The organism is Pseudomonas sp. CH235, assembly GCF_004368175.1.
Classification (GTDB): Bacteria; Pseudomonadota; Gammaproteobacteria; order Pseudomonadales; family Pseudomonadaceae; genus Aquipseudomonas; species Aquipseudomonas paraglycinae.
The window spans coordinates 1-100,057 of record NZ_RRZJ01000021.1 but is presented as its reverse complement, the minus strand read 5'-3'; the positions used below and the strand labels follow the sequence as shown (position 1 = coordinate 100,057).

Below are 100,057 nucleotides of genomic sequence, written 5' to 3'. Positions count from 1 at the left end.
TTCGAATGCAGGTCTATGCCACAGAATTTCATCACGGCCTCCTACGCAAAAGACTAAGTTCGCACCTTGAATTTTGCGCCACCTCCGTGAGGTGGGGAGGCCGGCCAGATGATTCTCAGATTTATTTATGTGAATCTGTCACCTTCAAATGTTCTACCCAGTAACATCAAACCCTCGTTGCTCTATAACTCGAAACACGTCACTTACGTCTTGCACCATGAGTCTGGCGATGGTGCTGACGGTGTTGATGTCGTGTTCGGCGTGGTCAGGGAGGTGGATGCAGGCTATCAGTTCCAGGTATTTGAGAACTGCGTTGAGACGCTCACTGGCACATGCATGCAAGTCGCGCAATGGTGCATCAGCATCAATGAACAGGACGGGCTGATCGGTGGCGGGGTGGGACATATTCGCGTAATTGCGGAGCGTTTTATCCATCGGCATAAGTAAAGCTTCCTCGTATCCGTGAGAAGAGCTACTACCGTTCGCTGCGAGTCGAAGGGTGGTAGCCATGTGCGGGTTCGCAGACCGAGGATACGAGGAACCCGGCAGATCCGAAGATCTCCCACACACAGCCACCATTGCGTGGTTGTCGGACGCGATTGCGACCGCCACCGTTTTGGGGGGCGTCAGGTTACTACACGTATCGTCAGAGCTGCGAAACCCTATCGCCAAATTCGTTCAGCGACAGACCCACTCTAGGCACCGATCCCCAGCGTCGCAATCAGCCTGTAGGACGCAAAATCACTACGTCTGGCGAGAGAGTTCGTTCCCGTTCGGGGGCGTGACCCATGTAAATCAAGGGCTGCGGCGTATCAGGGGAAAACGACTTGCCAGGTTTCGGCCCTCTTCGCAGCCCCAAAAGAACAAGCTCCCTCACCACGCGGAGTAATTTCCCACGGCGTTTTCAGATCAAAAAATCCATCACGCATTCCTGCCCCGGAACTTTCCTCAAAACCGATGTCAATTTGATGGCGTGTCGCGACGCTCATTCATCGGCTCAAGCAGTGCCAGGCTGGTTCCTGGTCAACCATGGAAGTGTGTGATGAGACTATTACTCGCAATGTTGTTGATGTTCAGCGGCTACAGCTTTGCCAGTTGCGGCAACATTGATGACCACGATCAGCGTGCCTATTGCAATGCAAGGGAGAGCGGCAGCAGTTGCGGCAACATCGATAATCACGATCTACGAGCGGCGTGTAACGCGGAAATGGGGGGCAGTTCCTGCGGCAATATTGACGACCATGACCAGCGTGCCTATTGCAACGCCAAAAAGAGCGGCAGCAGCTGCGGCAACATCGATGATCATGACCTGCGTGCACGGTGCAACGCGGAGCAGGGTGGCAGTTCCTGCGGCAACATCGATGACCATGACCAGCGTGCCTACTGCAATGCCACAACGGGCGGCAGCAGTTGCGGGAACATCGACAATCATGATTTGCGTACGCGGTGTGAGGCCATGAAGCGTTGATCTGGTTTTGATTGCGTCAACCAGTGCCAGGCTGTTTCCCGGCAAGCCCAAGGAAGTTTGAGATGAAACTGTTTCTTGCGATGTTGTTGCTGTTCAGCGGCTACGTTTCCGCCAGTTGCTCCAGCATCAGTGATCACGACAAACGCAGTTACTGCCAGGCCAGGGAGGAAGGCAGCAGCTGTTCTTCCATCGGCGACCACGATTTGCGTTCGGCCTGCGAAGCGGAAAAAGGCAGTTCGTGCTCAAGCATTGGCGACCATGACCAGCGCGCTTATTGCGAAGCCAAAAAGGGCAGCAGTTGTTCTTCCATCGGCGATCACGACCTGCGCGCGGCCTGTGAAGCGGAGAAAGGCAGTTCATGTTCAAGCATTGGTGATCATGACCAGCGGGCGTTTTGTGAAGCGAAGAAGGGCAGTAGTTGTTCGTCAATTGGCGATCATGATCTGCGCAGTCAGTGTGAGGCCATGAAACGCTGAATCCACCCGCCATCTAGAACCAAAAGGGACACCCATCGGTGTCCCTTTTTCATGCGCGCTTGAACGCCGCTATTTCGCCTTCCAATGCCCACCCCCGTTCTCGCAATCAATCCGCGCCTGCGCCAGATGCTCCACGTCGTAGTAATACGTGGTCACTTGCGCGCTGTCCGGAATGTTCAGGGCCTTGGCGTTTTTGTCCTTGCTGGTGGAGTGCGGGTTGGCCAGGGATTCCTGGGTGAGGGTGGCGATACACGAGGCTTGATAGTGGTCGGCGCAGTGTTCGACCTTGGTTTTGCTGCTATTGAGCATGTCCTTGCTTTCGTTGCTGCATGACCAGTCGATGGCGTTGACCGGCATCCCTTCGTATTCGTAGCAGCTGTGCGTCTCGACGGCGGGCACCGAGGGGCTGGAGGAGCGGGTCTTGACGTCGCAGCCCTCGGCCATGACGCAGGTGGGGATGAAGCTGAAGGTGGCGATCAGGAGCAACAGTCGGATGTTCATCGCGGAACTCTCCCATGGCCCCGTGTTTGATCGTGAGCGGGGCGCTTATGGTTTCGAGGTTGGGCGGGCGCGGGAGGTTCCATCAGGATTTTGATTTGCGCCGGGCGCACAGAGTGAGAAACAATCGGACACACCTAGCACCCAAGGATTGGAACAGTGCACATGATTCAAATCGGCAGCCGCAACAACGCCCCCACGCCGCAGCACAAAACCCAGGACATCTACATCTTCAGCATCGACCTGTCCCGCCCGGCAACCCCGTTCTGCTTCGAGCAATCGATTGGCGGCGGGCATGTCGAGCAGGGCGGTGCGCGGTGGTTGGCGCTGGATGAGCTGGATGGCTGGCCCGGCGAATGGCGTGAGCATCTGAAGAAGGCCGGATGCGCCTGGGTGGTCGAGTTGCTGGATGCTCATCCGAGGAAGAGTCAGGCTGATCTGGTCTCGCTGATTCTCCAGCGCTACGCCGAGCCGGCGCAGCCAGCCGGGCGATTGCAGGCGATCGGGCGCTGGTTCAAGCGCCACTTCTATATTGGCGGCCGGTACGGCGTCTGACCCGAGGAAACGCCCATGACTCAGACTCTGGAACGCGCCATCGCCATTGCCGCCACAGCCCACGCGGGGCAGGTGGACAAGGGTGGTGCGCCGTACATTTTGCATCCGCTGAAGGTCATGTTGCGCATGAGCAGCCTGGAAGAGCGCATCGTCGCGGTGCTGCACGATGTGGTCGAGGACTGCGGCATCAGCCTGGAGGATTTGCGCAAGGAAGGCTTCAGCGAATCCGTTTTGTCCGCCATCGAATCGGTGACCAAAGTGCCCGGCGAATCCTACGAGGACTTCGTCGAGCGGGCGGCGCAGAACCCGATCGGGCGGGTGGTGAAACTGGCGGATCTGGAAGAAAACAGCGACCTGTCGCGGATTGCCTCGCCGAGCTGGGAGGATCTGGAGCGGATCGAAAAATATCGGCGGGCGATTGGACGGCTGCGCGCCTGACCTAACTGAAAAGCACCTTGAATAGCCAGGAAGGCGACCATGAAATCCATTCTGTGTTTGTTGATTGCTGCCGGGTTCGGCGCGCTGTTGCAGTTCGAAGGCGTGCCCCACGGTTTGCTGTTGGGCTCGATTCTTGTGACGGCACTGGTCGTCACCCAATTCAAATTCGCGCCGGCGACGCCCTATGGTTTGGGCTACATCCAGGTCACGCTGGGCATTGCCACCGGGTTGATGTTCGAAGCGTGGGACAGTGCGACCGTCTCGACGATGTTGCCGAGCCTCGGCGTGTTGCTGTTGTGTCTGGCGGTGCAGGTCGCGCTGGCCGCGTGGTGGCTGTCGCGCGGGGCAGGGTGGAATCGTACGGATGCCCTGCTGGCCGTGTATCCGGGCGCGTTGGCGGCGGTGTTCGATTTGCTGGAATCGCATCAGGCGTCGAGCAAGGTGATCATCGTGCACTTGATGCGCCTGCTGCTGATCACGGTGCTGGTGAGTTTGCTGATTCCCGGAACGGCGCCGGTTGCCGTGACCGAAGTTGATCCCCTGTCCACGGGCATGGCGCTGACCGTGCTGTCGGTGATCGGTTTGAGCGTGGTGGTCGGGCGTTTGCTGCTCGCCGTTGGCGTGCCGGCGCCGTTCATGTTGACGGCAATCATCATCACCGCCGTGTTCGTGAAATCAGGATGGCTGCAGGGCTTTCATATGCCGGACTGGAGCCTGAATCTGGCGGCGCTGATTCTCGGTGTGCGGATCGGCTCGCGATTCCAAGGGCTCGGCCTCGCGGAGCTGGGACGTCATGGTCGCACGGCTCTGGTATCGGTGGGGTTGATGATTCTGGTCGCGGCGATTTTTGCATTGGCGGCGGCACGGTTGCTGGGCAGCGATGCGTTGTCGCTGTGGCTGGCCTACATGCCGGGGGCCATCGAAACCATCGCGATTGTGGCGTTCGCGGGCGGGCTGAATGTGGTGTTTATCCTGACTCACCATCTGGCGCGAATGGTGGTGTTGCACTTTGCACCGGCGTTGTTGGTACAGGTTCGGCGGGTGCGGGAGGGCGTCTGACCGGGACTTCGATAGCCACCTTCAGGGTTCAACATCCGTCGGCATACATCAGCGCTAACTGTTCAATCCACTCGGTAGGGGCTTGGAATCTTGCAAAGTACGCTTGTTTCTCAGCGTCACCGAGTCGGATGAAATACGGAAGAAAGTAGTTGTCGTTATAGAAACCCTGCGTGCCCTGCATATTGCCGCCCCACCACGAGGCGGGGTAATCGTCGAAGGCAATCCAGGGCGGAGGCACGCAAAAGGTCTGATTTCCAAGGCTACTCAGAAACTCGACGCTGTTGGTCAAGATACGAATGGTCAGCGCGTTGAACTCGGTGGTGGAGGGGAAGTAAATCAACAGCTCCTGCTTCGTGACATCTTCGTATTCAAAAACGGTCAGGTCTTTGAATCTGCGCTCGTCGATCTTTTGGAAATGTGATTCCACCAGTCGCTGAAACTTGCAAAAGTCATCGGCGACCATCAGAAGGGAGCTGTAATAAGCATTGATCCCGGACGCCGCTACAGATACCACCGTCGATAGTTTCGGCAGGCTGGCGCTTGGTAACGGTGAGGCGAATCGGGTCTTGAGCGCTTGCTCGCTGTAACCGGCAAAAAGCTTTCGTCTTGCGGGTTTCACGAAAGCCATGATTCGGCTGAGTAGATTCATCGGGATGGGGGACACAAAGAGATTGGCGTGCCGGGATGGTACCCAACAAGCGGGGTATGAACCATTGATGCGTTCGCCCGGAGTTGTGAACCCCCGTGAACTACACTCCCAGATTACCCCGCCCCCCAGGCAAACCCCGCCGCGTCGGAGGTCATCATGTTCCGCCATTCACTGTTCATCGCAGCGTTCCTGTGTGCCACACAGGCCAGCGCCGAATCCGTCGTCCCGCTCAAGGGCCAGACTTCCCAGCAAACCCAGATCGACATCAACGATTGCCATTCCATCGCGTCCACCTCAACCACGTCGACACCCCAGGCCGGCGGTCGGTTGAAGGGCGCCGCAGTGGGAGCCGCTGCCGGCGCCACCGCCGCCGAAGTGCGCGGCCGTCAACACGACGAGTTCTATGAAGCCGTGGACGATGACCGCAAGCAGGATTACCGCCAGAACCGCGCCAAAGAGACGGCTGCGGCGGGTGCGGTGGTTGGCGGTGCGCGGCAGCGGCAGGATCGGCGCGAGCAGCGGCGGACCGATGCTTCAGCCAGTTCAAGCGCCTACACCGGTTGCCTGCAAGGGCGGGGTTATCAGGTCACGCCCTGACGGCTTTCCCGGTGCGCGACGAGCAGGTGCATCATCACGCCGCTGTAGAGCGTCACCAGAATGAACAAGCCCATGCGCACCGCGAACGCGGTGTAGACGTCCTTGCCCGCTGCGCTGTCTTCAACGGATTGGCCAAGCAGGATGATCATGGTGATCAGAGTGTTGAGCCAGAACCCCGGCGTCAGTTGTGTCGGGTGCAGTCGATAGAGTTTGCGCGCCAGCAACAACCCGAACAGCAGCATCCACAGAAAGAACATCCACAGGTGAACGAACAGACTCAACGCACACCAGAACAGCACCGCCAGCAGTCCGCCGAGCAAGGTCGAGCCGAGCAGTTCGCGCCCGGCATGGTGGGTGCGAGTCGTGGTGCTCTGCTGGCCGAGGCTGACGGCTTTGAGGATGATCGGCAGGTAGCTGGCCGGGTCGATCAGCACCAGCAGGAAGGTCGGCAGCACGATCAGCGTTGCGCGCATCGCTACGCGGGGCACGTCTTCGGCGAGCAGGGCGGGAGCGGGTGGTGGCCCGGGGCTGTTGGCCGGTTCCGGGAACAGGACGTGGCTCAGTCCGACCATGACGACGGCCAGCAACAGGCCTTTGACCAGCGCGCCGATCACCGCCATCGCCAGCTCGAATGAGGCGAAACCGGCGGCAGAAATCATGGTCATGCCGATCACCAGAAACGTCATGATCAGCACGTTGCCGCCGCGCAGTCCGTAGGTGAAAACCAGAAACAGCCCGACACCGATCAGCAGCACGCCGCACACCGGGTAATAACGCAGCAACGGCACCAGCAACAGGCCGAGACTGGTGGTGAACGCGGCGACCAATGTCAGCACCAGCGCCATTTTGACTGGCAACGGCCGGGGCATGCTGGCCAGCAGCAACACCGCGAGCACCGGCGACAGAAACGACAGTGGCAAGCCGAGCCCGTAACTGGCGGCGGTGCACAACGCCGTGCCGTAGGCCAGACGCAAGGCCCGTTGCGCTGGAACGCTGCGTTCAATAGGCATACGACAGCCAACTCATCAGCCAGACAAACACCCGGCCCAGCGGATTGAGCAGATTGCCTTCGCTGGGAAATGCCATGACTTCCGCCTGACCGCCGGCACGAATCGAACGGCTCTCGAACAGGCGCTTTTTCGCCTCTTCGCTGAACTCGATGATCACCGGAAAACGCTGGGCCGGACGCAGCCAGTCGCGGCTGTTCTGGATCGTCGGCAGGGTGCCGGGCGGCGGCGTCTGGCCGACGCTGACGCCATAACCGACGCTGCGCACCCGGCCGTCGAGCACTTCGCCGGGCAGGGCGTCGAGGATGATCGACACCGGTGTGCCGGGCTTGATCCGGCCGAGGTTGTTTTCGGTGAGGTCGGCGCTGACCCACACGTCCTGGATCGTGATCAGCGTCATCACCGGACTGCCGGCAGCGGCGAACTGGCCGACGTCGGTGCGCAGGTCGGTGATCAGACCCGCCGAACGCGCACCAATGCGGGTATTGGCCAGATCGAGTTCGGCCTTGGCTAGCGTGGCGGCGGCGCTGAGCAGCTTGGCGTTGGTGTCGGTGTTGCCGCCTTCCTGCTCCTGCGCGCGCAGCACTTCGGCCCGGGCGGCGGCGACTTGGCTGACGGCGGCCTCGTGGTTGGCGCGGGACACTTCGAGAAGCCGAACCGAAACCGTGCCCGGATCCTCTTTGTACAAGCCTTCAAGCCGCCGATTGTCCTGGCGCGTTTTGAGTTCATTGGCTTGCGCGGCCCGCAACGACGCCTGGGCCGACGCGATGCCGGCGGTGCTGGCGCCGACCGTGCGCCGGGTGTTTTCCAGATCGGCGCGGGCCCGGTCGACGGCGATCTGCAGCGGCTGCGGATCGAGCTCGAAGAGGATGTCGCCGGCCTGCACGTCCTGATTGTTGCGCACGTTGACCTTGATCACCCGGCCCGCGACTTCCGCCGCCACCGGAATCACGAACGCGCCGACCCGCGCCTGCTGCGTGTAGGGCGTAAAACGGTCGGCCAGCAGATACCAGACCAGGCTCAGCACAATCACCAGCAGCACCCAGCGGATGCCTTTTTTCGCCGGATCCGGCGGCGCTTCATCACTCATGGCGGTCTACCTGCGAGGGAATCGGATAGGTCGGTTGGGGCGGCGGGGCGCTCAGCAGATCGCCCCAGTCGGTGCGTTGCTGCATCTGCTGCTGGGTCGCTGAATCAATCTGCGGCCCGGCGCTTTGCCAGCCGCCACCGACGGCGCGGTACAAAGCAATGAGGTTGCTCACGGCGTTGCTGCGGCTGACGAGATAGTTGTCCTGTAGCTCCAGCAACGCACGCTGGGCATCGAGCACCCGCTGAAAGTCCGAATAGCCTTCGCGGTATTGGGTGTTGGCCAGCACCAGCGAACGCCGCGCCGCACCTTCGGCCTCGCCGAGAATGCGCTCGCGTTCCAGCGCTTTGGTCAGGCCGCTGGCGGCGTCGTCGGCCTCGCGGGCAGCCTGGCGGACTTTGTCGCGATAGGCTTCGATCAGTTGCTGCAAGCGCGCGTCCTGCACACGGATGTTGTTGTGGATGCGGCCGTAGTCGAACAGGTTCCAGCGCAGGCTCGGGCCGCCGATCAGGTCGAAGCTGCGCGGGGTGGCGCCGAGGGTGTCGCTGGACCAGACGATGCTGCCGAGCAGAGTCAGCGAGGGGTACAGATCGGTTTCCGCCACGCCGACCAGCGCCGATTGCGCGGCCACGTTCAGCTCCGCCGCGCGCACATCGGGACGGCGCAGCAGCAGGTTGGCCGGGACGTCCTGCAACACGGCGCGATCCACCAGCGGAATCAGCCCCGGCTGTTCCGCCAGAAACGCCGCGCCACCGGGCGGCTGGCCGACCAACACCGCCAGCGCATTGCGGGTGCGCAGCAACTGATCTTCGAACGCCGGAATGCTGCTCAGGGTGCCGAGGTATTGGGTTCTGGCTTGTTGCAAATCGAGTTCGGCGGTCTGGCCGCTGCGAAAGAGCTTTTCGGTGATCTCGAAGTTGCGCTTTTGCTGGGCGGCGTTTTCCCGGGCGACCCGTAGCCGGGCTTCGGTGGTGCGCAGGGCAAAGTAGGTGTCAGCCACTTGAGCGCGTAATAGAACGAGGGCGTCTTCGTAGTTGGCTTGGGCGGCGAAGTAGCTGGCGTCGGCGGACTCGATGGCACGGCTGAAGCGCCCCCAGAAATCCAGTTCCCAGCCGACATCGAACGCGGCGCTGTGCTGCCAGAAGTGCAAGTCCTGCGGATTGCTGCCGCCGGACTGGTGGCGGTCGATGTACAGGCTGTCGGCGCTGGCCTGTTGCAGTTGCGGGTAGCGACCGCTGTCGGCGATGCCCAGTTGCGCACGGGCTTCGAGCACCCGCAGGCCGGCGATTTTCAGGCTGCTGTTGCGGGCTTCGGCGTCGCTGATCAAACGGTCGAGGATCGGGTCGGCAAACACCTGCCACCACTGGCGCAGATCCGGCACGGTGCCGCGTTCGCTGGCCTGCTCCAGTGCCGGGCTTTGCCACTGCTTGCTCCAGGCTTCGGCCGGTGGCTGGAAATCCGGGCCCAGCCGCAGGCAGCCGCCAAGGCTCAGCGCACCGAGCAGCAGCAGGTGGCCGGGACGGATCAGCAGGGCTGGCGTTGCAGGCATACCGGGAGGCCCCAGCGGGAAATGTCACTGGAGCATAGACCGCAGATTGCGGGTTGATCGAAGCAATCAGCTGCTACGCTTTTTCAGGCGAACTCCCCTGAACCGCCCCCGACGAAAAGGTAGGAAGCCATGGACACTGCTCAAGAACCGCTTGTCCCCACCAGCGCCAGCTGGCGTTTCAAGGTCGGCGTGGCAATCATCTGCCTGATGCTCGGTTCATGGCTGATGGTGCCGATTGCCGCCGCCCTCGACGTGCCGGGCTCGAAAGTCGCGGCGCTGACCGGGGTGCTGTTCATCAGCAATAAAGTGCTGTTGCTGCTGGTGATCGCGGTGATGGGCAAGGCCGGGTTCGCCGAACTCAAGCGCACGATCGGCCACTATATTTCCGGCGTGATTCCGACCCCGGTGGCCGAAGTCAGCCCGCTGCGCCACAAGATCGGCGTGGTGATGTTCTGCCTGCCGCTGCTGTCGTCCTTCCTGGAACCGTATTTCGATAACTTCTTTCCGGGCGTGCGGCCCAACCTCTGGCAGTTGCAGGCGCTCGGCGACTTGATGTTCATCGGCAGCTTCTTCGTGCTGGGCGGCAATTTCTGGGACAAGGTGCATGCGCTGTTCGTGCGCAAGGCGCGGGTGGTGGCGGAATGACCGCCAACTGAGCACTGACTTCGATCAGGCGTGCCCGAGCGCGATGGCAAACGATACGACGACCATGCAGGCAAAAGCGAAATTGAGGTTCATGGGGTGTTCATCCTGGTCCTTTTGAAAGTGGGGCCATTCTGCCGGGGGCGGGTCAAAAGAAAAAATTCGGCTTCGTGATTCCAATGATCGAAGCCGTTGATACCTGCGTTGTGTTTACCGACCGGCTTGGCTAATCTCGCCAAACCTGCAACGACAAGCACAAACAGGCAAAACCATGCACGATCATTCCGCATCCGAGCTTCCCTCCCTGCGCCGGCAGAAAATCCTTCTGATCCTCGAACGTGACGGCAAGGTCATGGCGTCCGAGTTGAGCCAGCATTTTGCGGTGTCCGAAGACACCATCCGCCGCGATCTCGCCGAGCTGGACAACGCCGGACTGGTGCAGCGAGTGCACGGCGGCGCGCTGCCGAGGCCCAAGGACACTGGCAAGGATTACTTCACCCGGCTGGACGAGATCGACGAGGTGAAGATTCGTCTGGCGCAATTGGCGGCGCAGCAGATTCGGAATGGGCAAACGGTGATGTTCGACTCTGGTTCCACCTCGTTGCAGGTGGCGCGCTCGTTGCCCAGGGACATCAGCCTCACGGCGGTCACGGCGTCACCGATGACGGCGATCGCGCTATCCGAATACCCGGGCATCAAGGTGATTCTGGCGGGCGGGCAGCTCAATCCGAAAACCATGGCCGCCGGCGGTCACGAGGCGCTGCGGCTGCTGTCGGGGATCAAGGCGGATCTGGCGATCACCGGGGTCTGCGCGATTCATCCGGAGGTGGGCATCACCTCGCTGCATTTCGATGAGGTGCCGGTCAAGCAGGCGCTGCTCGACTGTGCGGCGCGGGTGATTGCCGTGACCACGGCGGACAAGCTCGGCGCGGTGGAGCCGTTTGTGGTGGCGCCGTGCGAGCGCTTGCACACGCTGATCACCGAACGGCATGTGGCGTCGGGGAGTGTCGAGGATTATCGGCGGTTGGGGATTGAGGTGGAGCAGTTGCCCGACTGAGGATTTGTGGCAAAAAAAGGCCCCATCACTGGCGATGGGGCCTGTTCGATCAGCGCAGTTTTTCCAGCATCTGGTAGTACCACATGCCGGCCGCGAGCATCGGATTACCCAGCAGATCGCCCATTGGCACGCGAATGTGCGTGCACGCGGCAAACGTGTCGAACTGCTGCATCTGCCCGGTGATCGCGCGGCTCATGATCTCGCCCATGATGTGGGTCGTGGCGATGCCGTGGCCGGAGTAGCCCTGGCAATACCAGACGTTGTCCGAAAGCTTGCCCAGTTGCGGGATGCGGTTGATGACGATGCCCATCGCGCAGCTCCACTGGTAATCGATCTTCACCCCTTTGAGCGCCGGGAAGGTCTGTTCGATGCACGGCCGCAGTTCGCCGGCGATGTCCCGTGAATCCTTGCCGCTGTAGTTGGCGCCGCCGCCGAACAGCAGGCGGCCGTCGGCGGTGAGGCGGTAGTAATCGAGGACGAAGCGGCAGTCGTAAACGGCGAGGTCTTCAGGGTTGATCTGCTTGGCCAGATCCCCCAGCGGTTCGGTGGTGACGATGCCGCCCATGGCCGGGAAGATTTTGCCCTTGAGTTGGCCTGGTTCGAGTTTGTGATAGACGTCGCCCGCCAGTAGCACCTGATTGGCGTCGATCTGGCCGTGTGCGGTGCGTACGCCAGGGCTGTCGCCGTGAATGATCTCCAGCACTTCACTGTTTTCGAAGATCAGCGCGCCGAGGCTTTCCGCCGCCCGCGCTTCGCCGATGCACAGGTTGAGTGGGTGCAAATGCATGTTGCGGGTGTTCTTGATTGCGCCGTGGTAGAGATCGCTTTGCAACAGGTCGCGCACCTGGCTGCGGTCGAGCAGGCTGACTTCATCACCCATGCCGCGACGCACGGCTTCGTCGTAGTCGCTGCGCAAACCGGCCATGTGGCTCGGCTTGTACGCGGCGTGCAAGTGGCCGTGCTTGAGGTCGCAATCGATGGCGTATTTCTCGACCCGCTGCTTGATGATTTCGTGGCCGCGCCAGCGCAGGTGCCAGATGAAATCATCGACCTCATCGCCCAAGGTGTTGCGCATCTGTTTGCGCATCGCACCGTCGCCGGACAGGCTGCCGGTGACCTGCCCACCATTGCGCCCGGTGGCGCCCCAGCCGATCTTGTGGCTTTCGACGATGGCGACTTTCAGGCCTTTTTCGGCGAGTTCCACGGCGGTGGCGACACCGGTGAAACCGCCGCCGATGATCACCACATCGACCTTGTGCCGGCCTTGCAGGGTCGGGTAGTCGGTGTCGCGGTTGAGGGTCGCGGTGTAGTAGGAATTGCTGCGTTCAGTCATTTCAGTATCCAAGGCAAAAAGAGGAAAAAAGGATCAGGCTTCGGTCAAATACCAGCGCCAGTCCTGCTCACCCACTTCGGCCATGAACTGCCGGTATTCCGCACGTTTTACCGCCAGATACACCCCGAGGAATTCCTGCCCCAGCGCGTCCCGCGCCCACACCGAATTTTCCAGTGCTGTGAGCGACGTCAGCCAGTCGGTCGGCAGCAATTCTTTCGCCTGCGCGTAACCGTTGCCTTCCACCGGCTCACCCGGATCGATGTCTTCTTTTATCCCGCGATGAATGCCCGCCAGGATCGCCGCCGCTGCCAGATACGGGTTGGCATCGGCGCCGCAGATGCGGTGTTCGATGTGTCGGGTGTTGGCCGGGCCGCCCGGAACGCGCAGGCTGACGGTGCGGTTGTCGACGCCCCAGGTCGGTGCCAGAGGCGCGTAGCTGTTGGCCTGAAAACGCCGGTAGGAGTTGGCGTTCGGGCAGAACAGCAGCAGCGAATCGAGCAACGAGGCGAGCATCCCGCCAATCGCCGTGCGCAGCAGCGGGGTGCCTGCCGGATCTTCGGAGGCAAACAGATTGCGCCCCTCGGCATCGGCGAGACTGACGTGCATGTGCATGCCGGTGCCAGCCAGGTGATCGAACGGCTTGGCCATGAACGTCGCCTGCATCCCGTGCTTGTGCGCCACGGCTTTGACCAGTCGTTTGTAGCGCACGGCCTGGTCCATCGCCTCCAGTGCATCGCCGTGTTCGAGGGTAATTTCCACCTGGCCCGGCGCGTATTCCGAGATCGCCGTGCGCGCCGGAATGCCGTGCAGCTTGCAGGCGCTGTAGAGGTCGGCGAGGAACGGTTCGATCTGCTCCAGCTCACGCAACCCGTAGACCTGCGTGTGTCTCGGTCGACCACCGTCGGCATCCAGCGCCGGTTGCGGGCGACCGTTGTGATCGCGTTTGGCGTCGAGCAGATAGAACTCCAGCTCGCAGGCCATTACCGGGTGGTATCCCTCGGCTTTCAAACGGTCGATGACCTTGATCAACAGGTGACGCGGGTCGGCAATGCTCGCCGGCATGCCTTGTTCCGGGTGCATGCTGACCTGCACTGCAGCGGTCGGAATCTGCCGCCACGGCAAGCGCACCAGACTGCCTTCCAGCGGGTAGGCGCGGCAGTCGATATCGCCGACGTCCCACACCAGACCGGAGTTTTCCACGTCTTCGCCGTGCACCGTCAGGCCGAGAATGGTGCTTGGCAGCGGGCGTCCGCTTTCGTATACGGCGAGCAGTTCTTCGCGGTGCAACAGCTTGCCGCGCGGCACGCCGTTGGCGTCGAGGATGAACAGCTCGATCATGTCGATGTCGGGGTTCTGCTCAAGAAAGTTACGAGCGTCTTCAATGGCTGCGAATTTCATAATCAATCACTCACGATGGCGCCGCACAGGCGCGCAGATTCGGGCCGGACGCAGCTCGGCAAAAGGCGCGGGCGTCCTGGCAGGGATATCGAAAAAAGAGGGGGAGCTGTCGCGATTTTTTACCGGCGCGATCAGACGGGCAGGCAGATATCCGGCGGGCGTGCGGAGTGACGCAGCTTGGAACGGCTCAGGGCCATGGGGAGATTGACGATGCGATTCATGCGCGGCCCCTGTGAAGGAGGGCGCACAGTGCAGAGACGTTCAACGATTCTGATTGTTGGAGTGACGTGCTCATGACGCGTGTTTCCGTTGGCGGAAAACGTCGGCGGCGGGAGAGTCCCGCCCTGCCGGTGTGGCTGGATAGTAAGGGGGAATCCCCGGATAAGTAAACGCCTGATTCCGCGAGCGGTGGCGTGCCCCCCGGTTCAGCGCAGCAGGTAAAACCCCAGCCCGACGAGGGCGCAAACGATCAACACCTCGATCACGCCGCGCTTGAAAAAGAACAGGGCGACGGCGGCAGCCAGGGCCAGCAGGATCGAGAAAACGTCCGGTTGCCCGGCGAATCCATTGGGCCAGAACACGTGCCAAGCAAAGAAACACGCCAGATTGAGGATCACCCCGACCACCGCTGCCGTGATCGCGGTCAGTGGCGCAGTGAATTTCAGTTCGTTGTGCGTCGACTCCACCAACGGGCCGCCAGCGAGGATGAACAGGAACGAGGGCAGAAAGGTGAACCAGGTCACCAGCGTCGCGGCCAGCGCGCCGGCGGCGAACGCATGTTCCGGGCCGAATGTCGGTTGCACATAGGCCCCGACGAACCCGACAAACGCCACCACCATGATCAGCGGCCCCGGCGTGGTTTCGCCCAAGGCCAGGCCGTCGATCATCTGCGTTGGCGTCAGCCAGCCGTAATGTCCGACCGCGCCCTGATACACGTAAGGCAGCACAGCGTAAGCGCCGCCGAAGGTGAGCAGCGCCGCTTTGGTGAAGAACCAGCCCATCTGCGTGAAGGTGCCGTCCCAACCGAACAACGCGGTCAGCAACGCCATCGGCAGGCACCACAGCAACGCGCCGATCAGCAGCAGACGCAGCAGCCTCGGCAGGCTGAACCGTGCATGTTCGGGCGGCGGAGTGTCGTCATCGATCAGCGCCGGGCCGAAGGATTTTTCGCCGCCGCGATGGCCGCCGTTGCTGAACCGCTGTGGCGCCCAGCGTCCGCCGAAATAGCCGATCAATGCCGCGCCGAGCACGATCAGCGGGAACGGTACGTTGAAGGCAAAAATCGCCACGAACGCTGCCCCGGCGATCGCCCACAGCCAGCTGTTCTTCAAGGCTCGGGAGCCGATGCGATGGGCCGCGTGCAGCACAATTGCGGTCACCGCCGGTTTGATTCCGTAAAACACTCCGGCCACCGCTGGCACGTCGCCGAACGCGATGTAGACCCACGACAGAGCGATCAGAATCAGCAGCGAAGGCAATACAAACAGCACTCCGGCCAATATGCCGCCAGGGGTTCGGTGCAGCAGCCAGCCGATGTAAGTCGCCAGTTGTTGGGCCTCGGGGCCTGGCAGCAACATGCAGTAGTTGAGCGCATGCAGGAAACGTCGCTCCGAGATCCAGCGCCGGCGCTCCACCAGTTCCTGATGCATGATCGCGATCTGCCCGGCGGGCCCGCCGAAGCCGATGCAGCCGAGTTTGAGCCAGAACGGCCAGGCCTGGCGCAGGGTGATGGGTTGAGGACGGGGCAAGTCTTTTGGCGTTTGGCTCAAGTGTGGCTCCCGAGTTGAGTTGTGGTGGAGCGGCTATCTAATCAGGCTTTTGTTAAGGAGTGGTATCGAGATTGCAGCCCTCACCCCAGCCCTCTCCCGGAGGGAGAGGGGGCCGACCGAGGTCTCTTGCGTCATACATCGACCTGAAGAATCGAGTCGATTATGGATTCAGCACACCGCCCTCAGACCGGCATCCGGATTCAACACTATGCGTTCAGTTCAGTTCAGTATTCGGATTCGGCAAACTGCCCTCAGACTGGCATTCGGATCCAGTCCTATGCGTTCAGACCGGCATCCGGATTCAACGCTATAGGTTCAGGTCGGCGTAGTACTGCAATATCCCCGGGTCGGTTCCCTCTCCCTCTGGGAGAGGGCTAGGGTGAGGGCTTTCGGTCTTCAGGCATGCGCCAGACTCCAGCGAACCGCCGCATTCTGATCACTCTCCCGCGCCTCGACCCAATGCGAACCCTCCTGCGTAGTCTCACGCTTCCAGAACGGCGCCCGCGTTTTCAGCACATCCATGATGAACGCGCAGGCCTCGAACGCCGCATGCCGATGCTTGCTGCAGACGCCAACAAACACGATCGGCTCGCTCACCGACAGCGCGCCGACCCGATGCACGATCTCCACCGCCATCAGCGGCCACCGCTCGCGAGCCTGTTCGGCTATCTGCTCCAGAGCCTTCTCGGTCATGCCCGGATAATGCTCCAGAAACAGCTCGGTCACCGACTGCCCGACGTTCAGATCCCGCACATAACCAATGAAGTTCACCACCGCGCCCACCCGTGGATTGCGCGCATGCAGGTCGGCAATCAACTGACCGGCATCGAAGCCTTTACGCTGGACTCGAACACCCATGCTTCAGCCCCCCGTAACTGGCGGGAAAAACGCGATCTCGTCGAAATCCTCGATCGCCTGATCCGGCTGACACAGCTCCTGATTCACCGCGCACATCAGGTTGCCGGCGCCGAGCACTTCACGCCACACATCGCCACGTTGCATCAGCATCTGCCGCACGTCTTCAACACAAGCGAGGGTGTCGCTGGCCGGAATCTTTTCACCGCCCAGATTGAGCCGGTCACGGTAGCTGGCGAAGTAGTTGATCAGAATCATTGCGGGTTCTCCCATTGAAAGTGGCCGGAGCGGCCGCCCTGTTTGCTCAGCAGGCGGATGTCGCCGATCACCATCGCCCGGTCCACCGCCTTGCACATGTCGTAGATAGTCAGCGCGGCGACGCTGGCGGCGGTCAGGGCTTCGAGTTCGACGCCGGTCTGGCCGGTGAGGCGGCAGGTGCTGGTGATTTGCACGCGGTCCGGCTCGCAGGCCTTGAGCTCGACGTGGATCGAACTGAGCAGCAGCGCATGACACAGCGGAATCAACTCGTGGGTGCGCTTGGCGGCCTGAATCCCGGCGATCCGCGCCACGGCGAACACATCGCCCTTGGGGTGGCCGTTGGACTGGATCATTTGCAGGGTTTCCGGGCGCATCTGCACCCAGGCCTGGGCGGTGGCTTCACGGCGGGTCGCGGTTTTGTCGCTGACGTCAACCATGTTGGCGCGGCCCTGATCGTCGAGGTGGGTGAGGGTGTTGCTCATGGGGTTTGCTCCTGGATCGGGCTGTAGATTCGCGGGGCATTGCGGTGCGGGACGTGGATCAGGTTCAGGCGGTGCTTGAGCGCCCAGCGCACGGTCAGCGCGGTGGGGGCGGACAGGCTGACGAGGGTGCCGAGGCGGGCGCGCACGGCTTTGTGGATCAGTTCGAGGCTGCAACGGCTGGTGACCACGACGAAACCCTGACGCGCATCGAGGCCTTCGAACTGCAGTGCGCCGATCAGCTTGTCGAGGGCGTTGTGGCGGCCGATGTCTTCGCGGCACAGCAGTGCTTCGCCGTCGGCGTCGAAGTACAACGCCGCGTGCAGGGCGCCGCTGCTGCGGGCCAGTTGCTGGGCCTGTTCGATGCGCTGGCGGATACCTTCGAAATGCGCGGCGGGTGGCAGCGGCGTCGGGGTCAGGATCTCCAGTTGCGGCAGCGCCTGCTCAAGGGCTTCCACGCCGCAGAGGCCGCAACCGCTGGTGCCCGCCATCTGCCGCCGGTGATCTTTCAGAGCCCAGAACGCACGGCTGGAAATCTGCACGTCGGCTTGGCAGGCCTGGTCGAAATGGGTCAGGCGGATGTCGTGGATATCGTCGAGGCGGTCGACGATGGCGTTGCTCAGGCTGAAGCCGCGAATGAAGTCCTCGATGTTGCCTGGCGAGACCATCATCACGGCTTGATTCAGTCCGTTGTAGCTGATGGCCAGGGCGATTTCCGCCGCCAGCTTCGCGTGGGACACCGGCGCGTCGTCGAGGTATTCGCGGTAGGCCACTTGCGCCGGTTGTGGCGCGGGGGCGTTGGCGTCGCCCGGTTCGATGAGTTGTTCAACTTGGCACAGCATCCTGAAAATCTCCGAAGCGCTGAAGTGGGTTCAGGCTACGGGGCAGGGAAAAGTGCGTCCAATCGCTTGTTCCGATGCAGTGATTGGATTGGTCGATGACCGCTTTCAGGCCGAGAATAGGTGTTGACTGATAAGGCCTCATCGCTGGCAAGCCAGCTCCCACAAGGTTTCGTGTCAAACACAGAATTTGTGACTAACTCAATCACTGTGGGAGCTGGCTTGCCAGCGATGGCGGCCTGACATTCAACACATTTATTCGGCTGGCGCCTCGATTCCGAACATCTTGCGCGCCTCGGCAAAACACTTCTCGGCAATCGCCGAGCGCGGTTCGGTCTTGCGCATCACCAGCCCCAGCGGCGCGAGCACGCTGGCATCCGGCAGGTTGATGAAGGCCAGGTGCTCGATCGGCTCTTCCAGGCCGCTGTCCAGCGGCATGATCGAGCAACAGAAGCCCTGGTGAATCGCCTGCAGCAGTTGGTAGGTCGAGTCGCTTTCCAGGATCGGCTGCGGATTCAACCCGCGACTGCGGAAACTCAGGTCGATGGATTTGCGGTAGTGCATGCCAGTGGTGATCATCCCCAGCGGCAGTTCGGCGGCGTCTTCCCAGCTCATTTCCGGGCCTTCGAACTGGAAGTGACGGGTGTCGTAGAGCAGGCCGACGCGGGTCTCGCCGATCTCGAAAAACTCGAAATAGTTCGGGTTGACGTGGTCCAGATAACACACGCCCAGGTCCAGCTGATTGTTACCCAGACCTTCGATGATCTCGTCCGAACTCAGCGACGACAGGCTGTATTTCAGCTCCGGGTAAGTCCCGGACAAACCCTGAATGTAATTCACCGGGTTGAAGTTGCTCAGCGGCACCAGCCCCAGGCGCAGGCTACCGACCAGTTGCCCGCGGCAGGCTGCAGCTTCTGCAAACAGCCCGTCGTGGGCCGCCAGCAACGTGCGGGCCCAGGCCAATACGCGCTCGCCGGCCTGGGTGAACCCTTCGAAGCGCTGGCCGCGATTGACCAGCACCAGATCCAGCTCGTCTTCCAGATTGCGCAGGCGCATCGACAGGGTCGGCTGGGTGATGTGACAGCGCGCGGCGGCCTGGCCGAAGTGGCGGGTTTCGTCCAGCGCGATCAGAAACTTGAGTTGTTTGATGTCCACGACGGCACCTGCTCGATTGAGAATTTTGATTGAGTATTGACGCAGATGCGTACGGCGCACGGAAAGCGCAGGGATCGACGATCCCACTGATGGTTTTTTTCGTCCAATCGGCAGTGTCTAAGAGCCTATCGAGGATTTCGATGACGCCCGGTTTCATTGGGCCGGACAGTGGTCGAGGGGCTGAAAAAAATCACCGATAGAGCAGGTCGATAGTGTGGTTGGCCAGAGTGATTAGACAGTCCTCGCAGGCGGCACTTAGGCTCGTCACCCATTGAATTGACGACGGCCGGAGAGTGCCATGAGTGTGAAATCGGATGCCTTGTTCGTTCCCCTGAATATTGCCGTGCTGACGGTCAGCGATACCCGCGATTACGCCAGCGACACCTCCGGCCAGTTGCTGGTCAGCCGCCTGCTGGAGGCCGGCCACACCTTGAGCGAACGCAACCTGCTCAAGGACGACCTGTACAAGATCCGCGCCCAGGTCGCGCAGTGGATCGCCGACGACGGCATTCAAGTGGTGCTGATCACCGGTGGCACCGGTTTCACCGGGCGTGACAGCACCCCGGAAGCCGTGGCCTGCCTGCTGGACAAGCAGATCGACGGTTTCGGTGAACTGTTCCGCGCCATCTCGATTCTCGACATCGGCACCTCGACCGTACAAAGCCGTGCGCTGGCCGGCCTGTCCAACGGCACGCTGGTGTGCTGCCTGCCGGGTTCCACCGGCGCTTGCCGCACCGCGTGGGAAGGCATCCTCGCCGAACAACTGGATAACCGTCATCGCCCGTGCAACTTCGTTCCGCACCTCAAACCGGTGCAAGCCTGCGGGCCGCGCGGATGAGCAAGCCGGGTTTGATGCCGGTCGAGGACGCCCTTGACCAACTGTTGGCGATGGCTGATGAACAACGTCTGCCGGACAGCGAATCGGTGCCGCTCAATGAAGCGCGCGGACGCGTGCTGGCGAGCGATCTGGTCGCCACCCTCGATCTGCCGCCGTGGCCGAACAGCGCCATGGACGGTTACGCCTTCAACCTTGCCGACCTGCATCGCCAGCCGTTGAGCGTGTCGCAACGGGTCTATGCCGGGATGGCGCCGGACGCCTTGCTATCCGGCACCTGCGCAAGGATTTTCACCGGTGCGCCGTTGCCCATGGGCGCCAATTGCGTGGAGATGCAGGAAAACGTTGAGGTGCTTGAAGACGGCCGCGTCCGTTTCCTGCAACCGCTGAAGGTCGGGCAGAACATCCGCGCCCAGGGCCAGGAAAACCGCGTCGGCGACACCTTGCTGCGCGCCGGCAAACGCCTCGGCCCGTTCGAACTGGCCGTCGCCGCAGGGCAGGGCATGACCCATTTGCCGGTGGTGCGTCGTCCGCGCGTGGCGTTGCTCTCGACCGGGGATGAACTGGTGGAACCAGGGCAACCGCTGCGCCCCGGCAGCATTTACAACAGCAACCGCACTTTGCTCGATCACTGGTTGCGCGAACTGGGTTGCGAAGTGATCGACGCCGGCATTCTGCCCGATCGCCCGGCGCAGACCCGGCTCAAACTCGAGCAACTGCAAGTGGCAGCCGATCTGATTCTGACTACGGGCGGCGTGTCTGCCGGTGATGCCGACTGCCTCGGTCAGGTGCTGCGCGACAACGGCAAACCGCTGCTGTGGAAACTCGCGATCAAACCCGGTAAACCGCTGACGGTCGGGCATTTTGGCTCGGTGCCGGTGATCGGCCTGCCGGGCAATCCGACCTCGGCGCTGGTGACCTTCGGCCTGCTGGCGCGCCCGTACCTGCTGCGCATTCAAGGCGTGGAAGAGGTGATGCCGCTGAGCTTCACGGTCAACGCCGGCTTCGATTGGCCGAAACCTGGCAGCCGTCGGGAGTATCTGCGGGTACGTCTGGAGGGCGGGCAGGCGGCGCTGTATCCGAACCAGAGTTCCGGGGTTCTGCTCGGCGCGACCTGGGCCGATGGACTGGTGGAAATCCCCGAGAACAGCACCTTGCAGATTGGCGACCCGCTGCGTTTCATTCCGTTCAGCGAGCTGTTCTGAGCGCGATTAAAAGGTGCAAACCGCTTGCCGGGAAACTGTCGAAGACTGTGAAGACGGCTATCGGGTCAATCCCAGCCGTTCATGCCATTGGGCGATGGATTCTTCGGGATAGACCTCGAATTGTTGATCTTTCTTGCTCGCCTGCACTTCGACCCACGGTGCCTTCGAACCGAGCATCAAATGAGTGTGTTCCGGCGGCACCGGCAGCGGCGTGTCGATGGCCGAGGCGAACGGGTGGATCAGCGCCGGCCATTCCGGGCTGAACAGCCACAGTCCGCTGCCGCACAACGAGCAGAAGTGTCGCTCGGCGCTGCTGCGGTGGGCGCGGGCATCGCCTTCGTCTTTCATTTTCGCGTGGTAGATCGTGATGTGTTTGCGCCCGCGCACCTTGAGGCTGGCTGCGTCGCCGCCGAGGTTGATCGCAAAGCCGCCACCGCCCTGGGTCTTGCGGCAGATCGAGCAGTAGCAGCGCTGATAAGGGTAGGGGTGGGCGCTGTCGAGGGTGAATGAAACCGCGCCGCAGTGGCAGGAGCCTTCGAGGTGCATGAGTGGCCTCCGGTGTTTTTTGTTGGTGCGATTCAGCCTAGAAGAGATCTCTTGCCCGTGCCGCCGCTATGGACGCCTGCGAAAAGCCCGGTCAGCATGTCCGCAAAAAAGGGATCCACACCCATGCGCCGACTACCTTCCCTGGCCGCCCTGCGAACTTTCGAGTGTGCCGCCCGCCACGCGCATTTCGGCCGCGCCGCCGCTGAGCTGTGCGTCACCGACAGCGCCGTCAGCCATCAGATCCGCCAGCTCGAAGAGCAACTGGGCGTGTCGCTGTTCATCCGCGAGGGCCGACAGATTCGCCCGACCATCGCCGCCGGGCGCTTGATGCAGAGCCTGCAACAGGCCTTCGAACTGATCGGCGATGCCTGCGACGAGTTGCGCGACCCGTCCTCGCTCGCCGTGTTGCGGCTGGCGGTCACGGCGGAGTTGGCGCAGAAGTGGCTGATGAACCGTCTCACCGATTTCTACGCGCGTTATCCGCACATCACCTTGCATCTTTACGAGCAGCCAATCGACGCCACCGCACCCGGCGAAGACATTGATCTGGCGATCACCTACGGCACCGGCCCGGTGGACAGCAGCGCGTACTTCGTTCGCCCATTGCCGGCGCTGCAGTTTTTCCCGGTGTGCAGCCCCGGGCTGTTCAACCAGGGCAACCTGAAAACCCCCAAGGATCTGGCCCGGCACTGCCTGCTGCACGACGATCAGGACGGCAAGACCTGGACCGCGTGGCTCACCAGCCATGCCGGCGACCTGCGCCCGGAACGCCAGTTGTATTTCGCCCACGCCGGTCTGGCGCTGGAAGCGGCGGCACAAGGGCAGGGCGTTGCGATGGGCGACAACCTCACCGCGCAGGAAGATTTGCAGAACGGGCGTCTGGTGCGCCCGTTCACCTCCAGCATGACCGCGCTGGGGCAATACGCGCTGGTCTGCGAGCGGGTGCGGCTGGAGCGTCCGGCGGTGGCGCAGATGCTGGAATGGTTCAACGATCAACTGGCGGATTGATGAGTTGAATTCAACTGTTCCGAAATAATCATCGTTGGCGGCCCGACTGCTCGCGACCGTAGCCTGAGGTCATTCCCATCCCGACGACGAGGTTTGACCATGGCACGTTTGCTCGACACCACCCCGAAACAGGACGGCTTCCGTCTGCCCGGCGAATTCGAAGCCAAGTCCGGCTGCTGGCTCGGCTGGCCGGAGCGCACCGACGTCTGGCGCAACGGCGCCAAGCCTGCACAGAAAGTCTGGGTGCAGATTGTCACCGCGATCTCCCAGAGCGAGCCGGTGACGGTCTGCGCATCGGCCTCCCAGTTCGCCACGGCCCGCCGCCAGTTGCCGCCACAAGTGCGGGTGGTGGAAATGACCTGCAACGACACCTGGTTCCGCGACAGCGGCCCGTGCTTCGTGGTCAACGACCAGAGCGGTGAAGTGCGTGGTGTCGACTTTGAATTCAACGCCTACGGCGGCCTCGACGGCGGGCTCTACTACCCGTGGGACAAGGACGATCAGATCGCCAGCAAGATCCTCGAAATCGAACGCTTCGACCGCTATCGCGCGCCATTGATTGCCGAGCTTGGCGGTATCCAGAGTGACGGTCAGGGCAGCATCCTCACCACCGAGCAATGCCTGCTCAACCGCAATCGCAACCAGCACCTGGGCAAGGACGAAGTCACCCGCCGGCTGACCGATTACCTCGGCGCCGAGCAAGTGATCTGGCTGCCACGCGGTTGCAAGTTCGACGAAACCGACGGCCATGTCGACGACCTCGCGTGCTTCGTGCGCCCCGGCGAAGTGGTGCTGCAATGGACCGACAACCGCGACGATCCGCAATGGGAAATCTATCAAGAGGCCTACGACATCCTGCGCAGCACCCGCGACAGCCGTGGCCGCGAGCTGATCGTGCACAAGCTGCCGCAACCGGACGTGCTGGAGTGGACCGCTGAAGAAGCCGAAGGCCTCGATCAGCAGGACAGCACCCACACCCGTCAGGCCGGCACGAAAATCTGTGCGTCGTACATCAACTACTACGCCGGCAACAGCTCGATCGTGGTGCCGCTGTTCGGTGATCGCAACGATCAGGTGGCGCTGGCGACCCTCGCCGAACTGTTCCCGCAGCACAAGATCGTCGGCATCGAGAACTCCCGGGAAATCCTGCTCGGTGGCGGCAACGTCGCGTGCATCACCATGCCGCAATACGCCGGCCAGAAAAAAGGAGTCTGACCATGGGCCTGCACAAACTGAGTAAAGCGTTATTGCTGGTGCTTGCACCCCTGTGTGTGCAGGCTGCCGAAACGGCGAAACCGGTGGTCAACCTGTACATCTGGGGCGAGTACCTGGCCCCGGATACCCTGAAGAATTTCGAGGCGAAAACCGGGATTCGGGTGGTCGCCGATCACTTCGACTCACTGGAAACCGTCGAGACCAAACTGCTCACCGGGCGCAGCGGTTACGACCTGGTGCTGACCGCCGGTCAGCACCTGTCGCGGGCTATCGAGAGCGGCGCGATCCAGACCCTGAACAAGCAGCAGCTCCCGCACTTTGCCGGGGTCGGCGAGGAGTTCCGTCAGCACATGGCGGTGTTCGATCCGGGCAACCGCTACGCCGGGATCTACGCCTGGGGCACCACCGGCGTCGGTTATCAGGAGGAGGCCGTGAAGCAGCGGCTGCCGGAGGCACCACGGGACAGTTGGGCGATGCTGTTCGATCCGGCAGTGGTGTCGAAATTCGCCGATTGCGGGGTGAGCCTGCTCAACGACCCGAACGAAGTGTTCGCGGCAGTCATGAAGTACATGGGCCTGGACATCAACCGCCAGAGCCTCGACGACCTGAAACTCGCCGAGCAGCAACTGGCGAAGATCCGCCCGTACATCCGCTATTTCGACAATGACCTGAACATCAGCGACCTGGCCAACGGCAACACCTGCGTGGCGATGTCGTGGAACGGCAACGTTGCCATCGCGGCAGGTCAGGCTGAAGCGGCGAAAAAGCCGTTCAAGTTGAATTACCGGATTCCGAAGGAGGGCACGTTGATCTGGTTCGACGCGATGGTCATACCCAAGGATGCACCGCATCCCGAGGCCGGATTGGCGCTGATGGATTACCTGATGACGCCCGAGGTGATCGCGCCGATTACCGATACGATTCATTACGCCAATGCGATCACGGCGGCGGACGGGTTGGTTGATCCGGCGATACGCAATGATCCGGGGACTTATCCGCCGGAGGCGGTGAGGGCTTCGCTGTACAGCAAGAATGACAATGGCAAGGCGTTCAACCGGGCTTTGATTCGCGCGTTCAGTCGGTTGAAATCCGGTCTGTAGCCCAAGCCCCTCACCCCAGCCCTCTCCCAAAGGGAGAGGGAGCCGACCGAGGTGTCTTACGCTATACATCGACCTGAGCGTCCGAGTCGATTATGGATTCGCCAAAGTCTTAGCAACCATGGGTTCGCCCACGTCTTGGCGCCTATGGATTCAGAGTTGATGTTTCAGGTCGGCGGAGCTCTTCAATATCCCCCGATCGGTTCCCTCTACCTCCGGGAGAGGGTTAGGGTGAGGGGCTTTTCGGCACCCGCCACAAATACCACGCCGCCACCGTCCGAAACGGACTCCACGCCAACCCGATCTCAATCATCTGCTTGCGTGCAGGCTGCACCTCCAGCCCCTTCAACCGCCGATACCCCTCGCGCACCCCAAAATCGTCGGCCGGCAGAATATCCGGCCGCTCCAGGCTATAGATCAGCAACATCTCCACCGTCCAGCGCCCAACCCCGCGCAGGCTGACCAACCGCTCGATCAGCGCCTCATCCTCCATCGCCAGCGCGGTCGAGTAATCCGGCACCACGCCGTCCAGAGTCGCCTGGGCAATCCCCTGAATCGTCGCAATCTTGCCCGCCGAAAACCCGCAACTGCGCAATCGGTCGAAGTCCGTCGCCAGAACCTGCTCCGGACGCGGAAACGTCTGCCCGGGAAACAACCCCACCAGCCGCCCGACAATCGCATCGCCAGCCTTGGCATGCAGTTGCTGATAGGCAATCGCCCGCACCAGCGACTCATAGGGATCGCGCGCCGGATGCGGCTGATGCAGGCAGGGGCCAACCGCAGCAATGTGGCGCTGCCAGTCGGCGTCGAGGCTGGCCAGAAACTCGCTGGCCGGTTGATAGGGATCGGGTATCGGCAACTTCGGTGATCCGTTGATTTGAAAGCCGGGAGGGGCGTGGGTGTCGATTTGTCAGAAAGCCAGTTGTTGCGTCAGCTGCACGGCGGCGTTTTCCAGCCGGAGCAAAAACGCCTTGCGCGGTTGCCCACCACCATAGCCCGTCAATGAGCCGTCCGCACCGATCACCCGATGGCACGGCACCACGATCGACAGCCGATTGTGCCCGTTGGCCAGCCCCACTGCTCGGCTGGCGCCGGGTTTGCCCAAGCGTGCGGCGATGGCGCCGTAAGTGCTGGTATGGCCGTAGGGGATTTGCCGCAGTTCGCTCCAGACCTGCCGGGCAAACTCGCTGCCGGGCAGGTGCAGTGGAACACTGAATTCGCTCAGTTTGCCGGCGAAGTACAGCGCCAGCTCGTTGTCGATCTGCTGCAAATGCGCGTTCTGCCCCGGTGCCACCACGTAGCCGTAGCGGTTTTGCAGCTCCTCGACTTCCCGGGTCAGTGCCGGACGGTCGAGAAACTCCAGTAGTACCAGCCCTCGACGCTCGGCCATGGCGATCATCGGCCCCAGCGGGGTGGTCAGGCGGGTGAACAGCAGCGGTTCACTGGCCGCTGCGCGCCCCGGCGTGATGTGGAACGACTTCTGAAACGCATCGCGAAAACCACTGAGGGATTCATAACCGGAGTCGAACGCGGCATGGTCGATGGACGTGCCTTGCTTGATCCCGCCCAATGCCACACCGAGCCGGCGCGTGCGCAGCCACGCATGGAAGGTCATGCCGAAATGCTGTTTGAACCAGCGCCGCAACTTCAACGGTTCGATGCCCTCGGCGAGCAATTGCGCATCGCTCCAGCGCACCTCGGGATCGGCGTCGACAGCTTTCAATAGTCGCTGCACCCAGTCCGGAGCGATGGCCGCAGCGTCCAGCGGTTTGCAGCGCAAACAGGCGCGATAACCGGCGGACAGGCAGTCGTCAGCGTGGGCGAAGAACTCGACGTTTTCCGGTTTCGGCTTGCGCGCCGTGCAGGTCGGGCGGCAAAAGATCCCGGTGGTTTTCACGGCCGTGAAAAACACGCCTTCATAGGCAGTGTCGCTTGCGAGCATGGCGCGAACCATTTCGGCGTGAGGGGGCAGGACAGCGGTCTGTATGTTCATGGGCCGAGGATAAAACCAGTTATTCGATGGCTCCACCGAAAAATCGACAGTGAATTTTCGGGCCGCTGCACTACAGTGATCGGGTCGCTACAACTCGGGAAATGAAGGTATGCCACCGTTCACGATTCAACACATCGATCACATCGTGCTGCGCGTCGCCGATCTGCAACGCAGCATTGATTTCTACGACCGGGTCTTCGGCGCCGAAGTGGTCAAGCGCAACGAAAAGTTCGGTCTGGTGCACCTGCGCGCCGGCACGTCGATGATCGATCTGGTCGACCTCGACGGCGAAATCGGCCGCAAGGGCGGCGCCGCTGCCGGCAGCGAGCGGCGCAATGTCGATCACTTCTGCCTGCGCATCGAGCCGTTCGATGAAGCGGCGCTGGTCAGCCATTTGCAAGCCTGCGGCCTGACCGTCGAAAAAGCCGCCACCCGTTTTGGCGCCGAGGGCTACGGCTTGTCGCTGTACTGCTTCGATCCGGACGGCAATCAGGTCGAACTCAAAGGCCCGTCCGAAGCTTAGGCCCGCTTGGCCATCAACAACACCGAAGCCGCTGCCGACAGCAGCCCCGCGCAGCAACGGTTGAAAATCCGTTTGCCGCGCGGCTCGGCAAACCAGCGGCGCATGTGCAGGCCCATGTAGGCGTAGGCGCTGATGGCAATCCATTCCAGCAGCAGGAACAGCACGCCCAGCAGCATGAACTGCGGAGTAATGGCGCGGTTCGGGTCGACGAATTGCGGCAGGAAGGCGGTGAAGATCAGGATTGCCTTGGGATTGCCCGCCGCCACTAAAAACTCCTGACGCGCCAGGGCCAGAAGCCCATTCGCCGGCGCAGTAACCGCGTCTTCGGCGGCAGGATTGGCCCGCCACAGCTGCCACGCCAGATACAGTAGATACCCCGCGCCAACAATCTTGATCCCATAGAACAACAGCTCGGACGTTTGCAGCACCACCGCCAGCCCCGCCGCCGCGAGGGCGATCATCCCGGCAAACGCCAGCAATCGCCCGACACCCGCCACGCAGGCGCGCCGATAGCCGTAACGGGTGGCGTTGCTGACCGACAGCAGGTTGTTCGGCCCCGGTGCCATGTTCAAGGCAAAGCAGGCGGGCAGAAACAGCGAGAGGGTGGCGAGATCCATGGTGCGGGCTCCGGTGACGGGAGCGGTATTTTTATCACGCGGGTGTGCGGGCCTGAACCGTACAGTCAGGCGCCAGAGTCGCGGTACAGCGACTATCGGCAGTGAATTCCTTCGAACTTTCTGCCGTCCGGTCAGCTCTTAACCCTTCACAGGTTGATGAATTCATCAGAGAATCCCATCTGCCGGGTCAGAAACTACCATTGCCGTGTAAGCTTTCGCGCCATGCTTCTCCATTCCCCCATGGCCCCAGGCGGCCCACTGTACGAGCGACTACATGCAAGCAAAGGCCCGCGAGGTTCATGTACCACCGGTGTTGCAGGATCTGCGCGCCGGCACGGCCGAACTGCACATTGCACTGGAAAAACGCCTTCCTTTCTTCTCCGACACCCTTGATCTGCACGCTTTCGAGCGACTGATGCGCGCCTATTACGGCTTCTATCAGCCATTGGAAGCCGTGCTGCAGGACAGCGACGCGATTCCCGCTGATTTTGATCTGGCTTCCCGCCTCAAGGCACCGACCCTGCAACGCGATCTGCAAGCGCTGGGCGCAAATGGTGGCGATTTTCCGATCTGCCGCCGGTTGCCCGTCATCGACTCCGCCGCCGCGTGCCTGGGTGTGCTGTACGTACTGGAAGGTGCAACCCTCGGCGGGCAAATCCTGCGCCGGGAGATCGCCACACGGCTGAGCCTGGGCGCGGAAAACGGCGCGGCGTTTCTGGACGTTTACGGTGCCGCCACCGGCCGGCGCTGGCTCGATTTCATCGAATACCTGGGCAGTCGCCCGATGGACACCGACGAGCGTAAAGCCGTCGTGGCGGCGGCCCACACTACATTCAGTTGTTTCGAGCAGTGGCTCGAAAGTCAGGAGGTTCTGGTATGAACCCGCAAGACAAAGAAGCCTTTGAAGAGTTGCTGGCCAACTGCGCCGACGAGCCGATCCGCTTTCCCGGCGCGATCCAGCCGCACGGTTTGCTGCTGACCCTGAGCGAGCCGGACCTTTCGATCATTCAGATCAGCGCCAACGTCGAGACCTTGCTCGCCCGACCGGCACAAGAACTGATCGGCCAGCCATTGCAAAGCCTGATCGGCGATACCCATGCCGCGCAGGTTCGCGAGGCCTTGCAGCAACCGGCCTTGTCCGATGCGCCGCCGCTGCACTTTCGCCTCAACGGCACCGCGTTCGAGGGCTTGGTGCACCGGCATCAGGATGTGCTGATTCTGGAGCTGGAAATCCACGTCGAAAATTTCCAGCCGCGCAATGTCGCCGGCACCGAAACTCACCTCGGGCGGATGCTCGCGCGCCTGCAAAAGGCCCAGAGCCTGCAGGCGCTTTACGACATCAGCGTCAAGGAAATCCAGGCCATGACCGGTTACGACCGGGTATTGATCTACCGTTTTGAGGAAGAGGGCCACGGTCAGGTCATCGCCGAAGCGTCCGATCCGTCGATGGAAGTCTTCAACGGTCTGTTTTTCCCGGCCTCGGACATCCCCGAGCAGGCCCGCGAGCTGTACCGCACCAACTGGCTGCGGATCATTCCGAATGCCGACTACCAACCGGTGCCGCTGGTGCCCAAGTTGCGCCCGGACACCCAGACCCCGCTGGACCTGAGTTTCGCGACGCTGCGCAGCGTGTCGCCGATCCACTGCCAGTACATGAAGAACATGGGCGTGCTGTCCTCGATGAGCATTTCCCTGCTCAAGGGCGACAAGCTCTGGGGCCTGATCAGTTGCGGCAATCGTCAGCCGCTGCACGTGCCGCACGAGTTGCGCACGGCATGCCAGACCATCGGCCAGGTGCTGTCGTTGCAGATCAGTGCGATGGAAGCGCTGGAAGTCAGCCGTCAACGCGAGGAAAAGGTCGAGGCGCTGGCGCTGCTCAATCAGGCGATGATCGACTCGCCACAGAACGTCTTCGATGGCCTGGCCAACCAGCCGCAAGTCCTGATGGCACTGGCCAATGCCGGCGGCATCGCGATCATCGAAGACAAGCAATTGCACCGCTACGGCAACTGCCCGGAGCCGGAAGAAATTCGTGCCCTGCACAAGTGGTTGCAGGAGCGCGGCGAGCCGGTGTTTGCCAGTCATCACCTGGCCAGCGTCTACCCGCCGGCCGCGCACTATCAGCAGGTCGCCAGCGGCGTGCTCGCCATGAGCCTGCCCAAACCGGTGGACAACGGCGTGCTGTGGTTCCGCCCCGAAGTCAAAGAGAACATCAACTGGAGCGGCGATCCGCGCAAGCCTCTGGACCTGGAAAACTCCGACGCCGGCCTTCGTCTGCGGCCGCGTACCTCGTTCGAAATCTGGAAGGTCGAGATGGCCGGGATTTCCACCAAGTGGAGCCACGGTGATCTGTTCGCCGCCAACGATCTGCGTCGCTCGGCCCTGGAAAACGATCTGGCCCGCCAGGTACGCCGCGAGCAGGAAGCGGTGCGTGCTCGCGATGAGTTGGTTGCTGTGGTTTCCCACGACCTGCGCAACCCGATGACCGTGATCTCGATGCTGTGCGGCATGATGCAGAAGGCTTTCAGCTCCGACGGGCCGCACACTTCGCGGCGCATCTCGACTGCGATCGACACCATGCAACAAGCCGCCGGGCGCATGAACACGCTGCTGGAAGACTTGCTCGACACTTCGAAAATCGACGCCGGCCGCTACACCATCGCGCCGCAGAAACTCGATGTCGCGCAGATGTTCGAGGAGGCGCAATCGCTGCTGGCGCCGCTGGCGCTGGACAAGGACATCAGCATCTCGTTCGAGGCCGATCCCGACCTGAGCATCCATGCCGACCCCGAGCGGTTGTTTCAGGTGCTGTCGAATCTGGTCGGCAACGCGATCAAATTCACCCCGCGCCTGGGTACGGTCGACGTGTATGCCAAATCGGTCGGTGACGACATCGTCTTCACGGTGCGCGACAGCGGCGAAGGCATTCCCAAGGATCACTTGCCGCACGTGTTCGACCGTTACTGGACGGTGAAGGAAGGCAATCCGACCGGCACCGGGCTGGGCCTGTACATCACGCAGGGCATCGTCGAGGCCCATGGCGGGCAGATCGTTGCCGAGAGTGAGCCGGGGCAGGGCAGTGAATTCCGCTTCACCGTGCCGCGTCTGGACTGAAACGCGGATCAGCGCTCGGGTGGCTGCAATATGGCCACCCACTCGGCGGCGAATCGATGGCAATCGCCGGGCCAGCGCGCCGTCAGCAGTTGGCCGTCGCGCACCACAAATCCTGTTTGCAGTTTCTGCACACAATCGCGCTTGGCGATCAGCGGTCCGCGTTTGAAGTCGGCTTTGCGGGCCAGCGCGGTTTTTACTTCCGCTTCGACGGTCTGCTTGTAGGTGCGGTAGTAGCGCCCCAGCCACGCAGCTGTCATCAGCCACGCCGGCAACTCCATGGTGGCCGCGAGCAATGCCGTCACTTTGCGCCCGAACAACACCGACCGCCCGGTATCGGGGTCGAGCGTCCTCGCCAGCAACAGCACTCCATGACACACCGCCGCCACGGGTTTTTCGGCTTTGAAAAATTGCAGGGCAATCTGCTGGGCCTGCGTGGATTCCAACAACGTGCGCATGCCTTTGGCATGCCCGCCGGGGATCAGCAGACCATCGAATCGATTCGTGTCGACATCGGCATACGCCAGCGGCTGCCTGAACGCTTCGGACTCGATCATCTGCGTGTAACTGTCCAGATCGGCCTTGCGCGTCATCAGCATCGAACTCAACAGGCCGAAGCCGATATCCACCAGCCGTGGATCGGCGTGGGCGGGCAAGCCTTGCGGGGTGGCAAAACGTACCTCGATCCCCGCGTCGCGCATGGCCTGCCAGGGCACGCTGCTTTCGGTGGGGTCGTAATCGGCGCAGGGCAGCAGAATCAAGATCATCGAGGGCAGACTTCCTGGTCAAAAGTGATCGCATAGCCAGAGCGTAGTGGGTCTGCGCGTGCGGGGGTAATTTCCTTCAATACCGACCGTTGTGTGCTGGCTACTGTGGGCGCCTTGTTCCTCGATTTGAAGCAGGTGTGCGATGAGTCTGATTGTGTCGATGGCGGCGTTTGCCCTGGCCGCGTCCATTACCCCGGGGCCGGTGAATATCGTGGCGTTGAGCTCGGGGGCGCAGTTCGGCTTTCGCGCCAGCCAGCGGCATGTGGCCGGGGCGACGCTGGGGTTTGTGTTGTTGCTGGTGTTGATGGGGCTGGGGCTGCACGAAGTGCTCAAGCTGTGGCCGGCGCTGAACCGCGTGGTGCAACTGGCCGGGGTGGCGTTTTTGCTGTTCATGGCTTGGAAACTGGCCACGGATGACGGCCAGTTGAATGCGGGAGAATCGGGCAGGGCGCCGTCGATGCTCTACGGCGCAGTGATGCAGTGGCTCAATCCCAAGGCCTGGCTGGCCTGCGTGGCGGGCATGGGCGCGTTTGTCGCCGATGGCGAGGCGCGGCTTGTGTGGCAGTTTGCGGCGGTGTATCTGGTGATCTGTTATCTGTCGGTCGGCTGTTGGGCGTATGCCGGGACGTTCTTGCGCGGTTATCTTGGCAACCCGGCGGGGATGCGCTTGTTCAACCGGGTGATGGCGTTGCTGTTGGCGGTGAGTGCGGGGTATCTGTTGCTGCCGTGAGTGTGACGGGGCTTGGGTTTAAAGGTGTTTAAGGATGCGTCCGACAAACCACGCGAACTTGCGCCATTGCCTACGCATCCGCCAGAATCCGCCGGCTTGTGCGCCTTGGGAGCGGGTTCTATTGTTTGCCGGTCGCTGACGAATCAGCGATCGGGTCTCGCAGCCCGCGATCTCTAGACGCACAACACCCTCCAGTTTTATGGCGGCTGTACGTGGGAGACCCTCGGGTCTGCCGGTTCTAGAGTCCCGGTCTGCGACCCGCGTATAGCTGCCACCTCTTCGTATCGCAGCGAATCGTGGCGGCTCCATGACTCTGGAGATTCAATCATGATCAAACCAACACCAAACCCACCCGAAACCGACCCGACCTCGCCCTAAGAAACCCTCGACTCCAAGAAATTCCACGAAGCCGCCGACCGCGCTCTCGACCACTACCTCAATCCGTTCCACCCCAGAAAACCGATGCTCAAACCCAACACCCGCTACCTCATCGCCCCCGGCATCGACAGCGAAGAACTGCTGGCCGACGCCTGCGAAACCCTGACCTCGGCCAAAACCATGGCCACCGACTTCGCCGGACTGGTGGACGGCTCGAATCGGCATGTGCTGTTGGGGATTGCGCAATTGATCATGCTGGGTGAACTGGCGGTGAATCGGGCGCTGGATAATCTGGAGTTGAAGGCCGAGGCGCCTCTGTAACCTGATCGTTCCCACGCTTTGCGTGGGAATGCAGCCCGGGACGCTCCGCGTCCCTTCCAAACCGAGACGGCCCAATGCGGGCCGTTTTTTCGTTTAACCCCGATACTGCCCCGGCGTAGCCGCCAGATGCTGCTTGAACGCCCGCTGAAAATGCGCCTGATCGGCAAACCCCGCCTCCAGCGCCACATCCGCAATCAACTGCCCGCGCCTCAGACACTCTCGGGCAAACTGAATGCGCTGGTTGACCAAAAACGCATGGGGCGTCATGCCGAAATGCTGTTTGAAGGCGCGAATCAAATAGGACGGTGACAGCTCGGCGGCGGCGCAAATGTCGTCGAGGCTGAGCAGGTCGGTGCAATGATGGCGAATGAAGTCGGCGGCGCGTTCGAGTTTGAAGTTCGGCTCTCGCAGAGGTTGTTCGATAGGGTTCAGGCGCAGTTGCAGGTCGCTGAAAAACTCCACCGCAGCGCTCTGTTTGCGCAGCACGTCTTGCTGCTCGTCGACCAATATCGCGTACAACGCATTCAAGTCGCGAAACAGGCGGGCATCATTCAAATGGGTATCGGAAAACCGCCGAAACTCAAGTTCCGCACTGAACCCCAGCTGATGCTGCAGATCCGTCAGCCACGGCGTTTCCACATACAACATCAAATACGACCACGGCTGGTCATCGATCGGGTTGCACGCGTGCACGTCCCCCGGATTCATCAGCACCACGGTGCCGGCCGTCACTTCGAAAGATGATTGCTCATGCACGTAAGTACTGCGCCCGGCGGTGATCGCGCCGATGGAAAAGTGCGCGTGGGAGTGCCGTGAATAGCAGACCTCGCGCCCATCGGCGATGGCCCGCGCTTCGATGAAGGGCAGGGCGTCGTCGCGCCAGAAGCGCGGGGCTTGTTCGGGGTTATTGGCGGCAGCTTTCATCGTTGTGGTTCTCGGCAGACCAGTGCCCGAGTGTATTAGCTCTGGCCGGCGAAGGCTCGTTCGAGTTCGGCAATGTCGAGTTTTTTCATCCGGAACATGGCCTGCATCGCCCGTTGGACCTTGGTCTGGTCGGGGTCGGTCATCATGTGCATGAAGGCCACCGGCACGATCTGCCACGATACGCCGAACTTGTCCTTGAGCCAGCCGCATTGCTGGGCTTCCACCGGCCCGCCGGCGCTGAGGTTGCCCCAGAAATGGTCGACTTCTTCCTGATTCTGGCAATTGACCTGAAACGAGATCGCCTCATTGAACTTGAACATCGGCCCGCCATTGAGCCCGGTGAAGGTATGGCCGTCGAGTTCGAAACTGACGGTCATCACCGAGCCTTCCGGGCGCCCGTGGAATTCCTGGCCGACCTTGCTGTAGTGGGTGAGGGCGGTGATTTTCGAGTGATCGAAGATCGAGCAGTAGAACTTGGCCGCCGCCTCGGCCTGATCGTCGAACCACAGGCACGGGGTCAGCTTTTGAAAGCGTTGCATGGCAGTCATCCTCGGCAGGTTAGACACGCTGGATTAAAAGCGTAGTCAGTCCGAAGCGGGTCGTAGGCGCCATAGATCGACAAGTGCGCCCAAAAACGTTTGTCGTTAGACTTGCCGCCCCGATTTTGCCGCAAGGACGCTCTGCATCATGGTTGCCTCTCGTACATGGATTTTTTTCTGCCTGTTTGCCGCCGCGTCGGCCAGTGCCGAATCTTTGAGCTGTCAGCTCTCGGATCCGGCAAACAGGTACAGCGTCGATGTGACCATCGAGCATCCACCGACGCAGAACTTCGAACCAGTGGCGGCACAAGTCATCCTGCGCGACAAGTCCAGTGGCGAAGTGTTGCAACGAATCGACACGGCCGATGCCGTCGATCTGGTTCCGCTCAACGATTCAGCCAAGGCCTTGCGATGCGACGAGCAACGTCTGGTGGTGTTTGGCGACTTCAATTTCGATGGACACCAGGATCTGGCGCTCCGTAACGGTAACGACGGTGGCTACGGCGCGGCATCCTACGACGTCTATCTGTTTAAGCCGTCGAGCCCGGTGCTGGTGCCGAACAAGGCTTTGTCGGCGCTGACTCGCGAACCGTATCTGGGGTTGTTCGAAGTCGATTCCGCCGCTCGTCGCTTGGTCACTCACGCGAAAAGCGGTTGCTGCTGGCGCCAGAGCCATACCTGGCAGGTGCAGAACAATTCGCCGCTCAAGGTGACAGAAACCATCGAGGTGGCGCAGCGGCCTTCCGAAGGCAGCCCGCTGATGCCGGCGGGTTATACCGACGTCACGCAGCGGGAATTGAAGGAAGGCAAATGGCGGGAACAGCGTCGCCTTGAAGGGCCAGTGGGTGAAGCGCCGGTGATGCTGCGGGGCAAGCTCGATGGCAAGATCCCATTCGAGCTGTGGTGGCAGATGCTGGGTGGCGTCTACATTGGCGAGGTTCGTTACACGAAAACGGGCAATGGCCAACCGATCCGACTGGTGGGCGAGACCTACGATGACGGAGCTGTGTTGCTGCATGAGCTGGACGCCCAGGGCCGTGTCACCGGCGACTGGTACGTGGCAGGTGAGCCTGATGAGCACGGCTTTCAGGGCGGAACATGGCACGACGGCGACAAGTCTCTGATCTTCGAAGCGCGACCGACGGCGTTCCGGGTTGCACCGCAAAAGTTTCAGACGCCCACGGGCGATCAGCGTGAAGGCCGTTACGTGATGATGGCGCCGGACGAGCGATCGGCGTGGCTGACGATCAAAATCGTGCCGGCCACCGAGACGGGTGCGGGTGAGCAGGCGTTGATCCAGATGGCCGTGACGCAACCGGGCAAGCCACCCCGTCAGGAGAACCGGCAGTGGCCGTTGCAGGCGGGCAATCTGGTGATTGGTCAGGATCAGATCGCCGAGCCACTCTATCGATTGCGGCTGCTCGACGGAGCGGTGCAAGTGGAGGGGGCCGGTGAGTTTTCTGATTTCAGAGGGGCCTACGCAAAGCAACCCTGAAGGCGAATGTTGTCGTTATGACAAACATAGAAGTCAATATGACTCTTTTCTGGTGGAGTCATATTGACTTCTTACGAATTATCTAGCTGATTTATAACGATAAAAAATCTGGCACAAGAGTTGATATATCAATCGTACAAACTGATCCGCTCAGGAGTACGAAACATGTTCACTTTCTTCGAGAATCCGCTGAACGTTCTGCACCTGTCGAGCAAAGTGCTCGTCGCCGGTCTGGTCATGTTGCTGGCCGGGATCTACGGCGCTTATCTGTATCAGGGCCACATGCCGATTGCGTTGCTGGTGGCGATGCATGCCATGACCATCGTTGGCCCGACGCTGATCAAGATCGGCTATGTGATGCGGCTCCTGTCTCAATATCGGCTGGGCCCACATCACGCCGCCGTGGTGGTTTGAACATGCGCAGACTCGCCGATGCGCCGCTGTTCAGCCTGGGCTTCCGGCCGCTGTTTCTGGCCGGGGCAGGATTCGCCGCGCTGGCGATCCTGATCTGGGGTCTGTGGCTTTACGGACATTGGTTCGATCTGCAACCGGCGGGCGGCATGCTTGCGTGGCATCGACATGAAATGCCCTTCGGTTTCGCGGCGGCGATCGTTGCCGGGTTTCTGCTGACGGCGGTTCCCAACTGGACCGGCATTCCCGGAGTGCGCGGCGGGGCGCTGATCGCGCTGGTCTCGGTCTGGCTGCTCGGGCGTGTAGCCTGGTGGCTGCCGTTGCCGACCGGGCTGATTCTGGCGCTGCAATGGGGTTTTCTGCCGCTGCTGGCGGTGATGCTGGGACGGGATCTGGTCGCTGCCCGCAAACGTGATAACTACCCGATTGTGTTGGTGCTTGGGCTGATGGCGGGTTGTCAGGCGCTGACTTTGATCGGCCTGTACAACGACGATGCCGGCCTGCAACGCCAGGGTGTGCTGGGCGCATTGTGGCTGGTGGCGGCGTTGATGACCGTGATTGGCGGGCGGGTGATTCCGTTCTTTATTCAGCGCGGCTTGAACCGTCCGCCGGCACCCGTCGCCAATCCACTGCCAACCCGATTGCTGTTGATCGGCAGCCTGCTGACCGCTGTCACTTTTGCGGCAGGCCTCAATGATTCGCCGCGGCTGTGGCTGGCGGGCCTGTTTGTGCTGACCGGCAGTTTGCAGTTGATGCGGCTGATCCGCTGGCATGATCGCGGGATGTGGCGGGTGCCGCTGCTGTGGTCGCTGTATCTGGCTTACGGCTGGATGGCGCTGGCAACCTGGGCCATGGCGCTGTGGCATCTGGGTTTGATCGGCCAGCAAAGCCTGGCGACCCATGCGCTGGCGGTCGGCGGGGTGGGTGGGTTGATTCTGGCGATGATTGCGCGGGTCAGCCTTGGGCATACCGGCCGGTTGTTACAGCCCTCGAAAGGCATGGTGCTGGGCTTTGCGCTGGTGCTGATCGCTGCGGGTTGCCGGGTGTTGCTGGTGCCGTTTTCCAGTCTGGGGCTGGGGCTGTCCGTGGTGCTCTGGTGCGCGGGGTTCGCGCTGTTTTTGCGGCATTACACCGGGTTTCTGCTCAAGCCGAGGCTGTAGCGTTTTAACCGCGACGCTCGGCAATCATCAGCAACGATTGCGGCACCGGGCTTTGCGGATGCTGCGGTTCGCGCAGGCCGGTCAATTGCAGGCCGGCCATGTCCAGCGCATTCAGCCAGCTGGACAGGGTGCGGAAATACCATGGCATTGGCGACCACTCGCCCTGAAATCCTTCGAAAGTTTCTTCCCGCCAGCCGTCCTGATAATCACCGGCGGCCACCGACCACGGATGCAGCGTCTGGATCACCAGCGCACCGCCCGGTACGAGCAGGGCATTCATCGCCGCGAGCAGCGGAATGATGTCCTGATGCAGCAGGGAAAAATTGGCGCAGATCAGGTCGTAATCGCGGCCAATTTCGACCTTCGCCTCAACCAGTTCTTCGTAGCTGGCGACATGCACGCGCGATGAACCGGCCACCCGCGCGGCCTCGACCAGCGTCGCATCGCCGTCGACGCCGACCGCATCGAATCCTCGCTCGGCCAGCGCACGCAACAGCCAGCCTTCGCCGCATCCCAGATCGAGCACGCGCTCCGGCTGGCGCCCCATCACCGCCAGCAGAATGGCCTGATCGGTGACCTGCCGGCGACTCTCGATGGCGCCGCTGCGCACGGCTTCGGTCCAGGCCCGGGCGTTGTGATGCCAGCTCTGGAGGAGGGTGGATTCAGGCGAGGACATGACGGGCTCCGGGATCGCGGGATGCAGGCAAGGATAGGTCAGGTGTAGTCGGCCAGTTGAATCCGGTTGCGACCGCCGCGCTTGGATTCGTAGAGCGCGCTGTCGCCCTGTTCGATCAACGCCGCGAGGCTGGCTGGCGGCTGATCGAACACCTTGGCGCCGATGCTCAGGGTGACGGCCTGCGGGGTGGTGTAGGTCTGGGAAGTCATCTGCTGAAACTGTTCGCGCAGCTCGCTGCCCAGCACCATGATCTGTGCGTGCGACGCATCGCCCAGCAGCATCACGAATTCGTCACCGCCCAGCCGTGCTGCCAGCGCATCTTTGGGCAGTACCGCGCGGATCATTTCGCTGAGGGCGATGAGCAAGCGGTCGCCGGCAGTGTGGCCGTAGAGGTCGTTGATCAGTTTGAAGTTGTCGATGTCGATCAGCAGCAGCGCGCCGGGGCGGGCGCTGGACACTTCATCAAGCAGGCGCGGTGCGCGGACTTCCAGGGCGCGGCGGTTGTACAGCGCGGTCAGCGGATCCCGGGCGGCCAGTTCGGCAATCTGCTTTTCACGCCGGTAGCGCTCGGTGCCGGTCATCGACAGCGCGATCAGCATGATCGCCATCGCACCCTCGACCAGGGAAATCTGAATGATTTCGCCGCGCAGCGACGCCAGATCGATCAGCGTGCCGGGAATCACCGCGATGATCGCCTTGGCGAAATAGAACGCGCCGTGGATCAGCAGCACATAACGCAACTGCACTGCGCCGACGCTCAACGATTTGCCGTGCGGACGCAGCAACAGGCTGGCCCGCAGCATCAGCGCGGCCACCAGCAGCGAGTTGGCCATCAGCATGATCTTCGACCACGACGGATCTTCCGGTAGCAGCAGCAACGCCAGCCAGAGCAGGAACATCAAGTACCAGGCGCGTGACAAGCGCTGCTGGGTAAACCGCGCGACCCCAAGCAGAAACAGCCAGTGCGCGACCACCAGCAGGCCGTTGGCGAACCAGATGCCGATCAGCGGATAACCATTGGCGCGCAACAGGGCCAGGCTCGAACCGACGGTGATGGTGGCGAAACCGGCGCTCCAGAACAGCAGGGAAGGTTCGCGGATGCTGCGCCATTCGACCGCCAGATACAGGGCGGCCGCCGCGGCCAGGGCGGTGGAAATGGTGAGCATCGTGAGAGGATCGAGCGCCATGAAAGAACGGTTCTGCCTGAATAGTATTAATGGGCCACGATTGTAAGCGTTCCCCCAGTGGGCTGCTATTTTCACTCACCGGATATTCCATTTTCAGACGAGGTGTTTCATGGACCGATTGACCGGCGGTTGTCTGTGCGGCGAGGTGCGGATCGAGGCGTCGGGGCGACCCTACAGGGTTGGCGTTTGCCACTGCCTGGATTGCCGCAAACACCATGGCGCGCTGTTTGCCGCGTCGGCGATCTTTGCCGAGGACGCGGTGACGATCAGCGGCGAGACCCGTGACTATGCCGGGCGACATTTCTGCCCGCGCTGTGGCTCATCGGTGTTTGGCCGCAGTGGCGATGAAGTCGAAGTGAATCTGGGCGCGCTGGATGCGCCGGATCAATTCCTGCCCACCTATGAGCTGTGGACGGTGCGTCGCGAGTCGTGGCTACCGGCCTTTCCGCTGGCCCGACACTACGTGCGTGATCGCGAGAGAACGGGGCGAACCGAAGAGTAACCGGGGTCAGGCAGGGCGCCTGACCCCGGCCACTATTAGCCGCGAATGAACGCCAGCAGATCCGCGTTGATCGTCGGCGCCTCGGTGGTCGGCATTCCGTGGGGGAAGCCCGGATAAATCTTCAGCGTGCTGTTTTTCAGCAGCTTCGCCGACAGCACACCGGCGTTTTCATAGGGCACGATCTGGTCGTCGTCGCCGTGCATCACCAGCACCGGGATCGAGATGCTTTTCAGGTCGGCGGTGAAGTCGGTCTGTGAGAAGGCAACGATGCCGTCGTAGTGCGCCTTGGCGCCGCCCATCATGCCCTGACGCCACCAGTTCGCAATGATCCCTTCCGATGGCTTGGCGCCAGGGCGGTTGTAGCCGTAAAACGGCCCACTGGGCACGTCGCGATAGAACTGCGCACGATTGGCCGCCAGTTGCGCCTGAAGATCGTCGAACACTGACTTGGGCAAACCGCCGGGGCTGCTCTCGGTTTTCACCATCAGCGGCGGCACGGCGCTGATGATCGCGGCTTTCGATACCCGATCCTCGCCATGCCGGGCGATGTAGTGAATCACCTCGCCGCCACCGGTGGAGTGGCCGACGTGCACGGCTTTCTGCGTCCCCAGATGATTGACTACCGCCGCCACATCGTCGGCGTAGTGATCCATGTCGTGGCCGTCCCAGACCTGGCTCGAACGCCCGTGACCCCGTCGATCATGGGCCACGACCCGGAAGCCCTGTGCCAGGAAAAACAGCATCTGCGCATCCCAGTCGTCCGCGCTGAGCGGCCAGCCGTGGTGGAAGTGGATCACCGGAGCGTCTTTCGGGCCCCAGTCCTTGTAGAAGATTTCGACGCCGTCTTTCGTTGTGACAAATCCCATGTTCGCGACTCCTGGAAAGTGTGAAAGGGCAGGTCTTGCGATGACAACCGGATCAACTGTAGGAGCAAAGTCGGCACTTTGATCGAAGAATTCCCGAACGGTGCTGCGTGACCGGTGGTCGCTGCGGCTGGTCGTCGGGTCAAAATGCGCTTAGCTGAAAGGGATAAGCCGAGGCGCGCACGGACATCGAGAGCCGGAGCAGCGCCCTTCAGAACACTGTGAGTCTGAGGAAGTCCCCGATGCTGACCTTGAACATCAATGGCAAGGATCAGGAGCTCGATGTCCCCGCGGACATGCCGTTGCTCTGGGTCCTGCGCGATGTCGCGCACCTGACCGGTACCAAATTCGGTTGTGGCATGGCCCAGTGCGGTGCTTGTACCGTGCACGTCGATGGCGCACCGCTGCGCTCCTGCATCACCCCGGCCACGGCCGTCGCCCATGGCCAGAAGATCCTCACCATCGAAGGCCTGTCGAGCGACGGTTCGCACCCGGTACAGCAGGCCTGGGCCGAACTGGACGTGGTGCAATGCGGCTACTGCCAGTCCGGGCAGATCATGTCCGCCGCCGCGTTGCTGGCGAAAATCCCCAAACCCACCGACAGCGATATCGATCAGGCGCTCTCCGGCAATATCTGCCGCTGCGGCACGTACCCAAGAATCCGCGCGGCGGTCAAACGCGCGGCCGACATCGGCTGAGCGAGGGGGAGGTGAGTGATGAACAGTCCTGTATCCCGTCGCGGATTTCTCAAGGGCAGCGCCGTGCTTGGCGGTGGTCTGGTGGTGGCGTTCGTGGTGCCCGGCGGCAATCGCTTTGCCAAGGCAGCCGAGAACGAAGGCAAGGTGTTTGCGCCGAACGCGTTCCTGCGTATTGCAGCGGACAACAGCGTGACCGTGCTGCTCGGCCATTCGGAAATGGGCCAGGGCATCTGGACCGGGCTGACCATGTTGATCGCCGAAGAGCTGGACGCCGACTGGTCGAAGATCCGCGTCGAGCACTCGCCAGCTTCGGCAGCCGATTACGGCATGCCCGGTTTTGGCGGGATGCAGATTACCGGCGGATCGACTTCAACCTGGATGGAGTTCGACCGCTACCGCCTCGCTGGTGCCACCGCGCGGCAGATGCTGATCGAAGCGGCGGCCAAGCGTTTCAACGTGGCACCGTCGACGATCCGCACCGAATCCGGCGTGGTGATTGCCGGCGACAACCGCGCCACCTACGGCGAACTGGCGGACGCCGCCGGGCAACTGCCGGTGCCGGATCCGAAGTCGATCACCTTTAAAGAAGCCAAGGACTGGAAAGTCATCGGCAAACCCACCAAACGCCTCGACACCCCGGAGAAAATCACCGGTCGCGCCAAGTTCGGCATGGACGTGCAGTTCGACGGATTGATGACGGCGATGGTGGCGCGGGCGCCGGCGTTCGGCGCCACGGTGAAATCCTTCGAAGGCGCTGAGGCGTTGGCGATCCCCGGCGTGCACAAAGTGGTGCAAGTGCCGACCGGTGTGGCGGTGGTCGCCGAGCATTACTGGGCGGCAAAACTCGGTCGCGATGCGTTGAAGGTCGATTGGGACCTGGGGCCGAACGCTGATCTGAGCAGTGAAAAGCTGTTGGCGAGTTTCCGCAAACTGGCGGCCACGCCGGGCACTTCGGCGGCGCAGGCCGGCGATGCCAAGGGCAACTTCGGCAAGGCAGCGAAGAAAATCGATGTTGAATACAGCGTGCCATACCTGGCCCACGCGCCGATGGAGCCGCTCAACTGCACGGTGAAGATCAGCGCCGACAAGTGCGAGATCTGGACCGGCACCCAGTTCCAGACGCTGGATCAGATGGTTGCCGGCAAGATCACCGGGCTCAAGCCGGAGCAGGTGGAGATTCACACCGAATTTCTCGGTGGTGGTTTCGGCCGGCGGGCCAACCCGACCTCGGACTTTGTCGCCGAAGCGGTGCAAGTGGCCAAGGCTGCGGCGATGCCGGTGAAAACCGTGTGGTCGCGCGAAGACGATATTCGCGGTGGCTACTACCGCTCGATGTTTCTGCATCAGGCGAAGATCGGCCTCGGCGCCGACGGCCTGCCGCTGGCCTGGCAGCATGTGCTGGTCGGGCAATCGATCATGGCCGGCACCATGCTCGAGAAAACCATGGTCAAGAACGGCGTCGACCAGACGTCGGTCGAAGGCGTTTCGGACAGCCCGTACATCAAGGGCCTGGCCCATCATCAGGTCGATCTGCACTCGCCGACCACCGGGATCAACGTGCTGTGGCTGCGTTCGGTGGGTCATAGCCACACCGCGTTTGTCATGGAGTCGCTGATCGATGAAATGGCCACGGCGGCGGGCAAGGACCCGGTGGAGTACCGAAGAACGCTGCTCAAGGATCATGCCCGGCATCTCGGCGTGTTGAATCTGGCGGTGGAGAAGGCCAACTGGAAAGCCCCGCTGCCGGACGGCCATGCGCTGGGCGTGGCGGTGCACGAATCGTTCGGCAGTTACGTGGCGCAGGTGGCGGAGGTGTCACAGGACAATCTGGCGATCCGCGTGCATCGCGTGGTCTGCGCGGTGGACTGCGGGATTGCGGTCAACCCGCAGAGCATCGCTGCGCAGATGGAATCGTGCATCACCTTCGGCCTGGGCATGGCGCTGCACAGCAAACTGACGCTCAAGGACGGCCATGTCGTGCAGTCCAACTATCACGACTATCAGGTGTTGCGGCTCAATGAAATGCCGCTGGTCGAGGTGCACATCGTGCCCAGCAGCGAGAAACCCGGCGGCATCGGCGAGGCCGGTGTACCGCCCACGGCGCCGGCGGTGGCCAACGCGGTATTCGCCCTGACCGGGCAGCGCCTGCGGGAAATGCCGCTGCAATTGTCGGGGGTGTGAGATGAAACGACATTTGTTGTTGGGCACGGTGATTCTGCTTGGGCTGGGCGGTTACGCGTCGGATCTGTTCGCTGACGATCAGGAAGCCTTGATGGCCTTCGGCACGGTGCAGAAAGTCTTCCAGAGCCCGCGCTGCCAGAACTGCCACATTCCCGGCGATTCGCCGTTGCAGTTCGACGCCGGCATTCCTCACGCCATGAGCGTGGTGCGCGGCATGGACGGCAAGGGCGCGGCCGGTTTGCCGTGCGCCACCTGTCACGCCGAAAGCAATCCGCCGGCCAGTTACGGCCCCCATGCGCCACCGGGCGCGCCTCACTGGAGCCTGCCGCCTGCCGCCCACAAGATGGCCTGGATCGGTCTGCCGCCGGATCGCTTGTGCGCAATGATCAAGGACCGCGCCAGCAACGGCGACCGGGACTTCGCCGCGCTGATCAAACACGTCAGCGAGGACAAACTGGTGCTCTGGGGCTGGAATCCCGGGGCAGGGCGCGCGCCGGTGCCGGTGCCGCACGATATCTTCGTGACCCAGTTCAAACTCTGGGCCGATGCGGGCGGGCCGTGTCCGGTGGCCGGTGGATGAGAAGTTGAGTCATTGCTGATTCGGGCTACGCTCAACTGCATCGACGACAAAGGAGTGTGTGATGCTGGTACCCGGCAAACCCGCCAATGAAGCTGCGCGCATTCAAGCGCTGCAGGACCTGAAGCTGCTCGACACCGCACCGGAGGAGCGCTTCGACCGGCTGACGCGACTGGCCAAGCGTCTGTTCAACGTGCCGATCGCGCTGGTCACGCTGGTGGACAAGGAGCGGCAATGGTTCAAGTCCTGCGTGGGGCTGGACACGGCCGAAACGCCACGCTCTGTTTCATTCTGTGGCCATGCGATTCTCAAGGACGAGCTCATGCTGGTACCTGACGCCCGAGAGGACGAGCGTTTCCACGACAACCCTTTAGTTACCGGGGAGCCGAACATCCGGTTCTACGCCGGTTATCCGCTGACCGTACCCAGCGGCAACAAGATGGGCACCTTGTGCCTGATCGACACCAAACCCCGCGATCTCGACGAAGAGGAGCGCGCCCTGCTGCGCGATCTGGCCGGCATGGCCGAGCAAGAGCTGACGGCCGTGCAGATGGCGAGCATGGACGAGCTGACGCTGCTGTCCAACCGTCGCGGCTTCAAGATGCTGGCCCAGCACGCGCTGGACGCCTGCGCACGCCTGCAAAAACCGGCGACGCTGCTGTTTTTCGATCTCAATGACTTCAAGCAGATCAACGACCTTTATGGGCACGCCGAGGGCGACAGCGCGCTGAAGAGTTTCGCCGATGTGCTGCGCATCGCCTTTCGCGAGAGCGATGTGGTGGGACGGCTGGGCGGCGATGAATTCGTGGCGCTGCTGACCGGTTCAAGCCATGTCGAAACCACGGCGATCATGGCGCGACTCAAGGAAATTCTCGAAGAGCGCAATGCCACTTTGCACCGCGGTTATGCGATTCGCTTCAGCGTCGGCCAGATCGAATACAACCCGCAGCGCCATGACACCGTGGACAAGTTACTGGCGGATGCGGATGCAGCGATGTATGAGCACAAGCAAGCCTTGAAGCGTTGTTGATTCTGGCCTTATCGCCAGCAGGCTGGCTCCCACAGAAAAAGACGATGTTAACGAAATCGCAGGCATGAAAAAGCCCGCCTGAATAGGCGGGCTTTTTATCGGCAGCGCGAAGATTACTCTTCGATGTTGCCCATGGCGGTGGTGTTGAAGCCGCCGTCCACGTACATGATTTCACCGCTGATGCCCGACGCCAGGTCGGAGCACAGGAAGGCGCCGGCGTTGCCGACTTCTTCGATGGTGACGTTGCGGCGCAGCGGAGTTTGCGCTTCGTTGGCGGCCAGCATCTTGCGGAAGTTCTTGATGCCCGAAGCTGCCAGGGTACGGATCGGACCGGCCGATACGCAGTTGACGCGGGTGCCGTCCGGGCCCAGGGAACCGGCCAGGTAACGTACGCCGGCTTCCAGCGAAGCCTTGGCCATGCCCATCACGTTGTAGTTCGGCATGGTGCGCTCGGCGCCCAGGTACGACAGGGTCAGCAGGCTGCCGTTGCGGCCTTTCATCATTTCACGGCCAGCTTTGGCCAGGGCCACGAAGCTGTAGGCGCTGATGTCGTGAGCGATGCGGAAGCCTTCACGGGTGGTGGCTTCGGTGAAGTCGCCGTCCAGTTGGTCGCCCGGGGCGAAGCCGACGGAGTGCACGATGCAGTCCAGGCCGTCCCACTTCTTGCTCAGTTCTTCGAAGACCTTGGCGATTTCTTCATCGCTGGCCACGTCGCACGGGAAGCACAGCTCAGGGCTCGAACCCCAGCCCTGTGCGAACTCTTCTACGCGACCTTTCAGTTTGTCGTTCTGATAAGTGAAGGCAAGCTCAGCGCCCTCGCGATGCATGGCGGCAGCGATGCCGGATGCGATGGACAGCTTGCTGGCGACACCGACGATCAGTACGCGCTTACCGGCGAGAAAACCCATGTGTTGCTCCTCTTTCAGGTTATTGCGCAGTGGCTGGTGCCAGGAAAGCGGCCTCCAGCAACTGCTGTGTATACGGATGTTGGGGGGCGGCAAAGATACTTTGCGCGTCTCCCTGTTCGACCACTTGGCCATGCTTGACCACCATCAGCTGGTGGCTCAGCGCTTTGACGACAGCCAGGTCATGGCTGATGAACAAATACGTCAGGTTGTACTTGGCTTGCAGTGAACGCAACAGCTCCACCACTTGCCGCTGCACCGTCCGGTCGAGCGCCGAAGTCGGCTCGTCCAGCAGAATCAGCGCCGGCTTGAGCACCAAGGCCCGGGCTATGGCAATTCGCTGCCGTTGCCCACCGGAAAATTCGTGGGGGTAGCGGTGCCGGGTTTCCGGATCCAGACCTACCTCCTTCAATGCCGCAATAATCGCCGCTTCCTGCTCGGCAGCGGTGCCCATCTTGTGGATCCGCAGGCCTTCGCCAACGATGTCATTCACGCACATCCGCGGGCTCAGGCTGCCAAACGGATCCTGAAACACCACCTGCATCTCCCGGCGCAACGGCCGGACTTCGCTTTGCGTCAGGCAGTCTAGCTGCTTGCCTTCAAAACGGATCGCACCTTTGCTGCCGATCAACCGCAGGATCGCCAGACCCAGGGTGGATTTGCCGGAACCGCTTTCCCCCACGATCCCCAGGGTCTGACCCTGAGGCAGGCTGAAATTGATGCCGTCCACTGCCTTGACGTGATCCACCGTGCGCTTGAGCAGGCCTTTCTTGATCGGGAACCAGACTTTCAGATCCTCGACTTCAAGCAGCGGCGCCCCGATTTTATTGCTCGCCGGGCCTCCGCTGGGCTCCGCGCCAAGCAGTTCCCGAGTGTACGGATGCTGCGGCGAACGGAACAGCTCTTCGCACGATGCCTGTTCGACGATGCAACCGCGCTGCATGACACATACACGATGCGCAATTCTTCGCACGAGGTTCAAATCGTGACTGATCAGTAACAGCGCCATGCCCAATCGAGCCTGCAATTCCTTGAGCAGGTCGAGGATTTTCAGCTGAACGGTCACGTCCAGCGCAGTGGTCGGTTCGTCGGCGATCAGCAGTTCCGGCTCGTTGGCCAAGGCCATGGCGATCATCACCCGCTGGCGCTGGCCGCCGGACAATTCGTGGGGCAGGGCCTTGAGGCGCTTGTGCGGCTCGGGGATGCCGACCATCTCCAGCAACTCCAGCGTGCGCTTGGTCGCGACCTTGCCGGTCAGGCCCTTGTGGATGCCCAGCACCTCGTTGATCTGCTTCTCGATCGAGTGCAGCGGGTTGAGCGAGGTCATCGGCTCCTGAAAGATCATCGCGATCCGGTTGCCACGAATGTGACGGATGGTCTTTTCGCCCAGCTCCAGCAGGTTTTGCCCGGAATAATTGATGCTGCCGGCCGGATGCCGCGCCAGCGGATAGGGCAGCAGGCGCAGGATCGAATGCGCCGTCACCGACTTGCCCGAGCCTGACTCGCCGACCAGCGCCAGGGTTTCGCCGCGCTTGATGTCGAAACTCACGCCTTCGACCACCCGTTGCACGCGCTCACCGATGCCGAACTCGACGGCCAGGTCGCGGATTTCGATCAGATTGTCCTGATTCATGTCACTTCCTCGGGTCGAAGGCATCGCGAGCGGACTCGCCGATGAACACCAGCAAACTCAACATCAGCGCCAGCACCGCAAACGCGCTCATGCCCAGCCACGGCGCCTGCAGGTTGGATTTGCCCTGAGCCACCAGCTCACCCAGCGACGGACTGCCGGCCGGCAAGCCGAAACCGAGGAAATCCAGGGCGGTGAGGGTGCCGATGGCGCCGGTCAGGATGAACGGCATGAAGGTCATGGTCGAAACCATGGCGTTGGGCAGAATGTGGCGGAACATGATCGCGCCGTTCTGCATGCCCAGCGCTCTGGCTGCGCGCACGTATTCGAGGTTACGCCCGCGCAGGAACTCGGCGCGCACCACGTCCACCAGGCTCATCCACGAGAACAGCAGCATGATTCCCAGCAGCCACCAGAAGTTCGGCTGGACGAAACTGGCGAGGATGATCAGCAAGTACAACACTGGCAAGCCCGACCAGATCTCCAGAAAGCGCTGGCCGGCCAGATCGACCCAGCCGCCGTAGAAACCCTGCAAGGCGCCGGCAATGACGCCGATAATCGAGCTGAGCACGGTCAGGGTCAGGGCGAACAGCACGGAGATACGGAAGCCGTAGATCACCCGCGCCAGCACATCGCGGCCCTGATCGTCGGTACCCAGCAGGTTGTCCGCCGATGGCGGGGCGGGGGCCGGGACTTTCAGGTCGTAGTTGATGCTCTGGTAGCTGAACGGAATCGGCGCCCACAGCACCCACGCGTCCTTGGCCTTGAGCAGCTCGCGGATGTACGGGCTCTTGTAGTTGGCTTCCAGCGGAAATTCGCCGCCGAAGGTGGTTTCCGGGTAGCGCTTGATCGCCGGGAAATACCAGTTGTTGTCGTAATGCACCACCAGCGGCTTGTCGTTGGCGATCAGCTCGGCGCCGAGGCTCAGGCCGAACAGGATCAGAAACAGCCACAGCGACCACCAGCCACGCTTGTTGGCCTTGAACAGTTCGAAGCGCCGGCGGTTGAGAGGGGACAGGTTCATCTCAATGCTCCCGGCTGGCAAAGTCGATGCGCGGATCGACAAGGGTGTAGGTGAGGTCGCCGATCAGTTTCACCACCAGCCCCAGCAGGGTGAAGATGAACAGGGTGCCGAACACCACCGGGTAATCGCGGTTGATCGCCGCTTCAAAGCTCATCAGGCCGAGGCCATCGAGGGAGAAGATCACTTCCACCAGCAACGAGCCGGTGAAGAAGATGCCGATGAACGCCGACGGGAAACCGGCAATCACCAGCAGCATCGCGTTGCGGAACACATGGCCGTAGAGCACACGGTGGCGGGTCAGGCCCTTGGCCTTGGCGGTGACCACGTATTGCTTGTTGATCTCGTCAAGGAAGCTGTTTTTGGTCAGCAGGGTCATGGTCGCGAAGTTGCCGATCACCAGCGCCGTCACTGGCAGCGCCAGGTGCCAGAAGTAATCGAGAACCTTGCCGCCCAGGCTCAGCTCATCGAAATTGTTCGAGGTCAGGCCGCGTAAAGGAAACCAGTCCAGATAACTGCCGCCGGCAAACACCACGATCAGCAGAATCGCAAACAGGAACGCCGGGATCGCATAACCGACGATGATCGCCGAACTGGTCCAGACGTCGAAATGACTGCCGTGCCGCGTGGCCTTGGCGATCCCCAGCGGAATCGATACCAGGTACATGATCAACGTGCTCCACAATCCGAGCGAGATCGACACCGGCATCTTTTCCTTGATCAGGTCGATGACCTTGGCGTCGCGGAAGAAGCTGTCGCCGAAATCCAGCCGGGCGTAGTTCTTGACCATGATCCACAGACGTTCCGGGGCCGACTTGTCGAACCCGTACATCTTCTCGATTTCCTTGATCAGCGCCGGGTCCAGGCCCTGCGCACCGCGATAGGAGGAGCCGGCCACCGACACTTCGGCACCGCCGCCGGCGATGCGGCTGGTGGCGCCTTCGAAGCCTTCGAGCTTGGCGATCATCTGTTCCACCGGCCCGCCGGGCGCGGCCTGGATGATCACGAAGTTGATCAGCAGAATGCCGAACAGGGTCGGGATGATCAGCAGCAGTCGCCGAAAAATGTACGCCAGCATCTGATTACTCCGTGCCCACAGGGTCGGCTTGCAGTTGGGTTTCGACTTCTACCGCCGGCTTCGCATCGGGTTTGACCCACCAGGTGTTAATGCCGATGTCGTACTTGGGGGAGACTTTCGGGTGGCCGATGTGGTTCCAGTACGCCACGCGCCAGGTCTTGATGTGCCAGTTGGGGATCACGTAGTAGCCCCATTGCAGCACACGGTCGAGGGCACGGGCGTGGGCCACCAGGCTTTTGCGCGAATCGGCGTTGATCAGGTTCTCCACCAGGTGATCGACCACCGGGTCCTTGAGGCCGATCGAATTTCGGCTGCTGGACTTGTCGGCGGCGGCGCTCATCCAGAATTCGCGCTGCTCGTTGCCGGGCGAGTTGGACTGCGGAAAGCTGCCGACCATCATGTCGAAGTCTCGCGAGCGCACGCGATTGACGTATTGCGAGACGTCGACGCGGCGGATCACCAGGTCGATGCCGAGGTCGCTGAGGTTGCGCTTGAACGGCAACAACACGCGTTCGAATTCGGTCTGCGCCAGGAGGAATTCGATGACCACCGGTTTGCCGGTCGCGTCGACCATTTTGTCGTCGACGATTTTCCAGCCAGCCTCTTGCAGCAACTGATACGCCTCGCGCTGTTGCGTGCGGATCATGCCGCTGGCGTCGGTTTTCGGATTTTCGAAGGCTTCGCTGAACACCTGCGCCGGCAGCTGGCTGCGGAACGGATCGAGGATCGCCACCTGTTCTGCATCAGGCAGGCCGGTGGCGGCCATTTCCGAGTTTTCAAAATAACTGCGGGTGCGCGCATAAGCGCCGTTGAACAGTTGCTTGTTGGTCCATTCGAAGTCGAACAGCAGGCCGAGGGCCTGGCGTACCCGCACGTCCTGAAACACCGGGCGGCGCAGATTGAAGACGAAGCCCTGCATGCCGGTCGGGTTGCTGTTGGCAATCTGTTCCTTGATCAGCCGCCCCTCGGTCACTGCCGGCACGTTGTAGGCGTTGGCCCAGTTTTTTGCGGCCATTTCCAGCCAGTAATCGAACTGCCCGGCTTTCAACGCTTCCAGTGCGACGGTGTTGTCGCGGTAATAGTCGGTGGTCATTACGTCGAAGTTGTAGAAACCGCGATTGACCGGCAGATCCTTGCCCCAATAGTCCTTGACCCGCTCGTAACGCACCGAACGCCCGGCCTTCACTTGCGTAACCTTGTACGGGCCGCTGCCCAGCGGGATTTCCAGGTTGCCCTTGTTGAAATCACGCTCGGCCCACCAGTGTTTCGGCAGCACCGGCAACTGACCGAGGATCAGCGGCAGTTCGCGGTTGTTGGTGTGCTTGAACTTGAACAGCACCTTGAGCGGGTCTTCGGCGATCACTTCCTCGACGTCGGCGTAGTAGCCGCGATACATCGGCGCGCCTTCCTTGGTCAGCGTCTGGAAGCTGAACACCACGTCGTCGGCACGTACCGGGTGGCCGTCGTGAAACTTCGCTTCGGGACGCAGGTAGAAGCGCACCCAGCTGTTGTCCGGGGCCTTTTCGATCTTGCTGGCGATCAGGCCGTATTCGGTGAACGGCTCGTCCAGACCCTGTTTGGCCAGGGTGTCGTAGATCAGGCCGATATCGTCCGCCGGCACGCCTTTGCTGATGAACGGATTGAGGCTGTCGAAGCCGCCGAAGCCGGCCTGGCGGAAGATCCCGCCCTTGGGCGCGTCAGGGTTTACATAGTCGAAGTGCTTGAAGTCGGCGGGGTACTTCGGCGGCTCGTTGTACAGGGTCACGGCGTGTTGCGGGGCGGCCAAGGCCAGCCCGGTGAACAACAGACCGCTGGCCTGCACGAGCAGGGCGCGGATAGGCTTCATCGATCTTTCTCCGAAGATTTCAGCCACCACGCGCTCAGGCCCAGGGTGTAGGGCGGCGTGGTGACGAAGGCGAACCGGTTGCGGTACGCCAGACGGTGATAATTGAGGTACCAGTTGGGAATGCTGTAGTGCTGCCAGAGCAGCACGCGGTCCAGCGCCTTGCCGGCGGCGACCTGTTCATCGCGGGTGCGGGCGGCGAGCAGTTGCTCGAGCAGATGATCGACCACCGGGTTGGCGATGCCCGCGTAATTCTTGCTGCCCTTGACCCCGACCTGGCTGGAGTGGAAGTACTGCCACTGTTCCAGCCCCGGGCTGAGGGTCTGGTTGAGGGTCATCAGGATCATGTCGAAATCGAACTGATCCAGACGCTGTTTGTACTGGGCACGATCCACGGTGCGCAGGCGCGCGTCGATGCCGATGCTGTTGAGGTTTTCAATGTACGGCTGGAGGATCCGCTCCAGGTTCGGATTGACCAGCAGCAGCTCGAAACGCAGCGGCTGGCCGGCGGTGTTCTGCAAGCGCTGGCCATTGAGCTTCCAGCCGGCCTCGGCCAGCAGCGCCAGGGCTTTGCGCATTGTTTCCCGGGGTATGCCACGACCGTCGGTTTGGGGCAGCGTGAACGGGTCGGTGAAGAGGCGCGCCGGCAGTTGATCCTTGTACGGCTTGAGCATCAGCCATTCATGGCCGACCGGCAGGCCGACGGCGCTGAATTCGCTGTTGGGATAGTAGCTGGTAGTGCGTTTGTAGGCGTCGCTGAACAGCGCGCGGTTGGTCCATTCGAAGTCGAACATCAGGCCGAGGGCTTCGCGGGTCTTGACGTCAGCGAAGGTCGCGCGCCGGGTGTTCATGAACAGACCCTGACTCTGGGTCGGGATCTGGTGCGGGATCTGCGCCTTGATCACGTCGCCGCGACGGATCGCCGGGAAGTTGTAACCGTTGGCCCAGTTCTTGGCCTGATGCTCGATATAAATGTCGAACTCGCCGGCCTTGAACGCTTCGAAGGCCACATCGCTGTCGCGGTAGAACTCGACTTCCATGCGATCGAAGTTGTATTTGCCGCGGTTGACTGGCAGGTCCTTGCCCCAGTAGTCCTTGACCCGCTCGAAAATCAACTGCCGCCCCGGCGTGACCGAGGTGATGCGGTACGGCCCGCTGCCCAGCGGCGGCTCGAAGGTGGTGGCCTTGAAGTCGCGACCTTTCCAGTAATGCTGGGGCAGTACCGGCAACTCACCCAGACGCAGGATCAGCAACGGATTGCCGCTGCGCTTGAGTACAAAGCGGATGCGCTGCGGGTTGAGGATATCAACCCGCAGCACTTCCTGAAGGGCGGTGCGATATAGCGGATGACCTTCCTTGAGCAGCAGGCGATAGGAGAACGCCACGTCGTACGCGGTAATCGGCGTGCCGTCGTGGAAGCGCGCTTGCGGGCGCAGATTGAACACCACCCAGCTGCGATCTTCGCTGTACTCCACCGATTGGGCGATCAAGCCGTAACTGGACGCCGGTTCGTCACCGGACGGTGCGTATTGCCCGGTGCCGACCATCAGCGGCTCGTTCAGCTCGTTGATGCCGTATTGCAGGAAATTCGCCGTGGTGACCGGGCTGGTGCCCTTGAAGGTGTAGGGGTTGAGCGTATCGAAGGTGCCAAACGCCATCACCCGCAAGGTGCCGCCCTTGGGCGCTTGCGGGTTGACCCAGTCGAAGTGGGTAAATCTGGCCGGGTACTTGAGCGTGCCGAACTGCGCATAACCGTGGCTTTCGGTGATCGCCGCGCTGACGGGGGAGCTCAAGGCCAGGCTGATCAGGAGCAGGAGGAGGGGACGCTTCAAGTCAGATCCGATCCAGGCGGCTTGGGCTTTGTGGGCCGTACAGTAACAGCTTGTATGGACAGGAAAAAGACAGGTGCTTAATGCGCGGTTAATTGTGGGGGCTGTCTGCGCCGATCTATGGAAATATCAAAAAAATGACAGGCGAAAAAAAGCCCCTGAAATTTCAGGGGCTCTTTGTCAGTGCGGCTGGTAGACCGTGAGCATCTGCCCAGGCTTGAGCGCCTTGCCGGCGCCCGGATTCCAGCGCTTGAGGTGTTGCATCTCGACGTTGAAGCGCTTGGCCACCACGTACAGCGTGTCGCCGCGTTTGACCTTGTACTGGGTCTGCTGCTTGCTGTCGTCCTGGGCTTTAGCTTTGCTGCTGGTCTTGCTGTTGGCAGCGACGACCGTATTGATGCGCCCGCCATTCTTGCGGGTCGGCGTGCGCTGGGTAGTGTCGCGCATGACCAGGGTCTGGCCGACCTTGAGGTTCTTGCCGGTCAGCTTGTTCCAGCGTTGCAGGTCCTTGACCTCGACCTTGTTGGCCTTGGCGATGGAGCCGAGGTTGTCGCCACGCTTGACCCGATAAGCGCGCTTGGCCTGTGCGATCTCGCTCGGATCGGCGCCTTCGAACACCGGTTTCAGCGAACGCGGGCTGATCAGCTCTTCAGGACGCATGGTCTGCAGGCTGGCAGTCAGCAGCTGCACCTTCGAGGTCGGCACCAGCAGGTGCTGCGGGCCGTCGATGGTGGTGCGCTGCTTGAACGCCGGGTTGAGCTGGAACAGCTCGTCTTCGTCGATGTTGGCCGCCGCTGCGACCTTGGACAGGTCCATGCGCTGGTTGATTTCGACGACCTGGAAATACGGTTCGTTGGCGATCGGGTTGAGGTTCACGCCATAGGCTTCAGGCGTCAGTACCACTTGCGAGAGCGCCAGCAGTTTCGGCACGTAAGCCTGGGTTTCCGCCGGCAGCGGCAGGTTCCAGTAGTCGGTCGGCAGGCCGAGCTTTTCGTTGCGCTCGATAGCGCGGCTGACCGTGCCTTCACCGGCGTTGTACGCGGCCAGGGCCAGCAGCCAGTCACCGTTGAACATGTCGTGCAGGCGGGTCAGGTAGTCCATCGCTGCCGTGGTCGAGGCAGTAATGTCGCGACGGCCATCGTAGAAACGGGTCTGGCGCAGGTTGAAGTAGCGCCCGGTGGACGGGATGAACTGCCAGAGGCCCACTGCGTCGGCCCGGGAATAGGCCATCGGGTTGTAGGCGCTTTCGATGACCGGCAGCAGCGCCAGCTCCAGCGGCATGTTGCGTTCTTCGAGGCGCTCGACGATGTAATGAATGTAGAGGCTGCCGCGTTCGCCGGCGTTCTCGAGGAAGGAAGGGTTACTGGCGAACCACAGGCGCTGTTGCTCGATGCGCGGGTTCACGCCCAGACCTTCCTGCAGCTGGAAACCACTGCGCATGCGCTCCCAGATGTCCTGAGGCACCTGCGGGCTGGGCTTTTCGGACAACCAGATAGGCTTCTGCTTGGCTCGCGCAGCAATGTTCGGCGTATGTGTCGCTTCAGTCTGCGGAGCGTGGCTGGAACAGCCCGCCAGTGTGGCGGACACAGCCACCGCGATGGCTTGCGCCAGGCGGGTCAAAGCATCTGAATTGACGGACTTACGTATGGATGACGACATTGGCTGGAAGTAAGTTCCGGGCAAAAATGTCGGGCGATTCTAGAAAGCGCACCCCCTGCGGTCAACCATTCAGAATTTTTGTACCAAGCGGTGAGCCACTTAGAACGTATCTTTCCATGCCCGCAGAGCCGCAAAAACCTCACTCGGCGCCCGGTTTTGAGGGCCGTTCCGTTCGTCCACTTTTTGTGTAACTAATATTTCACCGGTGCGCAAAAAGGGGTTTGTGAGCTTTTCCAGCGCGAGAGTCGAGGGCAGGGTCATCACACCGTTGTCACGTTGCTGGCTGACCTTTTCCAGACGGGCGGCGATGTCCCGGTTGCCCGGCTCCACGGCGGCGGCAAATTTCAGGTTGCTCAGGGTGTATTCGTGGGTGCAGTAGACCAGCGTGTCTTCCGGCAGCGCCGCCAGACGGCTCAACGACTGGTGCATCTGTTGCGGCGTGCCTTCGAACAGGCGGCCGCAACCGGCAGCGAACAGGGTGTCGCCACAGAACAGCAGGCCATGATGGTAGTAGGCGATGTGTCCCAGGGTGTGGCCAGGCACGGCGTAGACGTCGAAGTCCCAGCCGAGCACGCGCACCGTGTCGTTGTCCTTGAGGGCCACGTCACGCCCCGGGATGCTTTCGCTGGCCGGCCCGTAGACCGTGGCGCCGGTAGCCTTTTTCAGCGTCTCGACGCCGCCGACATGGTCGTGGTGATGGTGGGTGATGAGGATGTCGCCGAGCACCCAGCCCGGATGCGCGTCGAGCCACGCCTGCACGGGGGCGGCATCCCCCGGATCGACCACTGCGCAACGCTGGGTGGCATGATCCTGTAACAACCAGATGTAGTTGTCGGTGAAGGCGGGCAGGGCACTGATCTGTATCATCGTCGAATTCGCCAAGCGGGTAACATTGGCGCATCTTAGAGGTTCCTGGCGTGTTGGAGAATGCAATGATCGATAAAGCGTTCGCTCAGGCCGATCCTGACTGGCTCGCGCTGATCGGTGCAGCCCGTGAATGGCTGTCCGGCCCCCTCGGGCAATTTCTGCTGGACGAAGAACGGCGCATGCTCGAAGACGAGCTGGGCCGATTCTTCGGCGGCTATCTGGTGCATTACGGCCCGTCCGCCGAAACACCGCCGTCGGCGCCGCAGGTGCAGCGCAACGTGCGGCTTGGCGCGCCGTTGCCGGGCGTGGAGATCGTCTGCGAAGAACAGGCCTGGCCGTTGAGCGAGCACGCCGCCGACGTGGTGGTGTTGCAGCACGGCCTGGATTTCTGCCTGTCGCCCCACGGACTTTTGCGCGAAGCGGCCAGCAGCGTGCGCCCCGGCGGGCATCTGCTGATCGTCGGCATCAACCCCTGGAGTACCTGGGGGCTGCGCCATGTATTCGCCCATGACGCTTTGCGTCAGGCGCGCTGCATCTCGCCGTCACGGGTGGCGGACTGGCTCAACCTGCTGGGCTTCGCGCTGGAGAAACGCCGCTTCGGGTGCTATCGTCCGCCGCTCGCGTCACCCAAGTGGCAGGCCCGTCTGGCCGGCTGGGAACGCAAGGCTGGCGACTGGCAACTGTCGGGCGGCGGCTTCTATCTGCTGGTTGCGCGCAAGATCGTGGTCGGCCTGCGTCCGGTGCGTCAGGAACGCCGCGAGCCGATGGGCAAGCTGATTCCGCTGCCGATGGCCAAGGTCAACCGCCGGCGCGTCGAACCGTAAACCTTCTTTTATTTATGGCCGGGTGTATCCCGGCCTCGGCCATTGTCGATCCGTGATCGGCGAGGCCACGTATTTTTCTGGAAAGACTGGCATGAGCGAAAGCGTCGATAGCGTAGAACTGTTCACTGACGGCGCCTGCAAGGGCAACCCCGGCCCGGGCGGCTGGGGCGCCCTGTTGGTGTGCAAGGGCGTTGAAAAGGAACTGTGGGGCGGCGAAGCCAACACCACCAACAACCGCATGGAGCTGCTTGGCGCAATTCGCGGCCTGGAAGCCCTCAAGCGTCCGTGCGAAGTGCTGCTGGTGACCGACTCGCAATATGTGATGAAAGGCATCAACGAGTGGATGGCCAACTGGAAGAAGCGCGGCTGGAAAACCGCCGCCAAGGAGCCAGTGAAAAACGCCGACCTGTGGAAAGAGCTCGACGAGCAGGTCAACCGCCACAAGGTCACCTGGAAATGGGTCCGCGGTCACATCGGCCACCACGGCAACGAACGCGCCGACCAGCTGGCCAACCGTGGGGTGGATGAGGTTCGCGGTTACAAGCAGAGCTGAATCCTTCCCACTGAAACACTCCCGGCGAGCGTGTTAACATCGCCGCTTTTGCACGATTGACCCCCGTTGAGAGCTGAACACTGATGGCCACCAGATCCGTTGTACTCGATACCGAAACCACCGGCATGCCGGTGACCGACGGCCACCGGATTATCGAAATCGGTTGTGTCGAGCTGATCGGTCGACGCCTGACGGGCCGACACTTTCACGTTTACCTGCAACCGGATCGCGAGAGTGATGAAGGCGCGATTGCCGTTCACGGCATCACCAATGAATTCCTGGTCGGCAAGCCGCGTTTCGCCGAAGTGGCCGACGAGTTCTTCGAGTTTATCAACGGCGCGCAGCTGATCATCCATAACGCGGCGTTCGACGTTGGCTTCATCAACAACGAATTCGCGCTGATGGGCCAGCAGGATCGCGCGGACATCACGCAGCACTGCACGATCCTCGACACCCTGATGATGGCCCGGGAACGTCACCCGGGTCAGCGCAACAGCCTCGATGCCCTGTGCAAACGCTACGGCGTCGACAACTCCGGCCGTGAGCTGCACGGCGCATTGCTCGACTCGGAAATTCTCGCCGACGTCTACCTGACCATGACCGGTGGCCAGACCAGCCTGTCGCTGGCCGGCAACGCCTCCGACGGCAATGGCACGGGCGAGGGCGCTGACAACTCCGCCACCGAAATCCGCCGTCTGCCGGCGGATCGCAAACCGGGGCGAATCATTCGCGCCACCGAAGCCGAGCTGGCCGAACATCAGGTGCGTCTGGAAATCATCGCCAAGTCGGCCGGCGCCCCGGCGCTGTGGACCCAGCTGCTGGAAGCTGAAGCTGAAGCTGAAGCGTAAGGCACTAAAGGATCGTCCGAACACCAAGCCATGTGCGGGCGATCCTTTGTTTTTGGCAGTACTGACAACTGGCCACCCTCGCCACATCCGCTCCGACCCTCTACCCTGAGGACATTGGCAGATCACTCTCCGCCGCCTCAGGACACTGAGCCCCATGTACAAAGATTTGAAGTTCCCGGTGCTGATCGTCCACCGCGACATCAAGGCCGACACGGTTGCCGGTGACCGCATTCGCGGAATCGCCCGAGAGCTGGAGCTGGAAGGTTTCAGTATCGTTTCGGCCACGGACTACACCGAAGGCCGGCTGGTGGCGTCAACCCACCATGGTCTGGCGTGCATGCTGATCGCCGCCGAAGACGCCAGCACCAACTCCCACCTGTTGCAGAACATGGCCGAACTGATCGGTCTGGCCCGGGTGCGGGCGCCGGATCTGCCGATCTTTGCCCTTGGCGAGCAAGTCACCCTGGAAAACGCCCCGGCCGATGCCATGGCCGAGCTCAACCAGTTGCGCGGCATTCTCTACCTGTTCGAAGACACCGTGCCGTTTCTCGCCCGGCAAGTGGCGCGGGCGGCGCGCAAATACCTGGACGGGCTGTTGCCGCCATTCTTCAAGGCGCTGGTGCAGCATACGGCCGATTCCAATTATTCCTGGCACACCCCCGGTCATGGCGGTGGTGTGGCGTATCACAAGAGTCCGGTGGGGCAGGCGTTTCACCAGTTCTTCGGGGAAAACACCCTGCGCTCCGATTTATCGGTGTCGGTGCCGGAGCTGGGTTCCTTGCTCGACCACACCGGGCCACTCGCCGAGGCGGAAGCGCGAGCCGCGCGCAATTTCGGCGCCGATCACACCTTTTTCGTGATCAATGGCACCTCGACCGCCAACAAGATCGTCTGGCATTCGATGGTCGGGCGCGATGATCTGGTGCTGGTGGATCGCAACTGTCACAAGTCGGTGTTGCACGCGATCATCATGACCGGCGCGATTCCACTGTACCTGTGCCCGGAGCGCAATGAGCTGGGGATCATTGGTCCGATTCCGCTCAGTGAATTCAGTCGCGAATCGATTCAGGCCAAGATCGATGCCAGCCCGCTGACCAAGGGCCGCGAGCCGAAAGTCAAACTGGCGGTGATCACCAACTCGACCTACGACGGCCTCTGTTACAACGCCGAGCTGATCAAGCAGAGTCTGGGCAACAGCGTCGAAGTCCTGCATTTCGACGAAGCCTGGTACGCCTATGCGGCGTTTCACGAATTCTTTGCCGGCCGTTACGGCATGGCCACCTCGCGCAGCGAGGACAGTCCGCTGGTGTTCACCACCCATTCCACCCACAAGCTGCTGGCGGCGTTCAGTCAGGCTTCGATGATTCATGTGCAGGACGGCGGCGCGCGGCAATTGGATCGCGACCGGTTCAACGAAGCGTTCATGATGCACATTTCGACGTCGCCGCAGTACAGCATCATCGCCTCGCTGGACGTGGCGTCGGCGATGATGGAAGGACCGGCCGGCCGCTCGCTGCTACAGGAAACCTTCGACGAAGCCCTGAGTTTTCGCCGGGCGCTGGCCAATCTGCGTCAGCACATCGCCGCTGACGATTGGTGGTTCTCGATCTGGCAGCCACCGGGCGTCGAAGGCATCGACCGGGTGCAGACCGAGGACTGGCTGCTGCAACCGGATGCGGACTGGCACGGGTTCGGCGAGGTCAGCGACGACTACGTGCTGCTCGACCCGATCAAGGTCACCTTGGTCATGCCGGGCCTGACCGCCGGGGGCGCTTTGAGCGACAAGGGCATTCCTGCGGCAGTGGTCAGCCGTTTCCTTTGGGAGCGCGGGCTGGTGGTGGAGAAAACCGGCCTGTATTCATTTCTGGTGCTGTTCTCCATGGGCATCACCAAAGGCAAGTGGAGCACGCTGTTGACCGAACTGCTGGAGTTCAAGCGCAGCTACGACGCCAACGTCAGCCTCGATACCTGCCTCAAGTGCGTCGCCCAGGAAGATCCTGTGCGCTATCGCGGCATGGGCCTGCGCGATCTGTGCGATCAGCTCCACGCCTGCTACCGCAGCAACGCCACCGCCAGACACCTCAAGCGCATGTACACCGTGCTGCCGGAAATCGCCATGAAACCGGCCCACGCCTACGACCAACTGGTGCGCGGCGAAGTCGAGGCGGTGCCGATCGATGAGCTGGAAGGCCGGGTCGCAGCGGTGATGCTGGTGCCGTACCCGCCGGGCATTCCGCTGATCATGCCCGGCGAACGTTTTACCGAATCCACGCGCTCGATCATCGAATACCTCAGGTTTGCCCGCACGTTCGACACAACGTTTCCGGGGTTCGTAGTCGATGTGCACGGTCTGCAACACGAAGATGAGGGCAATGGGCGGCACTACACCGTCGATTGCGTCAAGGAATGAGGGCTTTTCCGAGTATGCAACCGGTCATGAATCCGAAATACCCAGGGCTGTCGGTGCGGGTCGCCGACGACAGTTTTGCCGAATATATCTGGGGCAGCGATTTCAGTTTCGAGGTGGCCGCCTACGGCGCGGCCGAAATCGGCAAGCCTGTGGCGCAATGGGCCGTGACCGCCATCGTGCCGTATCGCAAGTGCTACGGCATCGATCCGGAGGAGTTCAGCAGTTTTCGCGACGCCGCCGACAGCGCGATCTTCATGGCGTATCTGGAGGACGAGCCGGTCGGTCATCTGGTGATCAGCACCAACTGGAACGGCTTCGCCCATATCGATGAACTGGCGGTGCACGCCCCGGCGCGGCGCCATGGTGTGGCCAAGGCCTTGCTCGACGTGGCGCAGTTCTGGAGCCGCAAGAAAAAGCTGCCGGGAATCATGCTGGAAACCCAGAACAACAACCTCGGCGCCTGCCGTCTGTATGAGCGTTGTGGCTATGTGATCGGCGGCATCGACCACCTGCGCTATCGCGGCATCGATCCGAACACCGCCGAAGTGGCGTTGTTCTGGTATCGATTGTTCGATAACCCGCTGGAACATCCGATCAGTTCGCCAGCATCGCCTCGGCTTGTTCCGTGACGATCCCGAGCAGCGTCTGAATCGCCGCTGACGGCGTGGCGTGTTTGAAGGTCAGGGCATACAGGCTGATCGGCACCGCCGGCGACAGCGGGCAAACATCGAGACCGCCCGCCCGTGCACCGAGGGCGGTGAACGGGTCGACGATCGCCAGGCCTTCGCCGGCCTCGACCATGCTGCGCATCATCTGGTGGGTCTGCACCCGGGTCTGGATGGTCGGCGCCGGGCGCAGGGCCTGAAGCTTGTTTTCCAGGGCCGGGCTCAACGGGTCCTGACCTTCGAGGCCGACCATCGCCTGACCGGCCAGATCCTGCAGGGAAATGTACTTCTGCTTCGGTTGCAGCCAGCCGTGGGGCGCGAGCAACTGCAATTTGCCTTGGGCCAGCGGCTGGCAATCAATGTCGGGATGTTGTGGGTCGTGCAGGCTCAGGCCCAGATCGCTGTCGCGCAGCAGCAGGTGGCGGACGATGTCGCGGGTCGGTTCACTGAGCAGGGTGCAGGGCACGTCGGGCAGGCGCCGGCGCAGGGCGGCGAGGCTTTGCGGCAGCAGTTGCTGGGCCAGCGGCGGGGTGCCGATGATCCGCAGGGGTGGGGCGAGGTATTGCTTGAGACTGCTGGCCAGCCGTTGCACCGGTTCCAGCGCTTCATAGATGTGGCCGATCTCGACTTGCAGCGCCCGGGCCTCCGGGGTTGGCTGAAGTCGTCCGCGTACGCTGGCGAACAGCATGAACCCGAGCTGACTCTCGGCTTCGCGCAAACGCTCCTCGACCTCGGGCGCCGCTAGTTGCAGCCATTCGGCGGCGGTGCCCACGTGACCGGTCTGCAAAAGCGCCTGAATCACCTCGATATGACGTAAACGCATGCGTGAAGTCCATGTCCGGCCGTTGGGGTCAGTGGCTGAATCCTACCCCAACTCGGCGCGGATGACTTCTGCTCATAACGATCGGTTATGAAGCGACCGATGGCTCGGGTTCGCGGATCAGGGTGATGCCCGACTGAACCAGCAGAAACTCGTTGTCGTCGATCTTGTTGACGCGGTCGCCAATCGCCAGTTTGTAGGTGGTAACGGGCTCCGTGCCGGTGAAACCGTCTGCCGACGGGTTGGATTCCTGGAACTCATGCACGGAATAAACGCGGCCTTCCGCATCTCTTGCATGGAACTGACCGACGAGTACTGCTGCCATCTGCTTAGAACCTCTGGAGATAAAACGCTTGATTTGCGGCTTGGTAGACCTTCATCGAGCTTGGTAAGTTTTCCTACAGGAAAAAAATAATCCAGACGCGGGAAATAACCTTCGGCGTCTGGTGAAATCGTCACCGGATCATCTATAACTAGTGGCTCCTCCCACGGACAGTCGAGAGTCTTCCAATGAGCAATGTCTATAACGTCGCAGTAGTGGTCGGCAGCCTGCGCAAGGCGTCCATCAACCGCAAGGTCGCCCTGGCGCTGGCGGAACTGGCACCGGCCAACCTCAAGCTGAACATTGTCGAAATTGGCGATCTGCCACTCTACAACGAAGACATCGACGGCGATTCACCGCCGGCAGCCTACAGCACTTTCCGGCAAAAAGTGGGTTCATCCGACGCTCTGCTGTTTGTCACCCCGGAGTACAACCGCTCGGTGCCGGCGCCTTTGAAGAACGCGATCGATGTCGGTTCGCGGCCATATGGCAAGAGTGTCTGGAGCGGCAAACCGGGGGCGGTGATCAGCGTTTCGCCGGGTGCCATCGGCGGTTTCGGTGCCAACCAGCATCTGCGTCAGTCCTTCGTTTTCCTCAACGTGCCTTGCATGCAGCAGCCGGAAGCCTACCTGGGCGGCGCGGGCACGGCGTTCGACGAGGCGGGCAAACTGAACGAGTCGGTGAAGCCGTTTCTGCAAAGTTTCATCAATGCCTTTGGTGAGTGGGTGGCGCAGCACAAGAAGTGATCCACTGATTTTTCTGACAAGATATCGACCCTGTGGGAGCGAGCCTGCTCGCGATGGCGGTGTATCAGCTGGCACATCAGTTGAATGACACATCGCAATCGCGAGCAGGCTCGCTCCCACAGGTTTTTGTTGTGGCTTGTTTTCTTAACCTGACTGAAGGCTGTCGCGAATGCTCGCTGCGTCACTGATTTTCCTGCTGACCATTACCCTGGTGATCTGGCAACCCAAAGGCCTCGGGGTCGGCTGGAGTGCAACGTTCGGCGCCATCATTGCGCTGATTTTCGGCGTGGTGCACCTGAGCGATATCCCGCTGGTGTGGCAAATCATCTGGAACGCCACCGGCACGTTCGTGGCGCTGATCATCATCAGTCTGCTGCTCGACGAAGCGGGATTCTTCGCCTGGGCCGCCTTGCACGTAGCGCGCTGGGGGCGGGGCAGCGGGCGCAAGCTGTTTGCTTTTATGGTGCTGCTCGGCGCGCTGGTGTCGGCGCTGTTCGCCAATGACGGCGCAGCGCTGATCCTCACGCCGATCGTGATTTCCATGCTGCTGGCCCTGCGCTTTTCCCCGGCGGCGACTCTGGCGTTCGTCATGGGCGCGGGGTTCATTGCCGACACCGCGAGCCTGCCGCTGGTGGTGTCGAACCTGGTGAACATCGTCTCGGCCGACTTTTTCCACATCGGTTTTAACCGCTATGCGGCGGTGATGGTGCCGGTCAACTTCGTCAGCGTCGCCGCCACGCTGGGCATGCTGCTGTGGTTCTTCCGCCGTGATATTCCCAAGGCTTACGACCCGGAACAGCTTGAACACCCGGAAACCGCCATCCACGACAAAGCCACGTTCTACGCCGGTTGGGCGGTGTTGGTGATTTTGTTGATCGGCTGTTTCGCGCTGGAACCGCTGGGGATTCCGATCAGCGCGATCTCGGCGGTGTGCGCGGCGCTGTTGCTGGCGATTGCCGCGCGCGGGCACAAGATCTCCACGCGCAAGGTGATGAAAGAGGCGCCGTGGCAGATCGTGATTTTCTCGCTGGGCATGTACCTGGTGGTCTACGGGCTGCGCAATGCCGGGCTCACCGACTATCTGGCCGGGTGGCTCGATGTGTTTGCCGGTCATGGTGTGTGGGGCGCGGCGATGGGCACCGGGGTGTTGACGGCGTTGTTGTCTTCGATCATGAACAACCTGCCGACGGTGCTGGTCGGCTTGCTGTCGATCGATGCCAGCCAGGCCACGGGTGTGGTGAAGGAAGCGATGATTTACGCCAACGTGATCGGCAGCGACCTGGGGCCGAAAATCACCCCGATCGGCAGTCTCGCGACCTTGCTCTGGCTGCATGTGCTGGAGCGCAAGAACATCCGGATCGGCTGGGGGTATTACTTCAAGGTCGGGATCGTGCTGACGGTGCCGGTGTTGTTGGTGACGCTGGCCGCACTGGCGGTGCGGTTGTCGGTTTAATTCTGCCCCGGCACGTTCGGCCACAGGTCCGACACCAGAAACAGCCGCTCGGCTTCTTCCCATTCGCCCCGGGCGTTTTCGGTCAGGCGCACCATCAGTTGCGCCGGGGCCAGTGGTTCGAGTTCATCGAGCCAGGCCTGCAAATGGCCGTTGCTCCAGGTCTGGTCCGCCGGGTAGTGCGCCGGCGCCAGCCAGGCGTGGCGGGGCAGGGGTTGCCAGCGTCCGTCCGGGCGCTGGGCGACAAACGCCGGCCAGTCTTTCTGATGCAGCCAACTGCCACGCAAATGCTGCGGGTGGGCGCCGCTGGGCGGCACGGACTGACCGGGCCACGGATACAGCAAGTATCCGCCCAGCCACAGTTGCGCGCTGAACGACCTGACATCCAGCGCCGCCAGCACTTCGCGGCTTTCCGGGCGCGCGGAGATCGGCAGCTGATGTTCGCTCAGGTGCGCCAGTTTGCGATCCAGTCGATCATGACAGCCCGGCCCCAGCCACGACGCCGGATCATGACCGTCGCCGTTCTGCGGGCCGAGGTAGAGCTTGATGGCCAGTTCCAGGTGGTGCACGCCGTCGCGATCGCGCAGCAGCATGTCCAGCTCGCCGAGGGTGTGGCCTTCGCGGCGGATCGGCAGGTTGGCGGCGATCAGTTCGATGCCCGGCGCGTGTTTCACCGCAAATTGCCACAACCGCTCGTAATACAGGCCCAGGCGCCGGGTGCGGGCCTGGGACAGCCAGTGCAGCAGGCCGTAACTGTCGCGGTCGAGCTGGCGCAACCAGTGTTCCAGGCGTTCGGGGTCGCTGACCCAGTCGCTGCCCGCCAGCGGATGGCGCTGCGGCCATGGGGTTGCGGCGAGCATCGGCGGGGCGAGGATCACCCACGCCAGATCGCGCACCTCGGGGTGGCGTAACTGGTGGGGCAGCTGAAGCAAATCGGAAAATAGGATCATCTTGCGAGCATAGCCTCAAACACAGGCGCATCCTCGGGGGTGAAAGGATTTTGTCTATCCGGCGCTTTCGCCCATAATCGTACTTTTCGCCGTCTCAGTCCCCCGCAGGAGTCCCATGGAGCAATTTCGTAATATCGGCATCATCGGTCGCCTGGGCAGCTCCCAGGTGCTGGATACCGTCCGCCGACTGAAACGCTTCCTGCTCGATCGTCACCTGCATGTGATTCTCGAAGACACCATCGCCGAAGTCCTGCCGGGCCATGGCCTGCAAACTTCGTCACGCAAGATGCTCGGCGAAGTCTGCGACATGGTCATCGTGGTCGGCGGTGACGGCAGCCTGCTCGGCGCGGCGCGGGCACTGGCCAAACACAATATTCCGGTGCTCGGGATCAACCGTGGCAGCCTCGGTTTCCTCACCGACATCCGCCCCGACGAGCTGGAAATCAAGGTCGCCGAAGTGCTCGACGGCCATTATCTGGTGGAAAACCGCTTCCTGCTGCAGGCCGAAGTCCGTCGCCATGCCGAGGCCATCGGCCAGGGCGACGCGCTGAACGACGTGGTGCTGCACCCGGGCAAATCGACGCGGATGATCGAGTTCGAGCTGTACATCGACGGCCAGTTCGTCTGCAGCCAGAAGGCCGACGGCCTGATCGTGTCGACCCCGACCGGTTCTACCGCATACGCGCTTTCCGCCGGCGGCCCGATCATGCATCCCAAGCTTGACGCTATTGTGATTGTGCCGATGTACCCCCATACCTTGTCGGGCAGACCGATCGTGGTCGATGGCAACAGTGAGCTGAAAATCGTCGTGTCCAAAGATATGCAGATCTACCCGCAGGTCTCCTGCGACGGGCAGAACCACTTCACCTGCGCGCCGGGCGACACCATCACCGTCAGCAAGAAAGCGCAGAAGCTGCGGCTGATCCATCCGCTCGACCACAACTACTACGAAGTCTGCCGGACCAAGCTCGGCTGGGGCAGCAAGTTGGGTGGTGGAGGCGACTGATGCTCGATCCCGCGCGCAGTTATGACCTGATTGGTGACGTGCACGGATGCGCCCTGACCCTGGAACACTTGCTGGACCGTCTCGGTTACCACAAGCAGGGCGGGGTCTGGCGGCATCCGTCGCGCATGGCCGTGTTCGTCGGCGACATCATCGACCGTGGCCCGCGGATTCGCGAGGCGCTGCACATCGTCCACGACATGGTCGAGGCCGGTCAGGCGTTGTGTATCATGGGCAACCACGAGTTCAACGCCCTCGGCTGGAGCACCCCGGCGCCTCCGGGCAGCGGCAAGCAGTTCGTGCGTGAACACACCCCGCGCCATGCCCGATTGCTGCACGAAACCCTGACCCAGTTCGAAGACCATCCGGGCGACTGGCACGACTTCCAGCAGTGGTTCTACCAACTGCCGCTGTTCGTCGACGCCGGACGTTTCCGCGTGGTGCATGCCTGCTGGGATGCCGGCCTGATAGAGCCGCTGCGCGCGCTGTTCCCCGATGGCTGCATCGATGAACACTTCCTCCAGGCGTCGGCGGTGCCAGGCAGTTTCGCCTGCACCGTATTCGATCGCCTGCTGCGCGGCACCGACATGCGCCTGCCGGATGGCCTGACCATGACCAGCGGCGATGGCCTGGTGCGCTCGTTCTTCCGCACCAAGTTCTGGGAAGACGACCCGCAAACCTACGGCGACATCGTGTTCCAACCCGATGCATTGCCGGAACCGGTGGCGCAAAAGCCGCTGACCTCCAGCGAAAAGAATTCCCTGCTGCGCTACGGCGTCGATGAGCCGTTGCTGTTCGTCGGCCACTACTGGCGCAGCGGCAAACCGGCGCCGATCCGGCCGAACCTCGCGTGCCTGGATTACAGCGCGGTGCTCTACGGCAAACTGGTCGCCTATCGTCTGGATCAGGAAACCCGCCTCGATCCGCATAAATTTGTCTGGGTCGACGTCGAGCGGCCGGAGGTGCTGCGATGAGTGCCATAGCGGTCTTGCGTGTGCCGTTGGCGGCGGACCTGAGTGGTTTCGTCAAACTGCTGCAACGCATGCAAGTGCCCCATCGTGTCAGCGAAGAGGCGGGCGAGCAGGTATTGTGGGTGCCCTCGGAAATCAGCGACGACGTACGTTCGCTGTACGAGCGTTTCCCGGCGGGGGACCCCGATCAGCAGCTGGAAATCCCGGTGGTGCCGACGTTCAAGCGCCCGAGCTTTGCCGAGCAACTGAAACATGCCAAAGCCACCGGATTCATTCTGCTGCTGAGCCTGATCGTCGGCGGGTTGACCTTCCTTGGCGATAACCTCGACACCATGCGTTGGCTGACCTTCCTCGATTTCCGCGTGGTCGGCGACTACATCCACTTCACACCACTGGCCGACAGCCTGGCAGCGGGGCAGTGGTGGCGCCTGTTTACGCCGATGCTGATCCACTTCGGCGTCCTGCACCTGGCCATGAACGGCATGTGGTACTGGGAGCTGGGGCGGCGCATCGAGTCGCGCCAGGGCAGCGTCAACCTGATCGGCCTGACGTTGCTGTTCGGCCTGGTTTCCAACTATGCGCAATTCGCGTGGAGCGGCCCGAGCCTGTTCGGCGGCCTGTCCGGCGTACTTTACGGATTGCTCGGTCACTGCTGGATCTTCCAGTTGCTTGCGCCGAACCCGGCCTATCGCCTGCCGCGCGGCGTGCTGGTGATGATGCTGGTGTGGCTGGTGATCTGCATGTCCGGGCTGATCTCGATGATCGGTTTCGGCGAAATCGCCAACGCTGCCCACGTCAGCGGGTTACTCATCGGATGCTTAACCGGTTTGTTGGGCGGTTTGTACAACCGCCGTAAACTGGCCGCCTGAATTTTTTGAATAAAGAGCACGGAGACCCTGATGTCCTCTTTTAACGATTTGATCAAGAACATCACCCCGGACATCTACCAGAGCCTGAAACTGGCGGTAGAAATCGGCAAATGGTCGGACGGTGGCAAGCTCACCGCCGAGCAGCGTGAACTGTCGTTGCAGGCGATGATCGCCTGGGAAATGCAGAACCTGCCCGAGGAAGAGCGCACCGGTTACATGGGCCCGCAGGAATGCGCGTCGAAGTCGATCGAAGTGCCGAACATCCTGTTCAAGTCGGACGCCCTCCATTGATCGAGATCGGCCGCGGTGCAATCAGCAAAATGTCGGCGCGCCTGGACGGGCCGAACGTGCAGTACGCGTTTCGTCTGGATGACGTCGAGGTGCCGGTCAACCCGTTGATCGGCAGCACGGTGCGTCTGGAATACCTGGGGGCGATTCACTGCACCCATTGCGGGCGCAAGACCAAGACCAGTTTCAGTCAGGGTTACTGCTACCCGTGCATGACCAAACTCGCCCAGTGCGACATTTGCATCATGAGCCCGGAGCGCTGTCACTTCGAGGCCGGCACCTGCCGTGAGCCGGAGTGGGGCGAGAAATTCTGCATGACCGACCACGTCGTCTACCTGGCCAATTCGTCGGGGATCAAGGTCGGCATCACCCGCGCCACCCAGTTGCCGACCCGCTGGCTCGACCAGGGCGCCAGTCAGGCGCTGCCGATCATGCGCGTTTCGACGCGGCAGCAGTCGGGTTTCGTCGAAGACCTGTTCCGCAGCCAGGTGGCGGACAAGACCAACTGGCGCGCCTTGCTCAAAGGCGACGCGGCGGCGGTGGATCTGGCGCAGGTGCGCGATCAACTGTTCGAAAGCTGCGCCCCGGGTCTGCAAGGTTTGCAGGAGCGATTCGGTCTCCAGGCCATTCAGACAATTGCCGATGTCGAGCCGTTGGAAATCCGCTACCCGGTCGAGCAGTACCCGGCCAAGATCGTCAGCTTCAACCTGGACAAGAACCCGATTGCCGAAGGCACGCTGCTGGGGATCAAGGGCCAGTACCTGATCTTCGACACCGGCGTGATCAACATTCGCAAGTACACGGCCTATCAGCTCGCCGTGCATCAATAAGGACTTCAGCATGCGCACCGAACAACCGAAGATGATTTACCTGAAGGACTATCAGGCGCCCGAGTACCTGATCGATGAAACACACCTGACCTTCGAGTTGTTCGAGGACCACAGTCTGGTCCACGCGCAACTGGTGATGCGCCGCAACCCGGCCCGTGGCCCGGGCCTGCCGCCGCTGGTGCTCGATGGCCAGCAGCTGGAATTGCTCTCGGTGACCCTGGCAGACCAGGAACTGAGCGCGAGCGATTACCAACTGACTGAAAACCACCTGACCCTGCAACCGGCCAGCGAAACCTTCACGGTCGACACCAGCGTCAGGATCCACCCGGAAACCAACACCGCACTGGAAGGCCTGTACAAGTCCGGCACGATGTTCTGCACCCAGTGCGAGGCCGAAGGCTTCCGCAAGATTACCTATTACCTCGACCGCCCGGACGTGATGAGCAAGTTCACCACCACCGTGGTCGCCGAGCAGCACAGCTATCCGGTGCTGCTGTCCAACGGCAACCCGATCGCCAGCGGCCCCGGCGAAGACGGCCGACACTGGGCGACCTGGGAAGACCCGTTCATGAAACCGGCGTACCTGTTTGCGCTGGTGGCCGGTGACTTGTGGTGCGTTGAAGACAGCTTCACCACCATGACCAACCGCAACGTGGCGCTGCGCATCTACGTCGAGCCGGAAAACATCGACAAGTGCCAGCACGCCATGAACAGCCTGAAGAAGTCGATGCGCTGGGACGAAGAGGTCTACGGTCGCGAGTACGATCTGGACATCTTCATGATCGTCGCCGTGAACGACTTCAACATGGGCGCGATGGAGAACAAGGGCCTCAACATCTTCAACTCCAGCGCCGTGCTGGCCCGTGCCGAAACCGCTACCGACGCCGCGCACCAGCGCGTTGAAGCGATCGTCGCTCACGAATACTTCCACAACTGGTCGGGCAACCGCGTGACCTGCCGCGACTGGTTCCAGCTGTCGCTCAAGGAAGGCTTCACGGTGTTCCGCGATGCCGGTTTCTCCTCTGACATGAACTCGGCCACGGTCAAGCGCATTCAGGACGTGGCGTACCTGCGTACCCACCAGTTCGCCGAAGATGCAGGTCCCATGGCCCACGCGGTGCGCCCGGACAGCTTCATCGAGATTTCCAACTTCTACACCCTGACCGTGTACGAAAAGGGCTCGGAAGTGGTCGGCATGATCCACACCCTGCTGGGCGCCGAAGGCTTCCGCAAAGGCAGCGACCTGTACTTTGAACGCCATGACGGCCAGGCCGTGACCTGCGATGACTTCATCAAGGCCATGGAAGATGCCAACGGCGTCGACCTGACCCAGTTCAAGCGCTGGTACAGCCAGGCCGGCACACCACGTCTGGCGGTGAGCGAGTCTTACGACGCCGCTGCGAAAACCTACAGCCTGACCTTCCGCCAGAGCTGCCCGGAAACGCCGGACAAGGTTGAAAAACTGCCGTTCGTGATCCCGGTGGAGCTGGGCTTGCTCGACAGTCAGGGCAACGAGATTGCCCTGCGTCTGTCCGGCGAAGCCTCGGCCCAAGGCACTAGCCGAGTGATCTCGGTGACCGAAGCCGAACAGACGTTCACCTTCGTCGACATCGCCGAACAGCCGCTGCCGTCGTTGCTGCGTGGCTTCTCGGCGCCGGTGAAACTGAGCTTCCCGTACAACCGCGATCAGTTGATGTTCCTGATGCAGCATGACACCGATGGTTTCAATCGTTGGGATGCCGGCCAGCAACTGTCGGTGCAGGTGCTGCAAGAGTTGATCGGCCAGCAGCAGAAGGGCGAAAGCCTGGTGCTCGACCCACGTCTGGTTTCCGCTTTGCGCACGGTGCTGTCGGACGAGTCGCTGGATCAGGCGATGGTCGCGGAAATGCTTTCGCTGCCAAGCGAAGCCTACCTGACCGAAATCAGCGAAGTCGCCGACGTGGACGCGATCCATATCGCCCGCGAATTCGCCCGTCAGCAACTGGCGGACAATCTGTTCGAGGCGCTGTGGCTGCGTTATCAGGCCAACCGCGACCTGTCGAAGCAAACCCCGTACGTGGCCGAGGCCGAGCACTTCGCCCGTCGCGCGTTGCAGAACATCGCGCTGTCTTACCTGATGCTCAGCGGCAAGCCGGAAGTGCTGGCGGCAACTCTGGAACAGTTCGACACCTGCGACAACATGACCGAGCGCCTGACCGCGCTGGCGGTGCTGGTCAACTCGCCGTTCGACGAGCAGAAAGCGACCGCGCTGGCCAGTTTCGCCGAGCACTTCAAGGACAATCCGCTGGTCATGGATCAGTGGTTCAGCGTGCAGGCCGGCAGCACCTTGCCGGGCGGTCTGGAGCGTGTGAAGGCACTGATGCAGCACCCGGCGTTCAACATCAAGAACCCGAACAAGGTGCGTGCGCTGGTCGGTGCGTTCGCCGGACAGAACCTGATCAACTTCCACGCGGCGGACGGTTCGGGTTATCGCTTCCTGGCGGATCTGGTGATCGAACTGAACGGCTTCAACCCGCAGATCGCGTCGCGTCAATTGGCGCCGCTGACGCGCTGGCGCAAGTATGACGGTGCTCGTCAGGCGCTGATGAAGGCGGAGCTGGAGCGGATTCTGGCTTCGGGGCAGCTGTCTAGTGATGTTTATGAGGTGGTTAGCAAGAGCTTGGCTTGAGGCTGGTCGTTTGGGGTTGGTCTTGAGATGGTGTTTCAACTTTAGATCCAGCCCTCACCCTAACCCTCTCCCGGAGGGAGAGGGGACTGATTGCGGGATGCTTCAGATTTACGCCGACCTGATCCTGCTTTACCGAATCTATAATCGACTCGATTCTTCAGGTCGATGTATCGCGCAATACACCTCGGTCGGCTCCCTCTCCCTCGGGGAGAGGGCTGGGGTGAGGGGGTTGGGTTTCAGCTCCACCGCATTACTTCCGCAGAACCGGCTATAAAAAACGCCGCTCGATGAGCGGCGTTTTTTGTGGGTGGATGAAAAAGGTTTATTGGCGCAAATCAAACCGATCCAGATCCATCACCTTCGCCCAAGCGGCAACGAAGTCGTTGACGAACTTTTCCTTCGCATCGGAGCTGGCATACACCTCTGCCAGCGCCCGCAGCACCGAGTTGGAACCGAACACCAGATCGACCCGGGTCGCCGTCCACTTCACGCTGCCGGTTTTACGGTCGCGGCCTTCGAACTCGGTTTTCGACGTCGGTTTCCATTCCACGCCCATGTCCAGCAGGTTGCGGAAGAAATCGTTGGTCAGTGATCCGGGCTTGTCGGTAAAGACCCCGTGTTTCGTCTTGCCGACGTTGGTGTCCAGCACGCGCAGGCCGCCGATCAACACGGTCATTTCCGGCGCCGAAAGGGTCAGCAGTTGCGCCTTGTCGATCAGCAACGCTTCGGCCGGCACGCGGTAGGTGTTGGCGGCGTAGTTGCGGAAGCCGTCGGTGTGCGGTTCAAGGAAACCGAACGACTCGACGTCGGTTTGCTCCTGAGTCGCATCGGTGCGCCCCGGATTGAACGGCACGGTCACCGTGTGCCCGGCGTTTTTCGCCGCTTGTTCGACACCGGCATTACCCGCCAGCACGATCAGGTCCGCCAGCGAGACTTGCTTGCCTGCCGCCCCGGCGTTGAACTCGTTCTGAATGCCTTCGAGGACTTTCAGCACCTTGTCCAGTTGCTCCGGCTGGTTGGCCTGCCAGAACTTTTGCGGTGCCAGACGCAGACGTCCGCCATTGGCACCGCCGCGTTTGTCCGAGCCCCGGAAGGTCGATGCGGCCGCCCAGGCAGTGGAAACCAGTTCCGAAACGGACAGCCCCGAGGCCAGTACTTTGCCTTTCAGAGCCCTGATATCGCTGTCGTCCACCAGTGGATGCTTGGCCTCGGGAATCGGGTCTTGCCACAGCAGTTCTTCCTGGGGCAATTCCGGGCCGAGATAACGCGACAGCGGGCCCATGTCACGGTGAATCAGCTTGTACCAGGCGCGGGCGAAGGCGTCGGCCAGTTGATCGGGATTGGCCAGGAAGCGCCGCGAAATCTTCTCGTAGGCCGGGTCGAAACGCAGGGCCAGGTCGGAGGTAAGCATGGTCGGGTCGATGCGTTTGTTCGGGTCGTGGGCGTGGGGAATGGTGCCGGCCCCGGCGCCGTTTTTCGGTTTCCACTGATGGGCACCGGCCGGGCTCTTGGTCAGTTCCCATTCGAAGCCGAACAGGTTTTCCAGATAGTTGTTGCTCCACTTTGTCGGGGTGGTGGTCCAGGTCACTTCCAGGCCGCTGGTGATGGTGTCGGCGCCTTTGCCGGTGCCGAAGCTGTTTTTCCAGCCCAGGCCTTGTTCTTCGAGGCCGGCGGCTTCCGGTTCCGGGCCGACGTTATCGGCGGGGCCGGCGCCGTGGGTCTTGCCGAAGGCGTGGCCGCCGGCGATCAGGGCGACGGTTTCCTCGTCGTTCATGGCCATGCGGCCGAAGGTTTCGCGGATATCCTTGGCCGAGGCCACCGGGTCGGGATTGCCTTCCGGGCCTTCCGGGTTCACGTAGATCAGGCCCATCTGCACGGCGGCGAGCGGGTTCTCGAGGTTGCGTTCGCCCTGGTTGGTGCGGCTTTCCTCATTGCCGTGTTCGGCAGGTTCCGCGACCAGTGTTCCTTCGCCCGGCGGCTGCATGGATTCCGGGTCCTTGCCGTAGCGGTTGTCGCCGCCCAGCCACTTGTTTTCCGAGCCCCAGTACACGTCTTCATCCGGTTCCCAGACGTCCGCGCGGCCACCGGAGAAACCGAAGGTCTTGAAGCCCATCGATTCCAGCGCGACGTTGCCGGTGAGCACGATCAGATCGGCCCAGGAAATGTTGCGGCCGTATTTCTGCTTGATCGGCCACAGCAGACGTCGGGCCTTGTCGAGGCTGACGTTGTCCGGCCAGCTGTTGAGTGGGGCGAAGCGTTGCTGGCCGGAGCCGGCGCCGCCACGGCCATCAGCGGTGCGATAGGTGCCGGCGCTGTGCCAGGCCATGCGGATGAAGAGCGGGCCGTAGTGGCCGAAGTCCGCTGGCCACCACTCCTGGGAGTCGGTCATCAGCGCCGTCAGGTCGCGTTTGAGGGCCTGGAAATCCAGGCTTTTGAAAGCCTTGGCGTAGTCGAAGTCCTTGCCCATCGGATCGGATGCGGGCGAGTGCTGACTCAGGATTTTCAGGTTCAGTTGATTCGGCCACCAATCGCGGTTCGTCGTGCCACCGCCGGCGGCGTGATTGAACGGGCATTTCGATTCATTTGCCATGTTCGGGTCCTTATCAGGTCTTCTGCGGCCGGCTCGTGCCGACTTCGGAGTAGTAAGGCTAGACCCGACTCGGCGAGTCAGCTAATAGGCCGACTATTGGAGCGTGATAGGCGCAGTCTCTTACGCGACGAGCCGGGAGCGTGGGCCGGGCAGGGCGCTGAAATGCCCGTGCTTGAGCGATGGTTTGCAATTGTGGGGAAGAAACGTGATGGCCATTGGAAATGTTATTGTATAACATAAAAATGATTTCATCTGATCGATGCCAGTAATACACCCTCTGTAGCGCCGGCATTGATCCTCACTTTTCTGCCTGACGGATCTCTGAAATGCCTTCCCGTTTCCACACCTTCCAACCTCGCCTGACGCTCATGGCCTCGGCGCTGCTGATCGCTTTGCCCGCATTCGCCGCCGACCCGCTGGAACTGCAACCGCAAGTCATCACCGGCAATCCGCTGGGCAGTCAGACCCTGGCTTCGCCCTCGACCGTGTTGAGCGGCGACAGCCTGACGCTGCAACAAAAGGGCAGCCTCGGCGAAACCCTGAACAGGCAGCCGGGCGTGTCGTCGTCCTACTTTGGCCCGGGTGCCAGTCGCCCGATCATTCGTGGGCAGGACGGCGATCGCATTCGCATCCTGCGCAACGGCGTCGGCGCGCTGGACGCCTCGTCGCTGTCCTACGATCACGCGGTGCCGCTGGATCCGGTCAACGTCGAGCGCATCGAAATCGTCCGTGGCCCGGCGGCCTTGCTGTACGGCGGCAGCGCCATCGGCGGGGTGGTCAACACCTTCGACAACCGCATCCCGACCGAAGCCATCGACGGCATTCACGGTGCCGGCGAGTTGCGCTACGGCGGCGCCGACACCACCCGCAGCAGCGCCGGTAAGCTCGAAGCCGGCAACGGCCAGTTCGCCTTGCACCTGGACGCCAGCGCCCGCGAATTCAATGACCTGAAAATCCCCGGCTACGCCAAGACCAGTCGTGAGCGGGCGAACGACGATGGCGATTCGAAGAAGCATCGGCTGGCCAACAGCGATGGTCGTCAGGACGGCGGTGCGGTGGGCGGGTCGTACACCTGGGATGACGGTTACGCGGGGCTGTCGTACAGCAATTACGATTCGAACTACGGCTCGCCGGCCGAAGACGACGTGCGCATCCGCATGGAGCAGGAGCACTACGCGTTTGCCTCGGAAATTCGCAACCTCGACGGCCCGTTCAGCTCGGTGAAGTTCGACGCCGGCTACACCGATTACCAGCACCGCGAAATCGAGGGCGGCGAGGTCGGCACCACGTTCAAGAACAAGGGCTACGAGGCGCGGGTCGAGGCCCGGCATCAGCCGTTGGGGCCGTTCAACGGGGTGATTGGTGCGCAGGTCAGTCGCAACGAATTCTCGGCGCTGGGCGAAGAAGCCTTCGTGCCGCACACCGATACCGATGCCGGTGCACTGTTCATTCTCGAAGAGCTGCAAGCCACGGATCGCCTGCTGTTCACCCTCGGCGGACGCCTTGAACACACCACGGTCGACCCGGACGCCAAAGGCAACGAGCGTTTCGCCAATGCCGATCGCTCCAGCAGCTTCACCGCCGGCAGCCTGTCATCCGGCGCGGTGTACACGCTGACGCCGGTCTGGTCGGTCGCCGCCACGCTGGGCTACACCGAACGCGCGCCGACGTTCTATGAGCTTTACGCCAACGGCGCCCACGTCGCCACCGGCACTTATGAAGTCGGGGATGCGGGGCTGTCGAAAGAGAAAGCCGTCTCCAGCGACCTGGCCCTGCGTTTTGACAACGGTACGCACAAGGGCAGCGTGGGCGTGTTCTATAGCCACTTCTCTAATTACATCGGCTTGCTCAGCACCGGACGCACGCTGAATGACGAAGGGGAGGAGGACGCCGACGGCATCCCCGAATACACCTACTCCGGCGTGCGGGCGCGCTTCAGCGGTATCGAAGCGCAGGATCGCTGGACCCTTGGCGAAAATGCCTACGGCAAGTTTGCGCTGGAGCTGTCGGGCGACTACACCCGCGCCAAGAACCTCGACAACGGCCAGGACCTGCCGCGCATCGCACCACTGCGGTTGAACACCGGTCTGTTGTGGGAGCTGGATCGCTGGGAGGCACGGATCGATGTGGAACACGCCAGTTCCCAGCACCGGGTGCCGGACAACGAAAGCAGCACCGACGGCTACACCACGCTGGGGGCTAATGTGGGTTATCACTTTGATGTTGGCCAGAGCAAATGGCTGGCCTTCGTCAATGCCGAGAACCTGACCAACCAGACCGTGCGTTACGCCAGCTCGATCCTGCGCGATATTGCACCGGCAGAAGGGCGCAGCATTCAGGTCGGACTGCGTACCACCTTCTGATCGTTCACACCGGACGGGCGCCAGCGTCGTTGCGACGCTGGCGTCGACCTCAACTCGATTGAGCGGTGTCTTCTTCCGGGATCTCGTCCAGCAGATCCTGTTGCCCCGGCAGTTCGGTGATCACGCTGAAATCACTGACTTCCACGGCGCCCAGCCCATACCCCAACAAGTGAAACGAAAACGCCTTGCGCGGTTGCGGGTTGTCGAAACTGAAATCCATCTCCAGCGGCTGATCCGCCGTGGCGACCATCTCGGTCGGCAGGCCCAGTTGCACGTCCTGTTCGAACTCCTTGGCCTTGAGCTGAATATACGCCGCCTGCTGCGGATCGACCGAACGCACGGTCAGGCGCACGCGGGTGTGGGAGCCCTTGGGCATTTCCAGGTATTGCGCGCCGATCAGGTTGTCTGCCCAGTCGTCCTTGATCTGCGCTTGCAGCGGGATGACGTTGGCGCTGCCGAACTGATAGCGCTGGTTCAGCGGGGTGCGCAGCAGCGACAGGTCCAGGGCCGAGGCGCGGGCAGCGATGTCCCGGGCATTCTGGCCGCTGGCATTGCCCTTGAACGTGGCGCTTTCGGCGATGAACCCTTCGCTGGCGTAATTGCGGCAACGGCGCGGCATGTCGCATTCAGTCAGCAGGCCGCGACCGTCGTGATAGCGCAGCTTGCCGTTGGTGAACGACATGATTTCGCGGCCCGAATCGTAATCGCGAAACAACGAGCGCCCGCTGAGGGCGGAAGGCACCGGAAAATCGAAGTAATCCAGAATCGACGCGCTCAGATCGACGTGACCGTAGACCCCGGCGTTCAGGCGCGGCAGTTGCGCCTGCTCCGGCGCGAGGGTCAGGTTGAAGCCCCAGGACGACGCGAGGCGTACGCCGTCGATGCCGTGGGACTCGTCCGAAGTGATCACCACCAGCGTGTCTTTCAGCACGCCCTGGCGTTCGAGGCCGCTGAGAAACTGTTCCAGTGCATCGTCCAGATAACCGACGGCGGCCTGCTTGGGCGTGTCGTAGCGTTGCAGGTAATCCTCCGGCGCGGAGTAGGGCTGGTGGGTGCCGACGGTCAGCAGCGTGAGCATCCACGGCTGTTTCTGCTTCTTCAGTTCGCCGACGTATTTCAGCGCGCCTTCAAAGAACGCCTTGTCATCCTTGCCCCACGGGAACTCCAGGTAGTTGGCGTTGGTGAACCATTCCAGGCCATGGGTCGCATCGAACCCGATGTGCGGCATGATCTTGTCTTTGGCCATGAACCGCAGCCCTGCGCCTTGCAGGTAGTGAGTGGCAAAACCGTGCTGACGCAACTGGGCCGGCAGGCACGCCTGATTGCGCTCGTGCTGGGTCAGCATTTCCACGCCTTTGGGCGTGCCGTTGTCGAGCTTGTCGTAATCGCCGCAGAGCATGGCGTACAGACCGCGAATGGTCTGATGGGTGTGCAGCACGTAATCCGGAGTGTTCATGCCGCGCTCGGCCCAGCGGCTGAGGTTGGGCATCAGGTCTTCCTGATAATGGCTGCCGATAGCTTGGCGATTGGCGCCGATGTAGGCGCCCGGAATGCCTTCGAGGGCGACGATCAGCACGTTGCGCGCCTGGCCCTTGGCTGCCAGCAACGAGTGACCGTTCAGATCGACATCGGTGAGCCCGGCCATCGGTGGGGGCGCGACCTGGGTGTCGCCGTCCAGCCATTCTTCGGCCTGCATCTGCACGTCGGCGACCTGCGCGGCGAGCAGTTGGTGCGGCAGGTTGTACAGACGCCACGGGTCGGCATCGCTCGGGTTTAAGTGCTGCGCGCCCCAGTACGCGGAGAACAGCAGTACCGGCGTCGCCCAGGCTGCGCGGGGCAGAGCGGGGAACTTTGTCGCGCGTCGAGTCCAGTGACTCAGCAACCACAGGGTCAAAGCCACCAGCAGCGCAACCGCCACACCGGGGTGGGCGAAGCCGCCGCCGGTGGAGTTCTCCACGAACTGCGGGTCGATCAGGTAATGCAGGTCTGCCACGGTCGGCAGGCGCCCGACCGCGCTGACCAGTTCCGCGGTCGCCACCGCCAGCAATCCCCAGAACAGCAGCACCGGTAGCGCCAGCCACCAGGGACGACGATGCAACAGCACCACCAGCAGACTGCCGATGGACAGATCCGACAGATAACCGAACAGGCTCGACCAGCCGAGCGCCGCGCGAAGGCACACCGGCACGATCAGTACCAGGAAAACCAGAGAAAGAAGGCGGGCATCCAGGCGCCGCAGCCGTTGAAAAAGAGCGCTCACAAAAAAGACCTTCCAGCCATTAAACCGTCATAAAAGTGTGGGCGATGATACCAAGGGTGGGCTGTCTGATCGCCTTTTTAAACGGCTGGGTGATCCGGTCCCGGGAGGCACTCTCAGCCAACCGGATGAGCTGGGGCCTTGATCGGCGACTGTCCTGGCGGTTTTGCGGCTTAAGCGAGGCGGCGGTTTTATTGTTTCAGGCTGTTTAACCGGCCTTTGATCCGTTCCTGCTGCATTTGCGAACCAGTGCGATTTACAATGCGCGACTTCTGATGGAGTCGTTCGTCGTGGATTTACTCGCGCAACTTCACGCGCAGCTCAGCCGCTGGGTGATCGATCCGGTCACCGAACGGTTCCTTGGCCTGTTCGATTTGAACGGCCGCCTCGGTGTGGTGTTTCTGCTCACATCCTACGGCGTGGCATACGGCCTTTATCGCCACCGAAAATCCCGGCACCTGACGCAAGCCCGATCCTTCTGGCAATTTGTCGGCGGCGGTCGTGTTCACGGGCATCGTTCGGCCTGGCTGGATTACCGTTATTACTTCATCAAGGCGATTCTTCGGGTGACGCTGGTGTTGCCCGTGGTCGGCCTCGTCGACCCGCATATTCTGCGTTCGGGCGACTACGCACAGTTTTTCACTCAGTTGTGGGGCGCGCGCGAGCAAGTGCCGGAACACCCGTTGATCGCGTTGTTCTACGGACTGGGCGTGTTCCTGTTCAGGGATTTTCTGCATTACTGGATTCACCGCGCTTTCCATTCCCGCTATCTGTGGGAATTTCACAAGGTTCATCATTCGGCGCCGGTGCTGGTGCCGGCCACCGCCAGCCGGATTCACATTGCCGAATCGATCGTTGAAAGAATCGTCATCACCGCCGGCCTCGGCGCGTTTGCCGGGACGGTCTGGTATGCCTGCGGCGGCGAGATCAGCCGCTACACGCTGTTCGGCGTGACCTGGCTGGCGCTGATTATCAACAGCCTGGGCTCCAATCTGCGGCACAGCCATGTCTGGCTGTCGTTCGGGCCGGCGGTCGAGCATGTGCTCAGCAGCCCGGCCCAGCACCAGATTCATCACAGCGACGCACCGCGCCATTTCAACAAGAATTTCGCGATCAATCTGTCACTGTGGGACTGGCTGTTCGGCACGCTGTACGTCACCACCTCAAAGCCCGAAGCCTTGCGCTTCGGCACGGGCGAGCAGGACCGCACGCGTTATCTGACGCTGTACAGCCTGACCGTCACCCCGTTCGTGGAAACCGCGAAGCGCCTGTCATTGAACGCCGACGGTCTTAGAACCCGGTTCAACCAGCGTACGCCTTGAACGTCGGCATCAGCCTGTTCATCAGTTTTTCGAAGCTGGTTTTCCAGTGATATCAATATGCGATAACGGTATTTAAATTTCGTTTTTTATAGCGATAAAGTCCGGCCTCACAGATTTTCCTGGAAATCACTGCGAGGTTGTCATGGCCCTACCGTTCAAACGTTCTGCACTGACGCTGCTGGCGGCCTCGCTGGCCGGCGCATTGCTCGGCAACACCGCTCAAGCCGAAGGCAAGATCAGCATCGCTCAGCAATTCGGCATCGGTTATCTGATTCTGGATGTGGTGCGCGATCAGCACTTGATCGAGAAGCACGGCAAGGCCCAGGGCCTGGACATCAAGGTCGACTGGAACAGCATTTCCGGCGCCACCGCCATGAACGAAGCGCTGCTCACCGGATCGCTGGACGTGGTCTCGGCCGGTGTGCCGCCGATGCTTACCGTGTGGGATCGCACCAAGGGCAAGCAGAACGTCAAAGCCATCGCTTCGCTGGGTTCGATGCCCAATTATCTGCTGACCAATAACCCGAACGTGAAAACCCTCAAGGACTTCAGCGACAAGGATCGCATCGCCGTACCGGCGGCGGGTGTGGGCTTCCAGTCACGCACGCTGCAGATCGAAACGGCCAAGGAATTCGGCAATGACCAATACAAGAAATTCGACGACATCTCCGTCAGCCTGCCGCACCCGGATGCGACGGCTGCACTGATCGCTGGCGGCTCGGAAATCAACGCGCATTTCTCCAGCCCACCGTTCCAGTATCAGGCACTGCAGAATCCTAACGTGCATAAAGTGCTGAGTTCCTACGACGTGCTCGGCGGCCAGGCCACGTTCAACGTGCTCTACACCACGGAAAAATTCCACGACGAAAACCCGAAAACCTACAAGGCGTTCTACGACGCGCTGGCCGAGGCGGAGAAAATCATCAAGGCCGACAAGCCTGCGGCGGCTCAAGCTTACATTCGGGTTGAACAGTCAAAGCTGCCGCTGGCGCTGGTGGAGAAAATCGTCACCGATCCGGAAATCGATTTCACCGTGGTGCCGCAGCGCACCTTTATCTATGCAGAGAAATTGCAGGAGCTGGGCGTGCTGAAAAACAAGGCGGACAGCTGGAAGGATTATTTCTTTGAAGAGGCGCATGGCGGGGCGGGGAGTTGAACACTCGTCTTTTCTGAACAGTCCGCACGTCCGTTCGCCGGGTGAGCGACAAACCCGTGTCTATAGTGAGAGGGCTGTGTGAAACGGGTGGCGCACCTCAAGGCTGCGACGGGAGGCGCCGAGTGAACAATCTGCTGTTTTTCATTCAGGAGATCGCCATGAGTCAGATCGAAAAAGTCCTCTACACCGCGAAAACCCACACCACCGGCGGACGTGACGGCGCATCGCGCAGTTCCGACGGGATCCTCGATGTAAAACTGTCGTCGCCCGGTTCCAGTGGCGGCGGGACCAATCCGGAACAATTGTTCGCCGCAGGCTGGTCGGCATGTTTCATCGGCGCGATGAAAGCGGTGGCGGGGCAGCAGAAAATCAGCCTGCCAGCGGACCTCGCGGTGGATGCCGAAGTGGACCTGGGCACTAATTCGGGAGGGTATCTCCTGCAGGCGCGACTGAATGTAAGCCTGCCGGGCATGGAGCGCGGCGCGGCGCAGCAGCTGGTGGATGCGGCGCATCAGGTGTGCCCGTACTCCAAGGCCACGCGCAACAATATCGAGGTCGAATTGAAACTGGTCTGATATCCAGATGCAAAAGGGGCGGCATGATCGTCGATCATGCCGCCCCTTTTGTTTTTTGAGGCCGTAAATCTGTCCGTCGACGATCAATGCATCTTGCTGTGATCGTGGCCTTCCATGGTCAGCGCCTTGACCGGCGCTTTCACTTCAACGGTTTCCTTTTCGCCCTTGGCGTTTTCCACGGTCAGGGTCAGCGGCACGCTGTCGCCTTCCTTCAGTTGAGCGGTCAGGCCCATCAGCATTACGTGGTAGCCATTCGGGTCGAAGTTGACGGCTTTGCCCGCCGGCAGGTCCACCGATTTCACCGGGCCCATGCTCATCACGTCGTTCTTCATGGTCATCTCATGAATCTGCACGTCCTTGGCCGCTGGCGAGGCAACGCTGAGCAGCTTGCTGTCGCTGTCGGCGGTGACGGTCATGAACGCGCCGCTGGCCGACTGGTTTGGCACGGTCGCGCGCACCCAGGCGTCGTCGACCTTTGTCTGCGCCGATACCTGGAAAGCCAGGCCCAGCAGGGACAGGCCCAGTGCGGCACGTTTGATGTGGTTCAGAAAAGGGTTCATCAGCAGACCTCCATGACGGTAAGCAAATCTTCCGTGCACTCTTGTGCAGAAAGCGATTGAGACAGGCCCACACGCAAGTTGCCCCGGGTGTCGTAGACATAACTGGTGGCGGTGTGGGAGAGGGTATAGGTGTCGCCGGCCGGGACTTTTTCGTAGAACACGTCGAATTCCTTGGCGGTGGCCTTGGTTTCTTCGAGGGTGCCGTACAGCGCGACGAAGCTCGGGTCGAAGGTCTTGACGTAGGCGTCGAGGATTTCCGGGGTATCGCGTTCCGGGTCAAGGGTGATGAACACCACTTGCAGGATGTCACCGTCCTTGCCCATCAACTTCTTGATTTTTGCGGCGCGGGCCAGCGTCGTCGGGCAAATCGCCGGGCACTGGGTGAAACCGAAGAAGATCATCGGCATCAGGCCGCGAAAGCTCGACAGCGTCACGGTGTTGCCTTCGGTGTCCTTGAGCTTGAAGGTGCGTCCGAGGATCTTGTCGCTCAGATCCTTGCCGTACTTGTACGACAGTTCGCCGCGGGTGTCGCAGCCGGCGAGCAGGCCGAGACCGAGTACGCCCATTCCCGCAAGCACCTTGCGGCGAGTCAACAAAGCCGTCATTTCATACCGCCCTTTGGAGCCCGCCGGTCGGCAGGACAGGCGGGGGGGTTAACCGTAAAAGCGGCGCATGATACCAAAATGATCCGGCAGGTCGGTTTTTGATCACCTGTCAATGTCGGAACAGGCGACAAAAGGTGTAAGAAAAAATGACTCAAGGCGATGGTGGAAGCGGCTCGACCGGGCTCCAGCCACCACCCAGCGCGGTGTACAGGTTCACTTGCGCGACCAGTTGCGCCAACCGATCGGTAATCAGTCCTTCCTGGGAACTGAACAGCGAACGCTGGGCATCGAGGAACGTCAGGCTACTGTCGACGCCGCTCCGGTAACGGTGCTGCGCCATGTCGTAATAATCCTGGGTCGCCTGCACCAGGTCGCGCTGGGCCTGGAGTTGCTGTTCGTAGGTCTGGCGCGCCGCGAGGCCGTCGGACACTTCCTGGAATGCCGTCTGAATGGTCTTTTCGTACTCGGCGATGGTGATGTCTTTTTGCAGCTTCGCGTAATCCAGGCTGGCGCGCAGACTGCCGGCATTGAAGATCGGAAGGTTGATCTGCGGCTGGAACGTCCAGGCCCCGGAGCCGCCCTTGAACAGCCCGGACAGATCACGGCTGGACGTCCCGGCATTGGCGGTCAGGCTGACACTCGGGAAAAACGCCGCCCGCGCCGCGCCGATGTTTGCATTGGCGGCACGCAGCTTGTATTCGGCCTGGAGAATGTCCGGCCGGCGTTGCAACAAATCCGACGGCAACCCGGCCGGCACGGTTGCCACCAGATCACTGTCCAGCGGACGCGCTGGCAGGTGCTCGGGCACCGGCGCGCCCACCAGCAGCGTCAGGCTGTTCAAGTCCTGGGCGACTTGGCGCTGATAACGGGCCAGGCTCGCGCGGGTGCTGTCGACACTGGTCTGCGCCTGAATCTGATCCAGCGCCGAGGACTTGCCGGCCTCGCGGTTACGAGTGGTCAGGTGCAGGCTGCGCTCGTCGGCGGCCAACGTTTCCCGAGCCAGCGCCAACAACTCCTGATCGGCGCGCCAGGTCAGGTACGCGTTGGCGACGTTGGCCACCAGACTCAATTGCGCACTGCGCCGGGCCTCTTCGGTGGACAGCCAGGTCAGCAGCGCCTGCTCGCTGAGGCTGCGCACCCGGCCGAAGAAGTCCAGTTCATAGGCGCTGATGCCCAGATTCACCGAGTAGGTCGAGGTGATTGCCGCTTGGGTGCGAGTCACGCTGGACGGCAGCCGCTGACGCAGCTCGTTGGCGTTGGCCGACACCGCCGGCAGCAGGTCGGCGCGCTGGATGCGGTATTGCGCCTGAAACGCCTCGACATTCAGGGCAGCTACCCGCAGATCGCGATTGTTGACCAGCGCGCTTTCAATCAATTGCTGCAACGCCGGGTCATTGAACAGCGCGCGCCAGTCTTCCACCCGGGGCGTGACCGGGGATTGCGCGGCATACGCCGGACCTTGCGGATACTGCGCAGCGCTCGGCGATGCCGGTCGCTGGTAATCGGGAATCAGTGAGCAACCGCCCAGCAGCAGCGCAGCGGACAGCAGGGAAATCGGCAATCTGAACATCAAACAGCCTCGTTCACGAATGAGAGCGGACGCCGGGCGCCCGTGATGAGAAAAACGCCGGATCAGGCCCCGGCCATCCATTTCGCCAGACCGTGTCGCCCGCTGACCCCAAGCTTGGCGGCCGCGCGCTTGAGGTAGGTCTCGATCGAGCTGTTCTTGACTCGCAGCTTTTCCGCCATCTGCGGCACGGTGCCGCCGGTCAGCAGACCCAGGCAGACTTCTTTCTCGCGCACCGACAATGTGATGTCGCCCAACGCCAGGCGTTCGTCGAACACCTGTTGCAACGGCGTCTGGGGTTGATCGGCTTGTGGCGCGCGGGGTTGGCGGGCGATGGCTTGTCGACTGATGTGCGCGTGGCGCTCGATCAAGGGCAACAGGGTGTCGGACAGGCGCTTGAGAAACGACAGCTCCGGCAGGGAAAACACCCGATGCGTGTGGGGACGGTAGAACGAAATGACGCAACGGCGATTGGACGTGCGAGACACCAGATTGCATTGGTGGACGCTGTGGTGCGGGTGTCGATGCTGGAGCGAGGCTTTCAGTTGAATCAGTAGCGAGTCGTTCATCTCGATCATCTGTTGCAGCAACGGGTGGTCGTCCGGGTGCTGCAACGGATCCGGGGGCGGAAAGGTGTCCGGCAAACCGGCACTGCCCAACGCCTTGATCTCGACCACGCTTGAGTCCCGTTCATCCAGGGTCCATTCACTGAGATGGACGCGATTGACGGGTACGAGGTTGTCGACCAACTGGAACATGTTCGTGGCAAAACGCTCGTTGCCGGTGCTGGCGATCAACTCCCCCAGCTGCCAATAAAAGTGCGGATTTTCCATGTTGCGAAGACTGCCGGTCAGATTCATATCCTTGTCATCCCTGATTTAGAGCCATTGCCGAATCGTCTGCCGTGCATGCACCCCTGAAGCGCCCACCCAGTCTTTTCTCCTTGAAATCGTCTGGAGCGGGATTTAAGCCTATGCATTTGTCCTACGTCTGTAGGGGAAAACAGGGACACAAAGTGCCACTATTTCCGAAAAAATGGCGTCACGTTTCTGTCAGGTGAATGTGCAAGGTCGCGTAGTCCGTGACTGTACGGTCTAGTACGAACCCCGAAATCCGGGGATCGGACCGCCGCACCCTTCAGTGCGGGACGCTAGCGGCCACGCAAGTGTGGCGATTGTCCTACAGGATTTTCAGTCATTTCTTTCCGAACTTTTAGGGAAATCGCTGACTTCTCAGGCCCTGTTGGCTCGCACAACTGTACAAAGTGGGGAGTGTTGTCCGGGTTTTTCGTGTCACGCGGATTTCGGGGCCGATGCTTGAATACGCGCCAAATCACGTGAGATGGATCTTATGAACCAATTTGCTGCCGATGCGGCGGACGGTCTGTCCGCGATCTCCGAGGCCTTCCCGTTGACCGCTGCGCAGCGTGACATCTGGCTCGACCAACTGCGTCAGGGGAATTCGCCGATGTACAACATCGGTGGCTATGTCGAACTGACCAGGTCGCTGGATCCGGCGCTGATGCAGGCGGCGCTTGAAGGTCTCGTGGCCCGGCATGACGCGATGCGCACCAGCCTGCTGCCGGGGGCCGGCGATGATGGGCTGCCGTTGCAGCGTTTTGCCAGGTCCATGCCGGTGCCGATGCCGGTGCACGATTTACGCAGCCATCCCGATCCATACGCCGCAGCGCGCCAACTGACGCAGGAAAACATCGAGCAGCTGTTTACGCTGGACGGCGGGCCGTTGTTCCGGTTTCGTCTGCTCTGGCTCGATGACGACTGCCATTGGCTGTCACTCCAGGCCCATCACCTGATCGTCGATGGCTGGGGTTTCGGCGAGATGCTCAAATCCCTCGACGAGATCTACAACGCGCTGGCGCTCGGGCAATTGCCGCCCGATTCGGCGCCGTCCTATGTCGATTTCATCCGTGACGATGCGCGGTATTTTCAGTCCGACCGTTACGCCCGTGACCGGGCGTATTGGCTGGACAAATACCAACATCGGCCCGAGCCGCTGTTGTTGCCGCGCTATCAGGAACGCTTTGCCAGCGCTGCGGCACCGACCCGGATTTTCTCGCAAGTCTTTCCGGCTCGCTTGCACGAGCGCATGAAGCAGGTGGCCCGAGAGTACGGCGCGTCGGCGTTTCATGTGTTGCTGGCAGCGATCCATGTGTATTTCAGCCGCAGCGCCCAGCGTGACGAATGGGTGGTGGGCGTGCCGCTGCTCAACCGCTCCGGCGCCCGGTTCAAATCGACCCTGGGGCTGTTCACCCAGGTCAGCGCGGTGCGCATGGGGTTTGGCCGCGAGTTGTCATTCAAGACGCTGGTCAAGGCGATTCACGACGAGTTGAAAAAAGACTTTCGCCACCAGCGTTTTCCCTTGAGCGAAATGAACCGTGCCCTCGGCTTGCTGCGCGAGGATCGCTCGCAGTTGTTCGAAGTGACCGTGTCCTATGAGCGCGATGCGCATGAATACCGCTACGGCGAGGCGCAGGGGCGGGTGGTCAAAGTGTCGAACCACGCAGAGGGCACGCCGTTGTCGGTGCACCTGCTGAGCAGCCGTGGTGACTACGAGGACAGTTTGTACATGGTGTACAACGAGGCCTACTTTGACGCCGAAGAAATCGCGGCGCTGAGCGGGCGCTTGCTGTGGGTGCTGGAGCAGGGGCTTGAAGACCCGGCGCTGATGGTGGGTGATTTCAGCCTGAGCCTGCCGACCGAATCGGCGCTCTTGCAGCAGTGGAACGACACACGCGCGCAATACCCTCAAAACCTGACCATTCACCAGCGCATCGAAACGCAAGCGGCGGCACGACCGGATGCGGTAGCGGCTGAATCCCGAGGACAACGGCTGACCTATGCCGAGCTGAACCGACAGGCCAACGCCCTGGCCCATCATTTGATCGGGCTCGGCGTGCGACCCGATGACCGCGTGGCGCTGGTCGCCCGCCGTGGGCTGGACACGCTGGTCGCGCTGCTGGCGATTCTCAAGTCCGGCGCCGGTTATGTACCGGTCGATCCGGCTCATCCTGCGGAACGGCTGAGCTATTTATTGCGCGACAGTGCTCCGGTCGTGGTCCTGACCCAACGCGATCTGCGCGAACGTTTGCCGGTGCTCGACGTGCCGGTGATTGAAATCGATTCGCGTGCCTGGCCGATCAACGATCTCAACCCTGATGCTTCGGGTCTGACCACTGCACATCTGGCCTACGTGATCTACACCTCCGGCTCCACCGGCCAGCCCAAGGGCGTGATGGTCGAGCATCACACGTTATCGAACCTGGTCGACTGGCATTGCACGGCCTTCGACCTGAGCGCCGGTTGCCACACTTCAAGTCTCGCCGGCTTCGGCTTCGACGCCATGGCCTGGGAAGTCTGGCCCGCGCTGTGTGCCGGCGCGACCCTGCACCTTGCGCCGTCCCGTGACGGCGGCGAAGACATCGACGCGCTGCTCGACTGGTGGCGTGCGCAACCGCTGGACGTGAGTTTTCTGCCGACCCCGATTGCCGAGTACGCCTTCAGCCGTCACCTCGAACACCCGACCCTGCGCACACTGCTGATCGGCGGTGATCGACTGCGCCAGTTCAATCACCAGCAGACGTTCGCGGTGATCAACAACTACGGCCCGACCGAAGCGACGGTGGTCGCGACCTCGGGCCGAATCGAACCGGGCCGGGCGCTGCACATCGGCAAACCCGTGAGCAATGCCACGGCCTATTTGCTGGATGACCGACAACGCCCGGTGCCGATTGGCGTGGCCGGTGAGCTGTACGTCGGTGGCGCCGGGGTGGCGCGGGGTTACTTCAACCGGCCGGAGCTGACCGCCGAACGCTTTCTCGACGATCCTTTCAGCCGCCAGCCCAATGCGCGGATGTATCGTACCGGCGACCTCGCACGCTGGCGCCCTGACGGCACTATCGAATACCTGGGCCGCAACGACGATCAGGTGAAGATCCGTGGCGTGCGCATCGAGCCCGGTGAGATCGAAGCCGCTTTGAGCAGCCATGAATCCGTGCGCGATGCGGTGGTGCAGGTGCGCGACGGGCAATTGCTGGCCTGGTTCACCGAACGCCAGCCGCTGGATATCACGCAGCTGCATGCTCACCTCAAGACCCGTCTGCCCAGCGCGATGCTGCCATCGGCCTACGTGCGCCTGACGGCGCTGCCGCTGACGGCCAACGGCAAACTGGATCGTCAGGCGTTGCCGGCGCCGGGGCCGGAGGCGTTGATCCGCCGCGAATATGAAGCCCCGCAAGGCGACGTCGAAATACTGCTGGCGCAGATCTGGGCTGAGGTGCTGCAAGTCGAAAAGGTCGGGCGTCACGATCACTTCTTCGAGCTGGGCGGGCACTCGTTGCTGGCGGTCAACCTGATCGAACGCATGCGCCAACTCGGCATGAGCAGCGATGTGCGCGTGCTGTTCGGCCAGCCGACCCTGGCGGCACTGGCCGCATCGGTGGGCACTGGCCGCGAGGTCGAAGTGCCGGCCAACCGCATTCCGCAAGGTTGCACGCGGATCACACCGGACCTGTTGCCGTTGGTTGAACTGGATCAGGCCACCCTCGACCGGATCATCGCCACGGTGCCGGGCGGGGCGGCCAACGTGCAGGATATTTATCCGTTGGCGCCGTTGCAGGAAGGCATTCTTTATCACCACATCACTGCCGCGCAGGGCGATCCGTACCTGCTGCAATCGCAGCTGGCGTTCGACAGCGTCGAGCGGGTCGAGGCCTATGCGGGCGCGTTGCGTCAGGTCATGGCGCGCCACGACATCCTGCGCACTGCGGTGGTCTGGGAAGGTTTGACCACTGCGGTGCAGGTGGTCTGGCGCGAAGCCGAACTGCCGGTGCAGGAAATTACCTTCGATCCGGCCGAGGGCGATGTCCTCGCGCAACTACACGCGCGTTTCGATGCTCGTCGCTATCGCATCGACGTCAGTCAGGCGCCGCTGATCCGGCTGATGTATGCGCGCGATCCGGCCCACGGGCGGATCGTGGCGATTCTGTTGTTCCATCACCTGGCGCTGGATCACATCGCGCTGGAAGTCCTGCGCCATGAAATGCGCGCCAACTTGCTTGGGCTGAGTGAGCCCTTGCCGCCAGCGGTGCCGTATCGCAATTACGTGGCCCAGACCCGGCTCGGTGTCAGTGAGCAGGAACATGAAGCGTTCTTCCGCGAGATGCTCGCCGACATCGACGAGCCGACATTGCCGTTCGGATTGCAGGACGTGCAGGGCGACGGGCGCGGCATCGATGAAGCCGTACGCACGCTTGCGCCTGAACTGGATCGGCGTTTGCGTGTTCAGGCGCGGCAGGCCGGCGTCAGCGTGGCCAGCCTGATTCACCTGGCCTGGGCCCAGGTGCTGGCGGCGACCTCGGGGCAGGAGCACGTGGTGTTTGGCAGCGTTTTTATGGGCCGGATGCAAGGCGGCGAGGGCGCGGACCGGGCGCTGGGCGTGTTCATCAACACCTTGCCATTGCGGGTGGACATGAACCGTGGCGTGCGCGATGCGGTGCTGCTCACCCACGCCCGACTGACCGATTTGCTTGGGCACGAACATGCGTCACTGGCGCTGGCCCAGCGTTGCAGCGGCGTTGCGTCACCGGCGCCGCTGTTCAGTGCGTTGCTCAACTATCGGCACACCGAACTTGAGGCGCAGGAAGCGGCGTCGGACCCAGCCTGGCAAGGCATTCAGACCCTGGAGAACGAAGAGCGCACCAACTACCCGCTGACCCTGAGCGTCGATGATCTGGGCAGCGCTTTGCAGATCACCACGCGAACCCTGATGAGCATCGGTGCGCAGCGAATCGGCGACTACGTGCAAACCGCGTTGCAGACGCTGGTGGATGCGCTGGAGCAAACTCCGCAACAGCCGCTGAATCGCTTGCCGATCCTGCCGGCGGCGGAGCTTGAGCAACTGCTGGTCGAGTTCAATGCCAGCGAAGTCGATTGCCCGCTCGATCAGCCGCTTCAGATGTTGTTCGAACGACAAGTACAGCGCAGACCCGACGCCATCGCATTGCAGGCTGGCGAGCAACAACTGACCTATCGCCAGCTGAACGAACAGGCCAACCGTCTGGCGCATCATCTACGCGAGCACGGCGTGCAGCCCGATTCGCGGGTGGCGATCTGTGTCGAGCGCAGCCCGGATCTGATAGTCGGCCTGCTCGGCATTCTCAAGGCCGGCGGTGCTTACGTGCCGCTGGATCCCGACTATCCGCTGGATCGCCTGCATTACATGCTGCAGGACAGCGCCCCGGTGGCGGTGCTGGTACACGAGACCACCCGCAATCTGTTGGGCGAGCCGGGTGTGCCGGTCATCGATTTCGACCGTTGCACCTGGCAGCACGCGTCCGCCGACAACCTGAAAATACCGGGTCTGAGCGCTGCGAACCTGGCCTACATGATCTACACCTCGGGCTCCACCGGTACGCCGAAAGGCGTGATGATCGAGCACCGAAGCGCCTGCAACATGGTGCACTGGGGCTCGCAGATCAGTCCGCCGACCGAACATGGCGCGCTGTTGCAGAAGGCCCCGTTCAGCTTCGACAGTTCGGTGTGGGAGATTTTCTGGCCGCTGTGTTCCGGCCTGCGGCTGGTGCTGGCGCGTCCCGACGGCAACCGCGATTCGGCCTATGTGACTCAGGTGATTCGTGAACGGCAGATCACCGTGGTCAAGTTCGTGCCGGCGTTGCTGCAACAGTTCATCGAACAGGACGATGTCAGCCAGTGCACCAGCCTGACTGACGTGCTCAACGGTGGCGGTGAACTGACCGCCGCACTGGCCCGGCGTGTCCGCGAGCGCCTGCCGTGGGTACGTCTGCACAACGTCTATGGCCCGACCGAAACCACGGTCGACAGCACCGGCTGGACGCTGGAACCGGATCAACCGGTGCCGGAAGCCGTGGTGCCAATCGGTAAGGCCTTGAGCAACACCCGACTCTACGTGCTGGATGCCCACGATCAACCGGTGCCGTTCGGTGTGAGCGGACATTTGCACATCGGCGGGGTCGGGGTCGCGCGGGGTTATCTGGGGTTGCCGGACATGCAGGCCGAGCGCTTCATCGACAGCCCGTTCGTGGCCGGTGATCGCTTGTACCGCACCGGCGATCTGGTGCGCTACCGGGCGGACGGCAACCTTGAATTCCTCGGCCGCAACGACTTCCAGATCAAGCTGCGCGGCTTGCGTCTGGAACCGGGGGAAATCGAAGCGCGGCTGATCGAGCACCCGGCGGTGCGTGAAGCGGTGGTGCTGGTGCGTGACGAGCGACTGGTGGCGTATTTCACCGTGCGCGAAGGCTTCGACGCGCCTCCCATCGAAACCTTGCGCTCACACGTGCTTGAGCGCTTGCCGGAGTACATGGCGCCGGGTGCTTACGTGAAGATCGACGCATTGCCCCTGACCCCGAACGACAAGGTCGACCGCAAGGCTTTGCCGGCACCGGGGGCAGAGGCGGTGCTCAGTCGCCGCTACGAGGCGCCCGAGGGCGAAGTCGAAATCCGGCTGGCGCAGATCTGGGCCGAGGTGTTGCAACTGGAGCAGGTCGGGCGCAACGACCACTTCTTCGAACTCGGCGGGCATTCGTTGCTGGCGGTCAGTCTGGTGGCGCGCATGCGTCAGGCCGGGCTGCACGTCGATGCGCGGACGCTGTTCAGCCAGCCGACTCTGGCCGCGCTGGCGGCGCAGACTTCGGATCGGGCCAAACAGGTGGAAGTCCCGCAAACCACCATACCGACGCTCAATCGCAAACGTCGGCTCTGAGGCGACATCGGCGTCGACTCGCGGTTCCCGTGAATCGACGCCATGACTGTCCGGTCACGGGGCTTGTCCCTGCTTCCCATGTCAGACACCCAAGCCCCGATGTTTTAGCTTTTCCGGGCTGCGCGCGGCCGCACGGACTCACCACTGCGCGCTCCTTTTTCCCGAATTTACAGCAGGTTACCCCCATGCAATTTCGCGAGCTGATGGCTGTTATTTCCACCCATGCGATCCGCCTTCAACAGGACGATGAAGACCTGGTCATTCTGGGCAACGACGACGCGCTGGACGACGCGTTGTGGGACAGCCTCGCCAAGCACAAGGCGCAGTTGCTGGAGCTGGTGGCGAGCCACGGCGGCGACTGGTCGAGCCCGGCGCTGCGCATCACCCCGGACATGTTGCCGCTGGTGCAACTGGATCAGCTGGCCATCGACCGCATCGTCGCCACCGTGCCGGGCGGTGTGGCGAATGTGCAGGACATCTATCCGCTGGCGCCGTTGCAGGAGGGGCTGCTTTATCACCATCTCTCCGCGCCGGAGGGGGATCCCTACGTGTCGCAGGCGCGGTTCACGTTCGACAGTCGCGGACGGCTGGATACATTCACCGACGCGCTGCGTCGGGTGATCGGGCGCCATGACATTTTGCGCACCGCCATCCTCTGGGAGCATCTGGACGATCCCGTGCAGGTGGTCTGGCGCGAAGCCCCGCTGGTCAGTGAGGAAGTCGATCTGAATGATCGCGAGGACGTACTCGCGCAATTGCTGGCACGCCACGACCCGCAGTACTTTCGCCTCGACCTGCAACAGGCCCCGTTGCTGCGGCTGGTGTTCGCCGAGGATCCGGTCAACGACCGGGTGGTCGCATTGTTGCTGTTCCATCACATGATCATGGATCACGTCGCGCTCGATGTGGTACGCCGGGAAATTCAGGCTTACCTGTCAGGCCGCGATGCCGAAGTCGCGAGGGCGGTGCCGTTTCGCGACCACCTGGCGAGGGCACGTCTGGGGTCGGATGAGCAAGCGCACCAGGCATTTTTTCGCGAGATGCTCGGCGACATCGACGAGCCGACGCTGCCGGGTGGCTTGCATGATGTACAAGGTGACGGTCAGGGCATCGAGGAAGTCTCGTGCATGCTCGACAGCGATCTGAGCCAGCGCTTGCGTACCCAGGCGCGACAATCAGGCGTGAGCGTGGCGAGCCTGATGCACCTGGCCATGGCACGCGTGCTGGGGCAGTTGTGCGGGCGCTCGGCGGTGGTGTTCGGCACCGTTCTGCTGGGACGGATGAATGCGGCTGACGGTGTCGAGCAAGCATTGGGGATGTTCATCAATACGCTGCCTTTGCGGGTGGATGTCGGCGGGTCGAGCGTTCATGACGGCGTGCTGGCGACGCACCGACGCCTGACCGCGCTGCTCGCCCATGAGCAGGCGTCCCTGGCACTGGCCCAGCGTTGCAGCGCCGTTGCGGTGCCGACGCCGCTGTTCAGCGCCATGCTCAACTACCGCCACAGCAGCGTGGAGGAAGTCGCCGAGGTGATCGAGCTGTCGCCGGGGGTGCACGTGTTGGGTGCCCGCGAGCGCACCAACTACCCGCTGACTGTCAACATCGATGACCTCGGTCAGGACCTGCGCATCACGGTGCTGGCCGACGCGACGCTTGGCGCCTCCCGAATCGCCGGATACCTGCGCACGGCACTGGGCAGTCTTGTCGATGCGCTGCAGAACAACCCGCAAGCCGCATTGCACAGCCTCAACATCCTGCCGCCCGCCGAGCGTGAGCACTGGTTGTATGGCGTCAATTCACCGAAGGCGACGTTTCCCGACACGCCGTTGATCCATCAGCAATTCGAAGCGCATGCGCACACCCGGCCCGAGGCAGTCGCGTTGCTGTTCGAGGGCAGGACTTACAGTTATGAGGCACTCAACCGACAGGCCAACCAGGTAGCCCATCGTTTGCTCGCCCTTGGCATCCGTCCGGATGACCGGGTAGCGATCTGCGTCGAGCGCGGCCCGCAAATGATCGTCGGCCTGCTCGCCGTGCTCAAGGCGGGTGCCGGTTATGTGCCGATCGATCCGGCTTATCCGCTGGAGCGCATCACCTTCACCCTGCAAGACAGTGCGCCGGTGGCGGTGCTGATGCAGGCAGCGACTCTGGATCGGATTGCCGGGCTATCCGTGCCGCAGATCGACCTCGATAACGACGATTTGCAGACCGAACCTGAATTCAACCCGCAGATCCCGGACTTGAATCCGGCGCATCTGGCCTACGTAATCTACACATCCGGCTCCACCGGGCTGCCCAAAGGGGTGATGGTCGAGCACCGCAACGTGGCACGCCTGTTTGGCGCGACCCACGATTGGTTCCGGTTCAATGCGCAAGACGTCTGGGCGTTGTTTCACTCGTTTGCCTTTGATTTCTCGGTCTGGGAAATCTGGGGTGCGCTGGCGTACGGCGGACAGTTGCTGGTGGTGCCGCACCACATCAGCCGCTCGCCGGACGAGTGCTATGCGTTGCTCTGCCGCTCGGGCGTCACTGTACTCAACCAGACGCCAAGCGCGTTTCGGCAGTTGGTCGCCGCTCAGGGCCGCAGCCTGTTGCAGCATTCGCTGCGCGAGGTGATTTTTGGCGGTGAGGCGCTGGAGCCGGGATCGCTCAAGCCCTGGTATGCGCGGGTCGGCAACGCCGGCACCCGGCTGGTGAACATGTACGGCATCACCGAAACCACGGTGCATGTGACCTACCGTCCGTTGGTGGCGGCAGACGCACAATTGACCGCCAGCAGCCCGATCGGCGTGCGCATTCCCGACCTGCAGCTGTACGTCCTCGATGCTCGGCGGGAGCCAGTGCCAGCCGGGGTGACCGGTGAGTTGTATGTGGGTGGCGCCGGGGTTGCCCGTGGTTACCTGAATCGTGAGGCGTTGACCGCCGAGCGCTTCATTGCCGACCCGTTCAGTGGGCATGCCCAAGCGCGTTTGTACAAGACCGGTGATCTGGCACGCTGGACGGTGGAGGGCGAACTCGAATACCTGGGACGCAACGATGACCAAGTGAAAATCCGTGGTTTCCGTATCGAACTTGGCGAGATTCAGGCACGTCTTGCAGCCTGCGACGGCGTGCGCGATGCGCTGGTGATCGCCCGCGAGGACAGCCCCGGCGACACGCGTCTGGTGGCCTACTGGCTGGCCGCCGAAGGTGTCGAACCGAGCGTTGCGCAATTGCGCGATCACCTGCTGGCATCGCTGGCCGAGCATATGGTGCCGGGCGCGTTCGTGCGCCTCGATGCCTTCCCGCTGACGGCCAACGGCAAACTCGATCGCCGGGCGTTGCCGCAGCCAGACAACGAAGCCTTCGCCCGGCGGGCGTTTGAAGCACCGCTTGGCGAAATCGAAACCCGCATCGCTGTAATCTGGCAGACCTTGCTCGGATTGGACCGGGTGGGCAGACATGACAATTTCTTCGAGCTGGGCGGTCATTCGCTGCTGGCGGTGAAGCTGATCGAGCGCATGCGCCAGCAGGACATGCAGTGCGACGTCCGCGTGCTGTTCGGCCAGCCGAGCGTGGCGGCACTCGCGGCGACGCTGGGAGGGGACGCCACGGTCAGCGTGCCGGCCAATCGCATCGAACCCGGTTGCACCCGCATCACCCCGGACATGCTGCCGCTGGCCACGCTGGATCAAGCGGCCATCGACCGTATCGTCGAGACCGTCGAGGGCGGTATCGACAACGTGCAGGACATCTACGCCCTGGCACCGTTGCAGTCGGGAATCCTCTATCACCATCTGGCCATTGCCGACGGTGACCCGTACGTGCTGCAAGCGCAGTTCGCCTTCGACGGACTGGCGCAGATCAAGGCGTTCGTTCGCGCGTTGAACAGCGTCATCGCTCGGCATGACATCCTGCGTACCAGTGTGGTCAGGGAAAACCTTGAGGAGCCGGTGCAAGTAGTTTGGCGTGCGGCGCCGCTGGCACTGGAACGGGTGGATGCCGATCCGCAGGACGGTGATGTGTTGCAGCAAATGCAGGCGCGCTTCGATCCGCGACACTATCGCCTGGACTTGCAGCGTGCGCCGTTGATGCGCTTCGCCTACACCGAAGACCCTTTGCAAAACCGCTGGGTCGGAATCCTGCTGTTGCACCACATCGTGCTCGATCACACCGCGCTCGAGGTGTTGGTGGCCGAGATGAGCGACGCACTTGACGGGCAAGTCGGCGCGCTGCCGCCCCCCGTGCAATACCGCAACTATGTCGCTCAGGCCCGTCTCGGTTCGAATGCCGAGGCACATGAAGCGTTCTTTCGCGAGATGCTCGGCGACATCGTCGAACCGACCCTGGCGTTCGGCCTGCGAGACGTACTCGGCGATGGCACAAACATCGTGGACAGCAAGCTGGCACTGGATGAGCGTCTTGCCACACGCCTGCGCAAACAGGCCCGCACGCTGGGCATCAGTGTTGCGAGTCTGGTGCATCAGGCCTGGGGTCAGGTACTTGCCCAGGTCTGCGGGCGCGAGGAGGTGGTATTCGGTACGGTGCTGCTGGGGCGCATGCAGGGGGGAGAGGGCGCCGATCGTTCGTTGGGCATGTTCATCAACACCCTGCCGCTGCGGGTCCATGTCGGGGCCACGGCGGTGGAGGCGGGTGTCAGGGCGACCCACGAGCGTCTGGCGCAGCTGCTGGTGCATGAGCAAGCGCCGCTGATACTGGCTCAACGTTGCAGTGGCGTGACGGGATCGGAACCGCTGTTCAATACCCTGCTCAACTATCGCCACAACGCGCAGCAGACGGCGACGCCGGGATGGGAAGGCATCCGGATTCTCGATTCTCGTGAGCGCAGCAACTATCCGCTGGTGGTCAGCGTCGATGACCTTGGACAGGGCTTCCGGCTTGCTGTGCAGGCAGTGCCCGAAGTGGATGGCATGCGGGTCTGCGACTACCTGCAAACGGCATTGCACAATTTGCTGAGCGCGCTGGAACAGGATCGCCATGCGCCAATGAATCAGGTGTCGATTCTGTCGGCGGCCGAACGCCAACGCGTGCTGGTCGGTTTCAATGTCACCGGTCGCGACTTTGCCCACGGCCATGTGGTGCACCAATTGTTTGAAGCGCGAGCGGCGAGCCAACCCGACGCTGTGGCAGTGGTGCAGGGCGGGCAAAGCCTGAGCTACGACGGCTTGAACCGCCGCGCCAACCGCCTGGCCCATCATCTGATCGGCCTCGGTGTGCAACCGGACGACCGCGTCGCGCTCTGTGTGCAGCGTGGTCCGCAGATGCTGATCGGGCTGCTGGCGATCCTCAAGGCTGGCGCCGGTTATGTTCCGGTCGATCCGGCACATCCGGCAGAACGGATCGCTTACCTTTTGCAGGATAGCGATCCGGTGGCGGTGCTGGCACAGACGGCTACTCGCGACCTGCTGGGTGCCGTGCCGGTGATCAATCTTGACAGCGACGCCTGGCAGCATCTGCCGGACAGCAATCCACAGTTGCCGGACCTGACCCCGGCACATCTGGCCTACGTGATCTACACCTCCGGCTCCACCGGCCAGCCGAAGGGCGTGATGGTCGAACACGCGACCCTGGAAAATCTTGTGCACTGGCACGCCGAAGCCTTCGACCTGCACGCGGGCAGCCACACCGCCAGCGTGGCCGGTTTCGGTTTTGATGCGATGGCCTGGGAAGTCTGGCCGGCGTTGTGCGTCGGCGCGACGTTGCACCTGCCGCCGGAAACGGTGAGCAATGAGCACCTGGACGAACTGCTCGACTGGTGGCGGGCGCAGCCGTTGCAGGTGAGTTTCCTGCCGACACCGGTAGCCGAATATGCGTTCAGCCGCGAACTGCAACATCCGACCCTGCGTACCTTGCTGATTGGTGGCGACAAGCTGCGGCAGTTCAATCGTGAGCAGAGCTTTGCGGTGATCAACAACTATGGCCCGACTGAAGCCACGGTGGTCGCCACCTCCGGCCCTGTAGACGTCGGGCAAACGCTGCACATCGGCCGGCCGATTGCCAACGCCAAGGTCTATTTGCTGGATGAGCAGCAACGCCCCGTGCCAGTAGGTGTGACGGGGGAGTTGTACGTCGCCGGCGCCGGTGTCGCACGGGGTTACCTGAACCGTCCCGATCTGACTGCCGAACGCTTCCTGAATGATCCGTTCAACGAAGGGCGCATGTACCGCACCGGCGACCTTGCGCGCTGGCTGGTGGACGGCAACATCGAGTACCTGGGCCGCAACGACGATCAGGTGAAACTGCGCGGCGTGCGGGTTGAACTGGGGGAAATCGAAGCGGCGCTGGCCAGCCATCCGGCAGTGCAGGACGCAGTAGCGCTGGTGCGCGACGGGCAATTGCTGGTGTGGTTCACCGAGCGAGCGCCGACTGATATCGAAGCTCTGCGCAATCATCTGCAAACCCGGTTGCCGCAAGCGCTGATCCCGGCGGCTTACGTGCGACTCGACACCTTGCCGCTGACCGCCAACGGCAAACTCGACCGCAAGGCCTTGCCGG

Annotated in this window: 85 protein-coding genes and 1 pseudogene; 45 read left to right on the top strand and 41 right to left on the bottom strand. The window is 62.0% G+C overall.

The window, feature by feature from the left end; genetic code table 11:
• Window positions 1-153: 153 nt before the first annotated feature.
• A complete protein-coding gene (locus tag EIY71_RS28765; protein ID WP_134022896.1) occupies window positions 154-441 on the bottom strand; it encodes a fructose-bisphosphate aldolase in 288 nt (95 codons plus the stop codon).
• A gap of 601 nt (window positions 442-1,042) precedes the next feature.
• Here EIY71_RS28765 and EIY71_RS20350 point away from each other — a divergent pair.
• Complete coding sequence (locus EIY71_RS20350; protein WP_102687372.1) at window positions 1,043-1,468, top strand: hypothetical protein; 426 nt, start codon at window positions 1,043-1,045, stop codon at window positions 1,466-1,468.
• 62 nt (window positions 1,469-1,530) lie between these two features.
• The gene (locus EIY71_RS20345) at window positions 1,531-1,944 is read left to right on the top strand and encodes a hypothetical protein (protein WP_134022894.1); all 414 of its coding nucleotides are present in this window, start codon (window positions 1,531-1,533) and stop codon (window positions 1,942-1,944) included.
• 69 nt (window positions 1,945-2,013) lie between these two features.
• On the opposite strand, the gene EIY71_RS20340 is transcribed toward EIY71_RS20345, so the two are convergent.
• Window positions 2,014-2,445, bottom strand: coding sequence for a hypothetical protein (locus EIY71_RS20340; protein WP_085748286.1), 432 nt, complete (start codon window positions 2,443-2,445; stop codon window positions 2,014-2,016).
• Between the two features lie 162 nt (window positions 2,446-2,607).
• Between EIY71_RS20340 and EIY71_RS20335 the strand changes: the two genes are divergently transcribed.
• From EIY71_RS20335 to EIY71_RS20325, 3 genes are read left to right on the top strand one after another with little or no spacing between them, the layout of a single operon-like run.
• On the top strand, window positions 2,608-2,997 hold the full coding sequence (locus tag EIY71_RS20335; RefSeq protein ID WP_129973892.1) for a hypothetical protein: 390 nt from the start codon (window positions 2,608-2,610) through the stop codon (window positions 2,995-2,997).
• A 15-nt stretch (window positions 2,998-3,012) separates the two neighbouring features.
• Window positions 3,013-3,435, top strand: coding sequence for an HD domain-containing protein (locus EIY71_RS20330; RefSeq protein ID WP_134022892.1), 423 nt, complete (start codon window positions 3,013-3,015; stop codon window positions 3,433-3,435).
• Window positions 3,436-3,474: 39 nt separating this feature from the next.
• Window positions 3,475-4,494: an AbrB family transcriptional regulator gene (locus tag EIY71_RS20325; protein WP_134022890.1), complete on the top strand. Its 1,020-nt coding sequence runs from the start codon at window positions 3,475-3,477 to the stop codon at window positions 4,492-4,494.
• 28 nt (window positions 4,495-4,522) lie between these two features.
• On the opposite strand, the gene EIY71_RS20320 is transcribed toward EIY71_RS20325, so the two are convergent.
• Window positions 4,523-5,122: a hypothetical protein gene (locus EIY71_RS20320; protein ID WP_256584355.1), complete on the bottom strand. Its 600-nt coding sequence runs from the start codon at window positions 5,120-5,122 to the stop codon at window positions 4,523-4,525.
• 177 nt (window positions 5,123-5,299) lie between these two features.
• Here EIY71_RS20320 and EIY71_RS20315 point away from each other — a divergent pair, with 177 nt between their 5' ends.
• Window positions 5,300-5,740: a YMGG-like glycine zipper-containing protein gene (locus tag EIY71_RS20315; RefSeq protein WP_102717767.1), complete on the top strand. Its 441-nt coding sequence runs from the start codon at window positions 5,300-5,302 to the stop codon at window positions 5,738-5,740.
• On the opposite strand, the gene EIY71_RS20310 is transcribed toward EIY71_RS20315, so the two are convergent.
• The 3 genes from EIY71_RS20310 to EIY71_RS20300 are packed head-to-tail and all read right to left on the bottom strand — an operon-like array spanning window position 5,725 to window position 9,383.
• Window positions 5,725-6,750: a DUF2955 domain-containing protein gene (locus tag EIY71_RS20310; RefSeq protein ID WP_134022888.1), complete on the bottom strand. Its 1,026-nt coding sequence runs from the start codon at window positions 6,748-6,750 to the stop codon at window positions 5,725-5,727. The genes EIY71_RS20315 and EIY71_RS20310 overlap by 16 nt on opposite strands.
• On the bottom strand, window positions 6,740-7,837 hold the full coding sequence (locus EIY71_RS20305) for an HlyD family secretion protein (RefSeq protein WP_108561123.1): 1,098 nt from the start codon (window positions 7,835-7,837) through the stop codon (window positions 6,740-6,742). Before EIY71_RS20305 ends, EIY71_RS20310 begins: the two co-directional genes overlap by 11 nt.
• The gene (locus EIY71_RS20300) at window positions 7,830-9,383 is read right to left on the bottom strand and encodes an efflux transporter outer membrane subunit (RefSeq protein WP_102717764.1); all 1,554 of its coding nucleotides are present in this window, start codon (window positions 9,381-9,383) and stop codon (window positions 7,830-7,832) included. The genes EIY71_RS20305 and EIY71_RS20300 overlap by 8 nt, the downstream gene beginning before the upstream one ends.
• Window positions 9,384-9,512: 129 nt before the next feature.
• Here EIY71_RS20300 and EIY71_RS20295 point away from each other — a divergent pair, with 129 nt between their 5' ends.
• Together EIY71_RS20295 and EIY71_RS20290 are read left to right on the top strand one after the other, a co-directional pair.
• Complete coding sequence (locus EIY71_RS20295; RefSeq protein ID WP_134022886.1) at window positions 9,513-10,028, top strand: transporter suffix domain-containing protein; 516 nt, start codon at window positions 9,513-9,515, stop codon at window positions 10,026-10,028.
• Window positions 10,029-10,296: 268 nt separating this feature from the next.
• Window positions 10,297-11,082: a DeoR/GlpR family DNA-binding transcription regulator gene (locus EIY71_RS20290; protein WP_085748295.1), complete on the top strand. Its 786-nt coding sequence runs from the start codon at window positions 10,297-10,299 to the stop codon at window positions 11,080-11,082.
• Between the two features lie 49 nt (window positions 11,083-11,131).
• Here the strand turns inward: EIY71_RS20290 and EIY71_RS20285 are convergent, their stop codons facing one another.
• From EIY71_RS20285 to EIY71_RS20250, 8 genes are all read right to left on the bottom strand, one after another.
• Window positions 11,132-12,415, bottom strand: a complete 1,284-nt coding sequence (locus EIY71_RS20285; protein ID WP_134022884.1) for an FAD-binding oxidoreductase — start codon at window positions 12,413-12,415, stop codon at window positions 11,132-11,134.
• Between the two features lie 33 nt (window positions 12,416-12,448).
• Window positions 12,449-13,813, bottom strand: a complete 1,365-nt coding sequence (locus tag EIY71_RS20280) for a glutamine synthetase family protein (RefSeq protein WP_102717761.1) — start codon at window positions 13,811-13,813, stop codon at window positions 12,449-12,451.
• A 425-nt stretch (window positions 13,814-14,238) separates the two neighbouring features.
• Window positions 14,239-15,582: a chromate efflux transporter gene (gene chrA / locus EIY71_RS20275; protein ID WP_134022882.1), complete on the bottom strand. Its 1,344-nt coding sequence runs from the start codon at window positions 15,580-15,582 to the stop codon at window positions 14,239-14,241.
• Window positions 15,583-15,978: 396 nt separating this feature from the next.
• Entirely contained in the window at window positions 15,979-16,440 is a 462-nt protein-coding gene (moaE, locus tag EIY71_RS20270; RefSeq protein ID WP_134022880.1) for a molybdopterin synthase catalytic subunit MoaE, read from the bottom strand.
• A gap of 3 nt (window positions 16,441-16,443) precedes the next feature.
• Window positions 16,444-16,695, bottom strand: coding sequence for a MoaD/ThiS family protein (locus EIY71_RS20265; RefSeq protein WP_007957033.1), 252 nt, complete (start codon window positions 16,693-16,695; stop codon window positions 16,444-16,446).
• Window positions 16,692-17,177 (bottom strand): cyclic pyranopterin monophosphate synthase MoaC, encoded by a 486-nt coding sequence (gene moaC, locus EIY71_RS20260; RefSeq protein ID WP_134022878.1) that lies wholly within the window; start codon window positions 17,175-17,177, stop codon window positions 16,692-16,694. Before moaC ends, EIY71_RS20265 begins: the two co-directional genes overlap by 4 nt.
• Window positions 17,174-18,016, bottom strand: a complete 843-nt coding sequence (fdhD, locus tag EIY71_RS20255; protein ID WP_129973872.1) for a formate dehydrogenase accessory sulfurtransferase FdhD — start codon at window positions 18,014-18,016, stop codon at window positions 17,174-17,176. Before fdhD ends, moaC begins: the two co-directional genes overlap by 4 nt.
• 252 nt (window positions 18,017-18,268) lie before the next feature.
• Complete coding sequence (locus EIY71_RS20250; protein WP_134022876.1) at window positions 18,269-19,168, bottom strand: LysR family transcriptional regulator; 900 nt, start codon at window positions 19,166-19,168, stop codon at window positions 18,269-18,271.
• A gap of 298 nt (window positions 19,169-19,466) precedes the next feature.
• On the opposite strand from EIY71_RS20250, the gene moaB reads away from it, so the two are divergent.
• Window positions 19,467-20,006 (top strand): molybdenum cofactor biosynthesis protein B, encoded by a 540-nt coding sequence (moaB, locus tag EIY71_RS20245; protein ID WP_039770868.1) that lies wholly within the window; start codon window positions 19,467-19,469, stop codon window positions 20,004-20,006.
• A complete protein-coding gene (gene glp, locus EIY71_RS20240; RefSeq protein WP_134022874.1) occupies window positions 20,003-21,208 on the top strand; it encodes a gephyrin-like molybdotransferase Glp in 1,206 nt (401 codons plus the stop codon). Before moaB ends, glp begins: the two co-directional genes overlap by 4 nt.
• A gap of 57 nt (window positions 21,209-21,265) precedes the next feature.
• On the opposite strand, the gene EIY71_RS20235 is transcribed toward glp, so the two are convergent.
• Window positions 21,266-21,754 carry a GFA family protein gene (locus EIY71_RS20235; RefSeq protein ID WP_134022872.1) on the bottom strand — a complete coding sequence of 163 codons (489 nt, stop codon included), beginning with the start codon at window positions 21,752-21,754 and terminating at the stop codon, window positions 21,266-21,268.
• A gap of 123 nt (window positions 21,755-21,877) precedes the next feature.
• On the opposite strand from EIY71_RS20235, the gene EIY71_RS20230 reads away from it, so the two are divergent.
• The 3 genes from EIY71_RS20230 to EIY71_RS20220 all read left to right on the top strand — a co-directional run bounded on the left by EIY71_RS20230 (window position 21,878) and on the right by EIY71_RS20220 (window position 25,077).
• A complete protein-coding gene (locus tag EIY71_RS20230; RefSeq protein ID WP_085608994.1) occupies window positions 21,878-22,762 on the top strand; it encodes a LysR substrate-binding domain-containing protein in 885 nt (294 codons plus the stop codon).
• A 99-nt stretch (window positions 22,763-22,861) separates the two neighbouring features.
• The gene (gene aguA, locus EIY71_RS20225; protein ID WP_134022870.1) at window positions 22,862-23,977 is read left to right on the top strand and encodes an agmatine deiminase; all 1,116 of its coding nucleotides are present in this window, start codon (window positions 22,862-22,864) and stop codon (window positions 23,975-23,977) included.
• A 2-nt stretch (window positions 23,978-23,979) separates the two neighbouring features.
• Window positions 23,980-25,077 carry an extracellular solute-binding protein gene (locus tag EIY71_RS20220; protein ID WP_134022868.1) on the top strand — a complete coding sequence of 366 codons (1,098 nt, stop codon included), beginning with the start codon at window positions 23,980-23,982 and terminating at the stop codon, window positions 25,075-25,077.
• 223 nt (window positions 25,078-25,300) lie between these two features.
• Here EIY71_RS20220 and EIY71_RS20215 read toward each other — a convergent pair whose 3' ends face one another.
• Together EIY71_RS20215 and EIY71_RS20210 are read right to left on the bottom strand one after the other, a co-directional pair.
• Entirely contained in the window at window positions 25,301-25,927 is a 627-nt protein-coding gene (locus EIY71_RS20215; protein ID WP_085748316.1) for a DNA-3-methyladenine glycosylase, read from the bottom strand.
• Window positions 25,928-25,984: 57 nt separating this feature from the next.
• Window positions 25,985-27,067: a bifunctional transcriptional activator/DNA repair enzyme AdaA gene (locus EIY71_RS20210; RefSeq protein ID WP_102717750.1), complete on the bottom strand. Its 1,083-nt coding sequence runs from the start codon at window positions 27,065-27,067 to the stop codon at window positions 25,985-25,987.
• 109 nt (window positions 27,068-27,176) lie between these two features.
• Here EIY71_RS20210 and EIY71_RS20205 point away from each other — a divergent pair, with 109 nt between their 5' ends.
• On the top strand, window positions 27,177-27,590 hold the full coding sequence (locus EIY71_RS20205) for a VOC family protein (protein ID WP_039770856.1): 414 nt from the start codon (window positions 27,177-27,179) through the stop codon (window positions 27,588-27,590).
• On the opposite strand, the gene EIY71_RS20200 is transcribed toward EIY71_RS20205, so the two are convergent.
• Window positions 27,587-28,207 (bottom strand): LysE family translocator, encoded by a 621-nt coding sequence (locus tag EIY71_RS20200; protein WP_134022866.1) that lies wholly within the window; start codon window positions 28,205-28,207, stop codon window positions 27,587-27,589. The genes EIY71_RS20205 and EIY71_RS20200 overlap by 4 nt on opposite strands.
• A 274-nt stretch (window positions 28,208-28,481) precedes the next feature.
• On the opposite strand from EIY71_RS20200, the gene EIY71_RS20195 reads away from it, so the two are divergent.
• Window positions 28,482-29,087, top strand: coding sequence for a biliverdin-producing heme oxygenase (locus tag EIY71_RS20195; protein WP_085748309.1), 606 nt, complete (start codon window positions 28,482-28,484; stop codon window positions 29,085-29,087).
• On the top strand, window positions 29,084-31,321 hold the full coding sequence (locus EIY71_RS20190) for an ATP-binding protein (protein WP_102717746.1): 2,238 nt from the start codon (window positions 29,084-29,086) through the stop codon (window positions 31,319-31,321). Before EIY71_RS20195 ends, EIY71_RS20190 begins: the two co-directional genes overlap by 4 nt.
• Before the next feature lie 8 nt (window positions 31,322-31,329).
• On the opposite strand, the gene EIY71_RS20185 is transcribed toward EIY71_RS20190, so the two are convergent.
• Complete coding sequence (locus EIY71_RS20185) at window positions 31,330-32,085, bottom strand: type 1 glutamine amidotransferase domain-containing protein (RefSeq protein WP_134022864.1); 756 nt, start codon at window positions 32,083-32,085, stop codon at window positions 31,330-31,332.
• Window positions 32,086-32,227: 142 nt separating this feature from the next.
• Here EIY71_RS20185 and EIY71_RS20180 point away from each other — a divergent pair, with 142 nt between their 5' ends.
• Together EIY71_RS20180 and EIY71_RS20175 are read left to right on the top strand one after the other, a co-directional pair.
• Complete coding sequence (locus EIY71_RS20180; RefSeq protein WP_134022862.1) at window positions 32,228-32,815, top strand: LysE family translocator; 588 nt, start codon at window positions 32,228-32,230, stop codon at window positions 32,813-32,815.
• Between the two features lie 327 nt (window positions 32,816-33,142).
• Window positions 33,143-33,514, top strand: a pseudogene (locus EIY71_RS20175) (DUF6124 family protein).
• A 93-nt stretch (window positions 33,515-33,607) separates the two neighbouring features.
• Here EIY71_RS20175 and EIY71_RS20170 read toward each other — a convergent pair.
• A complete protein-coding gene (locus EIY71_RS20170) occupies window positions 33,608-34,438 on the bottom strand; it encodes an AraC family transcriptional regulator (protein ID WP_134022860.1) in 831 nt (276 codons plus the stop codon).
• Between the two features lie 35 nt (window positions 34,439-34,473).
• Window positions 34,474-34,977, bottom strand: coding sequence for a VOC family protein (locus tag EIY71_RS20165; RefSeq protein ID WP_085748412.1), 504 nt, complete (start codon window positions 34,975-34,977; stop codon window positions 34,474-34,476).
• A gap of 148 nt (window positions 34,978-35,125) precedes the next feature.
• On the opposite strand from EIY71_RS20165, the gene EIY71_RS20160 reads away from it, so the two are divergent.
• The 3 genes from EIY71_RS20160 (at window position 35,126) to EIY71_RS20150 (ending at window position 38,043) form a co-directional block, all read left to right on the top strand.
• Entirely contained in the window at window positions 35,126-36,472 is a 1,347-nt protein-coding gene (locus EIY71_RS20160) for an FG-GAP repeat protein (RefSeq protein WP_134022858.1), read from the top strand.
• 165 nt (window positions 36,473-36,637) lie between these two features.
• A complete protein-coding gene (locus tag EIY71_RS20155; protein WP_085748410.1) occupies window positions 36,638-36,886 on the top strand; it encodes a transmembrane sensor/regulator PpyR in 249 nt (82 codons plus the stop codon).
• Window positions 36,887-36,888: 2 nt separating this feature from the next.
• Window positions 36,889-38,043, top strand: coding sequence for an NnrS family protein (locus EIY71_RS20150; protein ID WP_102687399.1), 1,155 nt, complete (start codon window positions 36,889-36,891; stop codon window positions 38,041-38,043).
• Window positions 38,044-38,047: 4 nt separating this feature from the next.
• On the opposite strand, the gene EIY71_RS20145 is transcribed toward EIY71_RS20150, so the two are convergent.
• A complete protein-coding gene (locus tag EIY71_RS20145) occupies window positions 38,048-38,719 on the bottom strand; it encodes a bifunctional 2-polyprenyl-6-hydroxyphenol methylase/3-demethylubiquinol 3-O-methyltransferase UbiG (RefSeq protein WP_102687400.1) in 672 nt (223 codons plus the stop codon).
• 38 nt (window positions 38,720-38,757) lie between these two features.
• On the bottom strand, window positions 38,758-39,906 hold the full coding sequence (locus EIY71_RS20140) for a GGDEF domain-containing protein (RefSeq protein WP_102687401.1): 1,149 nt from the start codon (window positions 39,904-39,906) through the stop codon (window positions 38,758-38,760).
• Between the two features lie 109 nt (window positions 39,907-40,015).
• Between EIY71_RS20140 and EIY71_RS20135 the strand changes: the two genes are divergently transcribed.
• Entirely contained in the window at window positions 40,016-40,408 is a 393-nt protein-coding gene (locus tag EIY71_RS20135) for a GFA family protein (protein WP_102687402.1), read from the top strand.
• A gap of 35 nt (window positions 40,409-40,443) precedes the next feature.
• On the opposite strand, the gene EIY71_RS20130 is transcribed toward EIY71_RS20135, so the two are convergent.
• Window positions 40,444-41,274: an alpha/beta fold hydrolase gene (locus EIY71_RS20130; protein ID WP_102687403.1), complete on the bottom strand. Its 831-nt coding sequence runs from the start codon at window positions 41,272-41,274 to the stop codon at window positions 40,444-40,446.
• A gap of 239 nt (window positions 41,275-41,513) precedes the next feature.
• Between EIY71_RS20130 and EIY71_RS20125 the strand changes: the two genes are divergently transcribed.
• From EIY71_RS20125 to EIY71_RS20110, 4 genes are all read left to right on the top strand, one after another.
• Window positions 41,514-41,969 carry a (2Fe-2S)-binding protein gene (locus tag EIY71_RS20125; protein ID WP_007956954.1) on the top strand — a complete coding sequence of 152 codons (456 nt, stop codon included), beginning with the start codon at window positions 41,514-41,516 and terminating at the stop codon, window positions 41,967-41,969.
• Between the two features lie 18 nt (window positions 41,970-41,987).
• Window positions 41,988-44,150, top strand: a complete 2,163-nt coding sequence (locus tag EIY71_RS20120; protein WP_085748404.1) for a xanthine dehydrogenase family protein molybdopterin-binding subunit — start codon at window positions 41,988-41,990, stop codon at window positions 44,148-44,150.
• Between the two features lies 1 nt (window position 44,151).
• Entirely contained in the window at window positions 44,152-44,730 is a 579-nt protein-coding gene (locus EIY71_RS20115) for a hypothetical protein (protein WP_134022856.1), read from the top strand.
• Window positions 44,731-44,791: 61 nt separating this feature from the next.
• Complete coding sequence (locus tag EIY71_RS20110; protein ID WP_134022854.1) at window positions 44,792-45,757, top strand: sensor domain-containing diguanylate cyclase; 966 nt, start codon at window positions 44,792-44,794, stop codon at window positions 45,755-45,757.
• Between the two features lie 113 nt (window positions 45,758-45,870).
• Here EIY71_RS20110 and fabI read toward each other — a convergent pair whose 3' ends face one another.
• The 8 genes from fabI to gloB form a co-directional block, all read right to left on the bottom strand.
• A complete protein-coding gene (gene fabI / locus EIY71_RS20105; RefSeq protein ID WP_003202751.1) occupies window positions 45,871-46,665 on the bottom strand; it encodes an enoyl-ACP reductase FabI in 795 nt (264 codons plus the stop codon).
• Between the two features lie 19 nt (window positions 46,666-46,684).
• Window positions 46,685-48,295, bottom strand: coding sequence for an ABC transporter ATP-binding protein (locus EIY71_RS20100; protein WP_102687407.1), 1,611 nt, complete (start codon window positions 48,293-48,295; stop codon window positions 46,685-46,687).
• 1 nt (window position 48,296) lies between these two features.
• Entirely contained in the window at window positions 48,297-49,316 is a 1,020-nt protein-coding gene (locus EIY71_RS20095) for an ABC transporter permease (protein ID WP_085698849.1), read from the bottom strand.
• Window position 49,317: 1 nt separating this feature from the next.
• Complete coding sequence (locus EIY71_RS20090) at window positions 49,318-50,391, bottom strand: microcin C ABC transporter permease YejB (RefSeq protein WP_007956943.1); 1,074 nt, start codon at window positions 50,389-50,391, stop codon at window positions 49,318-49,320.
• Between the two features lie 4 nt (window positions 50,392-50,395).
• Window positions 50,396-52,237 carry an extracellular solute-binding protein gene (locus EIY71_RS20085; RefSeq protein WP_085748401.1) on the bottom strand — a complete coding sequence of 614 codons (1,842 nt, stop codon included), beginning with the start codon at window positions 52,235-52,237 and terminating at the stop codon, window positions 50,396-50,398.
• Complete coding sequence (locus tag EIY71_RS20080) at window positions 52,234-54,066, bottom strand: extracellular solute-binding protein (protein WP_134022852.1); 1,833 nt, start codon at window positions 54,064-54,066, stop codon at window positions 52,234-52,236. Before EIY71_RS20080 ends, EIY71_RS20085 begins: the two co-directional genes overlap by 4 nt.
• A 177-nt stretch (window positions 54,067-54,243) precedes the next feature.
• Window positions 54,244-55,722 (bottom strand): LysM peptidoglycan-binding domain-containing protein, encoded by a 1,479-nt coding sequence (locus EIY71_RS20075; protein ID WP_134022850.1) that lies wholly within the window; start codon window positions 55,720-55,722, stop codon window positions 54,244-54,246.
• A gap of 99 nt (window positions 55,723-55,821) precedes the next feature.
• Complete coding sequence (gene gloB, locus EIY71_RS20070; protein ID WP_085748416.1) at window positions 55,822-56,589, bottom strand: hydroxyacylglutathione hydrolase; 768 nt, start codon at window positions 56,587-56,589, stop codon at window positions 55,822-55,824.
• Between the two features lie 65 nt (window positions 56,590-56,654).
• On the opposite strand from gloB, the gene EIY71_RS20065 reads away from it, so the two are divergent.
• The 5 genes from EIY71_RS20065 (at window position 56,655) to EIY71_RS20045 (ending at window position 61,853) form a co-directional block, all read left to right on the top strand.
• Window positions 56,655-57,413, top strand: a complete 759-nt coding sequence (locus EIY71_RS20065; RefSeq protein WP_102687410.1) for a methyltransferase domain-containing protein — start codon at window positions 56,655-56,657, stop codon at window positions 57,411-57,413.
• Between the two features lie 91 nt (window positions 57,414-57,504).
• Entirely contained in the window at window positions 57,505-57,966 is a 462-nt protein-coding gene (gene rnhA / locus EIY71_RS20060) for a ribonuclease HI (protein ID WP_003224162.1), read from the top strand.
• Window positions 57,967-58,049: 83 nt separating this feature from the next.
• Window positions 58,050-58,814 carry a DNA polymerase III subunit epsilon gene (dnaQ, locus tag EIY71_RS20055; RefSeq protein WP_134022848.1) on the top strand — a complete coding sequence of 255 codons (765 nt, stop codon included), beginning with the start codon at window positions 58,050-58,052 and terminating at the stop codon, window positions 58,812-58,814.
• Window positions 58,815-58,968: 154 nt separating this feature from the next.
• Window positions 58,969-61,224: an Orn/Lys/Arg decarboxylase N-terminal domain-containing protein gene (locus tag EIY71_RS20050; RefSeq protein ID WP_064382285.1), complete on the top strand. Its 2,256-nt coding sequence runs from the start codon at window positions 58,969-58,971 to the stop codon at window positions 61,222-61,224.
• A 14-nt stretch (window positions 61,225-61,238) separates the two neighbouring features.
• Window positions 61,239-61,853, top strand: coding sequence for a GNAT family N-acetyltransferase (locus EIY71_RS20045; protein ID WP_085748397.1), 615 nt, complete (start codon window positions 61,239-61,241; stop codon window positions 61,851-61,853).
• Here EIY71_RS20045 and EIY71_RS20040 read toward each other — a convergent pair.
• Window positions 61,819-62,712: a LysR family transcriptional regulator gene (locus EIY71_RS20040; RefSeq protein ID WP_085608956.1), complete on the bottom strand. Its 894-nt coding sequence runs from the start codon at window positions 62,710-62,712 to the stop codon at window positions 61,819-61,821. The genes EIY71_RS20045 and EIY71_RS20040 overlap by 35 nt on opposite strands.
• A gap of 85 nt (window positions 62,713-62,797) precedes the next feature.
• On the bottom strand, window positions 62,798-63,034 hold the full coding sequence (locus EIY71_RS20035; RefSeq protein ID WP_007956926.1) for a hypothetical protein: 237 nt from the start codon (window positions 63,032-63,034) through the stop codon (window positions 62,798-62,800).
• 185 nt (window positions 63,035-63,219) lie between these two features.
• Here EIY71_RS20035 and EIY71_RS20030 point away from each other — a divergent pair, with 185 nt between their 5' ends.
• Entirely contained in the window at window positions 63,220-63,777 is a 558-nt protein-coding gene (locus tag EIY71_RS20030; RefSeq protein WP_007956924.1) for an NADPH-dependent FMN reductase, read from the top strand.
• 169 nt (window positions 63,778-63,946) lie between these two features.
• Complete coding sequence (locus EIY71_RS20020; protein ID WP_134022846.1) at window positions 63,947-65,230, top strand: arsenic transporter; 1,284 nt, start codon at window positions 63,947-63,949, stop codon at window positions 65,228-65,230.
• Here the strand turns inward: EIY71_RS20020 and EIY71_RS20015 are convergent.
• Window positions 65,227-66,177, bottom strand: a complete 951-nt coding sequence (locus EIY71_RS20015) for a DUF1853 family protein (protein ID WP_134022844.1) — start codon at window positions 66,175-66,177, stop codon at window positions 65,227-65,229. The two genes, EIY71_RS20020 and EIY71_RS20015, sit on opposite strands and share 4 nt — an antisense overlap.
• A gap of 115 nt (window positions 66,178-66,292) precedes the next feature.
• Between EIY71_RS20015 and EIY71_RS20010 the strand changes: the two genes are divergently transcribed.
• Genes EIY71_RS20010 through pepN form a run of 6 tightly spaced genes read left to right on the top strand, consistent with a single transcriptional unit; the run spans window position 66,293 to window position 72,806 of the window.
• Window positions 66,293-67,183: an NAD(+) kinase gene (locus EIY71_RS20010; protein ID WP_007956919.1), complete on the top strand. Its 891-nt coding sequence runs from the start codon at window positions 66,293-66,295 to the stop codon at window positions 67,181-67,183.
• Window positions 67,180-68,154, top strand: coding sequence for a metallophosphoesterase (locus tag EIY71_RS20005; protein ID WP_169432621.1), 975 nt, complete (start codon window positions 67,180-67,182; stop codon window positions 68,152-68,154). Before EIY71_RS20010 ends, EIY71_RS20005 begins: the two co-directional genes overlap by 4 nt.
• Window positions 68,151-69,020 (top strand): rhomboid family intramembrane serine protease, encoded by an 870-nt coding sequence (locus EIY71_RS20000; RefSeq protein ID WP_134022842.1) that lies wholly within the window; start codon window positions 68,151-68,153, stop codon window positions 69,018-69,020. The genes EIY71_RS20005 and EIY71_RS20000 overlap by 4 nt, the downstream gene beginning before the upstream one ends.
• A 30-nt stretch (window positions 69,021-69,050) precedes the next feature.
• On the top strand, window positions 69,051-69,311 hold the full coding sequence (locus EIY71_RS19995; RefSeq protein ID WP_011333626.1) for a YeaC family protein: 261 nt from the start codon (window positions 69,051-69,053) through the stop codon (window positions 69,309-69,311).
• Window positions 69,308-70,138 (top strand): DUF2797 domain-containing protein, encoded by an 831-nt coding sequence (locus EIY71_RS19990; protein WP_102687417.1) that lies wholly within the window; start codon window positions 69,308-69,310, stop codon window positions 70,136-70,138. The genes EIY71_RS19995 and EIY71_RS19990 overlap by 4 nt, the downstream gene beginning before the upstream one ends.
• 10 nt (window positions 70,139-70,148) lie before the next feature.
• Window positions 70,149-72,806, top strand: a complete 2,658-nt coding sequence (pepN, locus tag EIY71_RS19985) for an aminopeptidase N (protein WP_134022840.1) — start codon at window positions 70,149-70,151, stop codon at window positions 72,804-72,806.
• Window positions 72,807-73,128: 322 nt separating this feature from the next.
• On the opposite strand, the gene katG is transcribed toward pepN, so the two are convergent.
• Window positions 73,129-75,396 (bottom strand): catalase/peroxidase HPI, encoded by a 2,268-nt coding sequence (katG, locus tag EIY71_RS19980; RefSeq protein WP_102687419.1) that lies wholly within the window; start codon window positions 75,394-75,396, stop codon window positions 73,129-73,131.
• Between the two features lie 326 nt (window positions 75,397-75,722).
• Here katG and EIY71_RS19975 point away from each other — a divergent pair, with 326 nt between their 5' ends.
• The gene (locus tag EIY71_RS19975; protein WP_134022838.1) at window positions 75,723-77,759 is read left to right on the top strand and encodes a TonB-dependent receptor; all 2,037 of its coding nucleotides are present in this window, start codon (window positions 75,723-75,725) and stop codon (window positions 77,757-77,759) included.
• 49 nt (window positions 77,760-77,808) lie between these two features.
• Here EIY71_RS19975 and EIY71_RS19970 read toward each other — a convergent pair whose 3' ends face one another.
• Window positions 77,809-80,019: an LTA synthase family protein gene (locus EIY71_RS19970; protein WP_134022836.1), complete on the bottom strand. Its 2,211-nt coding sequence runs from the start codon at window positions 80,017-80,019 to the stop codon at window positions 77,809-77,811.
• A gap of 287 nt (window positions 80,020-80,306) precedes the next feature.
• Between EIY71_RS19970 and EIY71_RS19965 the strand changes: the two genes are divergently transcribed.
• From EIY71_RS19965 to EIY71_RS19955, 3 genes are all read left to right on the top strand, one after another.
• Entirely contained in the window at window positions 80,307-81,338 is a 1,032-nt protein-coding gene (locus EIY71_RS19965; RefSeq protein WP_085748415.1) for a sterol desaturase family protein, read from the top strand.
• A gap of 142 nt (window positions 81,339-81,480) precedes the next feature.
• Window positions 81,481-82,494: an ABC transporter substrate-binding protein gene (locus tag EIY71_RS19960; protein WP_134022834.1), complete on the top strand. Its 1,014-nt coding sequence runs from the start codon at window positions 81,481-81,483 to the stop codon at window positions 82,492-82,494.
• Window positions 82,495-82,652: 158 nt separating this feature from the next.
• A complete protein-coding gene (locus tag EIY71_RS19955) occupies window positions 82,653-83,069 on the top strand; it encodes an organic hydroperoxide resistance protein (protein WP_007956881.1) in 417 nt (138 codons plus the stop codon).
• An 83-nt stretch (window positions 83,070-83,152) separates the two neighbouring features.
• Here EIY71_RS19955 and EIY71_RS19950 read toward each other — a convergent pair whose 3' ends face one another.
• The 4 genes from EIY71_RS19950 to EIY71_RS19935 all read right to left on the bottom strand — a co-directional run bounded on the left by EIY71_RS19950 (window position 83,153) and on the right by EIY71_RS19935 (window position 86,661).
• Window positions 83,153-83,629 (bottom strand): copper chaperone PCu(A)C, encoded by a 477-nt coding sequence (locus EIY71_RS19950; RefSeq protein WP_134022832.1) that lies wholly within the window; start codon window positions 83,627-83,629, stop codon window positions 83,153-83,155.
• Window positions 83,629-84,234 carry an SCO family protein gene (locus EIY71_RS19945; RefSeq protein ID WP_085748385.1) on the bottom strand — a complete coding sequence of 202 codons (606 nt, stop codon included), beginning with the start codon at window positions 84,232-84,234 and terminating at the stop codon, window positions 83,629-83,631. Before EIY71_RS19945 ends, EIY71_RS19950 begins: the two co-directional genes overlap by 1 nt.
• 151 nt (window positions 84,235-84,385) lie before the next feature.
• Window positions 84,386-85,804, bottom strand: a complete 1,419-nt coding sequence (locus EIY71_RS19940; protein WP_134022830.1) for an efflux transporter outer membrane subunit — start codon at window positions 85,802-85,804, stop codon at window positions 84,386-84,388.
• A 62-nt stretch (window positions 85,805-85,866) separates the two neighbouring features.
• Window positions 85,867-86,661 (bottom strand): helix-turn-helix transcriptional regulator, encoded by a 795-nt coding sequence (locus EIY71_RS19935; RefSeq protein WP_085748383.1) that lies wholly within the window; start codon window positions 86,659-86,661, stop codon window positions 85,867-85,869.
• Between the two features lie 490 nt (window positions 86,662-87,151).
• Here EIY71_RS19935 and EIY71_RS19930 point away from each other — a divergent pair, with 490 nt between their 5' ends.
• Together EIY71_RS19930 and EIY71_RS19925 are read left to right on the top strand one after the other, a co-directional pair.
• Window positions 87,152-93,562: a non-ribosomal peptide synthetase gene (locus EIY71_RS19930; RefSeq protein WP_134022828.1), complete on the top strand. Its 6,411-nt coding sequence runs from the start codon at window positions 87,152-87,154 to the stop codon at window positions 93,560-93,562.
• Between the two features lie 185 nt (window positions 93,563-93,747).
• The coding region (locus EIY71_RS19925) for a non-ribosomal peptide synthetase (RefSeq protein ID WP_134022826.1) at window positions 93,748-100,057 on the top strand (6,310 nt) is incomplete at its 3' end.

Bases quoted from the DNA above. Each gene is read 5' to 3' on its own strand.
- EIY71_RS28765 (WP_134022896.1), bottom strand. From the start codon at position 441: ATGCCGATGGATAAAACGCTCCGCAATTACGCGAATATGTCCCACCCC.
- EIY71_RS20350 (WP_102687372.1), top strand. From the start codon at position 1,043: ATGAGACTATTACTCGCAATGTTGTTGATGTTCAGCGGCTACAGCTTT.
- EIY71_RS20345 (WP_134022894.1), top strand. From the start codon at position 1,531: ATGAAACTGTTTCTTGCGATGTTGTTGCTGTTCAGCGGCTACGTTTCC.
- EIY71_RS20340 (WP_085748286.1), bottom strand. From the start codon at position 2,445: ATGAACATCCGACTGTTGCTCCTGATCGCCACCTTCAGCTTCATCCCC.
- EIY71_RS20335 (WP_129973892.1), top strand. From the start codon at position 2,608: ATGATTCAAATCGGCAGCCGCAACAACGCCCCCACGCCGCAGCACAAA.
- EIY71_RS20330 (WP_134022892.1), top strand. From the start codon at position 3,013: ATGACTCAGACTCTGGAACGCGCCATCGCCATTGCCGCCACAGCCCAC.
- EIY71_RS20325 (WP_134022890.1), top strand. From the start codon at position 3,475: ATGAAATCCATTCTGTGTTTGTTGATTGCTGCCGGGTTCGGCGCGCTG.
- EIY71_RS20320 (WP_256584355.1), bottom strand. From the start codon at position 5,122: ATGGCTTTCGTGAAACCCGCAAGACGAAAGCTTTTTGCCGGTTACAGC.
- EIY71_RS20315 (WP_102717767.1), top strand. From the start codon at position 5,300: ATGTTCCGCCATTCACTGTTCATCGCAGCGTTCCTGTGTGCCACACAG.
- EIY71_RS20310 (WP_134022888.1), bottom strand. From the start codon at position 6,750: ATGCCTATTGAACGCAGCGTTCCAGCGCAACGGGCCTTGCGTCTGGCC.
- EIY71_RS20305 (WP_108561123.1), bottom strand. From the start codon at position 7,837: ATGAGTGATGAAGCGCCGCCGGATCCGGCGAAAAAAGGCATCCGCTGG.
- EIY71_RS20300 (WP_102717764.1), bottom strand. From the start codon at position 9,383: ATGCCTGCAACGCCAGCCCTGCTGATCCGTCCCGGCCACCTGCTGCTG.
- EIY71_RS20295 (WP_134022886.1), top strand. From the start codon at position 9,513: ATGGACACTGCTCAAGAACCGCTTGTCCCCACCAGCGCCAGCTGGCGT.
- EIY71_RS20290 (WP_085748295.1), top strand. From the start codon at position 10,297: ATGCACGATCATTCCGCATCCGAGCTTCCCTCCCTGCGCCGGCAGAAA.
- EIY71_RS20285 (WP_134022884.1), bottom strand. From the start codon at position 12,415: ATGACTGAACGCAGCAATTCCTACTACACCGCGACCCTCAACCGCGAC.
- EIY71_RS20280 (WP_102717761.1), bottom strand. From the start codon at position 13,813: ATGAAATTCGCAGCCATTGAAGACGCTCGTAACTTTCTTGAGCAGAAC.
- moaE (WP_134022880.1), bottom strand. From the start codon at position 16,440: ATGGGTGTTCGAGTCCAGCGTAAAGGCTTCGATGCCGGTCAGTTGATT.
- EIY71_RS20265 (WP_007957033.1), bottom strand. From the start codon at position 16,695: ATGATTCTGATCAACTACTTCGCCAGCTACCGTGACCGGCTCAATCTG.
- moaC (WP_134022878.1), bottom strand. From the start codon at position 17,177: ATGAGCAACACCCTCACCCACCTCGACGATCAGGGCCGCGCCAACATG.
- fdhD (WP_129973872.1), bottom strand. From the start codon at position 18,016: ATGCTGTGCCAAGTTGAACAACTCATCGAACCGGGCGACGCCAACGCC.
- moaB (WP_039770868.1), top strand. From the start codon at position 19,467: ATGAGTGTGAAATCGGATGCCTTGTTCGTTCCCCTGAATATTGCCGTG.
- glp (WP_134022874.1), top strand. From the start codon at position 20,003: ATGAGCAAGCCGGGTTTGATGCCGGTCGAGGACGCCCTTGACCAACTG.
- EIY71_RS20235 (WP_134022872.1), bottom strand. From the start codon at position 21,754: ATGCACCTCGAAGGCTCCTGCCACTGCGGCGCGGTTTCATTCACCCTC.
- EIY71_RS20230 (WP_085608994.1), top strand. From the start codon at position 21,878: ATGCGCCGACTACCTTCCCTGGCCGCCCTGCGAACTTTCGAGTGTGCC.
- aguA (WP_134022870.1), top strand. From the start codon at position 22,862: ATGGCACGTTTGCTCGACACCACCCCGAAACAGGACGGCTTCCGTCTG.
- EIY71_RS20220 (WP_134022868.1), top strand. From the start codon at position 23,980: ATGGGCCTGCACAAACTGAGTAAAGCGTTATTGCTGGTGCTTGCACCC.
- EIY71_RS20210 (WP_102717750.1), bottom strand. From the start codon at position 27,067: ATGAACATACAGACCGCTGTCCTGCCCCCTCACGCCGAAATGGTTCGC.
- EIY71_RS20205 (WP_039770856.1), top strand. From the start codon at position 27,177: ATGCCACCGTTCACGATTCAACACATCGATCACATCGTGCTGCGCGTC.
- EIY71_RS20200 (WP_134022866.1), bottom strand. From the start codon at position 28,207: ATGGATCTCGCCACCCTCTCGCTGTTTCTGCCCGCCTGCTTTGCCTTG.
- EIY71_RS20195 (WP_085748309.1), top strand. From the start codon at position 28,482: ATGCAAGCAAAGGCCCGCGAGGTTCATGTACCACCGGTGTTGCAGGAT.
- EIY71_RS20190 (WP_102717746.1), top strand. From the start codon at position 29,084: ATGAACCCGCAAGACAAAGAAGCCTTTGAAGAGTTGCTGGCCAACTGC.
- EIY71_RS20185 (WP_134022864.1), bottom strand. From the start codon at position 32,085: ATGATCTTGATTCTGCTGCCCTGCGCCGATTACGACCCCACCGAAAGC.
- EIY71_RS20180 (WP_134022862.1), top strand. From the start codon at position 32,228: ATGAGTCTGATTGTGTCGATGGCGGCGTTTGCCCTGGCCGCGTCCATT.
- EIY71_RS20170 (WP_134022860.1), bottom strand. From the start codon at position 34,438: ATGAAAGCTGCCGCCAATAACCCCGAACAAGCCCCGCGCTTCTGGCGC.
- EIY71_RS20165 (WP_085748412.1), bottom strand. From the start codon at position 34,977: ATGCAACGCTTTCAAAAGCTGACCCCGTGCCTGTGGTTCGACGATCAG.
- EIY71_RS20160 (WP_134022858.1), top strand. From the start codon at position 35,126: ATGGTTGCCTCTCGTACATGGATTTTTTTCTGCCTGTTTGCCGCCGCG.
- EIY71_RS20155 (WP_085748410.1), top strand. From the start codon at position 36,638: ATGTTCACTTTCTTCGAGAATCCGCTGAACGTTCTGCACCTGTCGAGC.
- EIY71_RS20150 (WP_102687399.1), top strand. From the start codon at position 36,889: ATGCGCAGACTCGCCGATGCGCCGCTGTTCAGCCTGGGCTTCCGGCCG.
- EIY71_RS20145 (WP_102687400.1), bottom strand. From the start codon at position 38,719: ATGTCCTCGCCTGAATCCACCCTCCTCCAGAGCTGGCATCACAACGCC.
- EIY71_RS20140 (WP_102687401.1), bottom strand. From the start codon at position 39,906: ATGGCGCTCGATCCTCTCACGATGCTCACCATTTCCACCGCCCTGGCC.
- EIY71_RS20135 (WP_102687402.1), top strand. From the start codon at position 40,016: ATGGACCGATTGACCGGCGGTTGTCTGTGCGGCGAGGTGCGGATCGAG.
- EIY71_RS20130 (WP_102687403.1), bottom strand. From the start codon at position 41,274: ATGGGATTTGTCACAACGAAAGACGGCGTCGAAATCTTCTACAAGGAC.
- EIY71_RS20125 (WP_007956954.1), top strand. From the start codon at position 41,514: ATGCTGACCTTGAACATCAATGGCAAGGATCAGGAGCTCGATGTCCCC.
- EIY71_RS20120 (WP_085748404.1), top strand. From the start codon at position 41,988: ATGAACAGTCCTGTATCCCGTCGCGGATTTCTCAAGGGCAGCGCCGTG.
- EIY71_RS20115 (WP_134022856.1), top strand. From the start codon at position 44,152: ATGAAACGACATTTGTTGTTGGGCACGGTGATTCTGCTTGGGCTGGGC.
- EIY71_RS20110 (WP_134022854.1), top strand. From the start codon at position 44,792: ATGCTGGTACCCGGCAAACCCGCCAATGAAGCTGCGCGCATTCAAGCG.
- fabI (WP_003202751.1), bottom strand. From the start codon at position 46,665: ATGGGTTTTCTCGCCGGTAAGCGCGTACTGATCGTCGGTGTCGCCAGC.
- EIY71_RS20100 (WP_102687407.1), bottom strand. From the start codon at position 48,295: ATGAATCAGGACAATCTGATCGAAATCCGCGACCTGGCCGTCGAGTTC.
- EIY71_RS20095 (WP_085698849.1), bottom strand. From the start codon at position 49,316: ATGAACCTGTCCCCTCTCAACCGCCGGCGCTTCGAACTGTTCAAGGCC.
- EIY71_RS20090 (WP_007956943.1), bottom strand. From the start codon at position 50,391: ATGCTGGCGTACATTTTTCGGCGACTGCTGCTGATCATCCCGACCCTG.
- EIY71_RS20085 (WP_085748401.1), bottom strand. From the start codon at position 52,237: ATGAAGCCTATCCGCGCCCTGCTCGTGCAGGCCAGCGGTCTGTTGTTC.
- EIY71_RS20075 (WP_134022850.1), bottom strand. From the start codon at position 55,722: ATGTCGTCATCCATACGTAAGTCCGTCAATTCAGATGCTTTGACCCGC.
- gloB (WP_085748416.1), bottom strand. From the start codon at position 56,589: ATGATACAGATCAGTGCCCTGCCCGCCTTCACCGACAACTACATCTGG.
- EIY71_RS20065 (WP_102687410.1), top strand. From the start codon at position 56,655: ATGATCGATAAAGCGTTCGCTCAGGCCGATCCTGACTGGCTCGCGCTG.
- rnhA (WP_003224162.1), top strand. From the start codon at position 57,505: ATGAGCGAAAGCGTCGATAGCGTAGAACTGTTCACTGACGGCGCCTGC.
- dnaQ (WP_134022848.1), top strand. From the start codon at position 58,050: ATGGCCACCAGATCCGTTGTACTCGATACCGAAACCACCGGCATGCCG.
- EIY71_RS20050 (WP_064382285.1), top strand. From the start codon at position 58,969: ATGTACAAAGATTTGAAGTTCCCGGTGCTGATCGTCCACCGCGACATC.
- EIY71_RS20045 (WP_085748397.1), top strand. From the start codon at position 61,239: ATGCAACCGGTCATGAATCCGAAATACCCAGGGCTGTCGGTGCGGGTC.
- EIY71_RS20040 (WP_085608956.1), bottom strand. From the start codon at position 62,712: ATGCGTTTACGTCATATCGAGGTGATTCAGGCGCTTTTGCAGACCGGT.
- EIY71_RS20035 (WP_007956926.1), bottom strand. From the start codon at position 63,034: ATGGCAGCAGTACTCGTCGGTCAGTTCCATGCAAGAGATGCGGAAGGC.
- EIY71_RS20030 (WP_007956924.1), top strand. From the start codon at position 63,220: ATGAGCAATGTCTATAACGTCGCAGTAGTGGTCGGCAGCCTGCGCAAG.
- EIY71_RS20020 (WP_134022846.1), top strand. From the start codon at position 63,947: ATGCTCGCTGCGTCACTGATTTTCCTGCTGACCATTACCCTGGTGATC.
- EIY71_RS20015 (WP_134022844.1), bottom strand. From the start codon at position 66,177: ATGATCCTATTTTCCGATTTGCTTCAGCTGCCCCACCAGTTACGCCAC.
- EIY71_RS20010 (WP_007956919.1), top strand. From the start codon at position 66,293: ATGGAGCAATTTCGTAATATCGGCATCATCGGTCGCCTGGGCAGCTCC.
- EIY71_RS20000 (WP_134022842.1), top strand. From the start codon at position 68,151: ATGAGTGCCATAGCGGTCTTGCGTGTGCCGTTGGCGGCGGACCTGAGT.
- EIY71_RS19995 (WP_011333626.1), top strand. From the start codon at position 69,051: ATGTCCTCTTTTAACGATTTGATCAAGAACATCACCCCGGACATCTAC.
- pepN (WP_134022840.1), top strand. From the start codon at position 70,149: ATGCGCACCGAACAACCGAAGATGATTTACCTGAAGGACTATCAGGCG.
- katG (WP_102687419.1), bottom strand. From the start codon at position 75,396: ATGGCAAATGAATCGAAATGCCCGTTCAATCACGCCGCCGGCGGTGGC.
- EIY71_RS19975 (WP_134022838.1), top strand. From the start codon at position 75,723: ATGCCTTCCCGTTTCCACACCTTCCAACCTCGCCTGACGCTCATGGCC.
- EIY71_RS19960 (WP_134022834.1), top strand. From the start codon at position 81,481: ATGGCCCTACCGTTCAAACGTTCTGCACTGACGCTGCTGGCGGCCTCG.
- EIY71_RS19955 (WP_007956881.1), top strand. From the start codon at position 82,653: ATGAGTCAGATCGAAAAAGTCCTCTACACCGCGAAAACCCACACCACC.
- EIY71_RS19950 (WP_134022832.1), bottom strand. From the start codon at position 83,629: ATGAACCCTTTTCTGAACCACATCAAACGTGCCGCACTGGGCCTGTCC.
- EIY71_RS19945 (WP_085748385.1), bottom strand. From the start codon at position 84,234: ATGACGGCTTTGTTGACTCGCCGCAAGGTGCTTGCGGGAATGGGCGTA.
- EIY71_RS19940 (WP_134022830.1), bottom strand. From the start codon at position 85,804: ATGTTCAGATTGCCGATTTCCCTGCTGTCCGCTGCGCTGCTGCTGGGC.
- EIY71_RS19935 (WP_085748383.1), bottom strand. From the start codon at position 86,661: ATGAATCTGACCGGCAGTCTTCGCAACATGGAAAATCCGCACTTTTAT.
- EIY71_RS19930 (WP_134022828.1), top strand. From the start codon at position 87,152: ATGAACCAATTTGCTGCCGATGCGGCGGACGGTCTGTCCGCGATCTCC.